At 61.9% G+C, this 112,512-nt stretch carries 111 protein-coding genes, 1 tRNA gene, 3 pseudogenes and 1 riboswitch (1 of these 116 only partly in view); of the genes and pseudogenes, 90 read left to right on the top strand and 25 right to left on the bottom strand.

The window, feature by feature from the left end:
• The 5 genes from HWX44_RS07560 to rplA form a co-directional block, all read left to right on the top strand.
• A tRNA-Trp gene (locus HWX44_RS07560) sits at window positions 1-56 on the top strand; it begins 20 nt to the left of the window's first position.
• Window positions 57-81: 25 nt separating this feature from the next.
• Entirely contained in the window at window positions 82-408 is a 327-nt protein-coding gene (gene secE / locus HWX44_RS07555) for a preprotein translocase subunit SecE (RefSeq protein ID WP_046647902.1), read from the top strand.
• A 138-nt stretch (window positions 409-546) separates the two neighbouring features.
• Window positions 547-1,461: a transcription termination/antitermination protein NusG gene (nusG, locus tag HWX44_RS07550; protein WP_175974015.1), complete on the top strand. Its 915-nt coding sequence runs from the start codon at window positions 547-549 to the stop codon at window positions 1,459-1,461.
• Between the two features lie 165 nt (window positions 1,462-1,626).
• Window positions 1,627-2,070, top strand: coding sequence for a 50S ribosomal protein L11 (gene rplK, locus HWX44_RS07545; RefSeq protein ID WP_175974013.1), 444 nt, complete (start codon window positions 1,627-1,629; stop codon window positions 2,068-2,070).
• A 97-nt stretch (window positions 2,071-2,167) separates the two neighbouring features.
• A complete protein-coding gene (rplA, locus tag HWX44_RS07540; protein WP_175974012.1) occupies window positions 2,168-2,872 on the top strand; it encodes a 50S ribosomal protein L1 in 705 nt (234 codons plus the stop codon).
• 582 nt (window positions 2,873-3,454) lie between these two features.
• Here rplA and HWX44_RS07535 read toward each other — a convergent pair.
• Window positions 3,455-4,249 (bottom strand): siderophore-interacting protein, encoded by a 795-nt coding sequence (locus HWX44_RS07535; protein WP_046647766.1) that lies wholly within the window; start codon window positions 4,247-4,249, stop codon window positions 3,455-3,457.
• A 124-nt stretch (window positions 4,250-4,373) separates the two neighbouring features.
• Between HWX44_RS07535 and HWX44_RS07530 the strand changes: the two genes are divergently transcribed.
• The 6 genes from HWX44_RS07530 (at window position 4,374) to rplL (ending at window position 9,570) form a co-directional block, all read left to right on the top strand.
• A complete protein-coding gene (locus HWX44_RS07530; RefSeq protein WP_070673466.1) occupies window positions 4,374-5,318 on the top strand; it encodes an ABC transporter substrate-binding protein in 945 nt (314 codons plus the stop codon).
• Window positions 5,319-6,386 (top strand): FecCD family ABC transporter permease, encoded by a 1,068-nt coding sequence (locus HWX44_RS07525; RefSeq protein WP_080975070.1) that lies wholly within the window; start codon window positions 5,319-5,321, stop codon window positions 6,384-6,386.
• The gene (locus tag HWX44_RS07520) at window positions 6,383-7,435 is read left to right on the top strand and encodes a FecCD family ABC transporter permease (protein ID WP_175974010.1); all 1,053 of its coding nucleotides are present in this window, start codon (window positions 6,383-6,385) and stop codon (window positions 7,433-7,435) included. Before HWX44_RS07525 ends, HWX44_RS07520 begins: the two co-directional genes overlap by 4 nt.
• A gap of 7 nt (window positions 7,436-7,442) precedes the next feature.
• On the top strand, window positions 7,443-8,237 hold the full coding sequence (locus HWX44_RS07515; protein ID WP_175974008.1) for an ABC transporter ATP-binding protein: 795 nt from the start codon (window positions 7,443-7,445) through the stop codon (window positions 8,235-8,237).
• Between the two features lie 338 nt (window positions 8,238-8,575).
• Complete coding sequence (rplJ, locus tag HWX44_RS07510; RefSeq protein WP_010189711.1) at window positions 8,576-9,097, top strand: 50S ribosomal protein L10; 522 nt, start codon at window positions 8,576-8,578, stop codon at window positions 9,095-9,097.
• 86 nt (window positions 9,098-9,183) lie between these two features.
• Entirely contained in the window at window positions 9,184-9,570 is a 387-nt protein-coding gene (rplL, locus tag HWX44_RS07505) for a 50S ribosomal protein L7/L12 (RefSeq protein ID WP_010189710.1), read from the top strand.
• A gap of 137 nt (window positions 9,571-9,707) precedes the next feature.
• On the opposite strand, the gene HWX44_RS07500 is transcribed toward rplL, so the two are convergent.
• Window positions 9,708-10,952: an MFS transporter gene (locus HWX44_RS07500; RefSeq protein ID WP_175974006.1), complete on the bottom strand. Its 1,245-nt coding sequence runs from the start codon at window positions 10,950-10,952 to the stop codon at window positions 9,708-9,710.
• Between the two features lie 160 nt (window positions 10,953-11,112).
• On the opposite strand from HWX44_RS07500, the gene HWX44_RS07495 reads away from it, so the two are divergent.
• From HWX44_RS07495 to HWX44_RS07475, 5 genes are all read left to right on the top strand, one after another.
• The gene (locus HWX44_RS07495; protein WP_175974004.1) at window positions 11,113-12,069 is read left to right on the top strand and encodes a DUF3068 domain-containing protein; all 957 of its coding nucleotides are present in this window, start codon (window positions 11,113-11,115) and stop codon (window positions 12,067-12,069) included.
• Between the two features lie 294 nt (window positions 12,070-12,363).
• Entirely contained in the window at window positions 12,364-15,843 is a 3,480-nt protein-coding gene (rpoB, locus tag HWX44_RS07490; protein WP_046647757.1) for a DNA-directed RNA polymerase subunit beta, read from the top strand.
• A 102-nt stretch (window positions 15,844-15,945) separates the two neighbouring features.
• Complete coding sequence (locus HWX44_RS07485) at window positions 15,946-19,941, top strand: DNA-directed RNA polymerase subunit beta' (protein ID WP_175974002.1); 3,996 nt, start codon at window positions 15,946-15,948, stop codon at window positions 19,939-19,941.
• Between the two features lie 237 nt (window positions 19,942-20,178).
• Window positions 20,179-20,826, top strand: coding sequence for an ECF transporter S component (locus HWX44_RS07480; RefSeq protein ID WP_070516453.1), 648 nt, complete (start codon window positions 20,179-20,181; stop codon window positions 20,824-20,826).
• Between the two features lie 327 nt (window positions 20,827-21,153).
• Window positions 21,154-26,109: a Rib/alpha-like domain-containing protein gene (locus tag HWX44_RS07475; protein WP_175974000.1), complete on the top strand. Its 4,956-nt coding sequence runs from the start codon at window positions 21,154-21,156 to the stop codon at window positions 26,107-26,109.
• Window positions 26,110-26,529: 420 nt separating this feature from the next.
• On the opposite strand, the gene HWX44_RS07470 is transcribed toward HWX44_RS07475, so the two are convergent.
• Window positions 26,530-27,561 carry an acyl-CoA thioester hydrolase/BAAT C-terminal domain-containing protein gene (locus HWX44_RS07470; RefSeq protein ID WP_065422042.1) on the bottom strand — a complete coding sequence of 344 codons (1,032 nt, stop codon included), beginning with the start codon at window positions 27,559-27,561 and terminating at the stop codon, window positions 26,530-26,532.
• 264 nt (window positions 27,562-27,825) lie between these two features.
• Window positions 27,826-27,937: riboswitch (TPP riboswitch) on the top strand.
• Between HWX44_RS07470 and HWX44_RS07465 the strand changes: the two genes are divergently transcribed.
• The 9 genes and pseudogenes from HWX44_RS07465 (at window position 27,925) to HWX44_RS07425 (ending at window position 37,625) form a co-directional block, all read left to right on the top strand.
• On the top strand, window positions 27,925-28,569 hold the full coding sequence (locus HWX44_RS07465) for an ECF transporter S component (RefSeq protein WP_070511301.1): 645 nt from the start codon (window positions 27,925-27,927) through the stop codon (window positions 28,567-28,569). (Overlaps the previous riboswitch by 13 nt.)
• 114 nt (window positions 28,570-28,683) lie before the next feature.
• A pseudogene (locus HWX44_RS07460) lies at window positions 28,684-30,126 on the top strand (ABC transporter ATP-binding protein).
• Window positions 30,127-30,229: 103 nt separating this feature from the next.
• A complete protein-coding gene (locus HWX44_RS07455) occupies window positions 30,230-30,952 on the top strand; it encodes an energy-coupling factor transporter transmembrane component T family protein (protein WP_049157369.1) in 723 nt (240 codons plus the stop codon).
• A 54-nt stretch (window positions 30,953-31,006) separates the two neighbouring features.
• Window positions 31,007-31,609, top strand: a complete 603-nt coding sequence (locus tag HWX44_RS07450; protein WP_070821426.1) for a hypothetical protein — start codon at window positions 31,007-31,009, stop codon at window positions 31,607-31,609.
• A gap of 315 nt (window positions 31,610-31,924) precedes the next feature.
• Window positions 31,925-32,296 carry a 30S ribosomal protein S12 gene (gene rpsL, locus HWX44_RS07445; RefSeq protein ID WP_046648492.1) on the top strand — a complete coding sequence of 124 codons (372 nt, stop codon included), beginning with the start codon at window positions 31,925-31,927 and terminating at the stop codon, window positions 32,294-32,296.
• A 6-nt stretch (window positions 32,297-32,302) separates the two neighbouring features.
• On the top strand, window positions 32,303-32,770 hold the full coding sequence (rpsG, locus tag HWX44_RS07440; RefSeq protein ID WP_046648491.1) for a 30S ribosomal protein S7: 468 nt from the start codon (window positions 32,303-32,305) through the stop codon (window positions 32,768-32,770).
• A gap of 300 nt (window positions 32,771-33,070) precedes the next feature.
• Window positions 33,071-35,197 carry an elongation factor G gene (fusA, locus tag HWX44_RS07435; protein WP_070547327.1) on the top strand — a complete coding sequence of 709 codons (2,127 nt, stop codon included), beginning with the start codon at window positions 33,071-33,073 and terminating at the stop codon, window positions 35,195-35,197.
• Between the two features lie 363 nt (window positions 35,198-35,560).
• A complete protein-coding gene (gene tuf / locus HWX44_RS07430; protein ID WP_046648489.1) occupies window positions 35,561-36,751 on the top strand; it encodes an elongation factor Tu in 1,191 nt (396 codons plus the stop codon).
• Between the two features lie 109 nt (window positions 36,752-36,860).
• Complete coding sequence (locus HWX44_RS07425; protein WP_071410140.1) at window positions 36,861-37,625, top strand: hypothetical protein; 765 nt, start codon at window positions 36,861-36,863, stop codon at window positions 37,623-37,625.
• 368 nt (window positions 37,626-37,993) lie between these two features.
• Here HWX44_RS07425 and HWX44_RS07420 read toward each other — a convergent pair whose 3' ends face one another.
• The 7 genes from HWX44_RS07420 to HWX44_RS07390 all read right to left on the bottom strand — a co-directional run bounded on the left by HWX44_RS07420 (window position 37,994) and on the right by HWX44_RS07390 (window position 42,152).
• A complete protein-coding gene (locus HWX44_RS07420; RefSeq protein ID WP_175973998.1) occupies window positions 37,994-39,103 on the bottom strand; it encodes an HNH endonuclease signature motif containing protein in 1,110 nt (369 codons plus the stop codon).
• Window positions 39,104-39,195: 92 nt separating this feature from the next.
• Complete coding sequence (locus HWX44_RS07415) at window positions 39,196-39,762, bottom strand: alkaline shock response membrane anchor protein AmaP (protein WP_175973996.1); 567 nt, start codon at window positions 39,760-39,762, stop codon at window positions 39,196-39,198.
• Entirely contained in the window at window positions 39,755-40,333 is a 579-nt protein-coding gene (locus HWX44_RS07410; protein ID WP_175973994.1) for a DUF6286 domain-containing protein, read from the bottom strand. Before HWX44_RS07410 ends, HWX44_RS07415 begins: the two co-directional genes overlap by 8 nt.
• Window positions 40,330-41,214, bottom strand: coding sequence for an Asp23/Gls24 family envelope stress response protein (locus HWX44_RS07405; RefSeq protein WP_246819152.1), 885 nt, complete (start codon window positions 41,212-41,214; stop codon window positions 40,330-40,332). The genes HWX44_RS07410 and HWX44_RS07405 overlap by 4 nt, the downstream gene beginning before the upstream one ends.
• Window positions 41,214-41,408, bottom strand: a complete 195-nt coding sequence (locus HWX44_RS07400) for a hypothetical protein (protein ID WP_010189668.1) — start codon at window positions 41,406-41,408, stop codon at window positions 41,214-41,216. Before HWX44_RS07400 ends, HWX44_RS07405 begins: the two co-directional genes overlap by 1 nt.
• A 32-nt stretch (window positions 41,409-41,440) precedes the next feature.
• Window positions 41,441-41,746, bottom strand: a complete 306-nt coding sequence (locus HWX44_RS07395; protein WP_175973992.1) for a hypothetical protein — start codon at window positions 41,744-41,746, stop codon at window positions 41,441-41,443.
• A gap of 1 nt (window position 41,747) precedes the next feature.
• Entirely contained in the window at window positions 41,748-42,152 is a 405-nt protein-coding gene (locus HWX44_RS07390; RefSeq protein ID WP_175974083.1) for an Asp23/Gls24 family envelope stress response protein, read from the bottom strand.
• A gap of 729 nt (window positions 42,153-42,881) precedes the next feature.
• Here HWX44_RS07390 and rpsJ point away from each other — a divergent pair.
• From rpsJ to rpsQ, 11 genes are read left to right on the top strand one after another with little or no spacing between them, the layout of a single operon-like run.
• On the top strand, window positions 42,882-43,187 hold the full coding sequence (gene rpsJ / locus HWX44_RS07385; protein WP_003848085.1) for a 30S ribosomal protein S10: 306 nt from the start codon (window positions 42,882-42,884) through the stop codon (window positions 43,185-43,187).
• 35 nt (window positions 43,188-43,222) lie between these two features.
• Complete coding sequence (gene rplC / locus HWX44_RS07380; protein WP_046648479.1) at window positions 43,223-43,879, top strand: 50S ribosomal protein L3; 657 nt, start codon at window positions 43,223-43,225, stop codon at window positions 43,877-43,879.
• On the top strand, window positions 43,876-44,538 hold the full coding sequence (rplD, locus tag HWX44_RS07375; protein WP_010189650.1) for a 50S ribosomal protein L4: 663 nt from the start codon (window positions 43,876-43,878) through the stop codon (window positions 44,536-44,538). Before rplC ends, rplD begins: the two co-directional genes overlap by 4 nt.
• Window positions 44,538-44,840, top strand: coding sequence for a 50S ribosomal protein L23 (gene rplW / locus HWX44_RS07370; RefSeq protein WP_046648478.1), 303 nt, complete (start codon window positions 44,538-44,540; stop codon window positions 44,838-44,840). Before rplD ends, rplW begins: the two co-directional genes overlap by 1 nt.
• Before the next feature lie 35 nt (window positions 44,841-44,875).
• Window positions 44,876-45,712, top strand: a complete 837-nt coding sequence (gene rplB / locus HWX44_RS07365; protein WP_010189648.1) for a 50S ribosomal protein L2 — start codon at window positions 44,876-44,878, stop codon at window positions 45,710-45,712.
• Window positions 45,713-45,725: 13 nt separating this feature from the next.
• Complete coding sequence (rpsS, locus tag HWX44_RS07360) at window positions 45,726-46,004, top strand: 30S ribosomal protein S19 (protein ID WP_010189646.1); 279 nt, start codon at window positions 45,726-45,728, stop codon at window positions 46,002-46,004.
• Between the two features lie 3 nt (window positions 46,005-46,007).
• Complete coding sequence (rplV, locus tag HWX44_RS07355) at window positions 46,008-46,370, top strand: 50S ribosomal protein L22 (RefSeq protein WP_010189645.1); 363 nt, start codon at window positions 46,008-46,010, stop codon at window positions 46,368-46,370.
• The gene (gene rpsC / locus HWX44_RS07350) at window positions 46,370-47,116 is read left to right on the top strand and encodes a 30S ribosomal protein S3 (RefSeq protein ID WP_049157353.1); all 747 of its coding nucleotides are present in this window, start codon (window positions 46,370-46,372) and stop codon (window positions 47,114-47,116) included. Before rplV ends, rpsC begins: the two co-directional genes overlap by 1 nt.
• A 3-nt stretch (window positions 47,117-47,119) precedes the next feature.
• Entirely contained in the window at window positions 47,120-47,536 is a 417-nt protein-coding gene (gene rplP, locus HWX44_RS07345) for a 50S ribosomal protein L16 (RefSeq protein ID WP_010189643.1), read from the top strand.
• Window positions 47,536-47,766: a 50S ribosomal protein L29 gene (gene rpmC, locus HWX44_RS07340; RefSeq protein WP_046648476.1), complete on the top strand. Its 231-nt coding sequence runs from the start codon at window positions 47,536-47,538 to the stop codon at window positions 47,764-47,766. The genes rplP and rpmC overlap by 1 nt, the downstream gene beginning before the upstream one ends.
• Before the next feature lie 2 nt (window positions 47,767-47,768).
• Window positions 47,769-48,050: a 30S ribosomal protein S17 gene (rpsQ, locus tag HWX44_RS07335; protein WP_010189641.1), complete on the top strand. Its 282-nt coding sequence runs from the start codon at window positions 47,769-47,771 to the stop codon at window positions 48,048-48,050.
• Between the two features lie 389 nt (window positions 48,051-48,439).
• On the opposite strand, the gene HWX44_RS07330 is transcribed toward rpsQ, so the two are convergent.
• Entirely contained in the window at window positions 48,440-49,315 is an 876-nt protein-coding gene (locus tag HWX44_RS07330) for a carbohydrate kinase family protein (protein WP_175973990.1), read from the bottom strand.
• A gap of 21 nt (window positions 49,316-49,336) precedes the next feature.
• Here HWX44_RS07330 and HWX44_RS07325 point away from each other — a divergent pair, with 21 nt between their 5' ends.
• The 6 genes from HWX44_RS07325 (at window position 49,337) to HWX44_RS07300 (ending at window position 55,257) form a co-directional block, all read left to right on the top strand.
• Window positions 49,337-50,635, top strand: a complete 1,299-nt coding sequence (locus HWX44_RS07325; RefSeq protein WP_175973988.1) for a glycoside hydrolase family 32 protein — start codon at window positions 49,337-49,339, stop codon at window positions 50,633-50,635.
• Between the two features lie 112 nt (window positions 50,636-50,747).
• Window positions 50,748-52,751, top strand: a complete 2,004-nt coding sequence (locus HWX44_RS07320) for a sucrose-specific PTS transporter subunit IIBC (protein WP_175973986.1) — start codon at window positions 50,748-50,750, stop codon at window positions 52,749-52,751.
• Window positions 52,752-53,019: 268 nt separating this feature from the next.
• Complete coding sequence (gene rplN / locus HWX44_RS07315; protein WP_046648472.1) at window positions 53,020-53,388, top strand: 50S ribosomal protein L14; 369 nt, start codon at window positions 53,020-53,022, stop codon at window positions 53,386-53,388.
• Between the two features lie 4 nt (window positions 53,389-53,392).
• On the top strand, window positions 53,393-53,707 hold the full coding sequence (gene rplX, locus HWX44_RS07310) for a 50S ribosomal protein L24 (protein ID WP_005527724.1): 315 nt from the start codon (window positions 53,393-53,395) through the stop codon (window positions 53,705-53,707).
• A 1-nt stretch (window position 53,708) separates the two neighbouring features.
• Window positions 53,709-54,260, top strand: coding sequence for a 50S ribosomal protein L5 (gene rplE / locus HWX44_RS07305; RefSeq protein WP_046648471.1), 552 nt, complete (start codon window positions 53,709-53,711; stop codon window positions 54,258-54,260).
• A gap of 211 nt (window positions 54,261-54,471) precedes the next feature.
• Window positions 54,472-55,257, top strand: a complete 786-nt coding sequence (locus HWX44_RS07300; RefSeq protein WP_175974081.1) for a formate/nitrite transporter family protein — start codon at window positions 54,472-54,474, stop codon at window positions 55,255-55,257.
• On the opposite strand, the gene fdhD is transcribed toward HWX44_RS07300, so the two are convergent.
• Both fdhD and HWX44_RS07290 read right to left on the bottom strand, forming a co-directional pair.
• The gene (gene fdhD / locus HWX44_RS07295) at window positions 55,226-56,077 is read right to left on the bottom strand and encodes a formate dehydrogenase accessory sulfurtransferase FdhD (RefSeq protein WP_175973984.1); all 852 of its coding nucleotides are present in this window, start codon (window positions 56,075-56,077) and stop codon (window positions 55,226-55,228) included. The genes HWX44_RS07300 and fdhD overlap by 32 nt on opposite strands.
• On the bottom strand, window positions 56,074-56,322 hold the full coding sequence (locus HWX44_RS07290) for a DUF6457 domain-containing protein (protein ID WP_175973982.1): 249 nt from the start codon (window positions 56,320-56,322) through the stop codon (window positions 56,074-56,076). Before HWX44_RS07290 ends, fdhD begins: the two co-directional genes overlap by 4 nt.
• Window positions 56,323-56,633: 311 nt before the next feature.
• Between HWX44_RS07290 and rpsH the strand changes: the two genes are divergently transcribed.
• The 6 genes from rpsH to rplO are packed head-to-tail and all read left to right on the top strand — an operon-like array spanning window position 56,634 to window position 59,282.
• Window positions 56,634-57,017, top strand: a complete 384-nt coding sequence (gene rpsH / locus HWX44_RS07285) for a 30S ribosomal protein S8 (protein WP_049157329.1) — start codon at window positions 56,634-56,636, stop codon at window positions 57,015-57,017.
• A gap of 14 nt (window positions 57,018-57,031) precedes the next feature.
• Entirely contained in the window at window positions 57,032-57,568 is a 537-nt protein-coding gene (rplF, locus tag HWX44_RS07280; RefSeq protein ID WP_049157327.1) for a 50S ribosomal protein L6, read from the top strand.
• Between the two features lie 3 nt (window positions 57,569-57,571).
• The gene (rplR, locus tag HWX44_RS07275) at window positions 57,572-57,973 is read left to right on the top strand and encodes a 50S ribosomal protein L18 (RefSeq protein ID WP_046648465.1); all 402 of its coding nucleotides are present in this window, start codon (window positions 57,572-57,574) and stop codon (window positions 57,971-57,973) included.
• A gap of 40 nt (window positions 57,974-58,013) precedes the next feature.
• Window positions 58,014-58,640, top strand: a complete 627-nt coding sequence (gene rpsE, locus HWX44_RS07270; RefSeq protein ID WP_046648464.1) for a 30S ribosomal protein S5 — start codon at window positions 58,014-58,016, stop codon at window positions 58,638-58,640.
• Window positions 58,641-58,643: 3 nt separating this feature from the next.
• Window positions 58,644-58,829: a 50S ribosomal protein L30 gene (gene rpmD, locus HWX44_RS07265; protein ID WP_010189565.1), complete on the top strand. Its 186-nt coding sequence runs from the start codon at window positions 58,644-58,646 to the stop codon at window positions 58,827-58,829.
• A 3-nt stretch (window positions 58,830-58,832) separates the two neighbouring features.
• Window positions 58,833-59,282, top strand: coding sequence for a 50S ribosomal protein L15 (gene rplO, locus HWX44_RS07260; protein ID WP_070511323.1), 450 nt, complete (start codon window positions 58,833-58,835; stop codon window positions 59,280-59,282).
• A gap of 414 nt (window positions 59,283-59,696) precedes the next feature.
• On the opposite strand, the gene HWX44_RS07255 is transcribed toward rplO, so the two are convergent.
• Window positions 59,697-61,178 carry an FAD-binding oxidoreductase gene (locus HWX44_RS07255; protein ID WP_175973980.1) on the bottom strand — a complete coding sequence of 494 codons (1,482 nt, stop codon included), beginning with the start codon at window positions 61,176-61,178 and terminating at the stop codon, window positions 59,697-59,699.
• Window positions 61,179-61,194: 16 nt separating this feature from the next.
• Window positions 61,195-62,502, bottom strand: coding sequence for a class I SAM-dependent methyltransferase (locus HWX44_RS07250; protein WP_049156992.1), 1,308 nt, complete (start codon window positions 62,500-62,502; stop codon window positions 61,195-61,197).
• Window positions 62,503-62,883: 381 nt separating this feature from the next.
• On the opposite strand from HWX44_RS07250, the gene secY reads away from it, so the two are divergent.
• The 12 genes from secY (at window position 62,884) to eccB (ending at window position 72,500) form a co-directional block, all read left to right on the top strand.
• Window positions 62,884-64,209, top strand: a complete 1,326-nt coding sequence (gene secY, locus HWX44_RS07245) for a preprotein translocase subunit SecY (RefSeq protein WP_046648460.1) — start codon at window positions 62,884-62,886, stop codon at window positions 64,207-64,209.
• On the top strand, window positions 64,209-64,754 hold the full coding sequence (locus HWX44_RS07240; protein ID WP_046648459.1) for an adenylate kinase: 546 nt from the start codon (window positions 64,209-64,211) through the stop codon (window positions 64,752-64,754). The genes secY and HWX44_RS07240 overlap by 1 nt, the downstream gene beginning before the upstream one ends.
• 15 nt (window positions 64,755-64,769) lie before the next feature.
• Window positions 64,770-65,564, top strand: a complete 795-nt coding sequence (map, locus tag HWX44_RS07235) for a type I methionyl aminopeptidase (RefSeq protein WP_175973978.1) — start codon at window positions 64,770-64,772, stop codon at window positions 65,562-65,564.
• Window positions 65,565-65,615: 51 nt separating this feature from the next.
• Window positions 65,616-66,407 (top strand): L,D-transpeptidase, encoded by a 792-nt coding sequence (locus HWX44_RS07230; protein WP_175973976.1) that lies wholly within the window; start codon window positions 65,616-65,618, stop codon window positions 66,405-66,407.
• A 226-nt stretch (window positions 66,408-66,633) separates the two neighbouring features.
• Complete coding sequence (gene infA / locus HWX44_RS07225) at window positions 66,634-66,852, top strand: translation initiation factor IF-1 (RefSeq protein ID WP_003854422.1); 219 nt, start codon at window positions 66,634-66,636, stop codon at window positions 66,850-66,852.
• A gap of 188 nt (window positions 66,853-67,040) precedes the next feature.
• Window positions 67,041-67,409: a 30S ribosomal protein S13 gene (rpsM, locus tag HWX44_RS07220; protein WP_039673764.1), complete on the top strand. Its 369-nt coding sequence runs from the start codon at window positions 67,041-67,043 to the stop codon at window positions 67,407-67,409.
• Between the two features lie 3 nt (window positions 67,410-67,412).
• Window positions 67,413-67,817, top strand: a complete 405-nt coding sequence (rpsK, locus tag HWX44_RS07215; RefSeq protein WP_010189540.1) for a 30S ribosomal protein S11 — start codon at window positions 67,413-67,415, stop codon at window positions 67,815-67,817.
• A 21-nt stretch (window positions 67,818-67,838) separates the two neighbouring features.
• Window positions 67,839-68,444 (top strand): 30S ribosomal protein S4, encoded by a 606-nt coding sequence (rpsD, locus tag HWX44_RS07210; RefSeq protein WP_010189536.1) that lies wholly within the window; start codon window positions 67,839-67,841, stop codon window positions 68,442-68,444.
• 69 nt (window positions 68,445-68,513) lie between these two features.
• Window positions 68,514-69,524 (top strand): DNA-directed RNA polymerase subunit alpha, encoded by a 1,011-nt coding sequence (locus HWX44_RS07205; RefSeq protein WP_010189530.1) that lies wholly within the window; start codon window positions 68,514-68,516, stop codon window positions 69,522-69,524.
• 79 nt (window positions 69,525-69,603) lie between these two features.
• A complete protein-coding gene (gene rplQ / locus HWX44_RS07200; RefSeq protein ID WP_049157001.1) occupies window positions 69,604-70,104 on the top strand; it encodes a 50S ribosomal protein L17 in 501 nt (166 codons plus the stop codon).
• Window positions 70,105-70,326: 222 nt separating this feature from the next.
• On the top strand, window positions 70,327-71,187 hold the full coding sequence (gene truA, locus HWX44_RS07195) for a tRNA pseudouridine(38-40) synthase TruA (protein WP_175973974.1): 861 nt from the start codon (window positions 70,327-70,329) through the stop codon (window positions 71,185-71,187).
• A 53-nt stretch (window positions 71,188-71,240) separates the two neighbouring features.
• The gene (gene eccB / locus HWX44_RS07190; RefSeq protein WP_175973972.1) at window positions 71,241-72,500 is read left to right on the top strand and encodes a type VII secretion protein EccB; all 1,260 of its coding nucleotides are present in this window, start codon (window positions 71,241-71,243) and stop codon (window positions 72,498-72,500) included.
• 184 nt (window positions 72,501-72,684) lie between these two features.
• On the opposite strand, the pseudogene HWX44_RS07185 reads toward eccB, so the two are convergent.
• Together HWX44_RS07185 and eccD are read right to left on the bottom strand one after the other, a co-directional pair.
• Window positions 72,685-73,653: pseudogene (locus tag HWX44_RS07185) on the bottom strand (S8 family serine peptidase); the annotation flags it as partial.
• Window positions 73,650-74,981: a type VII secretion integral membrane protein EccD gene (gene eccD, locus HWX44_RS07180; RefSeq protein WP_175973971.1), complete on the bottom strand. Its 1,332-nt coding sequence runs from the start codon at window positions 74,979-74,981 to the stop codon at window positions 73,650-73,652. The gene eccD and the pseudogene HWX44_RS07185, both read right to left, overlap by 4 nt.
• Before the next feature lie 129 nt (window positions 74,982-75,110).
• Here eccD and eccCa point away from each other — a divergent pair, with 129 nt between their 5' ends.
• The 8 genes from eccCa to HWX44_RS07140 all read left to right on the top strand — a co-directional run bounded on the left by eccCa (window position 75,111) and on the right by HWX44_RS07140 (window position 84,418).
• Window positions 75,111-78,833: a type VII secretion protein EccCa gene (gene eccCa, locus HWX44_RS07175; RefSeq protein WP_254868138.1), complete on the top strand. Its 3,723-nt coding sequence runs from the start codon at window positions 75,111-75,113 to the stop codon at window positions 78,831-78,833.
• Complete coding sequence (locus HWX44_RS07170; protein ID WP_046648441.1) at window positions 78,830-79,942, top strand: type VII secretion-associated protein; 1,113 nt, start codon at window positions 78,830-78,832, stop codon at window positions 79,940-79,942. Before eccCa ends, HWX44_RS07170 begins: the two co-directional genes overlap by 4 nt.
• Window positions 79,943-80,119: 177 nt before the next feature.
• Window positions 80,120-80,437, top strand: coding sequence for a WXG100 family type VII secretion target (locus tag HWX44_RS07165; protein WP_046648440.1), 318 nt, complete (start codon window positions 80,120-80,122; stop codon window positions 80,435-80,437).
• Window positions 80,438-80,508: 71 nt separating this feature from the next.
• Window positions 80,509-80,796, top strand: coding sequence for a WXG100 family type VII secretion target (locus tag HWX44_RS07160; RefSeq protein WP_046648439.1), 288 nt, complete (start codon window positions 80,509-80,511; stop codon window positions 80,794-80,796).
• Between the two features lie 437 nt (window positions 80,797-81,233).
• Window positions 81,234-81,677 carry a 50S ribosomal protein L13 gene (rplM, locus tag HWX44_RS07155; protein WP_010189505.1) on the top strand — a complete coding sequence of 148 codons (444 nt, stop codon included), beginning with the start codon at window positions 81,234-81,236 and terminating at the stop codon, window positions 81,675-81,677.
• Window positions 81,677-82,213, top strand: coding sequence for a 30S ribosomal protein S9 (rpsI, locus tag HWX44_RS07150; protein ID WP_046648438.1), 537 nt, complete (start codon window positions 81,677-81,679; stop codon window positions 82,211-82,213). Before rplM ends, rpsI begins: the two co-directional genes overlap by 1 nt.
• A 108-nt stretch (window positions 82,214-82,321) precedes the next feature.
• A complete protein-coding gene (locus tag HWX44_RS07145) occupies window positions 82,322-83,740 on the top strand; it encodes a hypothetical protein (protein WP_070545921.1) in 1,419 nt (472 codons plus the stop codon).
• A 9-nt stretch (window positions 83,741-83,749) separates the two neighbouring features.
• A complete protein-coding gene (locus HWX44_RS07140) occupies window positions 83,750-84,418 on the top strand; it encodes a hypothetical protein (protein WP_141745913.1) in 669 nt (222 codons plus the stop codon).
• Here HWX44_RS07140 and HWX44_RS07135 read toward each other — a convergent pair.
• Genes HWX44_RS07135 through HWX44_RS07125 form a run of 3 tightly spaced genes read right to left on the bottom strand, consistent with a single transcriptional unit; the run spans window position 84,415 to window position 86,191 of the window.
• A complete protein-coding gene (locus HWX44_RS07135; RefSeq protein WP_046648435.1) occupies window positions 84,415-85,095 on the bottom strand; it encodes a hypothetical protein in 681 nt (226 codons plus the stop codon). The genes HWX44_RS07140 and HWX44_RS07135 overlap by 4 nt on opposite strands.
• A complete protein-coding gene (locus HWX44_RS07130) occupies window positions 85,092-85,646 on the bottom strand; it encodes a hypothetical protein (RefSeq protein WP_175973969.1) in 555 nt (184 codons plus the stop codon). The genes HWX44_RS07135 and HWX44_RS07130 overlap by 4 nt, the downstream gene beginning before the upstream one ends.
• Entirely contained in the window at window positions 85,643-86,191 is a 549-nt protein-coding gene (locus tag HWX44_RS07125; protein ID WP_152691554.1) for a hypothetical protein, read from the bottom strand. Before HWX44_RS07125 ends, HWX44_RS07130 begins: the two co-directional genes overlap by 4 nt.
• A gap of 154 nt (window positions 86,192-86,345) precedes the next feature.
• Between HWX44_RS07125 and glmM the strand changes: the two genes are divergently transcribed.
• The 5 genes from glmM to HWX44_RS07100 all read left to right on the top strand — a co-directional run bounded on the left by glmM (window position 86,346) and on the right by HWX44_RS07100 (window position 90,464).
• Entirely contained in the window at window positions 86,346-87,689 is a 1,344-nt protein-coding gene (gene glmM / locus HWX44_RS07120; RefSeq protein WP_175973967.1) for a phosphoglucosamine mutase, read from the top strand.
• Window positions 87,690-87,830: 141 nt separating this feature from the next.
• Window positions 87,831-88,142 (top strand): hypothetical protein, encoded by a 312-nt coding sequence (locus tag HWX44_RS07115; protein WP_052750549.1) that lies wholly within the window; start codon window positions 87,831-87,833, stop codon window positions 88,140-88,142.
• Window positions 88,142-89,869: a zinc metalloprotease gene (locus HWX44_RS07110; RefSeq protein ID WP_175973965.1), complete on the top strand. Its 1,728-nt coding sequence runs from the start codon at window positions 88,142-88,144 to the stop codon at window positions 89,867-89,869. Before HWX44_RS07115 ends, HWX44_RS07110 begins: the two co-directional genes overlap by 1 nt.
• On the top strand, window positions 89,869-90,141 hold the full coding sequence (locus tag HWX44_RS07105; RefSeq protein WP_049157021.1) for a hypothetical protein: 273 nt from the start codon (window positions 89,869-89,871) through the stop codon (window positions 90,139-90,141). The genes HWX44_RS07110 and HWX44_RS07105 overlap by 1 nt, the downstream gene beginning before the upstream one ends.
• A 98-nt stretch (window positions 90,142-90,239) precedes the next feature.
• Window positions 90,240-90,464, top strand: a complete 225-nt coding sequence (locus HWX44_RS07100) for a hypothetical protein (RefSeq protein WP_049157023.1) — start codon at window positions 90,240-90,242, stop codon at window positions 90,462-90,464.
• Window positions 90,465-90,519: 55 nt separating this feature from the next.
• On the opposite strand, the gene HWX44_RS07095 is transcribed toward HWX44_RS07100, so the two are convergent.
• The gene (locus HWX44_RS07095; protein WP_070545927.1) at window positions 90,520-91,353 is read right to left on the bottom strand and encodes a dienelactone hydrolase family protein; all 834 of its coding nucleotides are present in this window, start codon (window positions 91,351-91,353) and stop codon (window positions 90,520-90,522) included.
• A gap of 121 nt (window positions 91,354-91,474) precedes the next feature.
• Here HWX44_RS07095 and glmS point away from each other — a divergent pair, with 121 nt between their 5' ends.
• The 11 genes from glmS (at window position 91,475) to groL (ending at window position 102,190) form a co-directional block, all read left to right on the top strand.
• On the top strand, window positions 91,475-93,346 hold the full coding sequence (gene glmS, locus HWX44_RS07090) for a glutamine--fructose-6-phosphate transaminase (isomerizing) (protein ID WP_175973963.1): 1,872 nt from the start codon (window positions 91,475-91,477) through the stop codon (window positions 93,344-93,346).
• Between the two features lie 31 nt (window positions 93,347-93,377).
• On the top strand, window positions 93,378-94,478 hold the full coding sequence (gene alr, locus HWX44_RS07085) for an alanine racemase (RefSeq protein ID WP_175973961.1): 1,101 nt from the start codon (window positions 93,378-93,380) through the stop codon (window positions 94,476-94,478).
• Complete coding sequence (gene tsaE / locus HWX44_RS07080) at window positions 94,468-94,932, top strand: tRNA (adenosine(37)-N6)-threonylcarbamoyltransferase complex ATPase subunit type 1 TsaE (RefSeq protein ID WP_046648424.1); 465 nt, start codon at window positions 94,468-94,470, stop codon at window positions 94,930-94,932. The genes alr and tsaE overlap by 11 nt, the downstream gene beginning before the upstream one ends.
• 1 nt (window position 94,933) lies before the next feature.
• Window positions 94,934-96,526 (top strand): aspartate:alanine exchanger family transporter, encoded by a 1,593-nt coding sequence (locus HWX44_RS07075; protein WP_175973959.1) that lies wholly within the window; start codon window positions 94,934-94,936, stop codon window positions 96,524-96,526.
• Window positions 96,527-96,624: 98 nt separating this feature from the next.
• On the top strand, window positions 96,625-97,170 hold the full coding sequence (locus tag HWX44_RS07070) for a hypothetical protein (RefSeq protein ID WP_046648423.1): 546 nt from the start codon (window positions 96,625-96,627) through the stop codon (window positions 97,168-97,170).
• Entirely contained in the window at window positions 97,170-97,862 is a 693-nt protein-coding gene (tsaB, locus tag HWX44_RS07065) for a tRNA (adenosine(37)-N6)-threonylcarbamoyltransferase complex dimerization subunit type 1 TsaB (RefSeq protein WP_175973957.1), read from the top strand. Before HWX44_RS07070 ends, tsaB begins: the two co-directional genes overlap by 1 nt.
• Complete coding sequence (gene rimI / locus HWX44_RS07060) at window positions 97,859-98,353, top strand: ribosomal protein S18-alanine N-acetyltransferase (RefSeq protein ID WP_049157032.1); 495 nt, start codon at window positions 97,859-97,861, stop codon at window positions 98,351-98,353. The genes tsaB and rimI overlap by 4 nt, the downstream gene beginning before the upstream one ends.
• Entirely contained in the window at window positions 98,347-99,399 is a 1,053-nt protein-coding gene (gene tsaD / locus HWX44_RS07055) for a tRNA (adenosine(37)-N6)-threonylcarbamoyltransferase complex transferase subunit TsaD (RefSeq protein WP_175973955.1), read from the top strand. The genes rimI and tsaD overlap by 7 nt, the downstream gene beginning before the upstream one ends.
• Window positions 99,400-99,477: 78 nt before the next feature.
• Window positions 99,478-99,906, top strand: a complete 429-nt coding sequence (locus HWX44_RS07050; protein ID WP_049157036.1) for a hypothetical protein — start codon at window positions 99,478-99,480, stop codon at window positions 99,904-99,906.
• 355 nt (window positions 99,907-100,261) lie between these two features.
• Window positions 100,262-100,561 carry a co-chaperone GroES gene (gene groES, locus HWX44_RS07045; protein WP_167595557.1) on the top strand — a complete coding sequence of 100 codons (300 nt, stop codon included), beginning with the start codon at window positions 100,262-100,264 and terminating at the stop codon, window positions 100,559-100,561.
• A 12-nt stretch (window positions 100,562-100,573) separates the two neighbouring features.
• On the top strand, window positions 100,574-102,190 hold the full coding sequence (groL, locus tag HWX44_RS07040; protein ID WP_046648419.1) for a chaperonin GroEL: 1,617 nt from the start codon (window positions 100,574-100,576) through the stop codon (window positions 102,188-102,190).
• A gap of 289 nt (window positions 102,191-102,479) precedes the next feature.
• Here the strand turns inward: groL and HWX44_RS07035 are convergent, their stop codons facing one another.
• Window positions 102,480-102,779 carry a WhiB family transcriptional regulator gene (locus HWX44_RS07035; protein ID WP_175973953.1) on the bottom strand — a complete coding sequence of 100 codons (300 nt, stop codon included), beginning with the start codon at window positions 102,777-102,779 and terminating at the stop codon, window positions 102,480-102,482.
• Window positions 102,780-103,129: 350 nt separating this feature from the next.
• Between HWX44_RS07035 and HWX44_RS07030 the strand changes: the two genes are divergently transcribed.
• Entirely contained in the window at window positions 103,130-103,747 is a 618-nt protein-coding gene (locus HWX44_RS07030; protein WP_049157038.1) for a sigma-70 family RNA polymerase sigma factor, read from the top strand.
• A 92-nt stretch (window positions 103,748-103,839) separates the two neighbouring features.
• Window positions 103,840-104,682 carry a hypothetical protein gene (locus HWX44_RS07025; RefSeq protein ID WP_046648415.1) on the top strand — a complete coding sequence of 281 codons (843 nt, stop codon included), beginning with the start codon at window positions 103,840-103,842 and terminating at the stop codon, window positions 104,680-104,682.
• A 78-nt stretch (window positions 104,683-104,760) separates the two neighbouring features.
• Here HWX44_RS07025 and HWX44_RS07020 read toward each other — a convergent pair whose 3' ends face one another.
• Window positions 104,761-105,135, bottom strand: a complete 375-nt coding sequence (locus HWX44_RS07020) for a DUF5319 domain-containing protein (RefSeq protein ID WP_046648414.1) — start codon at window positions 105,133-105,135, stop codon at window positions 104,761-104,763.
• Between the two features lie 149 nt (window positions 105,136-105,284).
• Between HWX44_RS07020 and guaB the strand changes: the two genes are divergently transcribed.
• Together guaB and HWX44_RS07010 are read left to right on the top strand one after the other, a co-directional pair.
• Complete coding sequence (gene guaB / locus HWX44_RS07015; protein ID WP_046648413.1) at window positions 105,285-106,799, top strand: IMP dehydrogenase; 1,515 nt, start codon at window positions 105,285-105,287, stop codon at window positions 106,797-106,799.
• A 9-nt stretch (window positions 106,800-106,808) separates the two neighbouring features.
• Complete coding sequence (locus tag HWX44_RS07010) at window positions 106,809-108,005, top strand: GuaB3 family IMP dehydrogenase-related protein (protein ID WP_175973951.1); 1,197 nt, start codon at window positions 106,809-106,811, stop codon at window positions 108,003-108,005.
• Window positions 108,006-108,067: 62 nt separating this feature from the next.
• Here the strand turns inward: HWX44_RS07010 and HWX44_RS07005 are convergent, their stop codons facing one another.
• A complete protein-coding gene (locus HWX44_RS07005) occupies window positions 108,068-109,051 on the bottom strand; it encodes an EamA family transporter (RefSeq protein ID WP_175973949.1) in 984 nt (327 codons plus the stop codon).
• Window positions 109,052-109,125: 74 nt separating this feature from the next.
• On the opposite strand from HWX44_RS07005, the gene HWX44_RS07000 reads away from it, so the two are divergent.
• Window positions 109,126-110,052, top strand: coding sequence for a LysR family transcriptional regulator (locus HWX44_RS07000; protein WP_175973947.1), 927 nt, complete (start codon window positions 109,126-109,128; stop codon window positions 110,050-110,052).
• Between the two features lie 24 nt (window positions 110,053-110,076).
• The gene (gene guaA, locus HWX44_RS06995) at window positions 110,077-111,645 is read left to right on the top strand and encodes a glutamine-hydrolyzing GMP synthase (protein ID WP_175973945.1); all 1,569 of its coding nucleotides are present in this window, start codon (window positions 110,077-110,079) and stop codon (window positions 111,643-111,645) included.
• A 548-nt stretch (window positions 111,646-112,193) separates the two neighbouring features.
• Here guaA and HWX44_RS06990 read toward each other — a convergent pair.
• Window positions 112,194-112,512, bottom strand: a pseudogene (locus HWX44_RS06990) (HNH endonuclease signature motif containing protein); the annotation flags it as partial.

The raw sequence follows: 112,512 nt of genomic DNA, 5'->3' as shown, positions 1-112,512 counted from the left end.
AGCGCAACGGTCTCCAAAACCGTAGGTTGCAGGTTCGAGTCCTGTCGCCCCTGCCACATCACTTCCAAGGAGGGAATCGCCGTGAGCGATGAAAAGCAGCCGAGCACCGGGGCTCCGCGCCCAACCGGCAAGCGTCAGCTCTCTGGCGCAGCGACCACCTCTACCGGCTCCTACACTGACAAGCGTGTTGTGCGCGTCGAGGACAAGAAGGAAGATTCCTTCGGCGGATCCGTCGGCTCCTTCCCGGGTGAGGTTGCCTCCGAGCTCAAGAAGGTTGTCTGGCCGACCGGCAAGGAAATGGTTCAGTACGTTCTGGTGACCTTCGCCTTCCTTATCGTCCTCACCGCTCTGGTGTGGGGTGTGGACGCGCTGACCGGTCTCGGAGTTGAAGCAATCCTCGCGCCTTAGTAAACTAATTACATACTTTCATCCCGCCGCCTTCCCGCTAGCTCGACTAGGGGAAACGGCGGGATACTTTTTGCCCTAGTCCGGCCGAGTACCCTGGTGGGGACTAGAAGAATAAATACCAATTTGGAGTAGCAGACAATGAGCGAAGAAAACACTGGCACTTCCCTTGAGCAGGCCATGATCGATAACGTCCAGGAACAGGCCGCTGAAGCGGTCGAGGCTACCGAGGAGGTCCAGCAGCCGCAGGAGGAACTCTCCGCAGAGGAGAAGGAAGCCGCCGAGAAGGAAGCTGCCACCAAGGCCGCCGAAGCCGCTCTCGGTGGCGGCTCGGACGAGGCTGAGGCTGAAGGTGAGGGTGCAGGGGAGGCGTCGGCAAGCGCTGGCGCGGACGCTGCCGCAGCAGCCGACGCTGAGTACAAGTCCCGCCTGCGCGCCTTTACCCGCGAGCTGAAGAAGCAGCCTGGCCAGTGGTACATCATCCAGTGCTACTCCGGCTACGAGAACAAGGTAAAGACCAACCTCGATATGCGTGCTCAGACCCTTGAGGTGGAGGACTCCATCTTCGAGGTTGTCGTCCCGGTCGAACAGGCCATTGAAAAGAAGGACGGCAAGAAGAAGGTAGTTAAGCGCAAGCTGCTGCCGGGCTACGTGCTGGTGCGCATGGAGCTTAACGACGCTGCCTGGTCCGTCGTTCGCGATACCCCGGGCGTGACCTCCTTCGTGGGCAACGAAGGTAACGCCACCCCGGTCAAGATCCGCGACGTGGCTAAGTTCCTCATGCCGAACGATCCGACGGTCTCTCCAGAAGCTTCCGCAGCAGATTCCGAAGGCGAGCAGGTCGTGGCTATGCCGGAGAAGGAGGCCGCCAAGGCCTACGCGCACGACTTCGAGGTGGGCGAGGCCGTCACCATCCTGTCTGGTCCGCTGGCCTCCGTGTCTGCCACCATCTCCGAAATCGATCCGGAGACCGGCAAGATGCAGGGCCTGGTGTCCATCTTTGGCCGCGAGACCCCGGTGGAGCTGTCCCCGACGGAAATCGAGCGCATCTCCTAAAAAGCGATTTTGAGCTGGGCGCACGGTGTTCTAAACTTGAACGCCGTGCGCTTTTGCGCATCTTGAAACGTTCATCCTCCGGTGGCCCACAATGCGTGAGCATCCGGACGGGGCGCTGTTATTCATCGTGGCGGCATCCCGGTACCACAGGAAAGAGGTAATTCGATGGCTCCCAAGAAGAAGGTCACTGGCCTGATCAAGCTCCAGATCGAGGCAGGCGCTGCTAACCCGGCTCCGCCGGTCGGCCCGGCACTCGGTGCCCACGGCGTCAACATCATGGAGTTCTGCAAGGCCTACAACGCTGCGACCGAGTCCCAGCGCGGCAACGTCGTGCCGGTGGAAATCACCGTCTACGAGGACCGCTCCTTCGACTTCAAGCTGAAGACCCCGCCGGCAGCGAAGCTTCTGCTCAAGGCCGCTGGCATCAAGAAGGGCTCCGGCGTTCCGCACACCGACAAGGTTGGCTCCGTGACCTGGGATCAGTGCAAGGAGATTGCACAGACCAAGTTCGAGGACCTCAACGCTCGTGACATCGAGAACGGCGCCCGCATCATCGCTGGTACCGCTCGCTCCATGGGCATCACCGTTGACGGCGCCCCGGCTAAGTAAAAATTCGATTTAATGCGCGATACGTTCTGTGTCGCGCGTGGCAGGGCCAGCTTCGGCCCGCTATCACCACATCAATCCAAGAAAAGGAATTGCACTTATGAGCACCAAGTCCAAGGCATTCAAGGCTGCCGCTGAGCTGGTAGACCGCTCCCGCCAGTACCGTCCGATCGAGGCCGCCAAGCTGGCCAAGGAGACCTCCTCCAAGAACTTCGACGCTACCGTTGACGTTGTCTTCCGTCTGGGCGTTGACCCGCGTAAGGCTGACCAGCTGGTTCGCGGTACCGTTTCCCTGCCGCACGGCACCGGTAAGGACGTCCGCGTGGCCGTCTTCGCTGAGGGCGACAACGCTGAGGCTGCGAAGGCTGCTGGCGCCGACATCGTGGGCACCGAAGAGCTGATCGCTGCCATCAACGACGGCAACATCGACTTCGACGTTGCTATCGCTACCCCGGACCAGATGGCCAAGGTCGGCCGCGTTGCCCGCGTCCTGGGCCCGCGTGGTCTCATGCCGAACCCGAAGACCGGCACCGTGACCGCCGATGTGACCAAGGCTGTTGCTGACGTCAAGGGCGGCAAGATTTCCTTCCGCGTGGACAAGGCTTCCAACCTGCACGCCATCATCGGCAAGGCTTCCTTCGACGCTGAGAAGCTGGCTGAGAACTACGGCGCGCTGTACGACGAGATCATTCGCCTGAAGCCGTCCTCCGCTAAGGGCATCTATGCCAAGAAGATCACCATCTCCACTACCTCCGGCCCGGGCATCCCGGTCGATGCTTCCGTGGAGAAGAACTACACCGACTAGTGTTGTCTGTGTAAACGAATTTTAGGCCCCGGCTCTTGGATGAGCTGGGGCCTTTTTCGCGCTTTCTCTCTTTTGTTTATGCAGGTCACGGCCGGATATCTTTCTGACAGGTAATTGGCAGCTAAGTACGATGGCCTTTCAAGGAAAGTGCTGCATACTAATTCTTGTGCGTTTGAGAGAGGCGCATGAGAGATAGAGAGAACACCCTGAGTCTTGCAGGGCGGGCGGCGTGAGAAACCGCCTGATAAACAAGACCCCTTACAACGCGGGTTCCGGATTTCACCGGGGCCCGCGTTGTACTGTGTAACCCAAGTCAGGTACTCCACGCCGTGGACTTAAGCGGAGATGCATCAGGCCTAGGGCAAACGCGGACGCTGGATGTAGATGGTTCTAGTCAAAAGGTTTTCTTGGGGGCAAACAAACCATATGGAGGAGCGAAGAAGGTTCGTTTGGGGGCAGGTGAACCTTCTGACTGAAACCTCCTGACGGAAACCTTCTGATGGGAACCATGTGGCAGCGCACCGAGTTATTCACCGGCTATCCGCTGCCGGTTAAAAGGATTAGATGCGTGCGAAGTCCGCTTTAAGGCCGCGGCTTGCCCTTCATCCAGTACACGGACCAGATGACGTCTTCGCGCGGCACACCCCAGTCATGCACGGCTATCGAGCGCACTGCTTTGGCCAGGTCCCCTTCGCCGGATACCCACACCGAATCCGGCGCTGTATCCGCGGTGAAACGGGAGCCGAGAAGTTGTCTGGCGCGTGTGCAGTGTTCGTCATGTGGAGCCAGGACCATGGTGAGTGAGCGGACCTTGCCGCGCCACGTCTCCTCCAAGCCGTCTTCAACTTCAGCGTCGTCTGTGATCATGGCAACGACGTCGACTGCACCCAAGGTTTCCGGTGAGAAGGCTTCGTAGTGCTCGAGGATGTGCCACAGCGCCGGTAGAGCAGAGGCATCCGCGAGTAACAGTTGTGACTTCCTAGGGGCCTGCCACAGTGCTTGCCCGGTATATATTCCGGCGGTATCCCCGGGTTGGGCATTGAGGATCCAGCGTGAGCCCGGGCCATTATCGCCATGGGTCACCACGTCGACATCGATGGTGCACGCTTCTTGGTTGAGCTTGCGAATTGTGTACCAGCGCAATGCTGGGCGAATGTCGTCGGGCAATCGGGTGACGGCGGCACGAACATTGGTATCGTCGACCGGGAAGGGCGAAAAATCCTGCTCGTCTTGGGGCATGAGGAGCCCAAAATACTCGTCAGGCCCGGCTAAGGGGTAGTCACTAAAAGCCGGCGAGTGAAAAGTTAAACGGTGCAGCCGCGGCTTGAGGCGGGTGTTCCCGGTGAGGGTGACGGGCAATAAGCGGTGATGCGTCAAGGGAATTGATCCTAGGTAGAGGCCAAATTTGAAACCATCATAACGTACATGTTAGGCTAGCCTCAAATAATTTAGGGGTGCGAATGCTTGCCTGCTCGTTCCCGTTGAAGGAAAGGTTTATTCCATGGTTGCTATCCACCGGCGCGCGAAAACCGTGCTCGCTATTGTCTCAGCGGCAGCGATTGCTTTAGCGGGGTGCTCCCGCGGAAGTGGCGAGGACAGCGCGGGTGCGGACAGTGCTGAGGAGGTGCGCGTTGCCAGCCTGGGGCTCGGTGATGCCGATACCGTGCTGGCACTCGGAATCACTCCGGTTGCTGTGGCCCCCTGGGGTGCGAAAGGGGATGGTGATCCCTCCGGAGTTGGCCCATGGGCGAAGGAGCTTTTGGGAGATGCCCAGCCCGAGGTGATCTATAACACCGCCTCCGGTTTCACGGCCGAGGTTCTAGAGCAGGTCACTGCCTCGGACCCCACACAGATCATCGCCGTGAACCAGGCAGTGGATCAGGAGGCGAAGAAATCCCTCGAGGATATCGCCCCGCTGACCGTGAAGCCCGAAGGTTTCGAGGACTGGCAGATCCCCTGGGATGAGCAAGTCAAGACCATCGCCTCTGCCGTGGATAAGGAAGAGGAGGGGGAGAAGCTCATTGACCAAGCAGAGGGCGCCTTTGAGCAGTTCAAGGACTCCCACCCGGAGCTGCAGGGCAAGCGCGCAGCCATCCTCATGCCCTATGACGGGAAGCTGGGCCTCTACACGGCAGAAGACGGCCGTGGCCAGTTCATCGAAGACCTCGGCTTTGAGATCCCCAAGGAACTGCAGGGTGATGGTTCCAGCTTCTTCGTGGACTATGCCCCGGAAAACTACTCCCAGCTCAACAATGTGGACTATCTGTTCGTCTTGGATTACAACGGTGCGGTCGATGAGCTGAAGAAGGATTCCACATTCCAAGGCCTGGACGTGGTCAAGGATGGACGCGTCCGCTACCTCGACACGGACACCGGCAATGCGATGAGCGTGCCGAACCCGCTGACGATCCCGTGGGCCGTCAACAAGTTCGAAGAGCAGCTCTAAGTGCTCGCACTACCGAGGAAGGCTGACGCTATCCACGGCGTTGCGTACCCGCAACGCCGTGGCAAGGCAGACGCACTGGATTCGCGGGGGAGAAGCCGCGCACTGCTCACCACGGCCCTGGTTGTGTCGACCTTCCTCCTTTTGCTGTGCTCATTGGCGGTTGGCTCGAGGGCTATTCCGTTGCCGGATCTGGTGTCTGCCCTCCTCCGCGGAGGCGAAGCAGATATCGAGAACATCGTGTGGGATTTGCGTATCCCCCGCACGTTCGTGGCCTACTTCGCGGGAGCAGCAATCGCGGTATCGGGTGTAATCGCCCAGTCCTGGACTAGAAACCCCTTGGCGGATCCGGGCTTCATCGGTATCACCGCGGGAGCTTCGTTCCTGGTTGCCCTCGGGACGGCGCTAGGTGTCGCCACCTCAACCGGGATGCGGACAGCGCTCGCCCTCGTAGGCGCCGGCCTGGCCACAGCATTAGTGCTGGGTGTGTCCCGCAGGTTTCAGGATCCCCTGACGCTGGTCTTGGTCGGCGCAGGTGTTGCTGCTGCCTTGAGCTCTAGCGCCATGTTGATCGGCCTGTACTCCACGGATGTCCTCGACAGCATGCGCCGGTGGACCATTGGCTCCACGTTTGGGCGCGGCCCAGAAGACGTCGCCATCGGGGGTGCCGGATTGTTCATCGGGTTTATCATCGCCGCACGTGTCGCGCGCCCGCTCGATCTTCTGGCAATGGGGGAGGAATCCTCGGTTGCTCTAGGTGGTTCTCCCACGCTGGCGCGGCGCGGTGCTGCCTTGAGCATCGTTGTCCTAGCGGGATGCGCTACCGCGGCGACGGGGCCCATTGCCTTCGTCGGATTCGCTATCCCCCATCTGCTGCGTCGGTTCACGGGGCCAGAAGTTACCGCGATGATTGCTCCTGCCGCATTGCTCGGTGGTTGCTCCGTACTCGCTGCAGATATTCTGGGCCGCCTCATCGCGGGCCCCTCTGAGCTGGAGATGTCCATCGTCTTGGCCTTTGTTGGCGCACCATTTCTCATTTGGGCCGTACACCGTGGGGAGCACAAGCTATGAATGGGCGGGTGAAGGGGGACGTCGCCAAGCATCTGCGTTCCCAAGAGCGGCAGCGCCGGACATGGATATGGGCAGCGACCTGCTTCTTTGTTCTGGTCGCAGCAAGCTCCTATGTCCTCCTGCTGGGTCAAGGGCCCGTGGACTTGAGCCCGGGGCGGGTCCTGGAGATCCTCAACGGCGGCGGAAGCCGAAGCGAAATCCGTGTTGTCTGGGATCTGCGCATGCCGGTAGCGCTAGCGACCCTCATCGTGGGTGCCGCGCTCGGACTGGCGGGGTCGTGGACGCAATCCATGTCGCGCAATCCGCTGGCCTCGCCTGACATCCTTGGCGTGACTGGTGGCGCGTCCGTCATGGTGGTCCTCGGAACGGTATTCTCCCGGCCGTTGCTTGCCGACGGCCTCTCCATGTTCTGGTGGCGGGCCGGACTCGCGCTGTTGGGTGCGGTGCTAGCGGCCATCCTGCTGGTGGCGCTTGGGGGAATCGGCACGAGCAATCGCATCGTCATCGTCGGAATCGCGCTCTCCCTGCTGTTCCAAGCGCTGGTGGCGTATCTCTTACGCGCAGCCGAGCTCCTCCGCGCGGCGCAATCCCAGCTGTGGCTGGCGGGAACCACGGGTTTCGTGCGGATGGAGGTCATTCTTCCTCTGCTCGTGGGGCTGACTCCTTTCGTGGTTCTTGGCCTGTGGTGTGCTCGGGAGCTGCCGCTCCTTGCGCATGATGATCTCTCGGCCCTTTCCCTCGGGGTTAACATCACGCGAACACGCGCGTTGCTGCTGGTGGCAGCTACGGGTATCTGCGCGGTGACCGTATCCGTGGCCGGTCCCATTGGTTTCATTGCACTTCTGGCCCCGCATGTGGGGCGCATTGTTGCCCGGACGCCCACGCCTGTGCCGCTGGTTTCGTGCGCTGCTGGCGCCGCCTTGCTGAGTGCGTGCGCTGTCATTGCTGGAACGTTGCCGATGGACGCTCCCGTGGGCGCTGTCTCCTCCATCATCGGAGGTTGTGCCCTAGTCATCTTGGTGTGGAACGCCGCACGGCGGAGAGGATAAAAAGCTTGTGAAAGACAGAGAAATTACAGCTACCGGTATTCATGCCGGCTATAAGGACGGGAAAGACATCCTGTCCGGCGTTGACTTGGTGGCCCGCCCGGGTGAAATCACCACGCTTATTGGGCCTAATGGCTGCGGCAAGTCCACGCTGTTGAAGACCTTGTCTAAGATTCTTCGCCCACGGCAGGGGAACGTGCACATCGGCGAGCTAGACGTGCACGCTATGAGCCCGAAAGAAGCAGCTGCCCACGTGGCGCTTCTTCCGCAGCAGCCGATGGCACCGGACGGGCTGCGGGTGGGCGAGCTCGTCGCGCGCGGCCGCTACCCGCACCTGGGCCGCGGTCGGGGACTGTCCGCGAAGGACCGCGACATCATCGCACAGGCCTGCGTGGAGACTGGTATTACTGACTTCATCGACCGTGACATCGCGGCGCTCTCGGGCGGCCAGCGCCAGCGGGTCTGGCTAGCGCTGGCCTTGGCGCAGGACACGCCGGTGCTGCTACTCGACGAACCCACAACCTTCCTCGATCCAGCCCATGCCATCAGCGTTTTAGAGCTCGTGCGCAAACAGGCCGATGCCGGGAAAACGGTCGTCGTCGTGTTGCACGATCTCATGCTGGCCGGCCAGTACTCCGACACCATGGTGGTCATGAACAACGGCGAGGTCATCGCGCAGGGAACTCCTCAACAGGCGTTGAAGAAAGAAGTGCTGGCGGCTGCCTATGGCATCGACGTCGAGATCTGGGACGACCCGCGCAGCGACGCCCCCGTCATCGTTCCGCGCGGAGTGCTCAGCGACTGACAACGTTCATACAGGAACCCGCGTCGAAAGCTCTCAGCGGAGCGATTTGGAGTTATGGCAGGTCGGGTTGTAAAGTACCTAGCGAAGTTTGAACGGCCCGCTGAGGCCGAGTCAAAGTTCACCGAAGACCGTCGGTCATCCGGATATCCGGATCGAAGGTTCCTCATCCTAGAGGGCGGCCCACGCAGGAGACACTTTGCGAATAAGCGCGGAATTCCGCGCGCGCCCTGTGCTCTTGCACGGGGCTTTTGTTATTTCGGTTGTCCATCGGGCAAGCGGAGTGGGGAAGGCCCCGGCGGAAAACACAAGAGATGTTTCGAAAGGAGGCGAAGTAGAAAATGGCAAACCCGAAGAACACCGCAGACCTGGCGGCACTGAAGGAGAAGCTCGAGGGTGCAAACTCCATCGTGCTTACCGAGTACCGTGGCCTGACCGTGGGTCAGCTCCAGGAGCTGCGTAACAACCTCGGCTTTGACGTTGAGTACTCCGTCGCCAAGAACACCCTTTTCAAGATCGCTGCCAACGAAGCTGGCATCGAGGGTCTTGACGAGCACCTGACTGGCCCGACCGCTATTGCGTTCATCAAGGGCGAGGCAGTGGATGCTGCGAAGGTCATCACCAAGTTCGCTGATGACAACAAGGCACTCGTTATCAAGGGTGGCTACATGGACGGCAACGCTCTGTCTGCCGACCAGGTTGAGGCCATCGCCAAGCTGGACAACCGCGAGACCACCCTCGCAAAGCTGGCTGGCGCCATGAAGGGTTCTATGGCAAAGGCTGCCGCCGTATTCAACGCTCCTGCAACCAAGATGGTCCGCACCGCTGCGGCCCTGCAGGACAAGAAGGCTGCGGAAGCTTAAGACGCCACTTACAGGCGCACAACTTAAACACACACACTTATCTGGCTGCCTAGTGCGGCTAGGAACAATGAGAAAGGATGCCAATCATGGCTAAGCTCACCAAGGACGAGCTCATTGAAGCTTTCAAGGAAATGACCCTCATCGAGCTCTCCGAGTTCGTCAAGGAGTTCGAGGAGGTCTTCGACGTTGAGGCCGCTGCTCCGGTTGCTGCTGTTGCTGCTGGTGCCCCGGCTGCCGGCGGTGCCGCTGAGGAAGAGAAGACCGAGTTCGACGTCGTTCTGACCGACGCTGGCGCTAAGAAGATCGGCGTTATTAAGGCTGTCCGCGAGATCGTCTCCGGCCTGGGCCTGAAGGAAGCTAAGGAGCTCGTTGAGGGTGCTCCGAAGGCTATCCTCGAGGGTGCTTCCAAGGACGACGCTGAGGCTGCTAAGGCTAAGCTCGAAGAGGCTGGCGCTTCCGTCGAGCTCAAGTAATTCACCTGAATTACTCAGCTTTCCCGCGCAGCACACTCGCTGCGCACCAACAACCCCGTTCCGCTTGTACGCGGTGCGGGGTTGTTCCCGTTTTGATGGGTCCGCGACTCTCGTTCATAGAAACAGTTGACTTGCGCTCATGAGTGGCTAGGGGAGTTCTCTTTTTCCTTCGCGTCTGCTTGCGCAAGGGCGCGATCGGCTCTGCGCACAAAGATGAGGGCGGGCCCGATTGCGAGGAGCCCGGCGAGCGCATTTGCCCACAAACCAGTGGTCAAGGTCCAGCGATGAGATATTGCGGCCAGAGGGGTCGACCACACACTAGAGAGTGAAACGACGGTGCTCATTTGGATATTGGTGACTCGGCCAAATGTTTCTTCGGCCATAAGCCTGTGGAGTGCGGCATAGGTTACCGCGCCGGCGGCTGGGGCTGTAAGAACGGACAGTCCTAGCGGGATGATCATCAACAGGCTGGGGCTGAGCAGGGCACCACATGCGATTGATGCAGCAACCCAGGCACATGTGCCTACCTGAAGGGCTGCGAAGGAAAACTTCTTTTGCATCCAACCCGTCGACAAAGCACCCACAATCCCGATGAGGCCGATGGACGTGCGGGCTAGTCCCGTTACCCATCCAGGGTTGTTCCCCTCCTCCAGTATGAGGACAGCCATGAACAGTGAGCCGTTAATTGCACAGTTCGACAGTGTTTGCATGGCAATGAGCCCGCGAAGTAGGGGCGAGCGAGCCACGATGGCTAAGCCTTCCTTGGTTGTGCGTAGGAGCTTGTTCTCTGCCTTCTTTGCGGGGTCTAGGTTAGCCCTGATGAAGAGGAAGAAGACGATGGTGAGGAAATTTGCCAGACCGACAAAAACGAAGGGCAGTGCCACATTGACTTCTAGAAGTGCGCCGCCCACAGTGGGGCCGATGAGTCCCGCAAATTGCAGACGCGCTTGGATGAGCCCTTGTTTGGCGGCGAGTTGTTCTTCCTCAACGAGCTGGGGCAGGCAAGGGTCGGAGCAAGCTTGGCCTATTCGGTAAAAGAGCATCATGCTCCCGAGTAGCGCACCGAAGACGATGGGGGAGAAGCTTCCGGAGAGGATGAGACCCGCTAACGCGAGGTTGAGCACCCCAGCCAGCGCGTTGGTCACAATGATGAGTGGCTTGCGGCGCCACATATCCGCAAGAGAGCCTCCGATGATGCCGCCTGCCAGTGCAGCTATTCCGGTGATGGTTCCATACAGACCGGCAAGGGTAAGGCTATCGCTCAAGCGTAGAGTGACCACCGGAATAGCAAGCCCGGCTCCTACCCCGGCTATCTGAGCCACGAGGTCTGACCATAGGTAGAGGCGGAAGTCTCTGTTCTTGCGTTGGGGGTCATTCTTCATTGATTACTGCCAATCCCATGATGCGATCTTGAATGTGAGCTGGAGCACTTAGTTTAGGTTATTTAACACTCCTCTAGCCCCCCGTCAATGCCGCGTAAATGTGAAACGCACCCTCCGGGGAAATGTGTTTTGAGCAAACGAATCGGTAGGATAAGCCACCATGCTGCCCAAGTCCCGCATCTTCTCCGTCCTCCTGCTCGGCCTCGGCGTTGCGCTGATCGCGGCCGGCCTGACGGCGTCGAGCTTCTTGAGCTTTAGTCCGCGCCTGCCGTTGGATATCGAGGACACGACGTGGACTTTGCAGGATGACAACGCTACCGCGCAGGAGCTATCCGCGGAGGGCGTTACGCAGTATGAGGGGCCGATGACTTATCAGCTCAACCTGGACATCCAGGACCCAGCAGACAAGGAGACAGCGACTCTGCGGGTGGGGGAGTCCGCCATCCGCGGCGGCACGGGCAATGTGGAGGACTTGAGCTTTGCCCGCGTGTGGAACTATCCCGTTGACCGCCTCAGCGGTGAGGCCACGGGCCTGGCGGCGCTCTCCCACACCATGGGCTCGCCCACGGCGGAGGTGCCCGTCGAGGGCTACTGGCTGAAGCTGCCCGCCGATGCCGAGCAGACTACCTACCCGGTCTTTGACCCGGTGCTGCGCAAGGCGGCCGACGCCGTCTTCGAAGAATCCCTCGACATCGACGGCCGCACGGTCTACCGCTACCGCCAGGAGATTGAGCCCACCAACGTGGCTACCCTCTATGCTGGCAGCACGACGACCACGCTGAGCAACGAGGATGGCTCCACCGAGCAGGGCTACCTCTTCCACGCCGCAACCCGGGACCTCTACGTGGATCAAGCCACCGGACTCGTCGTGGGCATGGACGTCGATATCAAGGACTACTGGGCCGACCGCGAGGGTAACGAGCGTGAGGTGCAGTTCGCCTTCAATGGTGCGACTTCTGAGGAATCCCGCGCGGAGCTGCTCCAGCAGGCCGAGCGCTTCCCGCGGAGCGCTGTGGGGCAGTGGGTGCGCTGGGGCGGCGTCGGAATCGGCGCGCTTCTGGTGCTGCTCGGGGCGCTGGGCGCTTTCCGACGTCCCACTAGCCGCCACTCCCGCTAGCCGCGCGTGCTAGAGGCCCGCGCGTGCGGATCTCCGAAGCGACACGCCGGCGGCGCGTTTCGCCTTTACAAGGCCGCCATTATGCTATAGGCTATTTCGTTGCGCTGGAATCTGGATCTTTAGTGCACATTTAGCCTTTCGAGCGGTGATGGTAAAACCGACTTGACAAGGTGATTTTGTGCATTCTAAACCCAGTCATTCCACAGCAGACCGAATGCTAAATCTACCAGCGGTTTTGCACCTCACCGGCCAGGGTGGGGAGGCAATCCGCCAGAGGTACTGGAAGGACCCATCTTGGCAGTCTCCCGCCAGACCAAGTCAGTGGCCAACATCCCTGGAGCCCCGAAGCGATACTCCTTCGCTAAAATCAGCGAGCCTATCGCCGTCCCGGGCCTCCTCGATCTACAACTCGATTCTTACGCGTGGCTCATCGGCACCCCCGAGTGGCGCGAGCGCGAGCAGGCAGAGCGCGGCGAAGACGCACGCGTGACGAGCGGCCTTGAGGATATCCTCGAGGAGCTTTCTCCGATCCAGGATTACTCGGGCAACATGTCCCTGTCCCTGTCGGAGCCTCGCTTCGAGCCGGTGAAGAACACCGTGGACGAGTGCAAAGAGAAGGACATCAACTACTCGGCGCCACTGTACGTCACCGCAGAATTTATCAACAACGACACCCAGGAGATTAAGTCCCAGACCGTCTTCATCGGTGATTTCCCGATGATGACCGAGAAGGGCACCTTCATCGTCAACGGCACCGAGCGCGTTATCGTCTCGCAGCTCGTGCGTTCCCCGGGTGTGTACTTCGACCAGACCATCGACAAGTCCACCGAGCGCCCGCTGCACTCCGTGAAGGTCATTCCTTCCCGCGGTGCGTGGCTCGAGTTTGACGTCGACAAGCGCGACACCGTCGGCGTGCGCATCGACCGTAAGCGCCGCCAGCCGGTCACCGTGCTTCTTAAGGCCCTGGGTTGGACCGAGGAGCAGATCAAGGAGCGCTTCGGTTTCTCTGAGCTCATGATGTCCACCCTCGAGTCCGATGGCGTGGCCAACACCGATGAGGCTCTGCTGGAGATCTACCGCAAGCAGCGCCCGGGCGAGCAGCCCACGCGTGACCTCGCGCAGGCACTGCTGGATAACTCCTTCTTCCGCGCGAAGCGCTACGACCTGGCCAAGGTGGGCCGCTACAAGGTCAACCGCAAGCTCGGCCTGGGTGGAGACCACGACGGTCTGATGACCCTGACCGAGGAAGACATTGCCGTCACCCTCGAGTACCTCGTGCGCCTGCACGCCGGTGAGCGTGAGATGAAGGCCCCGAACGGTGAGATGATCTCCATCCACACCGACGACATCGACCACTTTGGTAACCGTCGTCTGCGCACCGTCGGCGAGCTCATCCAGAACCAGGTCCGCGTGGGCCTGTCCCGCATGGAGCGCGTCGTCCGCGAGCGCATGACCACCCAGGACGCAGAGTCGATTACCCCGACCTCTCTGATCAACGTTCGCCCGGTTTCTGCTGCCATCCGCGAGTTCTTCGGTACCTCCCAGCTCTCGCAGTTCATGGATCAGAACAACTCCCTGTCCGGCCTGACCCACAAGCGCCGTCTGTCCGCGCTGGGCCCGGGCGGTCTGTCCCGTGAGCGCGCCGGCATCGAGGTGCGAGACGTTCACGCCTCGCACTACGGCCGCATGTGCCCGATTGAGACTCCGGAAGGCCCGAACATTGGCCTGATCGGTTCGCTGGCTTCCTACGCCCGCGTCAACGCTTTCGGCTTCATCGAGACCCCGTACCGCAAGGTTGTGGACGGCAAGGTCACCGACCAGGTGGAGTACCTCACCGCCGATGAAGAGGATCGCTTCGCTATCGCGCAGGCAGAGGTTGAGAAGGATGCCGACGGCACCCTGACCGGCGACCGCATCGAAGTCCGCCTCAAGGACGGCGATATCGGCGTGACCGACGCCGCCGGCGTTGACTACGTCGACGTTTCCCCGCGCCAGATGGTTTCCGTGGCTACCGCCATGATTCCGTTCCTCGAGCACGACGATGCTAACCGTGCGCTCATGGGCGCGAACATGCAGCGCCAGGCCGTGCCGCTGGTTCGCTCCGAGGCCCCGTACGTGGGCACCGGTATGGAGCAGCGCGCAGCTTATGACGCCGGTGACCTCATCATCACCCCGAAGGCGGGCGTGGTGGAGAACGTCACCGCGGACCTCATCACCATCATGGATGACGAAGGCCAGCGCGATACCTACATGCTGCGCAAGTTCGAGCGCACCAACCAGAACACCAACTACAACCAGACCCCGCTGGTGTCCCTGGGTGAGCGCGTGGAGGCAGGCCAGGTGCTTGCCGACGGCCCCGGTACCCACAACGGTGAGATGTCCCTCGGCCGCAACCTGCTGGTTGCCTTCATGCCGTGGGAAGGCCACAACTACGAGGACGCCATCATCCTCAACCAGCGCATCGTGGAGGAGGACATCCTCACCTCGATCCACATCGAGGAGCACGAGATTGATGCTCGCGATACCAAGCTGGGCCCGGAGGAGATCACCCGCGAGATCCCGAACGTCTCCGATGACGTTCTGCGTGACCTCGACGAGCGCGGCATCGTCCGCATCGGTGCTGACGTCCGCGCGGGCGACATCCTGGTCGGTAAGGTCACCCCGAAGGGTGAGACCGAGCTGACCCCGGAGGAGCGCCTGCTGCGCGCTATCTTCGGTGAGAAGGCCCGCGAGGTGCGCGATACCTCCATGAAGGTGCCGCACGGTGAGACCGGTAAGGTCATCGGCGTTTCCCGCTTCTCCCGCGAGGATGACGACGATCTGGCCCCGGGCGTCAACGAAATGATCCGCGTCTACGTGGCTCAGAAGCGCAAGATCCAGGACGGCGATAAGCTCGCTGGCCGCCACGGCAACAAGGGCGTTGTGGGCAAGATTCTCCCGCCGGAGGATATGCCGTTCATGGAGGATGGCACCCCGGTGGACATCATCCTCAACACCCACGGTGTGCCGCGTCGTATGAACATCGGCCAGGTTCTCGAGGTTCACCTCGGCTGGCTGGCACACGCTGGTTGGAAGATCGATACCGAGGACCCGGCCAACGCCGAGCTGCTCAAGACCCTGCCGGAAGAGCTGTACGACGTCCCGCCGGAGTCGCTCACCGCAACCCCGGTCTTCGACGGTGCCACCAACGAGGAGATCTCTCGCCTGCTGGCTTCCTCCAAGCCGAACCGCGATGGTGACGTCATGGTGGACGAGCACGGCAAGGCCCGCCTCTTCGACGGTCGCTCCGGCGAGCCCTACCTGTACCCGGTTTCCGTCGGCTACATGTACATGCTCAAGCTGCACCACCTCGTCGACGAGAAGATTCACGCCCGCTCCACCGGCCCGTACTCCATGATTACCCAGCAGCCGCTGGGTGGTAAGGCACAGTTCGGTGGCCAGCGCTTCGGTGAGATGGAGGTGTGGGCAATGCAGGCATACGGCGCTGCCTACACCCTGCAGGAGCTTCTGACCATCAAGTCCGATGACGTGGTCGGCCGCGTCAAGGTCTACGAGGCCATTGTCAAGGGTGACAACATCCCGGATCCGGGTATCCCGGAGTCCTTCAAGGTCCTCCTCAAGGAGCTGCAGTCCCTCTGCCTCAACGTGGAAGTTCTCTCCACCGACGGCACGCCGATGGAACTGTCTGGCTCCGACGAAGACGACATGGACGGCGCTCCGTCCCTGGGCATTAACCTGTCCCGCGACGAGCGCTCCGACGCAGACATCGCCTAGCTTTTGGTCCGCCGCTCATCTACGGCGGCGGGCATAACGAAACACCACCTACATACAAAGCCATCAACTTCCCCCTGACGGGGGATGAAAGGGAGACATTACGTGTTTGACGTAAATCTCTTCGACGAGCTCCGCATCGGGCTGGCCACCGCAGAGGACATCCGTCGCTGGTCCAAGGGCGAGGTCAAGAAACCCGAAACCATTAACTACCGCACCCTCAAGCCGGAGAAGGACGGCCTCTTCTGTGAGCGCATCTTCGGCCCGACCCGTGACTGGGAGTGCTCCTGCGGTAAGTACAAGCGCGTGCGCTATAAGGGCATCATCTGTGAGCGCTGTGGCGTCGAGGTGACCAAGTCCAAGGTTCGCCGTGAGCGCATGGGCCACATCGAGCTGGCCGCTCCGGTGACCCACATTTGGTACTTCAAGGGCGTTCCTTCCCGCCTGGGCTACCTTCTGGACCTGGCTCCGAAGGACCTTGAGCGCATCATTTACTTCGCCGCCAACATCATCACCTCCGTGGATGAGGAAGCTCGCCACAATGACCAGTCCACTCTGGAAGCAGAAATGCTGCTGGAGAAGAAGGACGTCGAGGATGACGTCGAGGCAGAGATCGCCGAGCGCGCTGCCAAGCTCGAGCAGGATCTGGCCGAGCTGGAGGCCGCCGGTGCAAAGGCCGCCGCCCGCCGTAAGGTCCAGAACGCTGCCGATAAGGAAATGCAGCACATCCGCGAGCGCGGTGAGCGCGAGGTCGCTCGCCTCGACGAAATCTGGAACACCTTCATCAAGCTGGCTCCGAAGCAGATGATCATCGATGAGACCATCTACGAAGAGCTGGTTGACCGCTACGAGGATTACTTCACCGGCGGCATGGGTGCTGAGGCTATCCAGACCCTCATCCGTAACTTCGACCTCGAGGCTGAGGCCGAGGAGCTCAAGGAGATCATCAACAACGGCAAGGGCCAGAAGAAGATGCGTGCCCTCAAGCGCCTGAAGGTTGTTGCAGCCTTCCTGCGCTCGGGCAACGACCCGGCCGGCATGGTGCTCGACGCTATCCCGGTGATCCCACCGGAGCTGCGCCCGATGGTGCAGCTGGACGGTGGCCGCTTCGCCACCTCCGACCTCAACGACCTCTACCGTCGCGTGATCAACCGCAACAACCGCCTCAAGCGCATGATCGACCTCGGCGCTCCCGAGATCATCGTGAACAACGAGAAGCGCATGCTGCAGGAGTCCGTTGACGCGCTCTTCGACAACGGCCGCCGCGGCCGTCCGGTCACTGGCCCGGGTAACCGCCCGCTGAAGTCCCTGTCTGACTTGCTCAAGGGTAAGCAGGGTCGCTTCCGCCAGAACCTGCTGGGTAAGCGCGTGGATTACTCCGGCCGTTCCGTGATTATCGTTGGTCCGCAGCTCAAGCTGCACGAGTGTGGCCTGCCGAAGCTCATGGCTCTGGAGCTGTTCAAGCCTTTCGTCATGAAGCGCCTGGTGGAAAACGACTACGCGCAGAACATCAAGTCCGCTAAGCGCATGGTGGAGCGCCAGCGCCCTGAGGTGTGGGACGTCCTCGAAGAGGCCATTTCCGAGCACCCGGTGATGCTGAACCGTGCACCGACCCTGCACCGCCTGGGTATCCAGGCCTTCGAGCCGAAGCTCGTCGAAGGTAAGGCCATTCAGCTGCACCCGCTGGCTTGTGAGGCCTTCAACGCTGACTTCGACGGCGACCAGATGGCAGTCCACCTGCCGCTGTCCGCCGAGGCGCAGGCTGAGGCACGCGTGCTGATGCTGGCCTCTAACAACATTCTGTCCCCGGCTTCCGGTAAGCCGCTGGCTATGCCGCGTCTGGATATGGTTACCGGCCTGTACTACCTCACCATGGACAAGGGCGAGGACGAGATCGGTGGCGCGGGAGCTTACGCTCCCGCAGACGAAAACGGACCGGCCCAGGGCGTGTACTCCTCCTACGCGGAGGCCATCATGGCTCGTGACCGCGGCGTTCTGGGCCTGCAGGCCCCGATCAAGGTGCGCATCTCCCACCTACGTCCGCCGTCAGACATTGAGGCTGAGCAGTTCCCGGATGGTTGGCAGAAGGGCCAGGCTTGGCTCGCTGAGACCACCCTCGGCCGCATCATGTTCAATGACCTGCTGCCGTGGAACTACCCGTACCTCGAGGGCGTCATGGTTCGTAAGGGCGGCGCCGGCAACAAGATGCTGCTGGGTGACGTCATTAATGACCTCGCTGCGAAGTACCCGATGATCACCGTTGCCCAGGTTCTGGACAAGATGAAGGACGCGGGCTTCTACTGGGCCACCCGTTCCGGCGTGACCATCACCATGCACGACGTTCTGGTTCTTCCGAACAAGACCGAGGTCCTCGAGTCTTATGAGAAGGAAGCAGAGCGTATCGAGCGCAAGTACTGGGAGCAGGGTGCCCTGACTGAGCGCGAGCGCTACGACCGCCTGGTTGAGCTGTGGAAGGACGCCACGGACACCGTGGGTAACGCCGTCGAGGAGCTGTACCCCGACGACAACCCGATTCCGATGATCGTGAAGTCCGGTGCTGCCGGTAACATGCGTCAGATCTGGACCCTGGCCGGTATGAAGGGCATGGTTGTGAACTCCAAGGGTGACTACATCACCCGTCCGATTAAGACCTCCTTCCGTGAAGGCCTGTCGGTTCTGGAGTACTTCAACAACTCGCACGGTTCCCGTAAGGGCCTGGCGGATACCGCTCTGCGTACCGCTGACTCCGGTTACCTCACCCGTCGTCTGGTGGACGTGGCGCAGGACGTCATTGTCCGCGAAGAGGACTGTGGCACCCGTCAGGGCGTGCGCGTCCCGCTCGGCGTCGAGGTTGCCCCCGGCTCCTACGACCTCCACGAGCTGTGGGAGACCTCCGCATCCGGCCGCGTCGTGGCTAACGACGTCAAGGATGAAAACGGTGAGGTTATCGCTGAGGCAGGCACCGACCTGACCGAGGAGCTCAGCCGCAAGATCGTCAACGCTGGCGTTCTGGAGATCAAGGTCCGCTCCGTGCTGACCTGCCAGACCCCGGCTGGTGTCTGCGCGAAGTGCTACGGCAAGTCCATGGCTTCCGGCAAGCTGGTCGATATCGGCGAGGCAGTCGGCATCGTGGCCGCACAGTCCATTGGTGAGCCGGGTACCCAGCTGACCATGCGTACCTTCCACCAGGGTGGTGTCGGTGGCGATATTACCGGTGGTCTGCCGCGTGTTCAGGAGCTCTTTGAGGCCCGTAACCCGAAGAACCGTGCGCCGATCGCTTCTGTCGACGGCACCGTGTCCCTGTCCGATGAGGGCAACTTCTGGACCCTGACCATCACCCCGGATGACGGCTCTGACAACGTCGTCTACGAGAAGCTGTCGAAGCGTCAGGGTCTGGCGCAGGTTCGCCGCCCGATGGAGTCCAACCCGGACGCCATGATCGAGCGCTCCCTGCGCGACGGTGACCACGTCAGCACCGGTGACCGCCTCATGCGTGGTGCGGCTGACCCGCACGACGTCCTGGAGGTTCTCGGCCGCCGTGGCGTGGAGAAGCACCTCATCGACGAGGTTCAGGCCGTCTACCGTGCACAGGGTGTGGCCATCCACGACAAGCACATCGAGATCATCATCCGCCAGATGCTGCGTCGCGGTACGGTCATTGAGGCCGGTTCCACCGAGTTCCTGCCGGGTACCCTGGTTGACCTTTCTGAGGCTAAGCAGGTCAACGCCGCTCAGGTTGCTGAGGGTGGCCAGCCGGCTCAGCTGCGCAGTGAGATCATGGGTATTACCAAGGCCTCGCTGGCTACGGAGTCCTGGCTGTCTGCCGCGTCCTTCCAGGAGACCACGCGTGTGCTTACCGACGCCGCCATCAACAAGCGCTCGGATCAGCTCATTGGTCTGAAGGAGAACGTCATCATCGGTAAGCTGATTCCGGCTGGTACGGGTATTTCCCGCTACCGCAACATCAGCGTGAAGCCGACTGAGGCTGCACGCAATGCTGCGTACTCCATTCCGACCTACGGTGATTCCATCTACGGCGACGATGGCTTCGGTGAGTTCACCGGCGCTTCCGTCCCGCTGGAGGAGGACTACACCTTCTAGGACCTGGTCCTTCAACGAGCTAGTCCTTAGCCCTTCAACGCCGAGGGAAACCAACGACCCGCACTTCACCCCGCCAGACACTGGTGGGGACGAGGTGCGGGTCTTTTTCTATCGGTAGCACCGAACCGGGACGTCCCGCTCGGAGCCCCGCCCTGCGAGAAAATTTGGGTTCTCTTACAATAGCGTCAACAAAGCCACAAGAACCCCAGTGCTCATGCCCAGGAAAGGTACCGACCGATGACATTTCCAACCACAGGATTCGAAAAGCCTGCCCCGAAACCACGCGCGTGGACGGGCGTTGATGCTCTTGTTGTTGCCGGCTTTGTCATTGCTGGCGCGCTCCTATTGTGGGGAAGGGGAGCGTTTATTAATCGCTTGGTCATGGGGGAAGATGAGCCACTCCCAACGCATGTGTTGCTACCGCTGCTTTCCGGGACGGCGGCGCTCTTCCCCTTGGCCGGGCTATGTGCGGCCTTAACTGTCCAGAAACCGCTGGCCGCATTTGTGGGTTATGTCATGTCGGTCATGCTGGGTTATGCATTCAGTGGCGTCGTAGGCCCCAGAGCCGTAGTGGAGGTAGTAATCATTGGCGCGGTCATAGAAGCCGTTTTCTTCGGCTGCAAATACGCCCGCTTTGATTTTCTTAGCGGGAGCCTCGCCGGTTTTGCTGCGGTAGTGGTAAGCGGACTCGTGGGCATTATCGCCGGTGGTTTTGATGTGGAGCATCTTGCAACCCAGTTCGGCTGGATGCTTATTAGGCTCCTGGTCACCTTGGTCGTTGTGGTGCCGCTGGCCTATGTCATCGCAAAGGCGGTGCGGGCGGTGCTTCGACGCCATGTCCACGGGTGGGAGAGTGATACACCTCCGAAAATCAAGTCTGTGTAAGACACGCCGTGAATGGGCGATAGTTTTAGCTTCTCGTTACCCCCGTGAACACCCCATGGATAGGGGTGTAGCGGGGGTAATTTGCATGAGGCTTAAATTACGAAACTAATTCAACCTGTGAACGGTATAAACATTGGAGCTACCCGTGGCCAGCAGTTTTAGACATTTATGTTGATCAAACAGGCTATGACGTAAATACAGGTTAACCGCTTCGAGTTTGCTCGGAAAGTGGCGGAGGTAGTCTCGCGTCCAGTCGGAAGAACGCCTAGACTCAATCAACCGAGGGGCTGCTGACCGGTTTTAATTGTTCTCATGAAAGGAGTCTTCATGAATGTGAAGAAATTCAACGGTTCTGCCCGTCGTCGCGGTACGACGATTGCAGCTGTCGCGCTCTCTGTGGCAATGGTTGCGCCCTTCGTTCACCCAGTCGTAAGCCCGAATGCTGCGCCGGCTGCTATTGCTCAGGACTCCACGCCTGACCAGAAGCCTAGTGTGGATACCCGAGGCACTTCGGAAGCCACCGCTATCCGAGCGGACGGTACCTGGGGTCAGAAGCAGGGCTACCAAGGTACGGTCTATTTGGATCGTGACTCCGGCCCGGAGGCCCAGAATGAAGCTGACGAAGCTATGCCTGGTGTCAAGGTCTTCTTGCAGTATGTCAATGGCAAGGGTCAAGTTTCGCCGATCTACTACACCACCTCGGACTCTGAGGGCAAGTTTGTATTTGACCTGTCCAAGGCACCGAAGGACGGCCTGGGTAACCCAATCGAGTTCAAACTGGCTGGTGATGACAAGTTCCAGGTTCGAACCTGGGCTGAGAACCCGGATTCGGCAAAGTACACGCTAGCAGGCGGTGGCGACATGTACAGCGGTCGCTTCCACAACCGCCTGACCCGTAAGTGGGAAAGCTGGGACTTCACTGCTGGCATTAACCGCATCGTAGGCGCCAAGGTAGTATTCCAGGAGCGTCCGAACGTGGATGGTTGGCTCGCCAAGCCTGAAGCTGAGTGGACCGAAGCACCCACTGCCGATAAGAAGTGGCCTGAGGGCGGTCTTTATGGCACCGCGCGAGGTAGTGTTTGGTGGGAAAACAATGAGGTCATGGGTTCACTTCCCAATCAGTACTTCAAGGGATCTACAGACCGTGCTGCTACTAATATTAAGGTCGTAGGCTCGTATGTTAACGACGAAGTGGCCCGTCAGTTTGACGCTTGGAAGGACGCCAACGAAAACCATACCCGTGAGCAGTTCCGCGTTGCGCAAAAGGAAATCGTCGACGCATACCAGGCTGAGCACGGCGAAGGTTCCCACATTGCGGAGTCCCGCGTTGCCTATGTAAAGGACGATGGTTCCTTCTATCTGCCGTTTGCTGGCTTGTATGGCGTCAGCCACACTAAAAAGGGAAACAAGACCACTGATGAGGAGTGGGGCAAGCTCGTCTCTGCTGCGGAAGAAGAGCATGGCAACCTGATGCAGTGGAACGGCACACTTGGCCAGCGTCACCGCCACATCAACACGGACTATATGTACCTGTATCCGGTAGTTGGTGAGAATCGTGACCTGTGGATGGGTAACTACCAGGACAACATGTTCCAGCCCCCCCATGGCGGAAATCTCGGTATTGAAAACGCGTCTGCGAATATTTCTGTCCAGCACTTCGCTCTGCTGACTCCCCGCCCGATTCACGACGTCATCAACTACGATACCGCCTCTGCTATTGCTGCCCCTGGAGATACCGCCAAGTCGAAGACCACGGGCTTGGTTCCCAACCAGCAGTACGCTATTGAGTGGTTTGCAGACGGTGAATCCACCGGTGAGATCTGCACCGTCACGGCTAACGAGCTTGGTGAGCTGGAGTCCTGCGACTTCACCGTTCCGAACGATCTCTCCAAGCCAACTGTGTACTCTTCTCAGGTATTCGCTGCCGATGCTTCGGGTCAGCCAACGGGTACGCTCCTTTTGGCCGACTCCTTCTTGGCAGATCCGACCGTCGTTAAGTATGACGAGACCAAGGGCACTGCCAAGGAAAAGGATCTTGAAGCAAAGCCTTCTTTCGACAACCCGAATACTGATGCCGTTGAGGAGATGCCGGAAGGTGCAACCTTCGAGTTCGCAGACCCTGCCGCCGCCGAAAAACTGGGCCTGACAATCGACGCTAAGACCGGTGTGATCACCTGGCCTGCAGATAAGCAGGTTGAAGGCCAAAACGAGGCCCTGGTAAAGGTTACTTGGACCCCGGCTGAGGGGGCTGACCCGGTATCTCGCGAGGTTCCTGCGAAGTTTGACCTGAAGGCACCTGCTGCAAAGGACAATGAGACTTATGATCCGAAGGGTCAGGATCAGGAGGTTCCGGTAGGCGGTACTCCGGATCCGAAGAAGAACATCGAGAATGCTGGTGATCTTCCGGAGGATACGAAGTACGAGTACAAGGAGACCCCTGACACCAAGACTCCGGGTGAGAAGAACGTTACTGTTGTGGTGACGTACCCGGATGGTACGACTGATGAGGTCGAGACGACTGTCACGGTTACCGATACTCCGAAGTCTGATGCTGAGACTTATGATCCGAAGGGTCAGGATCAGGAGGTTCCGGTAGGCGGTACTCCGGATCCGAAGAAGAACATCGAGAATGCTGGTGATCTTCCGGAGGATACGAAGTACGAGTACAAGGAGACCCCTGACACCAAGACTCCGGGTGAGAAGAACGTTACTGTTGTGGTGACGTACCCGGATGGTACGACTGATGAGGTCGAGACGACTGTCACGGTTACCGATACTCCGAAGTCTGATGCTGAGACTTATGATCCGAAGGGTCAGGATCAGGAGGTTCCGGTAGGCGGTACTCCGGATCCGAAGAAGAACATCGAGAATGCTGGTGATCTTCCGGAGGATACGAAGTACGAGTACAAGGAGACCCCTGACACCAAGACTCCGGGTGAGAAGAACGTTACTGTTGTGGTGACGTACCCGGATGGTACGACTGATGAGGTCGAGACGACTGTCACGGTTACCGATACTCCGAAGTCTGATGCTGAGACTTATGATCCGAAGGGCCAGGATCAGACTGTAAAGGTTGGTGAGACTCCGAAGGCTGAGGATTCGATTAAGAATCCTGGTGAGTTGCCGGAGAACACCAAGTTTGAGTTCAAGGATCCGGTTGATACTAAGACTGAGGGTGAGAAGGATGCCATTGTTGTGGTGACTTACCCGGATGGTTCGACTGATGAGGTTCCGGTGAAGATCACCGTCAAGGACGATTCCACTGTTGTTCCTCCAGAGGACGATGACCAGAAGGATACTGATGGTGATGGTCTGACCGACAAGGAAGAAGAGGAGCTCGGCACCGATCCGAATAAGGCTGATACCGATGGTGACGGTATCAATGACGGTGACGAGGTCACCGGCGACGGTAACAAGTTCGACGGTAAGCCAACCGATCCGAAGAACCCCGATACCGATGGTGACGGCGTCAACGATGGTGATGAAGTCAACCGGACTGACGAGGATGGCAACCCGGCTCCGACGGACCCGAATAACCCTGACACCGAGGGTGATGGCATTAACGATGGGGACGAGAAGAAGGACGGTACGGATCCGACTTCCAAGGATTCCGATGGCGATGGCCTGACGGATGATAAGGAGAAGGAGCTTGGCACCGACCCGAATAACCCTGATACCGATGATGACGGTATCAACGACGGTGACGAGGTCACCGGCGACGGTAACAAGTTCGACGGTAAGCCAACCGATCCGAAGAACCCCGACACTGATGGTGATGGAGTCAACGATGGTTCCGAGGTGAATAACAAGGACAAGGATGGCGAGCCTGCGCCGACTGATCCGAATGACCCGAACTCCAAGCCGGGTGACAATGACCAGAAGGATACTGATGGTGATGGTCTGACTGACGAGCAGGAGAAGGAGCTTGGCACCGATCCGAACAAGGCTGACACTGATGGTGACGGTATCAACGACGGTGATGAGGTAGACGGCTCCAAGAACCCGTTCGATAAGGATGGCAACAAGGTTAAGCCGGGTGAAAAGGGCGCTCCTACTGACCCGACTAACCCTGATACCGATGGTGATGGCGTCAACGATGGTGATGAAGTCAACCGGACAGACAAGGATGGCAACCCGGCTCCGACGGACCCGAATAACCCTGACACCGATGGTGATGGCATCAACGATGGGGACGAGAAGAAGGACGGTACGGATCCGACTTCCAAGGATTCCGATGGCGATGGCCTGACGGATGATAAGGAGAAGGAGCTTGGCACCGACCCGAATAAGGCTGACACTGATGGTGACGGTATCAACGACGGTGATGAGGTAGACGGCTCCAAGAACCCGTTCGATAAGGATGGCAACAAGGTTAAGCCGGGTGAGAAGGGTGCTCCGACTGACCCGACCAAGCCGGATACCGATGGTGACGGCACCAATGATGGTGATGAGGTCACTGGCTCCAAGAACAACGGTAAGCCGACCGATCCGAATGACCCGAACTCCAAGCCAAACAAGCCGTCTAAGCCGATCGTTCCTGGTCCGTCCTGGCCGATTGATCCGAACAAGCCGGGTGAGGATGGCAAGGGCAAGGACTCCGATAATGATGGTCTGACTGACGATCAGGAGAAGGAGCTTGGCACCGATCCGAACAATGCTGACACCGATGGTGATGGCATCAAGGATGGTGACGAGGTTACTGGTTCCAAGAACCCGTTCGATAAGGACGGCAACAAGGTTAAGCCGGGTGAGAAGGGTGCTCCGACGGATCCGACTAAGGCTGATACCGATGGTGACGGCACCAATGATGGTGATGAGGTCACTGGTTCCAAGAACGACGGTAAGCCGACCGATCCGAATGACCCGAACTCCAAGCCGGGCAAGGTGGATAAGCCAGGTACGCCGGATGGTTCCGCCGATTGGGCTGGTTCTTCCAACCTGTCTGAGCGTTGCATCAACACCGGCCTTGGTATCGGTATCCCGCTGCTGTTCCTGATTCCGGTTGGTCTGGCTTCCCAGATGAACATTCCGGGTCTGTCGGAGTTTGTGGCTCCGATTAACAAGCAGATTCAGGATCTGAATACCCGTCTGCAGCAGCAGGCTGGTCTGTTCAACGGCCCGTTGGCTGACCAGGTCAATGGCATCAATGCTCAGCTGAAGCGCTTCGGTGCTGATTACCAGCAGGCTGCTGGTGCTGTGGCTCTGATTGCTGCTGGTGCTTTGGCTATCGGCCTGTTGGCTGATGCTTGTGCACCGGGTGCTGGCGAGGGTTCCTCCAACTAAGAGAACCGTAGGATGTGTCTCCTTTAACAACACCGCTAAGGGAGGAGCGTTAACCTCCCACCCAACCTGAGAGTTGATGGAGTAGGGCATTGCTGCCGGGGCATAAGACTCCGGTAGCAACCCCTAGTTCTCAACTTGCTTGTATTTGTTTGATACTTTTGTTTATTTGATATTTCCGAAATACATTTAGTTATTTCATTAAGTCTTGGGTCTCCACCGAAGCTTTTCCTTTCCTTAAGCTGCGTGTGTGGAGGCTCATGGCCACTGGCATCTTTGCCGGTGTGCAAGTACCCCGTTGCGTAGGTCAGAGGACGCGGCGGGGTACATCTTTATGTTTTGACGTGACTCGGCGTCGTGTTCCGTTGAAGTCTCCTTAGTCTTCGTCTGTCTCGGCTGTCATTGTCCTGCTGGGTATGTGTTCTAATGCGCGTGCCACTGCTTGAGGCGTTCAAACAGGATACGGTCGGAATCCACCTTGGCCAAGCGGTTGGCTGTGATTGTGCCGCCCATCATTGTTTCCCAGGACGGGCCGATGAGTTCGTCGATGTTCTCGTGGAAAAGGTGGCCGGCGTCTTTGTAGATGTGGGGCTCAAGGTTCTGGTTTTGTGCGGCCAGAGCTTCCGCGGCTACGTCGCCTTGCCACATGGCGTCCTCGGTGCCGGCGAACAGAAGGCCGTTGCCTTGGAAGTTGCTCAGGTCGATGACGGACTCGGGGCTAGCTGCAGCAGCGTCGGCCTCATAGCCGGCGCGGTAGGACACGGGCAGACCAAGCGCGAAGCGGAGCATAACCTTGCCCATTTCTGTTCCTTGTAATTTCGCAAAAGGAACGGGCTCACCGTGCCAGGAGAAACTACTCGTGGAGCCGCTGCCGCGCTGGTAAGTGAGGCTGCCGTAAGTGTGGTGCGCAGGCGTGTAGAGAACGATGTTGTCGATCTGCGGGTAGCGGGCGGCGAGATTGGCAGTAAGCTCCGCGCCTTTGGACGTACCGATAACAGTCAGCGGTGCGCTGCCGTTGCCGTACTCCTCAGCGTAGGCGAGGACCTCGTCAAAGAACTCGAGTGGGACCCCGTCGATGAATTCCTTTTGCCCGGGCTTGCCAAAGAAGTACAAGGCGAGCACATCGTACCCGGCGTCACGTAGCATTCGTGCCTGTTCCACGTTGGCACCGCCGTCCGAGCCGCCGAATACGATGACGGTGCCTGGATGTGTCTGTATGGATTGTTGTTCCTGTCCGGTGGCTAGCGGCGTGAGGTGGAAGCCCTTCATGTAGCGGCCGTCAATTCTTGAAACGCCCTCTTCTTTGAGGATGCGATCATCGCCACCTGCTGGTGGTTTGGGGGCAGCAAAACGCTTGGAATTGATAGAGCGGATTGCCCAGACACCGGCGGCGGGGGCAGCGATGCACACAAGAGGTATGCCGATTGCTTTGGAGATGACTTTGATTGCGGGCATAGAGGGGCGAGCTCCTTTGTGATTGGCTGTCACTCCAGTTTACTGATGCTTTTGGCTGGTGAAGTGTTGCGAGATGGCTTGATGGAGTGCTGGTGGCATGGGGGAGTAGTGAGGCTGCAGTGTGCTCTTAATGGTCCGGCTTGCTAAGCTGTCAGTGCTTTTGAGCGTGCTGAGCCGGTTCTTATTAGTGCTGGCGGCTGTACATAAAACAACAAATTAAACATCGTCACGGGTGCTTCCTCGTTCACACTGTGTTCTGCCTTTGAGGCTGCGTATGGGTGTCTCCGGAGGAGGCTGAGATGCCGCAGCGCAGCGGCGAACCGTCGAACCTGATCCGGATAATGCCGGCGAAAGGGAGGAATCATGAACTCTGTATCTCATGGTGGATCTGTTAATGGCGCAACTGCGAATGGCGCTGCTGCGCCGCGCAGTTTGAATTGGCGCGTCGTCGACATCGTGGTGGCCTCCGTGCTGGGTGTGGCGTGTGGAATCGTGTTCCTAGCGTGGAACACGGTGGGCTATGCCTGGTTCCAGGCCATGGATGCGCTCACGCCAGGCCTGGGTGGCATTGCCACCGGCATTTGGCTTCTTGGTGGTGTCGTTGGCGGTTTGATTATCCGTAAGCCGGGTGCCGCACTCTACGTGGAGCTGCTGGCGGCCATCGTGTCGGCGGTGCTGGGCTCCCAGTGGGGTATTAGTACGTTGTACTCCGGCATCGCGCAGGGCATTGGTGTGGAGATTGTGCTGGCCATCTTCCTCTACCGTCGCTTTAGCCTGGGCATTGCGATGCTCGGCGGCATGGCAGCTGGCTGGGGCGCGTTTGTGCTGGAGCTGTTTACCTCCGGAAACCTGGGCAAGACCCTGCAGTTCAACATCATCTACCTCGTCACGCTGAGCATCTCCGGCGCCATTCTGGCAGGAGCCGTGGGCTACATCGTGGTCAATGCGCTGGCGAAGACCGGTGCGCTGGACCGTTTTGCGGTCGGCCGCGAACAGCACAGTGCTTAAGCAAACGTTGCTTGTTGTGCGTTGCTTGCTGTGGATGCTTGTTGATTGTTGATGCTGAGCATTGACTGGTAGCTGAAGTAATGGCTGTTGCAAGGTGGCTGGTGGCTGATTCTGATGGCTGATGTGGGTTCGGTAGAAGATATGTCCGCGGGCGCGACGAAGCTTGTCGCACGCGGCTATGGCTGGACGCATGCGGGGAGGCGTGCGCCGGCGCTGGCGGATATTGACTTGGTTATATCACCGGGGGAGAAGGTCCTGCTGTGCGGAGATTCCGGGTCCGGGAAGTCCACGCTGCTGGCGGCCATTGCGGGCGTGTTGGGCGGCGATGACGAGGGCACCCGGGTGGGGGAAATCCTGCTGGAGGATGCCTCTGGTCACATCGAGCCGCCCGGCCGGACGATTCCGGTGGGCTTGGTGCTGCAGGACCCAGACTCCCAGGTGATTGCCGCGCGCGTGGGCGATGACGTTGCCTTGGTTGTGAGAATTTGGCGTATCCGCGCTCTGAGATTTGGCAGCGGGTGTCGGCGGCGCTATCGATGGTGGGGCCCGCGATGGACCTGTCTTTTCCCACGGAGCGTCTGTCCGGCGGGCAGAAGCAACGCTTGGCTTGGGCGGGTGTGATTGGCGGGCATGGTGTTGCTCGATGAGCCGACGGCGAACCTCGACCCGGAGGGCGCGCGCGAGGTTATTGAGGCCGTGTCCACCATGGTGGAGCGCACCGGGGCCACCCTTATCGTGGTGGAACACCAGCACGCGGCGTGGAGGGGTGTGCTTGACCGTGCGATTGAGCTGAAGGATGGGCGCATCGTCGCCGACGGTCCCGTGGAGGCTGTTGTTGCTTCGCGCTCTATCAGCGGTTTGCCGCGGGCGCGGGATGCTGGCGGGACGTCGCCAAGCAGCACTGGAAGAGCACCCGAATCGGCGGCGCTGTGGAGCACGGACCTGGTCACCCGTTTCGGGCCGCCGCGCAGCTACGCGCTGCCCCGGGGGATGTCCACGGTGATTACCGGGCCGAATGGTGCGGGCAAGACCACGTGGCTGATGACGGTGGCGGGGTTGCTTCCAGCAGTGGCCGGGGAGATTGGTGTGGCAGAGTACGTGCGGCGGGGGCTGAAAGGCTCGCCGTTGACGTGGAAGTCCCGGGAATTGGCGGACCGCATTGGCTTCGTCTTCCAGAACCCCGAGCACCAATTCGTCGCCCGCACGGTGGCAGAGGAGCTGCGCGTGGCACCCCGTGTCATGCACCGCGAGGTGCCAGAGGGGCGCATCGCGGAACTCGTGGAGGCACTACGCCTGGGGCATGTGCTCAACGCCAATCCGTTTACGCTCTCCGGTGGGGAGAAGCGCCGGTTGTCGGTGGCCACTGCGTTGGTCACGGCGCCGGAGGTGCTGCTTCTCGACGAACCCACCTTCGGCCAAGACCCCCACACCTTCACCGAGTTGGTGTGGTTGCTGCGGCGCATGGCGGATGAGGGGACGACGATTGCGTCGGTGACCCACGATCCGTTGTTCATCTCCGCATTGGGTAACCACCGAGTGGAGGTGAGCCGTGGCTGAGACAACTACGTCGTCGGCGAACGCAGACGGCGCTGGTCGCGCCGATCGTGCTGGCCGTGCAGGTTTACTGCACGGCGTGAACCCGCTGACCCGAATTTTCCTCATGTTCGTGTGGGTGAGCCCGCTGTTGCTCTCCGTGGATTGGGTCTCTGCGGCAGTGTCCTTGGCCATGACTTTAGTTTTTGCGCCCCTGTGCGGGGTGTCGTGGCCGCGCCTGTTTAAAGCTGGCTGGTTCCTTTTTCTTATCGCTCCGTTGTCCGGCATTTCGATGCTGCTTTACGGCGCACCGGGCGGGCGGGAGTACTTCAGCTGGTGGCTGATCACGGTTACGGACAACTCGATGGAGCTGGCCATCGCCATTACGATGCGCGTGCTGGCGGTGGCGCTGCCCATGGTGGTGCTGGCGCGGGATATTGACCCGACGGAGTTGGGCGACGCCCTCTCGCAGATCCTCAAGCTACCTTCCCGCTTCGTCATCGGTGCGGTGGCCGGGGTGCGCATGATGACGTTGTTCAAATCCGATTGGCAGTACCTGGCCATGGCGCGGCGCGCGCGTGGGCTGACCGACGAGGGCCGCATCAAGCACCTCATCACCATGTCCTTCGGGCTCTTGGTGCTAGCCCTGCGGCGCGGGGGCAAGCTGGCCACGGCGATGGAGGCGCGCGGTTTCGGGCGAACCCCACCGGGCGGTGGGCAACGCACATGGGCGCGGCCGTCCCGCCTTGCCAGCAGAGACTGGCTGGTGATGGTGGTGGGAACGGGCCTTGCGGCGCTTCCGGTGGTAGTTTCGGTTCTCAGTGGGTCCTGGAGATTCTTCGGACTCTAGGACGACTCTCTCAAAGCTGCACGCTAGACGTACCCAGAAGTGGTGAAGAAATACATGCAGGACGCGGACCGCACGGCCGACCAGGACAGCGGTAAGGACACTGCCCAGACGCACGCCGCCGAGATGGATCGGCTCTTGGCCGATGTGGTGGCGCTCGCCGCGTCGCGCAAGCGCCCGATGCGCCCAGTCACCGTGCTTATCGACGGCCCCTCGGGCGCCGGCAAGACCTGGGCTTCTGCAGCGCTGGCTGAGCGTACCGGGTGGCGGGTAGTCCACCTTGACGAGTTCTACCCCGGCTGGCATGGGCTGCAAGAGGGTTCAGAGATGGTTTCAGAGCAAGTGCTGCGGGAGAATAACCCGGGCTATTGGCGCTGGGACTGGGATGCCAACGCGCCGAAGGACTGGGCGAGCCTGGATGAGCGCGATGATCTGATCGTCGAAGGAGTTGGTTCTGTCACCGAGGCCACCGTGGCCGCCGCCAAAGAGCGCGGCTCCGTGGTGACGGTGCGTATCGACGGGCCACGCGAGAAGCGCCGCGAGCGCGCCCTGGAGCGCGACCCTGGCTATGAAGAGTGGTTTGAAACCTGGGAGCGGCAGGAAAAAGAGCACTTCGCCGAGCGCGCGGTGGAGGCGGACCTGACGTGGGAGTGGAGCTAACTCTCTAGTGGGTCCTTGTGGGCAGCATTGCGTGGCGCCACTGGCGTGGCCAGCCGGGCCGTGCTGTGTACGCCGGTCACTAACCATTGGGAAGTACGGGCACGTGAGATTTGGGCAGATCAGTGGGGTGGTGGTAGTCTGTCCAAGGTTTCATCTTTATAGGAGATGAAAAGTCTGATCGGTATCTCAACCATCCGCTGGGAGAGATTCGTTCTGGACATGCGGAAGGGCCCCGGAGAAGAGCCCCTATTTTTGCATGTTTGGACGTGTGAAAGCGGTCAGTTCAAGCCGAAGTCATAGAGAAAGACTAGATTTATGCCAACTATTCAGCAGCTGGTCCGCAAGGGCCGCCACGACAAGAAGGCCAAGGTTGCTACGGCCGCCCTGAAGGGCTCCCCGCAGCGCCGTGGCGTGTGCACCCGCGTGTACACCACCACCCCGAAGAAGCCGAACTCGGCTCTGCGTAAGGTTGCCCGTGTGCGCCTGACCTCCGGTATCGAGGTTTCCGCCTACATTCCGGGCGAGGGCCACAACCTGCAGGAGCACTCCATGGTGCTCGTCCGCGGTGGTCGTGTGAGGGACCTCCCGGGTGTTCGCTACAAGATTATCCGCGGCGCACTGGATACCCAGGGCGTGAAGGACCGTAAGCAGGCTCGTTCCCGCTACGGCGCAAAGAAGGGACAGTAATCAACAATGCGTAAGAATGCTGCACCGAAGCGTCCTGTAGTTAAGGACCCGGTTTACAACTCCGAGCAGGTCACCATGCTCGTGAACAAGATCCTGCGTGACGGCAAGAAGTCCACCGCTGAGCGCATTGTGTACGGCGCTCTCGAGGTCTGCCGTGAGAAGACCGGTACCGACCCGGTCGGCACCCTGGAGAAGGCCCTGGGCAACATTCGCCCGGACCTCGAGGTTCGCTCCCGTCGTGTGGGCGGCGCTACCTACCAGGTTCCGGTTGAGGTTAAGCCGGCACGTGCCAACACCCTGGCTCTGCGTTGGCTGGTTACCTTTACCCGTCAGCGTCGTGAGAACTCCATGATCGAGCGTCTCGCAAACGAGATCCTCGATGCATCCAACGGCCTGGGTGCTTCCGTGAAGCGCCGTGAGGATACTCACAAGATGGCTGAGGCTAACCGCGCCTTCGCTCACTACCGCTGGTAATCCCTCCGGTATAACCCGCCACATGGCATCATGGCTCGAACAGCGATATTATCGTTTACCTGCGCTGACACTGCGTGTTCTCGCTCCCCTTGGCGGAGCGCTCCACGCTAAACAGTGCGGAACCTAAACTTGAATAGCGTTGTTCGGGCCATTTTTATGGCGTGGGCTCCACGTCTCACGCTGACGTAGAAGCCCAGACGTGGCAAAATAGACCAAGACCTATCCATGAAGACGTCACCTATGTTTCGTCAGTGCATAACTGGCGTCGGCGTCGACGACAATTAAGTTGGGGTATTAACTGTGGCACAAGAAGTGCTTAAGGATCTGAACAAGGTCCGCAACATCGGCATCATGGCGCACATCGATGCGGGTAAGACCACTACCACCGAGCGCATCCTCTTCTACACCGGTATTAACCGCAAGGTCGGTGAGACCCACGATGGTGGCGCCACCACTGACTGGATGGAGCAGGAGAAGGAGCGCGGCATCACCATTACGTCCGCTGCTGTGACCTGTTTCTGGAACAACAACCAGATCAACATCATTGACACCCCGGGCCACGTGGACTTCACCGTTGAGGTTGAGCGCTCCCTGCGTGTTCTCGACGGCGCTGTTGCTGTCTTCGACGGCAAGGAAGGTGTGGAGCCGCAGTCCGAGCAGGTGTGGCGCCAGGCTGCTAAGTACGACGTCCCTCGTATCTGCTTCGTCAACAAGATGGACAAGATGGGCGCGGACTTCTACTTCACCGTCCAGACCATCATTGATCGCCTCGGCGCTAAGCCGTTGGTCATGCAGCTGCCGATCGGTGCTGAAGATGACTTCGATGGCGTCGTCGACCTGATCAACATGAAGGCGCTGACCTGGCGCGGCAAGGTAGAAACCGGAACCGAAGCCACTATCGAGGAGATCCCTGCCGAGTTGCAGGAGAAGGCTGAAGAATACCGCGAGAAGCTCCTCGAGACCGTCGCTGAGTCCGACGAAGAGCTCATGGAGAAGTACTTCGGCGGCGAAGAGCTGACCATTGAGGAAATCAAGGGCGCTATCCGCAAGCTGACCGTGAACTCCGAGATCTACCCGGTCCTCTGCGGTACCGCTTACCGCAACAAGGGTGTCCAGCCGCTGCTCGACGCCATTGTTGACTACCTCCCGAACCCGCTGGACATCGGCGAGGTCAACGGCACCTCCCTCGACGGTGAGGAGACCCTGACCCGTAAGCCTTCCGTCCAGGAGCCGTTCTCCGCACTGGCTTTCAAGATTGCCGTGCACCCCTTCTTCGGCAAGCTCACCTACGTGCGTGTCTACTCCGGCCAGGCTATCCCGGGCGAGCAGATGCTCAACTCCACCAAGAACAAGAAGGAGCGCGTGGGCAAGCTCTTCCAGATGCACGCGAACAAGGAGAACCCGGTCGAGCACGCCGACGCCGGTAACATCTACGCGTTCATCGGCCTGAAGGAAACCACCACCGGTGACACCCTGTGTAACCCGGACAACCCGATCATCCTTGAGTCCATGGACTTCCCGGACCCGGTTATCCAGGTTGCTATTGAGCCGAAGACCAAGGCTGACCAGGAGAAGCTGGGTACCGCTATCCAGAAGCTCGCCGAAGAGGACCCGACCTTCACCGTTCACCTCGACGAGGAGTCCGGCCAGACCGTTATCGGCGGTATGGGCGAGCTGCACCTCGACGTTCTGGTTGACCGCATGAAGCGCGAGTTCAAGGTTGAGGCCAACATCGGTAACCCGCAGGTTGCTTACCGCGAGACCATCCGCAAGAAGGTCGAGTCCCTGGAATACACCCACAAGAAGCAGACCGGTGGTTCTGGCCAGTTCGCAAAGGTCATCGTCACCATCGAGCCGTACAACCCGGAGCCGGAAGAGCTGGAAGAGGGCGAGTCCGCAACCTACAAGTTCGAGAACTCCGTCACCGGTGGCCGCGTTCCGAAGGAGTACATCCCGTCCGTCGACGCTGGTATCCAGGACGCTATGCAGTACGGCTTTGTCGCTGGCTTCCCGCTGGTGAACATCAAGGCCACCCTCGAGGATGGCGCTTACCACGACGTTGACTCCTCTGAGATGGCCTTCAAGCTCGCCGGCTCTCAGGTCCTCAAGGAGGCCGTCGCTAAGGCTAAGCCGGTTCTGCTGGAGCCGATCATGGCCGTTGAGGTTGTGACCCCGGAGGAGTACATGGGTACCGTCAACGGTGACATCTCCTCCCGTCGTGGCCAGGTCTTCGCTATGGAAGACCGCTCCGGCGCCAAGGTCGTCAAGGCCAAGGTTCCGCTGTCTGAGATGTTCGGCTACATCGGTGACCTGCGTTCTTCCACCGCTGGCCGTGCAAACTTCACCATGGTCTTCGACTCCTACGCTGAGGTTCCGTCCTCCGTGGCACAGGAGATCATCGAGGAGCGCACCGGCGCCAAGGCCTAACTTTTAGGCCCCTGCCGCAGAGGCGTACATGCGGGGCTGGTAGTCTTCGCCAGTGGAAGACCAGTTCCGCGCCTTGGGGTAGCGGTCGGCTGAGCGCACACGCTTGATGTGGGTTGAGCCGGCCGTTACCCTCCCAGGATCCGTTAATTTGATTCTTGTCGAGGGTCAACGTCCGCACGTGTTGGGCGGGGTTACCTCCTATTTAGGCAGTTTGAAAAAACTGCGGCATAAATCTAGGATCGTGTAACTGGCACGTAAGAAAGCGTCATTAGCGCTTATGAGCTTCGGCTCGAAGTGCCAATGGCAATACAAACCACGTGGCTGCGAAATACGTAGCCGCCATAGAGTCCAGGAGGACAAACAGTGGCAAAGGAGAAGTTCGAGCGTACGAAGCCGCATGTGAACATCGGCACCATCGGACACGTCGACCACGGCAAGACCACCACCACCGCAGCGATCACCAAGGTTCTGGCTGACGCTTACCCGGAGGAGAACACCGCTTTCGCCTTCGACATGATCGATAAGGCTCCTGAGGAGAAGGAGCGCGGTATTACCATCAACATCTCCCACGTTGAGTACTCCACCCCGAAGCGCCACTACGCACACGTGGACGCCCCGGGCCACGCCGACTACATCAAGAACATGATTACCGGTGCTGCTCAGATGGACGGCGCTATCCTGGTTGTTGCTGCAACCGATGGCCCGATGCCGCAGACCCGCGAGCACGTTCTGCTGGCTCGCCAGGTTGGCGTTCCGTACATCCTCGTTGCACTGAACAAGTGTGACATGGTTGACGATGAGGAAATCATCGAGCTCGTCGAGATGGAGATCCGTGAGCTGCTCGCTGAGCAGGACTACGATGAGGAAGCTCCGATCGTTCACATTTCCGCTCTGAAGGCTCTTGAGGGCGACGAGAAGTGGGTACAGTCTGTTATCGACCTGATGCAGGCTTGCGATGACTCCATCCCGGATCCGGTCCGCGAGCTGGACAAGCCGTTCCTGATGCCGATCGAGGACATCTTCACCATTACCGGCCGCGGTACCGTTGTTACCGGCCGTGTTGAGCGTGGCTCCCTGAACGTCAACGAGGACATCGAGATCATCGGCATCAAGGAGAAGTCGATGTCCACCACCGTTACCGGTATCGAGATGTTCCGCAAGATGATGGACTACACCGAGGCTGGCGACAACTGTGGTCTGCTTCTGCGTGGTACCAAGCGTGAAGAGGTTGAGCGTGGCCAGGTTTGCATCAAGCCGGGCGCTTACACCCCGCACACCAAGTTCGAGGGTTCCGTCTACGTCCTGAAGAAGGAAGAGGGCGGCCGCCACACCCCGTTCATGGACAACTACCGTCCGCAGTTCTACTTCCGCACCACCGACGTTACCGGCGTCGTCAAGCTGCCTGAGGGCACCGAGATGGTTATGCCGGGCGACAACGTTGAGATGTCCGTAGAGCTCATCCAGCCGGTCGCTATGGACGAGGGCCTGCGCTTCGCTATCCGCGAGGGCTCCCGTACCGTCGGCGCTGGCCGCGTTACCAAGATCCTGGGCTAATTCTTGCTAGGGCCTAAGGCCCTTCCTGATTTAGCAGGTCTGTGAGCCGCTCAATCCCTGATGGGGTTGGGCGGCTTTGGTGATCGTGGGCCTACTAGGCTTGAGAGTTATGTTCGACCCAACCCGCATTGACCGCACCCTCGCCGCACTGCGCGCCGCGTGGGAAGGCCAACCGGACCTTCCCCTGGGAACCCTGTTTGGCATGTTGGCGGCGGAGGGCTACGGCTGGGGCGTGCCTGACGACGAACTCAGCGCGCGGCTGGAGGCGATGGCGGCTGTGCATCCCCCGCTTGTGCCTCTCGACGCCAATCTCGTCACCGAGGGCCTCTGGCTCGTCGTTACGCCCACACACCGCGTGACACTAGCCCCTACGACTGCGGCCCCTCGCAATGTGGAGCAGAGCCGACAGGCGGAGTCTGTGGCGGTGGTGAGACCGATATCCAAGGACGGGCAGCGTGGCCAGCCGGTGGCGTGGACGGTGTCAGCCCTCCGGCCCGTTGGACCAGGACGACCGCTCGTGATTGCCGATGCCGAAGGCTTCGAGCATCGGTTTGGTGTCGTTGAGTCCGTCACGCGCTTGCGGGAGGACCATCGCAACCTGACGGGTCTTAAGCGGCGCAGCGTGGGGGACCGAGTGTGGTTCATCCGTACCGATTCCGAAACCATCATCCTTGACCATGGCCTCCACATCGTGGAGCGCAAGAACCGGGAGCTTGTCCGTACCGACTTCTCGTGGCACACCATCGAGGCCGGGGAAATCGGGGAACCGTTTCGCGTCCACCTTTCCCGGGGCACGCTGCACACCTTTGGGCGTATCCAGGAGGTCATTCTCGCTGAATCCGCGCCTTGGAACGAGTCCGCCTCGCCTTACTAGCGTGGCCCTGTTCAGCGCGCCGAAATCCTCGCGACGCTCGTAACCCGCTAGGTCTTCTGCACTTCTCGAGCAGATAGCCGCTAGCACGCTGTTCCGCGTTTTAGATCGCCGATGTGCCCGCTGAACTGTGAGGTTAACGCCTGAATCGTTGCGTGGGTTCGCCAAGTTCCCTGTCACCCTGGCTGTGGTTGCTGGGTCTCGTTCTTTAAGGGCTTAAGGATCCTGCCGTGGCTGCCCCTGTTGTATCCGGCGTCGAGTGAAGCGCAACCTGGGATCACCGATATCCCCGTCAGCATGGCTTTGTCTGACGGGTTCTTTCATTGGGAGCACCTTTGTCGCAGGTTACCGGCGCTTTTTGTGTTTGGGTGTTAGCTGCTGTCGGGTGGTGGGTCCGGTGGCTGTGCTGGCGCTGTGGCTGCTTTTTCGGTGGTGAGTCTGGCGACTGCTTCCTGGTATTCCGGCATCGCGGTGATTGGTGTACCCCAGGGTGGGATGAAGCTGACCCCGGTATTCAGCCGGTACATGTAGCCTCGCCCGGTGGGTTTTAAAGGGTCATCGTCGTTAATGCCGTTGTGGTAGGCGCACAAAAACGTCAGGTTCTTGATGTTGGTGTAGCCACCAGCCTGCCAGGGCACCAAATGATGGATTTGGCAGTAATCAGCTGGCTTATTACACCCAGGCCTAGAACAGGTGTGGAATTCAGCGTGCAGGGTAAGGCGTTGGTTGAAGTTTGCTCCGCGCTCGAGCCGCCAGGTGTTGATGGGCCCTTCAATGGGGTGCACGATGGTGGCGTAGCCTATTTCGGCAAACTTGTGGGTGAGGAATTCTGCCCCGGTCATGCGCGCACCGTTGGTGAGGTTGAGTTCGATCTCGTCGCCGTCACCGTTGATGATTTGGTCCAACTCATTCAGGGTGACGATGACTTGGGTGCGCACGGAAGGCTTAGTGCCGGTGGCTTGGTTGAAGAAGACGTCGTTGGCGGCTTTGAGTAGGTCGGTGTTGTTGGTGGATTCTAGGACTGCGCGCATGTTGGCAATCGTGGTGGCATCGTCAGTTATCGAGAGGGTGTTGGGCCCTTCGGATCTGTAGGTGATGCGCACACCGGGTTTGGCGGTTCTTTTACGTTTGAGTTCTTTAAGCCGTGCGGTGGCCACGGTGGGGATGCGGTGTGCGGGGGTGGCGGCGAGTTTGGCTCGGAGGTTCCACGCATCCAAGGTCTTCTTGACCTTCGACACGTAGGTTTCAATCAGTGTGAGGGTGCTCAGGCTGTGGCGTTGTTGAAGGGCTGCAGCACGGGCTTTGCGTTGTTTACCGGTGAAGCGGGTGGGGCCGAAGTACACCTGGTGCAGACCGGCAAGTTCGGTGGCATCGGAGGCATCCGCGCCGAGCGCGCGGAGCTCATCGGGTGTGCCAGGTATATGCTCCACCAGCGCAATCCCCGAGTTGCGAAGGCGGATGTAGGTGTCGATATCCCCCATGGGCACGAAGATTAAACCAGCACCCGCAACCCCGCAACCGGAAGAAGAAAAACCCTGCTCACGAGTAGTTTTGTGAGCAGGGTAGGTGGTATCTAGAGGACCGCGTTGCGCACCTTCGTGAAGTGGACCTTGTATCGCGTATCCACATCCACGTCAGGGAACGCGGCACGGAAGTCCCGGTCGTTGACCTCGATGGCGTCCTTAATTCGCAGGATCGGGGTATCGGGATCTGCCAGGACCTCGTACTGCAGAGTCGGCCGCGAGCGGTCGTAGGCGACGAGCCGCGAGACCTTCTCCACGCCCTCAACCTCAGCGAGGGTATCCGCCACCGCGCCTGCAATAGCGGACATCTCAGTTTTAATCGCGCCCTCCTCATTCGATTGTTCCGAAGAGACCGAGCTAAACCGATGGTGCCGCAGGTTGCTGATCACAAGCCACAGACCGGCTAGGGCGCAGACAATCGTCGCCAAGCCCAGCGCATAGGGCCGCCAGCCCTGCTCCGGTAAGCCCGCCCATGTGTCGTGGTCAACCCACGTTGCCAGGTAGGTGGCAAAGGACACGTCGAAGTGAATGAGAATCGGCCACGCGCCCAGAGCAATGAGAAGGGCTCCCACAATGGCAAGGATCGTACGGTCCACGCCGGCAAGCGCCTTAGACATTAGCGATCTCCTCCTGTTCGTCCTCAATCACCACGGTGATGTCCGGAGCCGGGGTAATAGCCGCGAGTGCTGCGGTTACCGCCTCAGTCACGCGCTCTTTAAGCTGCGCGTCGTCGGCATCGCCCGTCGCAGTCACCGTTATGCGCGCTTGGTCCTTAGAGATCCGCGCCCTACTACGCGCCGCCGTGGTTCCTGGCACCCGACGCGCCGTTGCCGACGCCACCCGCGCAATGTCCACCGCGCGCAACCACATCGACGCATCCTCGGAGTCAATCCGCACGTGCGTCGTCTTCCGCGGTGCACACGCCGCCCACAACAAAATCAGTCCGATGAGGATGGCCGCACCGCCGGCCACCAGCATCCACCCGTGGATCTCCGGGGAGGACATCACATCGATGAACGGCTGCAACCACGACGCAGCGCCCTCATCGGCACCCACGACCCAGGCCTCACGCCCCACGACCACGGCGGCGACGAGCAGGACGACGCCCAGGATGATGGTCCAGCCGCGCGCCGGCGGGGAGGCCTTCGGGCGTTGACCAAAGCCAACGGGCAGGGAGCTCTCACTCATAATGGCCTCCTATCGTTGATCGTGATGGCGCGCAGCGGCGCCGGGCGCGGGACGTCTACCCGGCGTGTGAACTGGGCCGAGGGCCGAATCTCAATCGGGCGCAGCTGGAGCGGCTCGGCGTGCGGGGAGCGCAGCGCTGGTGCCTGTGGAACGTCCACGTGCCGCGGCTGGACCGGGCGGGGAGTAGTGATGCGGCGCAACGCGAATTCCTGGGGCGACGCCACCGAACGAACGTTGACGGGCGCGGGGTCAGCAATAACGCGCAGCGGCCGCGGCGCTGCCGTAACGATTGGCCGCAGCTCGTCGTAGCGCTGCTCTGAAGGGCCGAAACCTTCCGTGCGAACCGCAACCTCGGATGGCGTGGCAACACCCCGCACCCGCGGTCCCTCCGGTGCCGCCACGGCACGTACCGGAGCCTCGCGTGGGGCCGCGATGTGGCGCACGGGCGCGCCGTGCGCGGTGGTGATGGGCTTGAGGACACGCTCCGGAACAATCGCCGGGATCTGCGCCGGCAGCGGCGCCCGTGTCTCGACCGCCAAGGCAGTCGTGCGTTCGCCTGCCACGGCGCCACCCACGGTGACGTTGACGCGGGTGGTCCGGAAACCGGTGAAATCACGCACGGCCTCTCGTATCGCCGTGCGAACGGCCGCTGCAACGTCGGTGACGGGGGAGGGCCAGTAGACGGCGATATCGACGTCGACAGCGACCATCTGCGTATCCGGATCCATCTGCGCCATCACGCGCGGAAAGGCGCGGCCGGCCAGGCCGGCAAGTTTGGCGTCGACAGCCGCGGTTCCCGGCACACTCGCGATGGCGGAGCTAATCACCTTCTCCATCGCGCGCAGAGAAAAGCGGGTGCGGCCGTGTTTGGCGGTGCTCACTAGCCTCGGCCTCTATCCTGGCCGACCACGCCCTTCCATACCGCAGTGAGGTCGATGCGGCCGTCGAAATGCGCGCCAATCACGCCACCGACTGCGGCGAGCAGCACCGCGAGCGCGACGTACCACACGCCGAGGTAGATGAAAAAGGCCAGAACCAAGCCGGCGATCACGCCGAGGGAGGTGTAGTTCTTCATGGTTTTCCTTTAGTTCTGTATGTCGGTTCCTTTTAGACCGCGTCGTCGAAGACAACGTCCACGCGGCGCACCGCGGGCCAGGTGGCGCGGACAGTGGTGCGGGTGGCGTCGCCAAGCTCGGCGAGGGGAACGCCAGCGCTGACATCAACGACGATGTGCAGCTCCAGGTGCGTGTCATCCTGCGGGCTGGGGCGGCGGATGCCGTGCACGCGCTCACCGGGGAAGAGCAGCGCGACCTCCCCGAACCGGCCGGGCGAAAGCTTGGCGACGCCCCTCAGATCCGTCACCGACTCCGCTATGGACGTGGCAATGGGGAGGGTAAGCTCGGCAGAGGTCACGTTATGCCTGGCCCTGGGTAACTGCCGGGGCCGTTTCGGCGGACTCGTCTTCTTCGCGCGGTAGCTTGACGTCGTGGACGACGACGTCGACGCGATCGACGGACAGGCCGGTCATGCGCTCGACCGCATTCATGATGTTGCGGCGAATAGCCTCGGCAAGCTCGTGGATGGCCACGCCGTACTCGGCGATGATAGCGATATCAATGGAGGCGGTGCCGTTGTTCACCTCGACGGAAACACCCTGGCGTACGTCCTCGGAAGCACCGAAGGATTCACGGATGGAGCCCATCATGCGGGCGCCACCGCCGCCGAGCGCGGCGACGCCGGAAACCTCGCGGGCAGCGATGCCGGCGATCTTGGACACAACGACATCATCGATGCGGGTGGTGCCAAAATCGGTCTCCAGGTTCTGTTCGCTCCGGGGGGGCCGGGTGGCGTCGTTAGCCGGGGCGGTCTGCTGGCGACGTCCTTGGGGTGGTTTTCAGCCATGATGGATCCCTCTCACTGTGTAGTTGATTTAGGTCTGTATCTACGCCACGAGCTTAACCGCGAACGCGGAACACGGGGCGGCGGAGAGTCAATCCTTGGCCAAAACGTGATGTTACCCACTGTTTCCGCAGGAGTTTGGAAAACGCGAGGTTACGCTTAAATACAGGGGTTGCTTTAACACAGCGACGTAGCCGCAGGCTGATGCCTGTAGGGCGTTGTTGCTGGTAAGGCGAACATGACACCTTTGTTGTGGAGTTCTTCTGGAACAACACGCGAAGGTCATCCGATCGGGCTAGGTCCGCGCTTGAGCAGAGACAATCCCGAGAAGATGGACCGGAGAAGGGGCATGGCAAATAAACAGCGGCAGTATATGAATAAGGCTTTGGTTGCGGATCTTTAAGATCTAACGCCCCAGTCTTCTTCCTATTTACTTTGACTACGGGTCTTGTACCCCGTCACGAGCACTGCACTCTGGGCTTTTGCCTTAAGTCACTCTCGTGGTCGTCATGACAGTCAGACAACTGGCGTTGAGCCATGGCTTCCAGCCCGGACAACGTTATAGAGAAATCGAGAAGCAATTTCCCACCGCTTCACGCCCCGGATAGGCCGGGAATGTGAAAGTGGGGAAGCGAGGAAGAGGATAAGCGTGGCGGGACAAAAAATCCGCATTCGGCTGAAGGCCTACGACCACGAGGCCATCGACGCTTCTGCTAAGAAGATCGTCGAGACCGTTACCCGTACGGGTGCTCGTGTTGTCGGCCCGGTGCCGCTCCCAACCGAGAAGAACGTATACGCCGTTATTCGTTCTCCGCACAAGTACAAGGACTCTCGCGAGCACTTCGAGATGCGCACTCACAAGCGCCTCATCGACATTCTCGACCCGACCCCGAAGACCGTTGACGCCCTTATGCGCATCGACCTTCCGGCAAGCGTCGACGTGAATATCCAGTAAGCGATCGACACAACGTATTTGGTGGAGAACAAACAATGAGTGAAAACGAGATCAAGGGAATTCTGGGCACCAAGCTCGGCATGACCCAGGTCTTCGACGAGGAGAACCGCGTTGTGCCGGTGACCGTCGTCGAGGCTGGCCCGTGCGTGGTTACCCAGATCCGTACTGTAGAAACCGATGGCTACAACGCCATCCAGATTGCCTTCGGTGAGAAGGACCCGCGCAAGGTCAATAAGCCTGCAACCGGTCACTTCAAGAAGGCTGGCGTGACCCCGCGCCGTTACGTCGCTGAGATCCGCATGGACGATACCTCCGCATACGAGGTCGGCCAGGAGGTCAAGGTGGACATCTTCGAGGGCGTTACCTTCGTTGACGTCACCGGTACCACCAAGGGTCACGGCTACGCTGGCGCCATGAAGCGCCACGGCTTCGCAGGCCAGGGCGCTGCCCACGGTAACCAGGCTGCCCACCGCCGCGTTGGTGGCATTGGTGGCGCTTCGTTCCCGGGCCGCGTCTTCAAGGGTAAGCGCATGGCTGGCCGCATGGGCCAGGACCGCGTGACCACCCAGAACCTGAAGATTCAGAAGATTGATGCCGAGTCCAACCTGCTGCTCATCAAGGGTGCTATCCCGGGTGCGCGCGGTGGCCTCGTCACCGTTAAGACCGCAGTGAAGGGCGGTGCACACGCATGAGCAACCTCAAGCTAGACGTCCAGACCGCTGACGGTAAGACCAACGGCACCGTTGAGTTGCCGGCCGAGCTCTTTGACACCGAGGCATCCATTGCTCTGATGCACCAGGTTGTCAACGCACAGCTCGCTGCCGCTCGTCAGGGTACCCACAAGACCAAGACTCGCGGCGAGGTCCGCGGTGGTGGTCGCAAGCCGTTCCGCCAGAAGGGCACCGGCCGCGCCCGCCAGGGCTCCATCCGTGCGCCGCACTACACCGGCGGTGGCACCGTGCATGGCCCGGTTCCGCGCGACTACTCCCAGCGCACCCCGAAGCGCATGATCAAGGCTGCTCTCTACGGCGCACTGTCTGACCGTGCACGCAACGAGCGCATCCACGTCATCGAGGAGCTCGTCCCGGGCCAGACCCCGTCCACCAAGCAGGCCAAGGCTTTCATCGAGCGCCTCACCGACCGCAAGAATGTTCTTCTGGTCATCGGCCGCGAGGACATCAATGCTCGCCGCAGCGCCAACAACCTGCCGAACGTCCAGATCCTGGATGCCGGCCAGCTGAACACCTACGACGTCCTCTACTCGGACGACGTTGTGTTCTCCGTTGAGGCTCTGCACACCTTCGTCGAGCGCGCTACCGGCGCCGCCGAGGAAGCTAAGGAGGAGAAGTAATGGCTAAGCTCGCTAACCCGCGCGACGTCATCATCGCACCGGTTGTGTCCGAGAAGTCCTACGGCCTGATGGAGCAGAACGTCTACACGTTCTACGTCTCCACGGACTCCAACAAGACCCAGATTAAAGATGCCGTCGAGCAGATCTTCGGCGTGAAGGTTGCTTCCGTGAACACCGTGAACCGTGCAGGCAAGCGTAAGCGCACCCGCACCGGCTTCGGTCAGCGTAAGTCCACCAAGCGCGCCTACGTGACGCTCCGTGAAGGCAGCGACTCCATCGACGTCTTCGGCGCAGGCGCTTAAGCCCCACCGAAGAGCCGAAAGGAAAAGGAAGAATTATGGCTATTCGTAAGTACAAGCCGACAACTCCGGGTCGCCGCGCATCCTCCGTGTCTGAGTTCGAGGAAATCACTCGCTCGACCCCGGAGAAGTCCCTGCTGCGCCCGCTGAGCAAGACTGGTGGTCGTAACAACTACGGCCGCATCACCACCCGCCACATCGGCGGTGGCCACAAGCGCCGTTACCGTCTCATCGACTTCCGCCGTACCGACAAGGACGGCATCCCTGCAAAGGTCGCTCACATCGAGTACGACCCGAACCGTACCGCTAACATCGCCCTCCTGCACTACGCAGACGGCGAGAAGCGCTACATCATCGCCCCGAAGGGCCTGAAGCAGGGCACCATCGTTGAGGCTGGTCCGAACGCAGATATCAAGGTTGGCAACAACCTGCCGCTGCGCAACATCCCGACCGGTACCACCATCCACGCTGTGGAGCTCAAGCCGGGCGCTGGCGCTAAGCTGGCTCGCTCCGCTGGTGCCTCCATCCAGCTGCTGGGTAAGGAAGGCAAGTACGCCATCCTGCGTATGCCGTCCTCCGAGATTCGTCGCGTCGACATCCGTTGCCGCGCCACCGTCGGTGAGGTTGGCAACGCTGACCAGATGAACATCCGTTGGGGCAAGGCCGGCCGTATGCGTTGGAAGGGCGTCCGCCCGACCGTCCGCGGTGTCGTTATGAACCCGGTCGACCACCCGCACGGTGGTGGTGAGGGTAAGACCTCGGGTGGTCGCCACCCGGTGTCGCCGTGGGGCCACAAGGAGGGCCGCACCCGCAACCCGAACCGTTACTCGAACAACATGATCGTGCGCCGTCGTCGCCCGAACAAGAAGCGCTAAGAGGAGGTAAACAATGCCACGCAGCCTTAAGAAGGGCCCGTTCGTCGATGAGCACCTCCTCAACAAGGTTGATGCTCAGAACGAGGCCGGCACCAAGCAGGTCATCAAGACCTGGTCTCGCCGCTCCACCATCCTGCCCGACTTCATCGGTCACACCTTCGCCGTCCACGACGGTCGTAAGCATGTCCCGGTGTTCGTCGAGGACTCCATGGTTGGTCACAAGCTCGGTGAGTTCGCACCCACCAAGACCTTTAAGGGTCACGTTAAGGACGACAAGAAGGGACGTCGATAAGCGATGAGTGACACCATCACCTCCGCATCCGCAACGGCTCGCTACGTCCGCGTTACCCCGATGAAGGCACGCCGCGTCATCGACCTGGTCCGCGGTAAGTCCGTAGCCGAGGCACTTGCAATCCTGAAGTACGCTCCGCAGGGCGCCGCTGAGCCGGTTGCCAAGGTTGTTGCATCCGCAGCTGCCAACGCTGAGAACAACTTCGGTCTGGATCCGCGCACCCTGGTCATCTCCGAGGCATACGCCAACGAGGGTCCGACCATGCGTCGTTTCCAGCCGCGCGCACAGGGCCGCGCATTCATGATTCGTAAGCGCACCAGCCACATCACCGTGGTTGTCGAGAGCCAGAAGGAAGGGGCCAAGTAATGGGCCAGAAGATCCATCCTCACGGCCTACGTTTGGGCATCACTTCCGACTGGAAGACCCACTGGTACGCCGATAAGGACTACGCAAATTACGTAGCCGAAGACATCAAGATCCGCGAGTACCTGGAGAAGGGCCTCGACCGCGCCGGCATCGCCGACGTCGTCATCGAGCGCACCCGCGACCGCGTCCGCGTGGACATTCACACCGCCCGCCCGGGCATCGTGATTGGCCGCCGCGGTGCTGAGGCTGACCGCATCCGCCGCGAGCTGGAGAAGCTCACCGGCAAGATGGTCGCCCTCAACATCCTCGAGGTCAAGCAGGTCGACGCCAACGCAAACCTGGTTGCACAGTCCATCGCTGAGCAGCTGGTTAACCGCGTGGCCTTCCGCCGCGCAATGCGCAAGGCCATCCAGTCCGCTATGCGCCAGCCGCAGGTTAAGGGTATTAAGATCCTCCTGGCTGGTCGTCTGGGCGGCGCTGAGATGTCCCGCACCGAGCGCTACCACGAGGGTCGCGTTCCGCTGCACACCCTTCGCGCCGAGATCGACTACGGCACCGCAGAGGCCCACACCACCTTCGGCCGCATTGGCATCAAGGTGTGGATCTACAAGGGTGACGTTGTCGGTGGCGTCCGCGAGTCCGAACTGAACGCTCCGGCGCAGGGCCGTGGCCGCGGTGACCGCAACGGTCGTCCGCGTCGTGGTGGCCAGCGTCGCCAGCGCGCACAGCAGAAGCAGGAGGGCTAATCCATGCTGATTCCTAAGCGCGTCAAGTACCGTCGTCAGCACCGCCCGACCCGCTCGGGTGTGTCCAAGGGCGGTAACCGCATCAACTTCGGTGACTACGCCATCCAGGCTCTCGAGCCGGCGTACATCACCAACCGCCAGATTGAGGCCGCACGTATTGCCATCAACCGCCACGTCAAGCGTGGTGGCAAGGTGTGGATCAACATCTTCCCGGACCGTCCGCTGACCCAGAAGCCGCTCGGCGTGCGTATGGGTTCCGGTAAGGGTCCCGTCGAGAAGTGGGTTGCCAACGTTAAGCCGGGCCGCATCCTCTTCGAGATGACCTACCCGAACGAGGCTACCGCCATCGAGGCCCTGCGCCGCGCTGGTCAGAAGCTTCCGTGCAAGGTCCGCATCATCAAGAAGGAGGACCAGTTCTAATGGCTAACGGTACCCCCGCCCACGAGTTCCGCGAGCTCGACAATGCTGAGCTGGAGAACCGCCTGAAGGACGCGAAGGAAGAGCTCTTCAACCTTCGTTTCCAGAAGGCCACCGGCCAGCTGACCAACAACCGCCGCATCGGCACGGTTAAGCGCGACATTGCCCGCATCTACACCGTTCTGCGCGAGCGCGAGCTGGGCCTGTCCGTTGCTCCGGGAGCTGAGGCTTAATCATGAGTGAGGCAAACGTGAACACTAAGAAGGAAAAGGGCGCTCGCAAGACCCGCACCGGCATCGTTGTCTCCGACAAGATGAATAAGACCATCGTTGTCGAGCTCGAGGACCGCAAGCAGCACGCCCTCTACGGCAAGATCATGCGCACTAACAAGAAGGTTAAGGCGCACGACGAGAACGAGACCGCCGGCATCGGCGACCGCGTTCTCATCGCCGAGACTCGCCCGCTGTCCAAGGACAAGCACTTCCGTCTCGTCGAGATCGTGGAGAAGGCTAAGTAATATCTAGCCCTCTTCTACGTGAATAGCCCCCACGATAACCGTGGGGGCTATTTTTGATCCTGCAAGGCGCTCTTCTACGAGACCAGCTCCTCTAGCGCGTGCCGCGGTATGTGAGCGCAATGGCAAGGCAAAACGCTGAGACGTCTGCGAGAGCGAACGCCAGTGGGGGGTCACGTCGATGAAGATCTAACCAGACTCAAGCCAGGCTGCGATGCGTGCGCCAGGCGGGCGGGAGCGTGGGCGTTGGGCGGGGGTGGTGAGGCGTCGATACGCGCTACGGCAAGGATGATCGATGTCAGGCGCGCGACGGGGCCGAGTCCGGCAGAGGAAACATATCGCGACGAGAACGAGGAGGACCGCGTTTAAGACGGCTGTGCGCAGGGGATAGTTCATAGCCGTGCCTCTACTTCGGTGCGTGTGGGCGGCTGGGCGCCGGTGCGCGAGACCGTGATCGCAGCGGCAGCCGCCGCAAACTGCAGGATCTCGCGCCAGTCTTCGGCGCTGAGCTCGGCTGCATTCCCCTCCCGTTCAGCCAGAAGCATCAGGAGTGCAGCCATCACCGTGTCGCCCGCGCCAATGGTGTCCGCCACCTCGACTTTCACCGGCGGGACCTCCAACGACACCGACGCCGTGCGTACGCTCAGCCCGTCCGCCCCGCGGGTGGTGACCACCACCGGTACCTGCTCCAGTGCCCCAGCCCCAAGGAAATCAACCTCTTCTTCACTGAGCTTCAGCAGCGTGACGTGGGGAAGCAGACTCAGCAGGAACTCGCGGTGCTCCGTAGTGGCGAAGAAGGGCCGGATATTCGGGTCCAGCGCCACCTTCGTGCCGCGCGCAGCTAAGTCCTGGAGAAGCGCGGCATAACGCGAGGCGCCCGGCTCCAGCGCTAGGGAGACGGTGCCGAAGCAGGCCCAGGGGACGTCGGCAAGCGCGGGCTCCACGAAGCGGTCGGCAGTACCCTCTGTGTAAAAGGAATAGGTTGCTGAGCCGTCGTCGGCGATGTTGCACACCGCCAGCGTGGTGGGTTCCTCGCCGCGCTGCACAAGGGAAGTGTCCACGCCCTCCTCGGTGAGACGCTCCACCAGCGCACAGCCGAATGCGTCCTTCGATAGACGGGACTGAAAGCCCACGTCAGCGCCCAATCGCCCGGCAGCCACCGCCACGTTGAAGGGGCCGCCACCCAGCGCCGGTTGGAGGTCAGCCAGCTGCCCGCGGCCACGCGGAACAAGATCAACGAGGCCTTCGCCACACACCATAATGTCCATAGAGCCCATACTATCGAGGGCATGAACTACCGTCCGCTTTTTCATCTCTCCCCGCCCTCCGGCCGCTTGAATGACCCGAACGGAATCTTTGTTGATGGCGATACTCTGCACGTCTACTACCAGCACGACCCGTGCTTCCCACACGCTAAGAAACAAACGGGGTGGGGGCACGCAGTAGCATCGCTGAGCGCCGCGCAACCGTGGCGACACTACCCGGACGCGCTGTTTCCCATCCGTGAGCATGACGCCCACGGCTGCTACTCGGGCGGCGCAGTGGTCGACGGCGAGGACGTCTGGCTGTTCTATACCGGCAACCTCAAGCGCGATGGCGTACGGATTCCCTCGCAGAACCGCGTGCGCGTGGTGGACCCCTCCGGCCCGGCAGGTGGTTTCTACGAACATGACCCGGCGAACCCGCTCATCAATGGGGCCGCGGAGGGGTTCACGGGGCACTACCGGGATCCCCAGATCACCCGTGATGATGCGGGCTGGCGCATGGTGCTCGGCGCGCAAGCGGAGGATGAAACGGGGCACGTGGTGCTCTACCGCTCCACGGACTTGGCGCACTGGTCCTTTGAAGGCGCGCTCACGTTCGATACCAGCCAGGCCGAGCCGGGCCTGAGCCCTGACCTCGTGCCGGGCGGCTACATGTGGGAATGCCCCAACCTTGTGACGCTGCGTGACCGCGCTACGGGCGAGGACAAGGACGTCCTGGTCATCTGCCCGCAAGGTCTTGAGCCGGTGCTTGCCGACGGCTCCACGCACTACGCCTCCTCCGACCAGTGCGGCTACCTCGTGGGCCGGCTCGATGGCACGGTCTTTCACGTGGAGCGTGGTTTTAGTGAGCTGGACTTTGGCCACCAGTTCTATGCACCACAGCTGGTGGAGAAGGACGGCGAAGCCATCATGCTCGGGTGGATGGGCCTGCCGGCGCAGGATGACACCCCGACTGTGAAAGAAGGGTGGGTCCACACGCTCACTCTGCCGCGGCGCGTGTGGTTGGAGGATGGCTGGCTGCGCCAGGCTCCGGTCTGGGAGCTGCCGGAAAGCGACTCGGTTGCAACGCTTCAGGCAGGCGAGGGCACGTACGCGCTTGTCGACGACTCCGGGGCCGAAGCCTTCCGCGTCACCTACGGCGGGGGAGAACTCCGCTTGGCTTGCGGCGGTGATGAGCGCGTCGTGCCGTGTCCGGCTGGTTCCCTGGAACTCATCGCGGATGGCTGCGCGGTGGAGGTCTTTGCGGGCGATGGGCGGATTGCGGGGGCGTCGACTGTTCTTGGCGCCAGCGGCGCTCGCTGGCTCGGCTGGGAAGCCCGATAGGGTGTGAATCTTCCTATATTTGTGCCCGAATGCTTGGCATTATGTTGAGTAACGTGTCTAATAAGAGGTGACGCTATTTAACTCATCTCACTCTTCTAGGAGGCACGGCGGCATGGAACACTCACAAGTCGCGGAGCGAATCCTGAAAGCCATCGGCGGCGAAGACAACATCGTGGCGCTCGCGCACTGCGCCACCCGCCTGCGCATGGTACTCAAAGACAGCAAGAAGGTCGACAAGGCTGCGCTGGAAAACGATCCGGACCTCAAGGGCATCTTTGAGGCCGGCGGCATGTTCCAGGTCATCGTTGGCCCGGGCGATGTCAACATCGTCTTCGACCAGCTCAACAAGATAACCACCCAGGACATCGCGGTCTCCACGGACAAGCTCAAGGACATTGCCGCCGATTCCGGCAACTGGTTCTCCCGCGCGGTGAAGGTCCTCGCGGATATCTTCGTGCCGCTCATCCCGATTCTGGTCGGTGGCGGTCTGCTCATGGCGCTCAATAACGTGCTCACCGTCAACGGCCTTTTTGGCGAGCAGTCAGTCATTGAGATGTTCCCGGCTATGGCCGATGTCGCCGGGCTTATCAACCTCCTGGCTTCCGCGCCGTTTGCGTTCTTGCCTATTTTGGTGGGCTTTACCGCCACCAAGCGCTTCGGCGGCAACGAGTTCCTCGGCGCCGGCATGGCTATGGCGATGGTGATGCCGGACCTGGTCAACGGTTACCAGGTAGCCGCGACCATCGAAGCGGGGGAGATGACCTACTGGAACATCTTCGGCCTCGACGTGGCCCAAGCCGGCTACCAAGGCTCCATCCTGCCCATCCTCGTCATCGCCTGGATTCTTGCCACGATTGAAAAATTCCTGCACAAGCACCTCAAGGGCACGGTGGACTTCCTGCTTACCCCGCTGCTGACGTTGCTGGTGACGGGCTTTATCACCTTCATTGCGGTGGGTCCGGTGCTGCGCACCGCTGGCGACATGCTCGGTGCTGGTCTGAATGACCTCTACACGTTCGCCGGCCCGGTGGGCGGCTTCATCTTTGGTCTCTTCTACTCGCCGATCGTCATCACGGGCTTGCACCAGTCCTTCCCGCCGATTGAGACGATGCTGTGGAACGAGGGCGGTTCCTTCATCTTCGCGGTGGCTTCCGTGGCCAACATTGCCCAGGGTGGCGTGGCCCTGGCGGTCTACTTCTTGGCCCGCTCTGAGAAGCTCAAGGGCTTGTCCGGTGCCTCGGGTGTGTCCGCGCTCTTCGGCATTACCGAGCCCGCCATCTTCGGTGTGAATCTGCGACTGCGCTGGCCGTTCTACATCGGCATGGGCGCCTCCGCGATTGCTGCGACGCTCATTGCGCTTTTCGACGTCAAAGCCACCGCCCTCGGCGCCGCCGGCTTCATCGGCTTCGTGTCCATGCGCCCCGAGGACTACACGCAGTTCTTCATCTGCGCCTTTACCTCTTTGATCCTGTCCTTCGGTGTGGCCTTTGCCTATGGCCGCTACCTGATTGCCAAGAACGGTTCCATCGATCCTGATGAGACCGGTGCTGCTACCGGTGCCGGCGGCGCGGTACCTGCTGCCACCGCTGACCCGAACGCCTATCGCGTGGCCTCCCCGCTGGCTGGTACTGCTATCGCTTTGGAGTCGGTCTCGGATCCGATGTTCGCGGCGGGCAAGCTAGGCGCGGGTGCGGCCGTCGAGCCCTCCGAGGGGCGCCTTGTCTCCCCGATCGACGGTAAGGTCACCGTCACCTTCCCCTCCAAGCACGCGTATGCCGTGCGCGGCAAGGATGCCGACGGCAACAACGTGGACATTCTCATGCACATCGGCTTCGATACCGTGAACCTGAAGGGCGAACACTTCACCTCGCACGTCTCCAAGGGCGATGAGGTGAAGGCTGGTGACCTGCTGTGCGAGTTCGACATTGATGCGATCAAGGCAGCCGATTACCCGGTGACCACGCCGGTCGTCGTCTCCAACTCGAAGAAGACGGGTCCGGTCCTCCCGGCCTACCACCCCGGAGAGGGCATCTCCGTCGGCGATGCGCTTTTGACGGTGGACCCGAAGCCGGAACCGGCTGATGCTGCAACTGCTGCATCAACCTCGAAGGCCTAGGAGTGCGTGAACCTGCACTGTGGGGTGAGAACAGGTGGGGAAGTGGTGCAGCGCGCGATTTGGGGAAACAGCGGCGAGCATGCTTGAATGTATGGGTTGCATATGGCCGGTCGGTGCAGCGCGATGCGTTTCCGAATCGCCGCACCGAGACCCTTCGACCGCTGTGAACAGCGAGTTCGTCGCACAGCCTGTGCCACGTGAGCAAGTAGACCAGGTGTGTCAAGGACGGAAATCTTGACGCACGTTAATCCAGGTCAGGAGACCCATAGTGATTCAGCAAGAATCGCGTCTGCGCGTCGCCGACAACTCCGGTGCACGAGAGATCCTCGTCATCCGCGTTCTCGGCGGCTCCGTTCGACGTTTCGCTGGCATTGGTGACATCGTCGTCGCCACTGTCAAGGAAGCCATCCCAGGTGGCAACGTAAAGGAAGGCGATGTCGTCAAGGCCGTCATCGTCCGTGCCAAGAAGGAGACCCGTCGTCCGGACGGCTCCTACATCGCATTCGATGAAAACGCCGCAGTTATTCTCAAGGGTGACAACGAGCCGCGCGGTACCCGCATCTTCGGCCCGGTTGCTCGCGAACTTCGTGACAAGCGCTTCATGAAGATCGTTTCTCTCGCACCGGAGGTGATCTAGTCTTATGAAGATTCATAAGGGCGATATGGTGATTGTTATTTCGGGCCCGGACAAGGGCGCGAAGGGCAAGGTCATCGAGGCATACCCGAAGCGCGACAAGGTCCTCGTTGAGGGCGTCAACCGCGTTAAGAAGCACGTTGCTAACTCCGCTACCGAGCGTGGCGCCGAGTCCGGCGGAATCGTTACCCAGGAAGCTCCGATCCACGTGTCCAACGTTGCGATCGTTGACTCCGAGGGCAACCCGACCCGCGTGGGCTACCGTTTCGACGAAAACGGCAAGAAGGTCCGCATCGCACGTAGCAACGGGAAGGACATCTAACATGAGCGAGAACTACACTCCGCGTCTGAAGACCCGCTACCGCGAGGAAATCAAGAAGGCTCTGAACGAAGAGTTCAAGTACGACAATGTGATGCAGATTCCGGGCGTCACCAAGGTCGTTGTCAACATGGGTGTGGGCGACGCTGCCCGCGACTCCAAGATGATCAACGGTGCTCTCGAGGACCTTACCGCTATCACCGGCCAGAAGCCGCAGGTGCGCCGCGCTAAGAAGTCCATCGCTAACTTCAAGCTCCGTGAGGGCATGCCCATCGGTGCACGCGTTACCCTGCGCGGCGACCGTATGTGGGAGTTCCTGGACCGCCTGCTGACCATCGCGCTGCCGCGTATTCGCGACTTCCGCGGTCTCTCCGACCAGCAGTTCGACGGCCACGGCAACTACACCTTCGGCCTCACCGAGCAGACCATGTTCTACGAGATCGACATCGACAAGGTGGACCGCCCGCGTGGTATGGACATCACCGTCGTGACCTCCGCTACCAACGACGAGGAGGGCCGCAAGCTCCTGCGCGAGCTCGGCTTCCCGTTCAAGTAACGTAGCGAATTCTTCCGCCTAATACATAGGTGAAGAGCATCCCCGGTACTCCGTAAGGAGGCCGGGGATTTTTGCGCTTGCATGCCTTTTGGGTCAGGACGGAGATATTGCGTTCTAGGGGCAAGGCAGAGTCATCGCTTCCTATGAGGTTCGAACAAGCGGGGAGTAAACTACTGGCGTCTGCGAACTAACGATTCCCCTGAGGTGAATGATGTCCCTGAATGATGCTTCGGCAGCCGCGGTAAAGAAAAAGGTTGCGTTGCTCGACGAGTCCTTTGGCCGGTTCGCTGTGCGCTCCACCCTGGCGGGTGTGTACCTCGCCATCGGTACGGCGTTTGCTGCGGTGATGGGGATGGGCGTCGAGAAGCATGTGGAAGGCCTGGGCTCGCTGGTCTTTGCCTGCCTGTTCGGCTTGGGCCTTTTTGCCATCGTCCTTCTTGGCGCGGAGCTGGCTACCGGCAACATGATGTACATGGTCTATGGTGCCGTGACTAAGCAGGTGGGTTGGGGCAAGGGCCTGTGGCTGCTCGTGGTGACGACGCTGTTCAACCTGGTTGGTGCCGCCTTGTTCGCTGCGGCCATGGGAATGTCCGCCAAGCTGGGCGGAATCGATCCGAACCATCTCATTGCCAACCTCGCGATGGGCAAGCTCATCAAGGGCCCCGGCGGACTGCTGGTGGAGGCCATGCTGGCCAACTTCGTGGTCAACATGGCTATCGTCGGCGCGGTCTTTGCCAAGGATGTGGTGTCCAAGTTCTTCGTCATCGTGCCGATCATCGCCTGCTTTGTGGGCCTGGGCCTGGAGCACGTTATCGCCAACTTCTGCCTGATGACCTTGACCTTCTTCTGCGCTAGCCCGCTGCCTGAGGGGTTTACTCTCGGTGCGGTCCTGGCCAATTGGTCCATCGTGTGGGTGGGAAATCTCATCGGCGGCGGCTTCCTTATTGGCGGCGTGTACGCCTGGCTTAACTCTGGCCCGGAAGTGTACCGCGATTAAGTTCGCCCGAGTAGAGGTTGAAGCGGTCGCCGCGCGCGAAGCCAACCAGCGCCATGCCGGTCTCCCGGGCGGTTTCCACGGCTAGGGAGGAAGCGGCGGAGACCGCAACGAGCATGCCGAAGCCGGCCATGGCAGCTTTGTTGACCAGCTCGAAGCTCGCCCGCGAGCTCATTACCAGGATGAGGTCGGAGGCGGGGAGCATGCCTTCCATGAGCAGGTGGCCAATGACCTTGTCGGCGGCGTTGTGCCTGCCGACGTCCTCGCGCACTACGATGGGCTCGCCGTCGAGAGTAAAGGCCCCAGCGGCGTGAATGCCGCCGGTCTTGCGGAACTGCTTCTGCTCCCGCTTGAGGGCCTCGGGCAGCTTGGCGACGACCCCCGGATCCACCGGCACCCGCGGAATCTCGTAGCGGCTCTGCATCATCAGCGCCTCGATGGAGGAGGTGCCGCACACTCCGCAGGCGGATGTGGTGGTGGTCAGGCGCAGATCGGCAAGCGTGAGGGCGTGCGGGGTAGCCAGCTCCACATCGAGCAGATTATAGGGGTTGCGCCCATCGACTGAGGCGCCAGCGCAGTAGCGGGCCTCCCGGACATCACTGACCTTCTCGATGTGTCCTTCGGAATGAAGAAAACCGTGGGCCAGCTCGACGTCGTGTCCCGGCGTGCGCATCGTTGTCGTCAGCGTCTGCCCGCCCACGCGGATTTCCAGTGGCTCCTCGCCGGCGACAGTATCGCCGCGGGTATCTACCTGGGTGACCTGCCCGTTCCCATCGAGGCGCACCTTGGTTACGGCAAAGGTGGCGTTGATGCGCCCGCTCATCGGTTAAGGGCCTCCTTCAACGTGGCGATGTGGGCGCGGGCCTCAGCGGTGTCCTTGGACGCGAGCCCCACCAGGTACGCCGTTAGGGGAGCGGCCGGCCGGGACTGGGTGTGGGCAACATCCTTGGTCAGATCCAGCAACTCCGTGACGAGGGCGGTGGCGTCGGCCGGAGAGACGTCGAGAAGCTCGGCGGCCTCCTGGAGCCACTGGTGGGCGGTGCGGATGGGGTCTGGTGTTTCACTCATGACTTCTCATGCTAACGCGTTTTGGAAAACAGCATGTCAGCGGGTAGAGTAAGCCGACGGACTTGCATTTTCCCACTCCTGCGCCGCGAAAACAGCGCAGGAGGTGCGGAAACGTGCCAAGCCGGAAGAATTGAACATATCTACTTTGTTGTAGGCCCCTCGCCGTAGATAGCGGACCGTTGTCTGTATCAAAGGGTGGCGAGCGCCTCGCGGTATTGACCGCGGGGAGCGTGAGTAGCCCGAAATCACACGGAAAACGCTTTGGTGAGCTTTTACGGGAACCGCAACGAGAAAGGTTACAGGTCACTCATATGACTATGACTGATCCTATTGCCGACATGCTGTCGCGCGTGCGCAATGCATCTAATGCGCACCACGACGTCGTGTCGATGCCGACCTCCAAGATCAAGGCCAACATCGCTGAGATCTTGAAGCAGGAAGGCTACATCGCTGACTACTCCGTCGAGGGCCACGAGCTGACCCTCGAGCTTAAGTACAACAACCGTGAGCGTTCCCTCTCGGGTCTGCGTCGCGTGTCTAAGCCGGGTCTGCGTGTGTACGCAAAGTCCACCGAACTGCCGCAGGTTCTGGGCGGCCTGGGCGTGGCCATCATTTCCACGTCTCAGGGTCTGCTTACCGACCGTCAGGCTCAGGAGAAGGGTGTAGGCGGAGAAGTTCTCGCCTACGTCTGGTAAGGGAGGATTGACACATGTCTCGTATCGGTCTAGCACCTATCGCCGTCCCGAAGGGCGTCGAGATCACCATCAACGGCCAGGTTGTCAACGTTAAGGGTTCCAAGGGCACCCTCGAGGTTGAGCTGCCGGAGCCGATCACCGCAGCCGTCGAGGACGATGAGATCAAGGTCTCCCGTCCGGATGACGACCGCAAGAACCGCGCCCTGCACGGTCTATCCCGCTCCCTGGTCAACAACGCCGTTGTTGGCGTGACCGAGGGCTACACCAAGAAGATGGAAATCTTCGGTGTCGGTTACCGTGTCCAGCAGAAGGGCAAGGACCTGGAGTTTTCTCTGGGCTACTCCCACCCGATCCTCATCGAGGCTCCGGAGGGCATCACCTTCGCTGTGGATGGCGCAACCAAGCTCTCCGTATCTGGTATTGACAAGCAACTGGTTGGACAGGTCGCCGCGTACATCCGCCGCCTGCGTAAGGACGATCCTTACAAGGGCAAGGGTATTCGCTACGACGGCGAGCAGGTCCGCCGCAAGGTCGGAAAGACGGGTAAGTAAGCAATGGCTAACACTGAAAACGCAAAGCGCACCCCGGTTGGCAAGGACATTTCCTCGCGTCGTCGTGAAGCACGCGCGCGCCGCCACTTCCGCATCCGTAAGACCCTCCGCGGCACCCCTGAGGCACCGCGTCTGGTCGTTCACCGCTCCTCCCGCCACATGCACGTCCAGGTCATCGACGACCTGGCCGGCCACACCCTGGCTGCAGCTTCCTCCATGGAAGCCGACGTGCGTGCACTCGAGGGCGATAAGAAGGCCAAGGCTGCCAAGGTAGGCCAGCTCATCGCTGAGCGCGCCAAGGCTGCTGGCATCGAGCAGGTCGTCTTCGACCGTGCAGGCTACAAGTACCACGGCCGCGTTGCTGCGCTGGCCGACGCCGCTCGCGAAGGTGGTCTGCAGTTCTAATGATTAAGGCATACGGAAACATCAACGGAAGGAACGCCTAATGTCGGACCGTGAACAGCGTGACGGCGGACGCTCCGCCGAGAACAACAACGACCGCAAGGGTCGCAACAACGGCCGTCGTAACGACCGCCGCAACCAGCAGGACAACGAGCGCGATAAGTACATCGAGCGCGTTGTGACCATCAACCGCGTCGCTAAGACCGTTAAGGGTGGCCGCAACATGTCCTTCACCGCTCTCGTCGTCGTTGGCGACGGCCAGGGCATGGTGGGCGTCGGCTACGGCAAGGCCAAGGAAGTCCCGGCCGCAATCCAGAAGGGTGCAGAAGAGGCTCGCAAGAACTTCTTCCGCGTCCCGATGATTGCTGGCACCATTACCCACCCGGTTGAGGGTCGCGACGCAGCTGGCATCGTCATGATGAAGCCGGCCGCTCCGGGTACCGGTGTCATCGCCGGCGGTGCTGCTCGTCCGGTGCTTGAGTGCGCTGGCGTGCAGGACATTCTGTCGAAGTCCCTGGGCTCCGACAACGCTCTCAACGTCGTCCGCGCTACCGTGGACGGCCTCAAGCAGCTGGTTCGTCCGGAGGAAGTTGCCGCACGTCGTGGCAAGTCCCTCGAGGACGTCGCACCGGCCCAGATGCTGCGCAAGCGCGCAGGTCAGGAGGCATAAGCAATGGCTCTGAAGATTACTCAGGTAAAGGGCCTTGTGGGCACCAAGCCGAACCACCGCGCAAACATGGAGTCGCTTGGTCTCAAGCGCATCGGTCACTCTGTAGTTAAGCAGGACACCCCGATCATCCGCGGTATGGTTCACAAGGTGCGTCACCTGGTCACCGTCGAAGAAGTGGCAGGGGAGTAAACTATGGCTGATATCATCAAGCTCCACGACCTGCGCCCGGCCGCAGGCTCCAATAAGCCCAAGACCCGCGTCGGCCGCGGTGAGGCATCCAAGGGTAAGACCGCTGGTCGCGGTACCAAGGGCACCGGTGCTCGTAAGCAGGTTTCCGCTGCTTTCGAGGGTGGCCAGATGCCGATCCATATGCGTCTGCCGAAGCTCAAGGGCTTCAAGAACCCGAACCACGTTGAGTACCAGGTAGTCAACGTTGCTGACCTCGCAGAGGCTTTCGCTAACGGTGGCGACGTCACCGTTGCGGACATCGTCGCTGCTGGCCTGGTTCGCAAGAACCAGCCGGTCAAGGTTCTGGGCAACGGCGACATCAACGTTAAGTTGAACGTCACCGCTGACAAGTTCTCCAAGTCTGCTGTCGAGAAGATCGAGGCTGCTGGCGGCACCGCCACCGCAACCAAGTAATTCTCTTACAGGCTCTGTGAGAGCCACTGCCCTCCCGGGCGCCACCTTTCGGTGGCCTTCGGGAGGGCTTCTGGCGTTTTTGGTCCTGGCCTAGGACACAAAGGGTATTAGTACCATTTGAAAGGCACCTTATGGCTTCAGTGTTATGCGATGACCTGGGGATTTACCCAGCGAGCCCCGCAAAAGGCATTAGTACCTTTTGAGGGGAACCTTATGGTCCAGATGTTATGCGATGACCAGGGCTTTGGCTGCGGGAGGCCCGCAAAAGGCATCTCTCAAAAGGTATTAATGCCTTTTGAGAGGAACCTTATGGTGAGAAATTTATGCGGGCCTAGTTGGTTGCATAAGGCGCGGCGGTGATGCTGAGGCACAGTATGCCGTGGTGATGCTGAGGCACAGCGTGCGGTGGGGCCGTTAGGCGTCGTTGACCGTCTTCTCGTAGAGGCCCGGGAAGCGATCATCAGGGTCGGTCACGGCCTTGATGCGCTCTGGCAGGTCGCCGCCATAGAGCTCCGCGAACTGCTCAGGGGAGTAGAAGGCCTCTGAGTACAGGGATTTATGTCCGCCGAGTTCGCTGACCTTGGCCTCGATGACGCGGTTGAAGGCGCCATTGCCAGGGGCCGAGGGATCGACGTGATTGCCCTCCACGCCGGACCAAAAACCGACGTTGATCCAGGTCTGTCCTGGGCGCAGGGGGTAGAGCGGCCACGGGGCCGGGGAATCAGCGGCAAGCGAGCCGGTGCCGATGAGGTCCTCGACGCCCTCGCGCAGCCGAATCGGACAGAGCCACACCGGTTGGATGTCGGAGGCTTGGAAGAACCAATCCAAGAATTTCGGCAGATTGTCCGGTGTGACTTCGATGTCCTGGACCACGCGCTCGCCGCGGGGCAGACCCTTCGGCTTCTTGATGAAGTTGTACTCCAGCTCGTACTTGCGGTCTAGGCGCACCAGCTTCCAGTAGAACGAGCTGCGGCGCAGCTGTCGCGGCCACACCTTGCGCACGCGCGGATTCTGCGCGCCGAACGCGCGGGAGCACCAGAACCAGTCCGTATCCCAGCGCCAGATATAGCCGCGCACCGTGAGTCGGTCGCGCCGGATCCCGCGCGTGTGCTGGAGGCTGCGATAAAAGATTTTCTCCCGCGTGTAATCCGAGGTTGGCCCTTCCTCATCCGTGAAACGGGCCATGACGAGGTATGACTCCTCCGGTGAGAAGACCACGCCATCGAGGCCGTGGACCTCGACGTCGTCGTAGGTGCGGGTGCGGGAGACGTCGTCAAGCGCGTGCGTGAGTGAGTTGAAGTCGTGGAAGCGCACCTGACGCAGCTCCACGTAAGGCTTGACCGCGCGCAGCTCAATCTTGAGGCGCACCGCATAGCCCAGCGAACCGTAGGAGTTGGGGAAGAGGCGGAAGAGATCGACGTTCTCCTCGCGCGAGCACGTGATAATCTCGCCCGTGCCGGTCAGGATGTCCATCTCCAGCACGGATTCATGCGGGAGTCCATCGCGAAAGCTCGTGGACTCCACTCCCATGCCCGTCACGGCGCCGCCCAGCGTAATGGTCTTGAGCTGTGGCACAACAAAGGGCATGAGGCCGTGCGGCAGGGTGGCGTCGACGAGGTCCTCGTAGGTGCACATGCCCTGGACCTCGGCGGTCTGTGCGATGGGATCGACCTCAATCACACCACCCAGACCGGAGACGTCCAGCCCCGCTTGCTCACCGCTGCGCCCGCGGAAGAGGTTCGAGGTCTTCTTCGCCAAACGTACGCGCTTATCCTTCGGCACCGCGTGGAAGCTGCGCAACAGCTTCTCGACGCCCTCCTCGTGCGCCTTCCAGCCCACCGGCGGGACTTCGATTGCGTCGACGCTGCGATGATTGCGGATGAGATCGATCAACATAGAACTCCTTCAAGATTTAGAAGCGCGAATCTTCCCACCAGCGGCGCTCGGGCACGCCGGCGCGGGAGCCAGCATCGCCCAGTTTGACGCCCAAGAAGTGGTACAGGTTGATGATGTTGTGCTCGAAGCCCCACTCGGAGCCGGCCATGTAGATGGCCCACAGGCGGGCAGTGGGAAGGCCCACTAGCGAGCAGGCCTCCTCCCAGTTCTCCTTGAGGTTTTCGCACCAATCATGCAGCGTGCGCATGTAGTCGAAGCGGAGGGATTCCGTGTGGACGACTTCGAAACCGGCATCCTGCATGCACTTGGTAATGGTGCCGGAGCCGGAGAGCTCGCCATCGGGGAAGATGTAGCGGTCGATGAACCCGCCCTTCGGCGTCTTGTGGTTATCCGGGTAGGTGATGCAGTGGTTGAGCATGAGACCGCCCGGCTTGAGCTTGCCGTGGAGGAAGCTGAAGAAGTCCGGGTAGTTCTTGACTCCGATGTGCTCGAGCAACCCGATGGCGGAGATGGCGTCGAAGCCTTCCTCGGTGACGTCGCGGTAATCCAGGAAGCGGATCTCCGCGAGATCTTCTAGGCCCTCCTCCTTGATCTTGGCCTGGCCCCACTCTGCCTGTTCCTTGGAGAGGGTGACTCCCAAGGACTTCACGCCGCGCTTGGCCGCGTAGCGCACCATGCCGCCCCAGCCGCAGCCGACGTCCAAGTGGCGGTCGCCTTCCTTGAGCCGCAGCTTGTCGAAGATGAGGCGGTACTTGTTTTCCTGGGCCTCGTCGAGCGTGGCGTCAGGGGAGGGGTAGTAGGCGCAGGTGTACGTCATCGAGTCGCCGAGGAAGAGCTCGTAGAAGTCGTTGCCCACGTCATAGTGATCGGAGATGACTTCTGCGTCGCGCTCCTTGGAGTGTTTGGACAGCCCCTCATGGAGCTTGCGGCGCAGCCACGAGGCACGCTCGACATCCGGGACCGGCTGGATTTGAAAAGCGCCCATCGAAGCCAAGGAACGCGCGACGCGGGCAAGGGTTTTCGCGTCCGGGCGGGAGAACTTGTCATACATTGCGTGCAAGGCGTCGAAGATGCCGTAGGGGTGTGCCGGGTGTTCCCCCTCGACGGTGATTCCGTCGGTGACGTAGGCGCGGGCGAAGCCTACATCGCCCGGGTGTGTGGCGATGTAGGCCAGACCCTGCAGGTTATTAATTTTGACGGTGAACTGCGCGTCGGCTGGGCCGGTTGCGGAACCGTCGAAAGCTTCCCAGCGGAAGGGGTTGGGGCTGGGAACGAAGGTATCGATGATCTCAGCCACGGTCATTGGGGAGAATCGCTTACTCATAAAACTACATACTACTTTCGGATTAAGGTTAGGCAGATAGAAGACGGCCATACTCTGTGGCGCCCCGGGGCGCCGCTTGAGAGGTCGAAAAGACGTAGAAATGTTGTAAGGACATTGCCTTAGGGCAACGCGGTCCATGGTAGGCCTCATGCGTCGATGGCGCTAAGGGGGAAACTAATCCGAGAAGGATAAGCCTGGTTTTCGCGGGGCCAATGTGGCGAAAGGGGGCGGGGCTGGTAGGGTAATGGGGTCAAAACTGTCCAAGCGTTCCTATGAAGGACCTTAAGAAGGTTCTTAACTTTTGGGAACAGATGAGATCCACCCCCGTGCGCGGCGAATTCGAACCGCACAGCAAGCGCGGTAGGCCAGGAGGATTGAGTAGTGTCCGCCATTTTGCAGGCTTTCAAAGATGCCGACCTGCGGAAGAAAATCATCTTCACGCTCGTGATGATTATTCTCTACCGCGTTGGCGCGCAGATCCCGTCGCCGGGCGTTGATTACGCCACCATCGCCGGTCGCCTTCGTGACCTTACGGAGGAGTCCGGAAACCTGTACTCGGTGATCAACCTGTTCTCCGGTGGTGCGCTGCTGCAGCTGTCGATCTTCGCCATCGGCATCATGCCGTACATTACGGCGTCCATTATCGTGCAGCTGCTCACCGTGGTTATTCCGCACTTCGAGCAGTTGAAGAAGGAGGGCCAGTCCGGTCAGGCGAAGATGACGCAGTACACGCGTTACCTCACCCTCGCGCTGGCCCTGCTGCAGTCCGCGGGCATCGTGGCCTTGGCGGACCGCGAGCAGCTCCTGGGCCAGGGCGTGCGCGTCTTGGCGGAGGACCGCAACTTCTTCACCCTCGTCGTGCTCGTTATCACCATGACTTCTGGTGCAATCCTGGTGATGTGGATGGGTGAGCTGATTACGGAGAAGGGAATCGGCAACGGCATGTCGCTGCTGATTTTCGCCGGTATTGCTACCCGCCTTCCTACCGACGGCGTCAACATCTTCCAGAACAATGGTGGTCTGGTCTTCGCCATGGTTCTCACGGGCCTCATCGTTCTCGTCGCGGGCATTACCTTCATCGAGCAGGGTCAGCGCCGTATCCCGGTGCAGTACGCAAAGCGCATGGTGGGCCGCCGCCAGTACGGTGGCTCTTCCACCTACCTGCCGCTCAAGGTCAACCAGGCCGGCGTTATCCCGGTCATCTTCGCCTCCTCGCTGATCTACATGCCGGTGCTCATCACCCAGATCGTCAACTCCGGCTCCCCGGGTGTCTCCGATAACTGGTGGCAGCGCAACGTCATTGCTCACCTGCAAGCACCGAGCTCCTGGCAGTACATCGTCCTCTACTTTGTGCTCACCATCTTCTTCTCCTACTTCTACGTATCGGTTCAGTACGACCCTGCGGAACAAGCCGACAACATGAAGAAGTATGGTGGATTCATCCCGGGTATCCGCCCGGGCCGACCGACCGCCGAGTACCTAGGCTTCGTGATGAACCGCCTGCTGTTCGTCGGTTCGATCTACCTGGCGCTCATCGCTGTTCTGCCGAATATCCTCTTGGACCTCGGCGTGGGCACTGCAGGTGCCAGCGGCACCTCCGCCTTCGGTGGTACCGCCATCCTCATTATGGTCTCGGTTGCCTTGACTACGGTCAAGCAAATCGAGTCCCAGCTTCTACAATCCAACTACGAAGGACTGCTTAAGTAATGCGTTACGTACTCCTTGGCCCTCCCGGTGCCGGCAAGGGCACCCAAGCCGCCCTCCTCAGCGAGAAGCTCGGCGTTCCGCACATCTCCACCGGTGACCTCTTCCGCGCCAACATTGGTGAGGGCACCCCGCTTGGTGTAGAAGCCAAGTCCTACATCGATGCCGGCAAGCTGGTGCCGACTGACGTCACCGCCCGCATGGTAGAGGACCGCCTTAACCAGGATGACGCCAAGGAAGGTTTCCTCCTTGACGGCTTCCCGCGCACCGTGGAGCAGGCCGACATCCTGGCGAAGCTCCTTGACGACAAGGGCCTCAAGCTGGATGGCGTGTTGAACTTTGAGGTGTCCGAGGACGTCGTCGTCGAGCGCATGCTCGCCCGCGGTCGTGCAGACGACACCGAGGAGACCATCCGCACCCGCCTGGGCGTGTACCGCGAGGAGACCTTCCCGCTTATTGAGCACTACGGCGATGCCATCATCTCCGTGAAGGCTGAGGGTTCCGTTGAGGAGATCAACGAGCGCACCCTGAAGGCCATGGGCAAGTAATCTGCCTTTTAAGCCATGGCTTTTCGACGACGCACTAAAACCATCCCCGCCCGCACCCCAGGCGAGCTCGATGCCATGCAGGCGGCCGGCGAGATCGTCGGCCGCGCCCTGCAGGCGGTACGCGCTGCCGCAGCGGTGGGCGTGAGCACTCTGGAACTCGATGAGGTGGCCGAGCAGACCATCCGCGATGCCGGTGCCGTGCCCACCTTCAAAGGTTACGGCGGGTTCCCGGGTTCCATCTGCGCTTCCGTCAACGACGTCATCGTCCACGGCATCCCCAGCAAGGAAATGCTGCTGGCTGAGGGGGACCTGGTTTCCATTGACTGCGGTGCCACTCTCGACGGCTGGGTGGGGGATAGTGCGTGGACGTTTGGCGTCGGCGAGCTCAGCCCTGAGGCGCAGGCGCTGAGCGACGCCACCGAATGGGTCCTCCACGAGGGCCTCAAGGCGATGGTTCCGGGCAACCGGCTGACCGACGTCTCCGCTGCCCTCGAGCAGGCGACTTACCGCGCCGAGGATAAGTTCGGCGTCGATCTCTTTATCGTCGATGGCTACGGCGGTCACGGCATCGGCCGGGAGATGCACGAGGAGCCCTACCTGGCCAACGAAGGCAAGGCAGGGCGCGGTCCCCTCATCCAGGAAAGTTCCGTGTTGGCCATCGAGCCGATGCTGACCCTGGGTACTGAGGACAGCGAGGTCTTAGAGGATGACTGGACCGTGGTAACCCTCGATGGATCGTGGTCGGCGCACTGGGAGCACACCGTCGCGGCGACGGAGAATGGTCCCCGAATCCTGACCCCGCGCTACTAAAACACGTCTTTCGGGTAGGAAATCATGGTCGGAAGGTTTATACTTCTTGCCATGTCTAAAATTCGCTCCCGCGCTGGTGCTCGCTCCCTACGCCGAGCCACCGCAATTGGCCTTCTGACCGCCACTCTCTCGGTCGCCCCGGCCGCACATGCACAGACGGTCCCCTCTATTGATTCCCTGTCCTCCAACGTCCAATCCCAGCTTGATGAGTTCGCTGGCCAGACCCGTGAGAACGCCTGGACTAGCCGCAACCAAATGCTGGAAGCGCTGCAGAATGTTAACCCGCAGGCAGCCGATGCTCTTCGCCCAGTAATCGATGGCGCTATTGAGCTCGTCTTCCCGGGCCTCATCGAGCAGAAGAACGCCGAGATTCGCGCTGCTCGTGAAGCTGAGGAGCGCGCCCACGCTGAGCAGATTGCTCGCGAGAAGGCCGCTGCTGAGGAAGCCGCGCGCAAGGCTGAGGCTGAGCGTCAGGCGCAGCGCTTCGATGTTGGCCCGTGCCCGGCAGATGCGCGTATCTGCGTGGACCGCGATGGCCGCCGTACCTGGCTGCAGGACGGCAACGGCAACGTCACCTACGTTGCGCAGGGCATGTCCACCGGTAAGCCGGGTGAGGAGACCCCGGCCGGTACCTTCTACATCAACCGCAAGATCAAGGATGAGATCTCCTGGGAGTTCGGCAACGCGCCGATGCCCTACGCCATGTACTTCACCAACAATGGCCACGCTTTCCACGAGGGTTCCCCGGCATACCAGTCCAACGGTTGCGTACGCCTGACCCACCAGGATGCAGTGCGCTACTGGAATGATGTGCCGATGGGCTCCAAGGTCTTCATCTACTAGAACGTGGCGGTGGCCAAGCCACCGATACAGGGCTTCTGCCTCCCGCGCTTGACGGCGACGGGAGGTTTCTGTATTTGGAAAACGGGTCTTTGCAGCGTATGCTTTAGTGCTGGTGTCTGTACGCAGCCGGATTGGCTGCTGAGGACACTAGGCAGTAGACACCAAACATGCAGGTGGAGGCGTCGCCAAGCGCGGCGTAAAGAACTCCATCAGAAAAGTAGAGGTTATGGCTAAGGAAGGCGCAATCGAGGTTGAGGGTCGCATTGTCGAACCCCTGCCCAACGCAATGTTCCGCGTCGAGCTCGACAACGGGCACAAGGTTCTTGCCCACATCTCGGGCAAGATGCGTCAGCACTACATCCGCATCCTCCCAGAGGATCGCGTTGTTGTGGAGCTGTCTCCTTATGACCTGACCCGCGGACGCATCGTCTACCGCTACAAGTAAAGACTGTAAGCCTCCTCACCCACGGGACGCGCCCTTGGTGCGTCCTTTTTTACCTCAGGCTGCGATGGCCTGAGCCCACGCTGCTAAGCATGCCCACAGTTTCCCCGGCACGGCCCGGGGCGAAGCGTATGCGTGGCGGGGGACGGATGAGGAGAAAACCATCGTAACAACCCGAAAGGACTAGCCATATGGCACGTCTAGCTGGTGTTGACCTCCCGCGCAACAAGCGCATGGAGGTTGCTCTCACCTACATCTATGGCATCGGGCCGTCCCGTGCCAAGGAACTGCTGGAAAAGACCGGCATTTCTCCCGACCTGCGCACCGACAACCTCGACGACGATCAGCTGTCGGCGCTGCGTGACGTCATTGAAGCTACCTGGAAGGTAGAGGGTGACCTCCGCCGCCAGGTTCAGGCTGACATCCGTCGCAAGATTGAAATCGGTTGCTACCAGGGCATCCGCCACCGTCGCGGCCTGCCCGTTCGTGGTCAGCGCACCAAGACCAACGCTCGTACGCGCAAGGGTCCGAAGAAGACGATCGCAGGAAAGAAGAAGTAAAACATGCCACCCAAGACTCGTTCCGGCGCGCGCCGTGGTGGTCGTCGCGTCGTAAAGAAGAACGTGGCCGCTGGCCACGCATACATCAAGTCCACCTTCAACAACACCATCGTGTCCATCACGGACCCGCACGGTGCTGTCATCTCTTGGGCATCCTCCGGCCACGTCGGCTTCAAGGGTTCCCGTAAGTCCACCCCGTTCGCAGCGCAGATGGCTGCTGAGAACGCGGCCCGCAAGGCCATGGACCACGGTATGAAGAAGGTTGACGTTTTCGTCAAGGGGCCGGGCTCCGGCCGCGAGACCGCCATCCGTTCCCTGCAGGCTGCAGGCCTCGAGGTTTCCTCGATCACGGATGCCACCCCACAGCCGCACAACGGCTGCCGTCCGACCAAGCGTCGCAAGGTTTAAGGGAAAGGAAGAGGTAAGAAAATGGCTCGTTATACTGGCCCCGCTACCCGCGTATCCCGCCGTCTGCGCGTCGACCTGGTCGGCGGCGACATGGCATTTGAGCGTCGCCCGTACCCTCCGGGACAGGCTGGCCGCAACCGCATCAAGGAATCTGAGTACCTGCTGCAGCTCCAGGAGAAGCAGAAGGCCAAGTACACCTACGGTGTGCTGGAGCGTCAGTTCCGCCGCTACTACGCCGAGGCTAACCGTCTCCCGGGCAAGACCGGTGACAACCTCGTCGTTCTGCTCGAGTCCCGTCTCGACAACGTGATCTACCGCGCAGGTCTGGCCAACACCCGCCGCCAGGCTCGCCAGCTTGTCTCCCACGGTCACTTCACCGTGAACGGCAAGAAGATCAACGTTCCGTCCTTCCGCGTTACGCAGTATGACATCATCGATGTTCGTGAGCGTTCCCAGAAGATGGAATGGTTCGAAGAGGCTCAGGACCGCCTGGTTGACGCCAACGTTCCGGCATGGCTGCAGGTCGTTCCGGACACCCTGCGCATCCTCGTGCACCAGCTGCCCGAGCGCGCTCAGATCGACGTTCCGCTGCAGGAGCAGCTCATCGTCGAGCTTTACTCGAAGTAATCCTTCGACACTTTCATCTTTACCCCTTCTACCGGCGTCAAATAGCGGGCGCCGACAAGGAGAAACTCCATGCTTATTTCCCAGCGTCCTCAGCTCACCGAGGAATTCATCGACTCGTCTCGCTCTAAGTTCGTCATCGAGCCGCTCGAGCCGGGCTTCGGTTACACCCTCGGTAACTCGCTTCGTCGCACGCTGCTTTCGTCCATCCCGGGCGCGGCAGTAACCTCCATCAAGATTGACGGTGTGCTCCACGAGTTCACCACCATTAATGGTGTGAAGGAAGACGTTTCCGAAATCATCCTTAACGTCAAGGGTCTGGTTCTGTCTTCCGACTCCGACGAGCCGGTGGTCATGTACCTGAGCAAGGAAGGCCCGGGTGAGGTCACTGCAGGCGATATCCAGCCGCCGGCTGGCGTGGAGATCCACAACTCGGATCTGCACATCGCATCGCTGAATGAGTCCGCCAAGCTGGAGATGGAACTCGTCGTCGAGCGCGGCCGTGGCTACGTCCCGGCTGCCGCCACCTCGGGAGAAATCGGCCGCATTCCGGTCGACCAGATTTACTCCCCGGTGCTGAAGGTCTCTTACAAGGTCGAAGCTACTCGTGTTGAGCAGCGCACAGACTTTGACAAGCTGATCATCGACGTCGAGACTAAGAACTCGATTTCCGCACGCGACGCCCTGGCTTCCGCCGGCGGCACCCTGGTCGAGCTCTTCGGCCTGGCTCGCGAGCTGAACACCGCTGCTGAGGGCATCGAGATTGGCCCGTCCCCGCAGGAGACGGAGTACATCGCCGCCTACAGCATGCCGATCGAGGATCTGAACTTCTCCGTCCGCTCCTACAACTGCCTGAAGCGCCAGGAGATCCACACCGTCGGTGAGCTCGCTGAGTGCACCGAGTCGGACCTGCTGGATATCCGCAACTTCGGTCAGAAGTCGATCAACGAGGTAAAGATCAAGCTGGCTAACTTGGGCTTGGCCCTCAAGGACACCCCTGAGGACTTCGACCCGACCCAGCTCGAAGGCTACGACGCAGAGACCGGCGACTTCAAGGACCCGGCTTCCGACGATTCCGAGTAAAGAATTCCACTGAATCGTGACGGCGCGGCTTTTTGCGCCCCGTCGCGCGCTCAATTAATCCGCACACGAGGAGTACATAATGCCTACCCCCAAGAAGGGTCCGCGTCTCGGCGGCTCCGCCAGCCAGCAGAAGCACCTGCTGAGCAACATGGCAGCGAGCCTGTTCGAGCACGGCGCAATCAAGACCACCGACGCTAAGGCGAAGCTGCTTCGTCCTTACGCCGAGAAGATCATCACCAAGGCGAAGGCCGGCACCGTTGCTGACCGTCGCGCAGTTCTCAAGCTCATCCCGCACAAGGATGTTGTTGCCTACCTCTTCGACGAGCTGGCACCGAAGTTTGAGAACCGTGAGGGTGGCTACACCCGCATCATCAAGCTGGACAACCGCTCCGGCGACAACGCCCCGATGTCCCAGATCTCCCTCGTTCTCGAGGAGACCGTGACCTCCGAGGCAAACCGCGCTACTCGCGCTGCTGCTTCCAAGCAGGCTGAGGAAGCTAAGGCTGAAGAGGCTGAGGCTGAGGCTGAGTCCGCTGAGGCTACCGAGGCTGAGGCTGAGGAGACCACCGAGGAGAAGTAGTTCTTCTTAGGTCTTAAAGGGCCCGCGTTCACCACTGTAGTGGGGCGCGGGCCTTTGTCGTTTTCTACGGGCCACGGCGCAGAGCGGGGAGCCGTGCCCTGGATGAAGTACCGTTTTAACAAATAGTGGCCTGAAAACTGCGATTTTTGGACCCCTATTTGTTAAAACCGACCACGGACGCAGTCCCCACAGCACATCGAGCGCACGGTATCATCAACCCCCATGAGTGAAAGCGTTCGCCTGCGACTGGACTTGGCCTATGACGGCACCGACTTCCACGGGTGGGCCCGTCAAAAGGACGACCTTCGCACGGTGCAGCAGAGCATCGAGGAGAAGCTGGCCATGGTCTTGCGCCACCCGGTGGAGCTCACGGTGGCTGGGCGCACCGACGCGGGCGTGCATGCCAGCGGCCAGGTCGCGCACTTCGACACCACCCGCGCCGCACTAAGCCAGCGCAGCATCGATGGCGATCCCGCCAAACTGGTCCGGCGCTTGGCCAAGCTGCTGCCCGTTGACGTCCGCGTGCATGCCTGCACAGAAGTGTCGCATGATTTCGATGCGCGTTTTCCCGCCCTGCGCCGCCATTACGTCTACCGCATCACCACCCACCCGCGCGGAGCGCTGCCGACCCGAGCTCGGGACACTGCCACGTGGCTCAAGCCGGTGGACCTGGATCTGATGCAGGCCGCCGCCGATCAGCTGGTGGGTCTCAACGATTTCGTGGCCTTCTGCAAGGCCAAGCCGCACGCCACGACCATCCGCGAGTTGCTCGCCTTCGAGTGGAAGGACGTCTCAACGCCCGCACAACCGCAGCTTTATGAGGCACACGTTAGCGCCGATGCCTTCTGTTGGTCCATGGTGCGCTGCCTCGTGGGATGCTGTCTGCGGGTAGGCGAAGGTTCCCGCGACGTGGAGTTCGCGGCCCAGATGCTTCAGGAAACCAGCAGATCCTCCCAGATTCCCCTCGCCCCGGCCGCGGGGCTGAGCCTGGTTGGCGTGGACTATCCCGACGCAGACCAATTGGCTGCGCGCGCGAAGATGACCCGCAGCCGTCGCGCTGCGGAAAACACGGAGTTGGGTTAATCTAGACCCCACTGCACCAGGGAGGGTGGTGCACTGATTCGGGGAGGACTCTCATGGCACGCGCGTTGCCTACTACCAAGGCCCAGGTATCGGGCCACAAGTTCTTGTTGCGCCGGCTCGAGCATGGCCTCGTTTTCGGCGATATCAGGATGATCCATGATCCGCTGAAACGGCGCCGGCGCGCTCTGCTCGGTGGAGTAGCCGCAGTCGCATTCCTTAGCCTCGGTTCGGGGCTCATTGCGTGGATGCAACCGGATCCGCAACCCGGGGATGCGCCCGTGGTCCGCTCTGCGGAGGGACAGCTTTTAGCTCTGGTCAATGGCACCTACCACCCGGTGGCTAACCTGGCGTCGGCCCGGCTCATTGCCAACGAAGCGGTGGAGCCACATGCGGCCGGGGATAGCTTTCTAGACCAGATAAGCTTAGGCACCCCGCTGGGGATTGCGGATGCCCCGAACCTCCTTGCCGCTGCGACAGGGGAGGAGCCAAGCTGGTCAGCCTGCTTGGAGGAATCCACCGAAGGGGAGAACTGGCAGTCCAGCAGTCGCGTCGGCACCGTGACCGTGGTGGCGCACCATGCCGTTCCAGGATTCGACGAAGAGCACGCCGCCGTGGCGGAATCCGAGGGCACGCAGTGGTTGCTCACAGGCCAGGGGCGCGTCGTGTTGCCTGAGGCCACGAGCACGCAAGGCAGGGTGCTGCGCCGCGCGTTGGGGATGACCGCGGAGACGGCGGTGTGGAGCATGCCCACAGAATTGCTCAACGCCTTTGCCGAGCTAGAACCGCTGAGTTTCCCGGCCGCCCCACCGGAGATTCTGGATACCGGCGAGCAGCTCTGGGCGCGGACGGAGCAGGGCGTTTTCGCCATCACTCCCACCCAAGCGGAGATGCTCGTCGGTGTGGGCGTACAACGCCTGCCAGCCCAGGCGCAGGAGGTAGCCGCGCTGGGCGACGTCCCACCGACCTTCAACCTCCCGACTAACCGCGTGGATTTCCTGTCCCCTGAGCAGGGCTGGTTGTGCGCGACGGACCGGCATGGCGCCGGCACGACGCGCCCGGTATCGGCCACCGTAGACCTACCGGGTGATTCGGCCGCGCAGCGCTTCGCCGGTCTGCAGGCGGGCGTGGGCGTAGACAGCGGGCATGGTTATCACGTGGTCTCTGCCACCGGCAGGCGCCACGAGCTGGCTAGCGCCGGGGAGCTAAACGCGCTGGGCCTGGGGGAACCGGAGCGGGTGCCGTGGGAGATTCTGCGTCTGCTGCCGGAAGGTTCTGCCTTGAGCCGCGCGGAGGCCTTAAAGAATGAGCACTGATAACAGCCACGAGGACGAGGAACCCCAGGGCCCCGAGGAGTAGGCGCACCATAGGCCAGCCTTGGGCGGCCGGTGCTGTCAGCGGTGTCACCGCAAAGGAACGCTCCTCGCGGGTTTCGGCCGCAGGACGAAAGGTCACCGCGGTGAGGGGATCAACCACCCCGTGGCCGGGCTCGGCGGAATCGATGACGCGTTGGCGCAGCTGCGCCGGGGACTCGTCGGGGTAGCGCTGCACCAACAGAGCGAGCGTTCCGCTGACCAGCGGCGCGGCGAAAGACGTGCCTTGAAAGAGGGTATCCCCCTTGGCACTGGCCCAGCCGCCGCCGGGTTCCAAGGCGAGTGGTACGTTGCCCTCTGCGCTGAGAGGTGCAGCGATGGAGTAATCCGCAAGGTCGTACGGGGTGGCTAGGGCGCCAACCGCGAGGACAGTATCCGCCACGGCGGGGAAGACCACATCACCTTGTTCACAGCCACCGGATGTCGCGTTTCCCGACGCCGCCACCACCACGGCCCCAGCGTCCTCCGCGCGCTGCAGCGCTGCGTCCAAGCCCGATCGATCCACCCGTGAGGCGGCATCCGGCGGGACGCAGGACACGACGGAGACGTTGATGACCTGGGCTCCCGCGTTCACGGCATCCTCGATGGCGGCAGCTAGGCTGGCCAGCGTTCCGGAACCGTGGTCTGCCTCCGCTGAACCATCGGGCCCTGCCGAGTTATCCGGCGCCGGTTGCCTGAAATGCGAACTGGTTTGCCGGATGGCGTAGATTTCCGCATCCGGGGCCACGCCGAGCTCTCTTCCTGCGATGACCCCGGCCACCACCGTGCCGTGCAGGTCACAGTCCCGTAGCGGGTCGGGCTCGTCTGGGGTTACGAAGTCCGCTCCCGGTGTCACGCGCAGCTGGGGGTGCGCGGCCACTCCGGTGTCGATGACCGCGACCTTCACTCCGGCACCCGTGGCAAAAGAGTGCAGCCGCGCGCGATAGTCCGAGTATTGCGCGGAAGGCTGTGGCCCTGCCGCGGCGAGGGTAGCCTCCGCGCACGCGGTGTCTGGCTCGCGGGCAGCAGCTACCGGCCCGGACAACACGCAGGACCCCCACGCCAGACCAGCGCCAAGAGCAGCGCTGGCAGCACCAATTCGGATCCCCAAGTTCATGAGCCCAGCCCCCTAATGAACTCGAAAAGCCCAGCCAGGTGTGCGGCGAGCGGCAAACACGCAGCCAGTGCGAGGGCTTCGGCGCGCTCGAACCACACGATGGTGGTCGGCTCAATCTGCCGTAGTTTGCCTGCCCACACCGGTACTGACAGCATGGCCGCAACGATGAGCCCCGCGACGACGCTGAGCACCCATGTTTCCGTGGTTGGCGCAGTAAGCAGCTGCCACTCGCGCAGTGGCACAGCCACCGAGGCACTAGCCGCGGCGAGGCCATAGATACCCAGTGCCCACGCAGCAATGGGCCGGGCATGGCGTGCTGCATGCACGATGACCCCGCCAGCGATACTTACACACAGCGCTTGGGAGGCCCCCTGGGTTGCCGCCGCGTTGGCGTTTAATGCGATGAGGAGCAGGGCAGGGATGCCCGCCACCGCGCAGCCCACCGCGATGCCCTCGTAGGCCTGCCCGGCGCGCCGGGCAGCGAGCGCGTTATCGGTGGGTACCTCGTCCGAGATGCTTAAGTCTTGCCCGGCGGTGGGAAGCTGCGGCACGCGCAGACCCGCCAGCCGCGTGGTCAGCAGGGGAGCGCCCGCCAACAGGCCCACGGTGGCTGCGAGGAGCGGAGCGGGGCCGAGGAGACCGACGAGCACGAGCAGGCACCACGTCGCGGCAGTAGCCCGGTCCCGCAGCCCGCCGATGCGTACCAGGTGGGAGAGCACCGCTGTCGCACCGACGGCGGTCGCGGCCCCCACGACGGGTGCCGCCGACACCGCGGTACCTGTAGGTCCAGCGACAAATGCTGCGCCAGCGGCTAACCCGCCCGCCAGCCCTGCGGCGACGTGCGCGGTGGCGAGCAGAGATCCTCGCCGCGTCCATACCGCAAGAACGAGGGCGAGGAGTGCAGTGGCGGCGCAGCCGACCGTGGGGGACAGTGTTGCGGCAAGGAGCCCACCGCCGGCGATAAGGCCCGCCACACCCCACAGCCCAGCCAGGCCAGAAAGCTGCGTGGCGGAGACATCGGCGGCTAATGCTTCCGCGGCGTCGCGCACGATGGGTGCCGGCGCCGGTGCATCAGGGCTGAGCACCAGCACGGAGCCTTCTTCCACGCTGGTGCGATCCAGCGGCGTGGTCATCGATATGGTCTTGCCCGCCGCGGTAGTGGCGCGCCACAGGATGGGGGCCGGGGGAACGTCGACAAGCACGAGCAGCTCCCCCAGCACCTCCCCGAGACTGGAAGAAAGCGGCAGTGAGATATCCGCTTCTTTGCGGGTCTGGCCTGCGTGGATACGGACGGTGACGCGGACAGAATGCGCGAGTGCGCGAGTCATGGAAAATACCTCCCCCGAGAAAAATTTCTGGGCAACCCCTTGCCCATTGCCTCACATTGTGGCTTACTGGTGGCACGCTGTCCACCGCTTAAGGAGGCGGTGGAGTACTTCGGGGGGAAGGACTTTGACATGCGCGTACCTACACGCGTCGTAGACACCGGGCTGTCGTCATATCGGGAACCAGCGCCACCACTGCCGCAAGGCAGCATTGATGCCGAGGCCGTGCCGGAGGCGGCCCGTGCCCAGCCCGTTCCGTTGGTTCGCCTGCTTATGCCGCTGGTCATGATCGCGGCCATGGTGGGCATGGTGGCGCTCATGGTTCTCGGCGCGGGTGATGCGCGCCGGATGAGCCCCATGAGCCTCATGTTCCCGCTCATGATGCTGGCCAGCATGGCGATGATGTTCAACCCGCAGGGAGGCGGGCAGGATCCGGACGAAACTCGCCGGACGTACCTGCGTCACCTCAAGGCGCTGCGCGAGGAGGCGCTGGAGCGCGGGGCGGCGCAACGCGCGCATGAGGAACACCGCAATCCGGCGCCTGGGCAGCTCGGCGCGTTGATTCCGACGTCGCGCCTCTGGGAGCGGGATGCGGATGCCCCGGATGCGCTGGAGGTGCGGGTGGGCACCGGGCCGATGGCACTGTGCACGCCGATCAATGTTCCAGATTCGGGTGCCGCGGAAGACCTCGACCCAGTGTGTGCGGTGAGCCTGCGCCAGACCGTGCGCGCGGTGGGAACGCTGGCGGATATGCCGGTGGTCATCCAGCTCCAAGCCTTCCCTATCGTGGGGCTGGCCGGTGCGGATGCGCACGGTATGGCCCGCGCGCTGCTGTTGCACCTGGCGGTACTGCATGGCCCGGAAACCGTGGGCATTGAGTACCACGGGGAGAGCTGGGAGTGGCTGAAGTGGCTGCCGCACTCGAGGGATCCGGAGAGCGCTCAGTTTCGTATCCGCGTCGTGGAGGAGGATCACCGGCATCGCGGTGTACTGGACAAAGAGGGAGCGCCGGGGGACGCCCCGACGACCATCATCGCCGTGGGGGTCACACCTCATTCGCCGCTGGGCCGCCGTGCGGAGGACGAAGGTATTTACCTGCGGGCGGAAGGCGCGCTGTCCGTGGTTACCGCCGCGGGGGAGGAGGAGCTGGGCAGCTGCGCGCTTGTCGACGTTCCCGCGGCCCTCCTCCACGCCCGCACGCTTGCGCCCTATCATCGCCCCTTCGGCGGCGATGCTCCGGCAACGCCACGGCACGGTCGCGATGCAGACCTCCCTGTGCTGCTGGGCTACCGGGACGTGGATGCGCTGCAGGCCTCCGGCATGTGGCATGGCCGCAGCCCGGCCGAACGCCTGCGCGTGCCTATCGGTGTGGACGAGTCCGGGCAAGCGGTGGTGCTCGACCTGAAGGAGTCGGCGCAGGGCGGCATGGGCCCGCATGGGCTGTGCATCGGTGCCACGGGCAGCGGAAAATCGGAGCTGCTCAGGACGCTCGTCGTGGCCCTAGCCGCCACGCATAGCCCGGAGGAGCTCAACCTCGTGCTTGTGGACTTCAAAGGTGGCGCGACCTTTCTCGGCTGCGAGGAGCTGCCGCACACCTCCGCCGTGATTACCAACCTGGAGGAGGAATCTACCCTGGTGGAGCGCATGTACGATGCCATCTCCGGGGAGATGAACCGCCGCCAGGAGCTGCTGCGCAAGGCCGGCAACTTTGCCAATGTGGGCGAGTTCAATGCTTCCGCTGCCGCGGTGGCGGAGCACGGGCCGCTGCCGGCGCTGGTCATCGTGGTGGACGAGTTCTCGGAACTGTTGGGCCAGCACCCGGACTTCGCGGAGCTCTTCGTCGCAGTAGGAAGGCTCGGCCGCTCACTGCACGTGCACCTGCTGCTGGCATCCCAGCGCCTGGAAGAAGGGCGCCTACGGGGATTGGATTCGCACCTGTCCTACCGCATTGGCCTGAAGACATTCTCCGCCGGGGAGTCCCGCCAGGTCCTCGGTGTGCCCGACGCCTACCACCTCCCCGCCCAGCCGGGATCCGGCTACCTCAAGACGGATGCCGATGCCCCCACACGTTTCCAGGCCTCCTATGTGTCCGGCCCGGTGACGCGCCGGGTAGCGCTAGAAGATGATGCTTCCGCACAGCACACGGCGCGCCTAGAGCTTTTCACCGGGCACCGCGTGGTGGAGGAGGACCTAGACTTCGCAGTACTCGTGGACTCCTCGAGCACCCTCCTTGACACCGTGGTGGGGGCTGCCCGGGACGAAGCCGCCGGGCGCGGTCAATCAGCGCGGCGAATCTGGCTGCCGCCCTTGCCCGCCGTGGTGGAGCTGTCCAGTGTCGCCGCTGCGCAGGTAGAATCGCCCGGCGCGGGCGGCGGGCTGTGCGCCGAGGTGGGGCTTATCGACCGCCCCTACCACCAGCGCCAAGACCTACTCACCGTGGACTTCACGACGGGTGGCGGGCACCTGGCCCTGTGCGGTGGGCCGCAGTCGGGCAAGTCAATGGCGCTGCGCAGTATCGCCTCCGGAATGGCACTGCGGCACTCGCCGGACCAGGTGCGCTTTTATGTCATCGACTTGGGTGGCGGACAACTGCAGGTTCTGGAGCGGCTGCCCCACGTGGCCGGGGTGGCCGGCCGCGAGGAACCGGAGAAGGTACGGCGCATCGTCGACGAAGTCGCTGGCCTCGTGCGTCGCCCGGAATCCCGCCACACCTTCCTGATTGTGGATGGCTGGCACCACATTGGCACCTCTGGGGCGGATTTTGAAGATCTCGCCGAGCCGATTACCCAGCTGGTCGCAGATGGTGCGTCTTCCCACGTTCACGTCCTGATCGCGGCGGCGCGGTGGACCAGCCTGCGGCCGTCAATCCGGGACCTTATCGCGGCGCGCCTCGAGCTGCGTCTGGGTGAAGCCATGGATTCCCTCATTGACCGCAAAGCACAACAAAAACTCCCGGCAGCGCCCGGTCGGGGCATCACGCTGGCGGGGGAGAACCTGCTCTTCGCTGCGACGTCCCCGCAGGATATCGCTCATATCTGCGGAGTGCATGCGGCCGCCCAGCCGGTCCCGCCGTTGAAGATGCTGCCCGCCCTGCTCACCGAGCTTCCACAACCGGCCGGCAGCCCACCGGCCGGGGTGGCTTGGGGAATTGGCGGGCCGGACCTGGACCTTCTGACGTGGGATCCGACCACGCAGCCCCACCTCGTGTGCATTGGTTCTCAAGGTTCCGGTAAGTCGCAGTTCCTCAGCGTGATTCTCGCCGGTATCAGCCAACTGAACCGGGAGGAAGCCCGCCTCGTGGTTATCGATGAGCGCCGGGCACATTTGGGGACGCTGGATGAGGAGATGGTGGCGGTCTACGGGGCGTCGGCAAGCGCAGCCACCCAGGCCATCCTCGATACCGTCCGCACCTTAGAGCAGCGCCTCCCCGGCCCCGAGGTCACTCCCGCGCAGTTGGCCGCGCGGAGCTGGTGGGAGGGGCCGGATATTTACCTTGTCATCGATGATCTCGACTTGGTCAGTGACATTGCCCTGGCACCACTTGTGGAGATTCTCCCGCACGCCCGCGATGTGGGCCTGCACCTAGTGCTCGCGCGCAAATCAGGAGGAATCGGGCGCGCGCTGTTTGGGCAGTTCCTCTCGGCAGTGCGCGACCTGCAGCCAGCACTGCTGCTTCTCGACGCCGACCGCGACGAAGGCGCCATCTTCGGCATCAAACCAGTAGCGCTGCCGCCCGGCCGCGGCCAATGGGTCGTGCGTGGGGCACCCCAAGGCCTGGCACAGGTGTATGTGCCGGACACCGACACACCAGAAGAACCACCACACACCACATCCAGCAAGGGAGATAACCAATGACCGCGACTCATGCACTGCGCACACCGTCGACTACGCCAGAGACCACACTCGTTATCACGGTGCTCGACGCCGCCACGATCTATGAGGGGCCGGAGACGATCTACCGCTACGACTTACCCGGCACTGGTATCGCCGAAGGCTGGGCGCTCGACGCCGTTCTTGACCAGGCAGAAAAGGTCTGTGGGGCGGAGTGGCCGGAGGTAAGCGCCGAGGTGGTAGCGGATCCATCCGGTACGGACATCACTGACGAGGCAGTGAGCATCCTGCGCCGCCAACTGACCGGCGCGGGCGCGACGGTAGTGGAAACAGAACCATCGCCGCCCGTGGTGGAACAAACACCGACTCTTACAAGGGCGGTTGTGGACGGGCACGACGAGGGCCATGCAGATACCGTGACAGCTGAGCGGCCGCGAGCCACGCGCGCGCGACGCTCCCATCGCGCGACACCACACCGCCTTTCTGCGCTCGTGGGAGGCATCGACCCCTTCTATATCGCCATTGCGGTCATGGTGCTCGTCGTGGCCGGGGTGTCCTGGTGGGCCGTGGGACGCAAAGACGCAGCCTTAGCAGCCGCGACACCACACCAGACGGCGGTAAGTACTTCCAGTGCTGCCCATTCGCCGGGTACGGCCCCGACCCAGAGCTCGGACGCGCCGACTGAGGAGGGCGGGACGCAAGGCTCGCCCGGGGATACCGGCAGTGCGCAGCTGCGTCCGGGCCAACAAGCCATCGACGTGGAAGGGATGTCCTTGGTCTTGCCACAGGGTTTTCGTACCAGCGTGGAAGATGGGCTCGTTACCGCGGCCGGTGAGGATCCCAACCTGCGGATCCTTGTCGCTGCAGATCCGCTTTTCAACGTGCCCGTTGACGTCCTTTTTGCGGAGATCAAGGAGCAGATCGAATCCGATCCCGCCCTCCGTGATCCGGTAGAGGAGTCCGGGCGGCTGACCTATACCGAGGACCCCGGCGATGGCTCGCGGGTGACCTGGATGATGTGGGAGGACAAAGGCCACCAGATGTCCGTGGGCTGCCACACCAAGTTCGAGCCCAACGTGGTGCAGAAGGCAGCGTGCCGAATGGCGGCGGAATCGCTGGTTAAGAAGGACTAAGCAGCGGCAAGCCAGAAAAATTAAAAACTTTGAAACCGGTGGGAACCGATGCGCCACTAACTCAGTCCAATAAGGGTGAGAAGGACACAGGGTGCTTCTCGGGGGGAAAGAAACACACATCAGGCCCCGTAGTAAAAGGGCATGCCCCAGGTAGGGAACAAAGAAAGGGAGAGAACAATGACTCAAACGTTCCGCACAGAAGCCGACGTAATGGTGGCCACCGCCGGCCGCGTCGACTCCACCAATGACGAGGTACAGGGTGAGCTCACCCGTCTGCAGGGAGTTGTGGACTCCGTCCGCGCCAGCTGGGCAGGCCGCGCGCAGGTTTCCTTTGACAACCTGATGCAGCGCTACAACTCCTCCGCACAGCAGCTGCGTGAGGCACTGACCGCCATCAGCGACAACATCAGGGACAATGCCCGAAACTTTGATTCGGTTGAGGCAGATAACGCCCAGTCCTTCGACAACGTCGGCGGCGCGGGCCTGGCCCTTTAAACAGAGCCGCAGCCTCCTATAGCCGTACGCACTGAACCACACACGAGCACACAGAAGATAAGGAACACGCAATGTCTGGAATTAAGTATCAGTTTGGCGCCATCGCTGGTGCCGCCGCCGACATCAACTCCACCTCCGGCCGCATCAACGGGCTCCTCGGTGACCTTAAGGCCACCCTGCAGCCGATGGTATCGACATGGGAGGGAGAAAGCGCCGCCGCATATAACGCGGCGCAGGCCAAGTGGGATAAAGCTGCCGCCGAGCTCAACACGGTGCTAGCGACCATCTCCACCACGGTGTCCCAGGGCAATGACAATATGAGTGACGTCAACCGCCGCGCCGCCGCTAGCTGGGGCTAAACCGTCTCGACTGCGGGTCTTTCGCTAGGAGTATGGGCGCAGTCTTCCATCACCATTCACAACCATGAGCGGTGGGTGGCGTGGAGGAAGGCGTGAAGGGCGAGGAGAGGGGGTGCAGTCAATGGAAGGGCTGGACGCACCACCTCACAGTCAGCACTTTCTGCCCACCTAGTGAAAGGCGCCGGTATCGCTTCTCATCAACGTTTCTGTCTCTACCCCCACCCCGAAGTATCTGGGGATGGAGGCGTTGGTGAGGGGCGATATCGGCGTTTTGGGTTTTCAAACAGCCTCATACTAAAGTGAAACACCTATGTGTCCGCACCCGCGTCTACGTGGGTGCGCGCGTGCTGCAGGTCTCCACCGGCCGCTGTATGTACCGCGTAGGGGCTTACATAGCGTTGGCCGGCAGTTCCGAGACAGACTTTCAAGGAGTCATTTTGTCTACTTTCCACCCGAAGAGCGGTGACATCACCCGCAAGTGGTACGTCATCGACGCTACCGACGTGGTTCTGGGCAAGCTTGCTTCCACCGTGGCTGACATGCTGCGCGGTAAGCACAAGCCCCAGTACGCACCGAACGTTGATTGCGGCGACCACATCATCATCCTGAATGCGGACAAGATCCACATTTCTTCCAACAAGCGCGAGCGCGAGATGCGCTACCGCCACTCCGGCTACCCGGGCGGCCTGAAGTCCATGACCCTTGGTCAGTCCCTGGACGCCAACCCGGTTCGCGTTATCGAGGAAGCTGTGAAGGGCATGATGCCGCACAACAAGCTTTCCAACGCCTCCATCAAGAAGCTGCACGTTTTCGTGGGCGAGGAGCACCCGTACGCCGGCCAGAAGCCGGAAACCTTTGAGTTTAAGCAGGTGGCACAGTAATGACCGAGCAGAACATCGACAACAATGTAGCCGACGCTGCCGACATCGCTGCAGCAACCGCCGCTACCGAGGAGTTCACCAACACCATCGGTGATTCCCTGGCAACCGACACCGAGGCTGAGGTTGAGACCGCTGCCCCGGCTATCCACGAGGGCCCGATTCAGACCGTTGGCCGCCGTAAGCGCGCCATCGCTCGTGTCCGCCTCGTCGCTGGTTCCGGCAACATCTCTGTCAACGGCCGTGCCTTTGACGAGTACTTCCCGAACAAGCTGCACCAGCAGGACATCCTGCAGCCGCTGACCATCCTCGAGCGCGAGGGCCAGTTTGACCTCAAGGTCACCGTCACCGGTGGTGGCCCGACCGGCCAGGCCGGCGCCCTGCGTCTGGCTATCGCCCGCGCACTGAACATCTACAACCCGGCTGACCGCCAGGCCCTGAAGAAGGCTGGCCTGCTCACCCGTGATGCTCGTGCCGTGGAGCGCAAGAAGGCTGGTCTGCACAAGGCACGTCGTGCCCCGCAGTACTCCAAGCGTTAATCTTCGCGCATACTGCATTTTCGAAAGCCGCTGCTTCCCTTTCGGGGGAGGTGGCGGCTTTCCCCGTTCGGGCAGCGCACTGGTGTGATTCTCCTTATACTAAGCGGCGTGAAAGTCATTCTTGAGAGCGCGCGGGACGCACTATCAGTCCCCTTGGACGCAGCAAAGCTGCTGTGGCGGTACCTGCCGCAGCTGATCACGGTGATTTGCCTGTCGCTGGCAGTGCGCGCGGCGGTGCTGTGGTTGGCGGTGGTCATTTCTGAGTATTCGCCGTTGGCCGCCACGCTCATCTTCCCCTTTGCGCCGCTTTCTGTGATGACCGGCGTCATCGTGTGCTTTTGGATCATGCAGCCGTCCATGGAGTTCTTTGGCGGCGAGACCCGCTTTAGCAAACTGGATAAGACCACGCTGCTGACCGTCGGTGGCCTCCTCATCCCGTTCCTTACCGTGTATTCCTCCCACGGCCTGTTGCGGGATGACGCGCGGACCTTTGTCTACGACTCCGTGACCATCGAGGTGGCCACCAGCTTTCTCGATTATGATTTCGGGCGCTCGTTCATAAACTCCGGATGGCTGTTTGCCGGGTTCCTCATCTCTATCGTGGTGCTGCGCAAACTCATTGGTGCGCTGCAGTTGGGGGAGCGCGCCTTTGGCGTGGCCACTGCGGCCGCGTACCTGGAGGTGCTGTGGATGGCCACGGCGTCGCTAAGCATCACCAGCAATTTTGAGAAGGTCCGTGTGTGGATTCTTAGCCGGCAAGGCATTGGCCCCGTATGGGACTCTATTGTCACGGCGAAGGATTGGATTGTCGCCCACACCTGGGTCATTGGTGCGGTGATTGGGTGGCTGTGGAATAACGCGGCGCAAATCGGCAACTTTATCGTCGTGCCCTTCGCATGGCTGACCCTCGGCGCGGTGGTCTACAACACGAGCCTGACCAGAGAGAAGGACAGTTCTGAGCCGGACACGTCAGGCGAGGAGGACGCGGTACCGCCCCTGCAGACGGTAGCCGATGCCCCCATCGAAGGTCCCGCCGAACGAGGAAAGCTCTCCCCGCATGCCGAGCAGAAGATGTGGGCCGATTATGGGCGTCGCTATTCGGAAGCAGCCTTCCGAACGACGCGAGACATGCTGGACAACGCCGCGCAGCCACTCGTCGGCCCCTTCCGTAATGCGTGGCGCAATTTCAAGACGCTGGCAGTCGCCGGTGCGGTCCCCATGCTGACCTTCTGCCTCGTCTTCGTCTTGGCTTCGGGCGCTGAGCTGGGCGTAATCTATGCCCTGCGTGCCATCATCAAACCGCTGGCGCTGGGGACCATCACCATTGGGCTTGAGCCTTATGTGCTGGTCCTTGCCCGAGCCGTGTACTTCCTCGTTGCGCTCCCGCTGGTGGTAGCCGCGCTGGACCGCTTCCTCAACGCTGAGTACGCCGAGGCGGAGGACGCAGATGAGAGCACCGACGAAAACCAAGGCGAAGAGCCGGACGCTGAATCTGCCGTCCCAGCGAGCCAGGCGGGAGAGAAGTAGGTGGAATCGGTGACACAGACTACTGAGCACACTCAAGCCGGTGACGTGGATCGCGCAGAAGCCACGACCGATCCTGATACCCACATCAGCGCGCGCAAGCTCAACATTCTCACCCTGGTTGTCGCGGTGGTGTTGATTGCTGGCGGGATTACGGTTGAGCAGATCAACAGGCGCGGGTCCAGCGAGGAGCTGGCGCGTCCGGACCTGCGGGAGGACCACATCGTGAACCTGCGCCCTGAGACCGCGGACGTCTTGCCGGAGGCCTTCATTGAGAAGATCGCCCTGTGTACCGAAGCACCGCTGCAATCCGAGAATGCTCTGCTAGAAGGAGCCCACGGCTATTCCTGCAAGCCGTGGCTTACCAAGGAGCAGGACGCTGAGGGGCTCATGACATTCCATAGTCCGCGGGACATTGTCATTGGGGAGGAGGCCGAAGAGATGTACAGAGCCTTGCCCGATTATCACGATGATGCCTTCCAGACGTCGACCCGTACTGTTCGCGAGGCGAATGGTTCCGCCCCGGAAGTCCTCGTCAACGAATGGGGCAAGGATGGATTCGGCGGTGGCGACATTTTCGTCTACTACCCAGAAGAGAAGGTAATGGTGTCGTGGCCGTGGAACAAGACCGATCCGGGCGCGGAGGACGTTGAGGCGGTTGTCCGCGCAGAAGGCTTCTAAGCGCCTGTGCGCAGGCGCACCTCATAAGGGGCGCCCCAGGTGACGAATAATTCGGAAGGCTCGAAATCGGCGTTGGTGACGAAGTAGTACGTCATCTCCCATTCAGCCGGCCGCGCGCTGGGCTCGGGGAGGATATTGGCATCTAGTTCGAAAGGATTGATGGCCATCGGCCCCGCAGCCCCTTCGGGTTCACAGAGGTTGGGGAAGGCGGCGGGCATATCGGTCGGCACGTCCTGCGGGGACAACACGAGGCGGACAGGTTGCTCGATCCCTTGGCCGTCACGGAGCCCGACCTCGCATCCTTCAAGTGGGCTTTCCGGATCCGCATGCCAGTCCACGGTGGCCTTGTAGAGTGCGGTGTCCCCGGGGAGCGCAGGGGGATCCATGAGGTTCTTGTCGGCATAAAGGGAGCCGAATTCGGAGGGGTCTGCCTTGTCGATGGCGGCCAGGGTGACCGTCGCCGAGCGCTGGGCGGTGTCCTGGTCTAGCTGATAATCAAAGCTGAACTCGGCGGGCTCTTGCTTGGTGGCCTCGACGGTCGAATGGACCGACAGCGGTCGGTATCCGTGCACCATGACGGAGGAGGAGGCCGCCACCATGATCGCGAGCGCCGGAAGAGTTGCTGCCCACCACCACGCCTTCGAGGCCTTCTTCGATGCTGTGTCTTGGGACGTCATGCTTTAACCTCCACGGCTGTGTGAATTTCCTTGCCCATGGGGACCGGTTGTTGGTGGAAGTCGCCGAGGAGATTCTCCACCTCTAGCGCCAGCGTGGCGGGGCCCAGCGAATGCTCTGGGAGTACAAAGAGACTGGTACAGGTCATGGGGAGGGAGACGACCTCGGCGTCGCATTGCGGTGTGGTCGTTCGGAAAACACGGCCCTCGGAGTCTTCCAGTTTCAGGCTCAGGGGGTAGGAGTGAGTGCGCTCCAGCGTGAAATCGACGGCTACTTCATACAGCTCACTGAGCTCCTCGCCCTCGGGCAGAGTACCGGTGAATTCCGCGTAGTCGCCGGACGCCAGTGGGCGAGTGTGGATGTCTACCTGGCTAATGCGGGTGTGCCCGGGTATTTCGTCGGTGTACTCAAAGTGGGAGAATTCCACCTCGCGCGGATCGGGCATCTGGTCACTAATGAAGATGCCCAGGGAGGTGATCGCTGCGGCCACGGCGATCATGGGGACCTTCTTGCGGTTGAGCAGGGGCAGGGAGGAAGATTTGCGGTGGGTCATGCCAACTCCATCTCTGCTACGGGGGTGGGGTCAAACCAGCGGTAGGACATGTCCAGGCTGGATTTGCGCACCGTCAGATCGTTGAGAACAAGCGCTGTTCCGGGGGCATCGTCGACGGTGATGTCGACGGCGAAGGGAACCCCGGGGTTGGGCCTGGTCACCGCCCCGTTCTCCAGTGAAGGCGCGATGGAGAACTGCTCAAAGGGGATAGGCTCACCATTGCGGGTAAGGCTAAACATCTGTTGGTAGTCCGTGAAGGCGATGTCTTGGGTGTTGAGGAACGTGGCGGTGACGTGGACTTGGCCGGCCTCGACGCGGGGCTTATCGACGACCACCTGGGCCTGCTGCAACTCCACCGTTTCGCCCGGAGCGATGACTGCAGGTTCTTCCGTTTCCGCGGGCTCGGTATTTCCGAGCACCAGAAATAGCGCTGCGACAACGAGTACCGCCATGTTGAACTTGGTGAGCACACCATCGGTGAGGGCTTTGAAGAGTTTCACTCCCTTCGACTCCCTCACGCGCGTCAAGCCTTTCGCATAGGACATGGTGATTATTCAAGCAGAGGACGGCCCAGCGCGCGCGTTAACTGGGGAAACTCCCCACCGGCCCTGCTCACAGGGCAGAAGGTGGGAAGAAGTCTACACAACAAGAACGAGCCGACCTGCGCCAGGCAAGGGGGAGCGGGCATAATGAACAACTATGACTCGACTTTTTGGAACCGATGGAGTTCGCGGCCTCGCGAACAAGAAGCTCACTCCCATTCTGGCTTTGCGCCTAGGGCAGGCAGCGGCGGAGGTGCTGACCTCGGACCGGGAGTCCTACGAGCGCCGACCGCTGGCGATTATTGGGCGCGACCCGCGTGTGTCGGGTGAGATGTTGGATGCGGCGATTGCCTCGGGCTTGGCCTCGCGCGGCGTCGACGTCGTGCGCGTCGGCGTGCTGCCGACCCCGGCCATCGCATTCCTCACCGATGATTTTGGAGCGGATCTCGGCGTGATGATTTCCGCCTCCCACAACCCGATGCCGGACAATGGCATCAAGTTCTTCTCCGCGGGCGGCAAGAAGCTGCCAGATGAGGTGGAAGACCGCATCCAGGCTGCCATGGACAACCTCACCGACAATGGGCCCACGGGAACCAAGATTGGCCGCATTATTTCGGAGGCCCCCGACGGCCGGGAGCGCTACCTCAAGCACCTAGCAGAGGTCGTCACCACGGATCTGAGCGGTATCAAGGTTGTCGTCGACACCGCAAACGGCGCTGCCTCCAAGGTTGCCCCGCAGGCCTATGAGGCAGCGGGCGCCGAGGTCATCGCTATTCACAACAAGCCCAATGCCTTCAACATCAACGAGGACTGCGGTTCGACCCACATTGAGAAGACTCAGGAGGCCGTCGTCGAGCACGGCGCCGATCTGGGCCTGGCCCACGACGGTGACGCTGACCGTTGCCTAGCCGTCGATGCTGAGGGCAACGTCGTTGACGGTGACCAGATCATGGCGATCCTCGCGGTGGGCATGAAGGAAGAAAACGACCTCCGCTTCAACACCCTGGTGGCCACCGTGATGTCGAACCTGGGCCTGAAACTGGCGATGCAGGAGCAGGGCATTGAGGTCAAGGAAACCGCCGTGGGCGACCGCTATGTGCTGGAGGAGCTCAACCGCGGTGACTTCTCCCTGGGCGGTGAGCAGTCCGGTCACGTGGTGCTGCCGGATGATTGCACTACTGGCGATGGCACGCTGACAGGGCTGTCCATCATGGCGCGCATGGCTAAGTCCGGCAAGACTCTCAAGGAGCTGGCCTCCGTGATGACGGTATTGCCGCAGGTGCTCATCAACGTGCCGGTGTCTGATAAGGCGGTCATCCTCAACGCACCCGAAGTCAAGGAAGCTATTGCCGCCGCCGAGGCAGAGCTTGGTGATACGGGCCGCGTCTTGCTGCGCCCCTCCGGCACAGAGGAGCTCTTCCGCGTCATGGTGGAAGCAGCTGAAAAGGAGCAGGCACGCAAGGTAGCGGGCAAGCTCGCTGCCGTCGTTGCCGCTGTCTAGTTCCACCCACATGACCGCAACCCTGGGCCATTTGGCCTGGGGTTTCTTCTTTTTCTGTGCGGTGGGGGAACCGGCGGGTGGCTTTCTCAGTCCAATAAGAGCAGGAATCACTGTTAGTTGTGGACGAGAAGGAGGGCGCACATGCCCGACGTATTTTTTGATGAGGAGGAAGCCACGCGGCTTCTCGACGACGTCATGGACCAAGCCCGCGCCCAAAGTGACGCGCACCGCGGGGACAGACCGAGCTTTGCCCCGTCTTCTGCGGGGCGGGATTTTAGCGGGCATGGGGCGCAGATTCAGGCGTTGCTGAGTCGGCTACACGAGCGCGGGGCGTGGCGCTTGGAGAACATATCGGCCACCGCGGGCGCCGCGCGTGAGCAGGTGCGGGCTTTTGGCGACGTCGACCGTGGCCTCGCTGGCCAATTCGGAAGCCAGGAAACAGGGGTGAACTGATGTCCACGATGATCAAGTCACTGCTGGGCGATTATTCACAGGTAGTCTCCCAGTTTCAGGCTGCGAGTCTTGGCGGCTACTCCGGTCCCAGCACACCGATTGATTTGTTGGGGGACATGGTAGGTTCCGTCGACGGGATCAACCCAGGAGAGCTCGTGACGCATACCGCGTCGGCGATGGGCGCGCGACGTCCACTGCGCGGCGGCAATGGTCTGCGGGATTTCCTCCTTGGCACGGTGCTGTCGCTGGCTGGGGGAGCGATCATGGATCACCTGCGCGGCGTGCAGGATGACTTTGAGAAGGAAAGGGACGAAGCCGATGATCTGGTGGAGTCCGCGCAGCAGTGCTCCGAGGCCATCGAAGACGTGGTCAGTGTTTCCGAATCTGCCGTAGCGGAGTTGATTTCTGCAGTAATTCCGCTGCTGAATATCTTGACCATGTTGCTGCAGCGGCACCCGTTGGGCAAGGCCATCGTCCCGGTTATTTCGCGCATTGGCGGTGACCTGATTGACCAGACGAATGACACCATTTCGCAAACCTGCCGGGACCGCGACACCGCCATTGAGAATTGCTACGGCGAGTTTGAAAAGCGCTGCACCGAGGTATGCGAGCGGGAGCTGCCGGAAACCCCGCCTGAGCCTGAATGCGGTGGCGAGGAGAAGCCGAAGGAGTGCCCACAACCGGATCCTGATCCCTGTGCACCGACGAAACCTGTGAGCCCCGCAGAACCAACGGCACCTGCGCAAGCCCAGCCAACGCCACCGGCGTCGGCAGAGCAGCCCCCTGCACCGCAGCAACCAGTCGAGCCGGAACCAGACAAACCGGTGGCACCGCCAGAAAAACCTGCGCCAACCCAGCCCGCAGGGGTTTCGGAAGAAGAATGCCCGCCGGCTGAAGACAAGCCTCAGCCGGCGAAACCGAACACGCCGCATACCGTGCCGACTGAGCCCGCAGCGCAAGCGCAGCCCACACCCGATTCCACCGCAACAGAAGAAGAGCACAAGCCGTGCGGGTGCCACGCGGAGAAGGAGTCGCAGCAGTCTTGTACCTGCACTGAGCAGCCGCGCGACGTGGGAACCACCACGCCGGCCGACGCCGGGATAGAGGCACCCAGCGAGGTTGACGTGCCCACCGCACCCGTGCAAGCGGAGGTGACTGACTGCCCAGAGGAGGCGGTGCAGGAAGTCGAAGAGGTCGAGGAGCCTGACGAGCCTGTAGTAGCTGAAGACTGTGAGGAAGAAAGCGGCGAGAGTCCTAACGCGGAATCCTGTGAGTGTAAGCCGGAGGAATCCTGCTGCGGAAGTCTGGGCATCCTAGGCGTAGGAGTTGCCATTCTGGGGCTTGGGCTGCTGGCTGAAGCCGCCGTGGATTTCATTGAGAATCTGCCGGAGCCTGAGCTGGAACCTGCGCCTGAGCCAGAACCAGAGCCGAAGCCGGAACCAGAGCCGGGACCACCACCGGCGCCAGAACCAGCCCCGGACAACGGAGTCACGCCACCACCGCCAGAGCTCACTAACGTTCCGGAGCCAGAAGCTCCACCGGAGAAGCTGGCGCACATGCAGGCAGCGGAAGCGCCGGCACCGGTGCCAGCCCCTGAACCGCCCCCTGAGCCAGCTCCTGGGCCGGCTCCCGGCGCGGGAGCCGCACCAGAAATGAAGCCGGAAACGGCACCGGAAGAAAGCTCAGATTCCCCATCCGTACAGGCGCGAAAGGCAGGGCAGTGGTAATGCCGCACAATGATTTCGATGAGTTCGCACGCGGATTCCGCGAGCGCACAGCCGCACGGCTGCTGGAGTTTGAGAAAGCGATGGCCAAGGCACAGGACGAGCTTGAGAAGTCCGCTCAGCGCGCGGCCCAAGCCCAAGCGCACACAAATGCGCCGCACACACATACGCCGGGGCGAAACCCAGAGTCCAGGGGCGTGCCGCATAGTCAAGCGCAGGGGCAGGGCCGGGGCCGTCCGCGCGGTCAGGTGCAGTCGGTGCTCAGGCGCAGCTGAAGCAGCAGCGAGAAACAAGTCTGGTTCCTCGCAGCCACAGGTGATACCGTGAGGTGACTGCCTACTGCACGTATCAACCAGGGTGAGGAGAATGCCGCATGACAACAGTGCCTTGGCTTCATGACGTCCTGTGGGGCGTTCTTCCCATGCTGTACCTCTTGGTGGCTTTTGTTGTGCTTGGCATTGAGATTAAATTCGACAGAGAAATGTCCCACATAAAGCTGTGGACGGCCGCTCAGTTGCTTCTGCCGGGCATTGCACTTATTGCCTGGTATTTTCTTGAAGTCCCTAAGCTAAAACAACTAAAGCAGGACGACAACTGATCGTCCGGCTGTAGTTAGGAAAAGCCGCGCTGTGAAGCGCTCTTTCGTTGGAGCTTTATTTGCTGTGCTCAAAGCCGGCGCGTTGAGCCAGGTCCTCGCCGGTGAAGCTCTCAACGCCCTTCGCGGAGGCATCGGCATCCGCAAAGCCGTCATACTTGGATTCGCCAGCCAGGGTGGAAAGGAAGAAGCCGGTCACAAGGCCGCGGGCGGTCTCGACTGCGGAGCCCTGGAAGAAGCCGGAACCGAGCGCCAACTTGAAGAACTTATCCTCGCTGAAACCGGACTGCGTGCCCTTGGCAATCTCCCGGTAGGCCACCGGTCCGCCCCACGCGTTGGCCAGCTTTGCGGGGTTGCCGGCGCGGAAGATGTCATCCTGGCCCGCGCCGATAACGAGGCCGCGTGCCTTGACGGAGCGGGCAGCTTGAACGGCGGATGGTGAGGTATCAGCAGGGTAGAGGGCTGCGACGGCGCGGACCTTCGGGTTATCCACGGCAGCCAAGGTGGCTACGCCGCCTCCCATGCCGTGGCCGAAAACGCCCAGCTTGGAAGCGGACACCGAAATCTTGCCAGCGCCCAGCCTAACGCCAGCGGCAATCTGCAGGGCCGATTCGAGGTCAGCAGCCAAGTTGCGGTGCTTGGCAAAGACACCAGTCTCCGTATCGGGAGCAACCACCACGATGCCCCAGCTGGCCAGGTGGCGGAGGGTGGCGTGGTAGTCCTTGATGCTCTTCGTCCAGTCGTGAGCAAACGCCACGGCGGGCAGGCCCTTGCCTTCAGCAGGGGTGTAGACCTTGCCTTCTAGCCCTGCATAAGACAGGTCCCCAACGAGGACGCGGTGCGGGCCGCGCTTGGACAACGTACCGAGATGCTTCTTCAAATTCGCAGACACGCTTTACAGAATAGAGGAAAGCGTAGACAAAGAGGTGGACATGTACCAGATAGGTGGGGGAAGGTTTTAAGCACGATCCTTGCGATTCGGCACGTTAAATCATGCTGTAAAATTCCGTTCCATGTGTGGAATCGTTGGATACATTGGCCATAACACCGATGGTCGTGAGTACTTTGCCCTCGACGTTGTGCTGGAGGGCCTGCGCCGATTGGAGTATCGCGGCTATGACTCAGCAGGCGTCGCAATGTACGCCGATGGGGAGATCTCCTGGCGCAAAAAGGCTGGAAAGGTCGCTGCGCTGGAAGCCGAAATCGCTGCGCGCCCACTCAAGGATTCCGTCCTGGGCATCGGGCACACCCGCTGGGCTACTCACGGTGGTCCAACCGATCTGAACGCCCACCCGCACGTCGTGGACGGCGGCAAGCTCGCCGTCGTACACAACGGCATCATCGAGAACTTCGCCGAGCTTAAGAGCGAGCTGGAGGCCAAGGGCCACAACTTTGTGTCCGAGACCGATACTGAGGTTGCCGCCACCCTTCTAGCAGATGTTTTCCACAACGAGGCCCACGGCGACCTCACCAAGGCCATGCAGTTGACCGGCAAGCGCCTGGAAGGTGCGTTCACCCTCTTGGCTATTCATGCCGAGCAGGCAGACCGCATCGTGGCTGCGCGCCGCGATTCGCCGCTGGTCATCGGCTTGGGTGAGGGGGAGAACTTCCTCGGCTCGGATGTTTCCGGCTTCATCGACTACACCAAGTCCGCCGTGGAGATGGACAACGACCAGGTCGTGACCATCACCGCGGATGACATCGAGATCACCGACTACGACGGCAACCCCGCCCAGGGCAAGCCCTTCGAGATCAAATGGGACGCCGCTGCTGCCGAAAAGGGCGGCTTCAACTCCTTCATGGAGAAGGAAATCCACGACCAGCCAGCAGCCGTGCGCGATACGCTGCTCGGCCGCCTCGATGAGACCGGCAACCTGGTCCTCGATGAGATCCGCATCGAGGAGTCGGTGCTCAAGTCTATCGACAAGATCATCGTCATCGCCTGCGGCACCGCCGCTTATGCCGGCCACGTCGCGCGCTACGCCATCGAGCACTGGTGCCGCATCCCGTGTGAGGTGGAGCTGGCCCACGAGTTCCGCTACCGCGATCCCATCGTCAACGAGAAGACCCTGGTCGTGGCCCTCTCCCAATCGGGCGAGACCATGGATACCCTCATGGCAGTGCGCCACGCCCGCCAGCAGGGCGCCAAGGTGATTGCTATTTGCAACACCCAGGGTTCCTCCATTCCGCGCGAGTCCGACGCCGCCCTCTACACCCACGCCGGCCCGGAGATCGCCGTGGCCTCCACCAAGGCCTTCCTGGCGCAGATCACCGCGACCTATCTACTGGGCCTATACCTAGCACGCCTGCGCGGCAACATGTTCTCCGATGAGGTCAATTCCGTCCTGGATGACCTGCGTGCGATGCCGGATAAGGTCCAGGCAGTCATCGACAACGAAAAGCAGGTCTACGATCTGGCCACTGCCATGGAGAACGCTAAGTCGGTGCTCTTCTTGGGCCGCCACGTCGGTTTCCCGGTCGCACTGGAGGGCGCGCTCAAGCTCAAGGAGATTGCCTACCTGCACGCGGAGGGCTTCGCCGCCGGCGAGCTCAAGCACGGCCCGATCGCGCTCATCGAGGAGGGCCAGCCGGTCTTCGTCATCGTGCCTTCCCCGCGCGGCCGCGATTCCCTGCACGCCAAGGTTGTCTCCAACATCCAGGAGATCCGCGCCCGCGGCGCTATCACCATCGTCATCGCGGAAGAGGGCGACGAGGCGGTCGAGGCCTACGCCAACCACATCATCCGCATCCCGCAGGCGCCGACGCTGATGCAGCCGCTGCTGGCTACCGTTCCGCTGCAGATTTTCGCCTGCGGTGTGGCCACCGCCAAGGGCTATGACGTGGACCAGCCGCGTAACCTTGCGAAGTCGGTGACCGTCGAATAGCGCTGAGCCCTCAAGTGGCACAATGGTGGGTATGTTAAAAACCACCGTTGACCTCAACGCTATTGCCCACAATGTTGCTCGCGTGAAGGAGGCGGTGGCCCCGGCCCGCCTCATGTGCGTGGTCAAGGCGGACGCGTACGGGCACGGTGCGCAGCGCTGCGCACCGGTCATGGCGAAGGCGGGGGCAGACGCCTTCGGGGTGGCCACGCTCGTCGAGGCCGTGGAGTTGCGAGGCGTCATCGAGGACCTTCCCATCGCCGCGTGGCTGTGGGAGCCAACGGAGGACCTCGCCCCAGCCCTTGCCGCTGGTATTCAGATCGGCATCCCATCTTTGATGCACGCACGAGCCCTCATCGAGGCTGCCGAAGCGCCCACCGAAGCCTTCGTGATGGTGGAAACGGGGATGCACCGGTCGGGCGTCGACAAGCATGCGTGGCAGGAGACCTTCCGCCTGCTTGCCGACGCCCCCCACATCACCGTCCTAGGCCTCATGTCCCACTTTGCCTGTGCGGACGAGCCGGAGCACCCGCACAATGATCATCAGGAGGCGGAATTCCGCCAGGCCCTAGCGCTTGCACGCGAGGTGGGGCTGGAGTGCCCGCTGAACCACCTGGCCAATTCGCCGGCGGCATTGACTCGCCCCTCAGCACGTTTTGAACAAGTGCGCGCCGGTGTGGCCCTGTACGGGCTTGAACCGGTGGCCGGGCTCGACCATGGGCTGGAACCAGCCATGACGTGGGAGGCTTCCGTTGTTGCTGTGAAGCCGATTTCGGCGGGGGAGTCCACATGCTATGGCCTGACCTGGACCGCGGATAGTGACCGCGAGCTCGCCACCGTCAGCGTGGGTTATGCCGACGGGCTGCCGCGCGCCTTTCAGGGGGCGCTGCAGGTAGGCATTGGTGGCGAGTTGTACCAGCAGGTGGGGCGGGTCTGCATGGACCAGATCGTCGTCGACCTCGGCGCGAACCCTCATGGCGTGCGCGCCGGGGACACTGCCGTTATCTTTGGGCGCGGCGGTATGAGCGCTACAGAATTGGCCGCGGCCGCTGGCACCATCAACTATGAAGTGGTGTGCCGCCCCACCGGGCGCACCACGCGCACCTATTGTGAAGGAGCTAACGATGCGCAGTGATTTTCCGCACGAAGGGCGCCGTGTGGCTGCCACCCCGGAGGATGCCCAGGCCTTCGGCGAAGAGCTGGGCGCGACGCTGGAAGCAGGGGACTTGGTGATCCTCGACGGCCCCTTAGGTGCCGGGAAAACCACCTTTACGCAGGGCATTGCCCGCGGGATGCAGGTGAAGGGGCGGGTGACGTCGCCGACCTTCGTCATCGCGCGCGAGCACCCTTCCCGCGTGGGCGGGCCGACGTTGGTGCACGTGGATGCCTACCGCTTGCTCGATCATTCGGATGATCCGTTGGGGGAGCTGGACAGTCTAGACTTGGACACCGAAATCGAGGACGCCGTGGTCGTTGCCGAGTGGGGTGGGGGCTTCATGGAGCGCCTGTCCGATGCGTACCTCGCCATCACAATCAACCGCGACTCGGACGATGACGTCCGCGTCTTTACATGGAAATGGGTGAACTAACGTGCTGGCTTTTCTTGCCGAACAGCCCCTGCTAACGCTCTTTCTGATCATGGCGGTGGGACTGGCCGTGGGCAAGATCAATGTCTTCGGCATTTCGCTCGGCGCCGCCGCGGCGATGTTCGTGGCCTTGGGCTTGTCCGCGGCGAACCCGGACATCGTGGTCCCCGCCTTTATTTATCAGTTTGGCCTGGCCATCTTCGTCTACGTTATCGGCCTGAATTTTGGCCGCAGCTTCTTCGAAGATTTCCGCCGGCGCGGTTGGAAGATGTCCATGGTGGTCATCGTCTTCTTCTTCCTGCTCGCGGGGCTGGCAACCCTAGCGATGCGCCTCTTTGATCTGGACCCCGCGATCAGCGTGGGCACGCTGGCAGGTTCGCTGAGCTCGACGCCCGGTATGGCCGCGGTCGTCGAGGCCCTGGGCGGCGATAGCACCCCGGTGGTGGGCTATTCCTTGGCCTACCCTGGCTGCATTATCGGAACCATTTTGGTGGCCGCCATCGGCGCGAAGGCGCTGCGCGTGAATCACGTTGAGGACGCCCGCGCCGAGGGCATGATTGCGGAGCCGCTGGAGTGGCGGGCGGTGCGCCTGACCCGCGACTTTGACGCAACGGTAGGGGAGCTGCAGGAGGTGACTGGCGAGCGCGTCATCGCTACCCGCCACGTCAACAATCCCCACAACCACAACCTGGCCTACCCGGAGCTGCCGCTGCGCGCCGGCATGGAGCTCTTGCTCAACGGCACGGCACCAGCGCTCGATAGTGCGATTTCCCAGCTGGGTGAGGAGATCCACCTCAACCTCCACGAGGAAGATGGCCTGGTCTACCGCCGCCTGACCGTGTCCAGCCCACGTGTTGCGGGCTATCAGCTCAAGGACTTGGACACTGTCAAGGAAGGCTTCCTCATCGCGCGCGTGCGCCGCGGTGACTCCGACGTCGTGCCGAACGAGGAAACCGTCCTGCACTACTCGGACCGTGTGCGCGTCATCACCGCGCCGGGCAGGCTTGACGACGTCCGCCGTTTCCTCGGCGACTCCGAAGCCAAACTCGGCAACGTCGATCTCTTCCCCTTTGCCCTCGGCCTCTTCATTGGTCTGCTCTTCGGTGCTATCCCGATTCCGCTGCCAGGCGGCACGACGCTGTCCTTCGGCTTCGGTGGCGGCCCCATCGTCGTCGGCCTCATCCTGGGCGCGCTGGGGCGCTCGGGCCCGATTAACTGGCAGCTTCCTTTCCACGCCAAGCAGACTATCTCCACGCTGGGCTTGACCTTGTTCCTGGCGGGCGTGGGAACGTCGGCTGGCGGCCAGTTCCGCGACGCCTTGTCGGATCCGACCTCCCTGAAGTATATGGGCGTGGGTATTGTGCTGTCGCTGGTCTCCGCCATCGGCATCGTCGCGGTATCCATGCTGGTGCTGCGCCTGAAGTTTGATGAGTCGATGGGCATCGCCGCAGGCATGACCACGAACCCGGCGATCATGGCCTACCTCAACCCCCAGACCGGCACCCAGCTGGCAGAGCGCGGCTATGCCACCGTGTACCCCACGGCGATGATCGGCAAGATCCTCATGTGTCAGGTCCTTGCCCTGTTGATCGTCTGATCCTTTTCTCGGCACCGGAAGGGCCGGTCAGGGTCGCTGCAGGGCGGTCACGTAGGATATCCCCGTACTGAACTCCCTAATATTAGGAGCACATCCCCATGAATAAAATCGGCCAATTCATCACGACCGTCGTCATCGGCGGCTTTGCCATCGTCCTTGGCTTGCTCATCGCGCTGTCCATGACCCGTTCGCCGGAGGAGCCTTCCTCGACGTTGGGTGAAACCTTGGACACGTACCCGAAGAACCTGAGCTTCTCCGCGCTCTTGGTCCCCGACGTCTACGGCCAGGATTGGATTGCCGGTCTCGTCGTCTGCCCGGGTGCTACGGAGCAGCAGCTTGGGGAAGGCGGCGTGGATGTCGCCGGTATCGACTTCGTCGACGGCAAGGTGGCGGAGGATGAGAACTACTTTGTCACCGTCAGCGTCAATCAGGAGTACCAGGTCGAGAAGCTGAACCGCTCCCAGGTGGACCTCTGCTCCGGCGTCCTCGAGCAGGTGGAGATGGCCAAGGCCCAGGGCCAGGACGCTCCGCCGCTGCGCGGCATCCAGCCGGGCGAGCCGCTGCAGTTCCTGCGCGGTGATGACCAGATGTTGCAGCAGGGTGCTGACAATGAGGACGCTCCTGCCTGGCAGTTCGTGGGCTAATGAAGGTCCTCGCACTCGATACCGCCACCACGGATCTGGTCACGGGCATCGTTGACACCGACACCGGGGAGAGCATCGACCGCGTCATCAGCGGTACACGCGCCCACAACGAGCAGCTCATCCCTACCATCGAGGAGCTGCTTGCCGACGCCTCCCTGACCTACCCAGATCTCTCCGCCATCGTCGTGGGCACGGGGCCCGGACCGTTTACCGGCCTGCGCGTGGGCATGGCCACCGCCTCCGCGTTGGGCGTGGCCCTCCACGTGCCGGTACACGGCGTGTGCACCTTGGATGCCATCGCGCATGGGCGCGCGGGGGAGTGGCTGGTGGCCATCGACGCCCGCCGCAAAGAGGTCTACTGGGCCACCTATGACGAAGGGGAGCGCCGTAGCGGCCCGAACGTATCGAAGCCGGAAACCCTCGATCTGAGCGCCGCCGGACTTTCGAGTCCGGAGACCGCGCGCCTAGTGTTCCCAGAGTCCATCGCCCCGCGTTTGCCGGAAGGTATCGCTGACCTTCCCCGCGAGTGGGCCACACCGCGCGCCGCGGGTTTGGTGGCCTGCGCTGATCTGTCCGCTGAACCCGCGCCACTCGTCCCGCTCTACCTGCGCCGTCCCGATGCCGTGGAGCCACAGACCAAGCCGCGCTCGGCCGCGCTCGTCGGCGGCATCGAGGACACTCCCGAATCATGAGGCTGCGCCCACTGACCCCCGCGGACGCGCCGCGCTGTGCTGAGCTCGAGAAAGTCCTCTTCCCCGGCGAACACCCATGGCCGGCGCATGCCTTCGAGCAGGAAATCGCGGCGGGCCACACCACCTACTGGGCGGTTGACGCAAGCGTCAACCGCGAAGACCACAACGACAACCGCGCGGAAGTTCTCGGTTACGCCGGCGTGGGACGGATGGGGCCTGCCGCCTGGCCGGAGTACGAAATCCACACCATCGGCGTCGACCCCGCCGCCCAGCGGCGCGGCATCGCGCGGCTGATGATGGACGCCATCGTCGAGCTTGCAGATTCCCACGACGCGCCCATCTTCCTCGAAGTGCGCGTGGGCAACGATCCGGCCATCCGCCTCTACGAGGCCTATGATTTTGTCATCAACGGCCTGCGCCGCAACTACTATCAGCCCTCCGGCGCGGACGCCCACACCATGTACCGACCACGAAAGAGTGAGAGATGTTAATCCTCGGCATCGAGTCCTCCTGCGACGAAACCGGCGTGGGCATCATCGAGCTGTCTGAGAATGGACACATGGAGATCCGAGCCGACGTCGTCGCCTCCTCCATGGAGCAGCACGCCCGCTTCGGCGGTGTGGTTCCGGAGATCGCCTCCCGCGCCCACCTCGAAGCCATGCCGCAGGTGATGAAGGCGGCGTTGGAGGAGGCGGGCATCGAGAAGCCCGATGCGGTGGCCGCCACCGTGGGGCCCGGCCTCGCCGGTGCACTCCTCGTCGGGGCGTCGGCAGCCAAGGCCTTCGCCTCCGCGTGGGGCGTGCCTTTCTACGGCGTCAACCACCTCGGCGGGCACGTCGCGGGGGCCAACCTCGAGGGCGAGGAGCTGCCGCACTCGGTGGCGCTGCTCGTCTCTGGCGGTCACACGCAGCTGCTCGAGGTGGAGGCCGTGGGCAAACCCATGAAGGAGCTGGGAACCACGCTTGACGACGCAGCCGGCGAAGCCTACGACAAAGTTTCCCGCCTCCTGGGGTTGGGGTATCCGGGAGGGCCGGTCATCGATAAGCTGGCCGTCCAAGGAAAGCCCACCATCGACCTGCCGCGAGGTTTGTCCAAGGCCGAGGACCTGCGCGGGCCCAACCGCCACAATTTCTCCTTCTCGGGACTCAAGACGGCGGTGGCACGCCACGTGGAAAAGGCCGAGCGCGAGGGCACCACGGTCCAGGTTGAGGACCTGTGTGCTTCCTTCCAGGAGGCGGTGGCTGATGTGCTCACCGCCAAGGCCGTGCGCGCCTGTCAGGATACAGGCGCCAAGGTGCTGCTGCTCGGTGGCGGCGTGGCGGCGAACTCGCGCCTGCGGGCCTTGGCGGCGAAGCGCTGCGAATCTGCGGGCATCGAGCTGCGCGTGCCGCGTTTCAAGCTGTGCACCGACAATGGTGTGATGATCGCCGCGGTGGCTGCCCAGCTCATCCACGAAGGCGCTGAACCTTCCGGCCTGGCGTGTGGGACCGATACGCAGCTTGAGGTGGAGGTTCCGCTCGTGGCCGCTGCGCGCTAGCGGATGCGCAACCTCCAGGGTGCCGGTAGTGTGATGACCGATAATCGTCCGGCTCACACACAAGGAGCTCACACCGCTATGACCACTGGATTCCTCGTTAACCCTGACCTGTCCCGTCGCATCATCGAGTTTGAGCTCGAACAGGCAAATCAATTCCTCGGTGGTACCACCGAGGATCGCGTTTCCGTGGCCTTCCAGGATGATGGCCAGACCTACGCGGCGTTGTTCAACCCGAACGCGAAGGCTGACGACGCCGACCCGAACCCGGTGGCCTCCCTGGCCCGCAACGCCGCCGCTACCGGCAACTCCGCTTTCCTGCAGGACCCGATCCGCTCCATCTGCGGCCCAGTCATCTTCGTCACTGCCGACGGCGACGACAAGAACATCGACGAGGTCGTCGAGGCCGTTGAGCACGGTATCCGCGCGGTGAAGAACTACCGCGAGGATAACCCGGAGGAATACAACCTGTGGCGCGCGGCCGTCATCAACTCCGATAAGCAGGTTTAAATTCGTAAATCCCATAAGTAGGCCTAGGGTGCGTTAGCGCAGCCCTCAGGAACCCAAGGACGCGACGGCTCGTATCGAGTCCGAGCGTCTTTGGCCGTTTTCGAGACGCTCTCCGGTTCTATTGGCCGAGGTTGCGGCGGGAATCATGACAACTCTCGCGCGCGCGAGGGCGGCGTTCGCGGAGGGCGAACGGGTTGGCGGCCCGGGCTGTTGAGGGCTAGCAGTCGCGAGGGTAGAGTGCTAGGCAGGTTGTTTTGACCCACAGTTGTTCACCCGCGACGACGGCTGTGCTGGGCTACCCACAACCGGCACACGCGCGTCCACGTGGGCGCGCATTAAGAACACTTTGGAGGAAATCATCATGGCAAACATCAAGCCGCTGGAGGACAAGGTCCTCGTCCAGATCGTTGAAGCTGAGACCACCACTGCGTCCGGCCTGGTTATCCCGGACTCCGCCAAGGAGAAGCCGCAGGAGGCCACCGTCGTAGCCGTTGGCCCGGGCCGCACCAACGATAAGGGCGAGGTTGTCCCGGTTGGCGTTAACGAGGGTGACACCGTCATCTTCTCCAAGTACGGCGGCACCGAGCTGAAGTACGACGGCCAGGAGTACCTCCTGCTGTCCGCTCGTGATCTGCTCGCTGTCATCGAGAAGTAGGCGATTAACCCTATGCCAAAACTGATTGCATTTGACCAGGAGGCCCGCGAGGGCATCCAGCGCGGCGTTGACACGCTTGCCGACGCCGTCAAGGTCACCCTCGGCCCCCGCGGCCGCAACGTCGTGCTGTCTAAGGCTTTTGGTGGCCCGACCGTCACGAATGACGGCGTCACCATCGCCCGCGACATTGATCTCGACGATCCTTTTGAGAACCTCGGCGCCCAGCTGGTGAAGTCCGTGGCCGTCAAGACCAACGACATCGCCGGTGACGGCACCACCACCGCCACCTTGCTGGCCCAGGCACTCGTCTTCGAAGGCCTGCGCAACGTTGCTGCCGGCGCTAACCCGGTGGAGCTCAACAAGGGCATCGCCGCGGCGGCTGAGAAGGTCGTCGAGGAGCTCAAGAAGCGCGCCACCCCGGTGAACTCCTCCGCGGAGATCTCCCAGGTTGCCACCGTGTCCTCCCGCGATGCGGAGGTCGGCGAGATGGTTGCCGGCGCGATGGACAAGGTGGGCAAGGACGGCGTCGTGACCGTCGAGGAGTCCCAGACCATCGAGTCCACCGTGGACGTTACTGAGGGTATTTCCTTCGACAAGGGCTACCTCTCCCCGTACTTCGCAACGGAGGAGGAGACCTACAACGCCGTGCTTGACGACGCCGCAATTCTCCTCGTCCGCAACAAGATCTCCTCCCTGCCGGACTTCTTGCCGCTGCTGGAGAAGATCGCGGAGTCCTCGCGCCCGACGCTCATTATTGCAGAGGACATCGAGGGCGAGCCGCTGCAGGCGCTCGTCGTGAACTCCATCCGCAAGGTCCTCAAGGTCGCCGCCGTGAAGTCCCCGTACTTCGGTGAGCGTCGCAAGGGCTTCATGGATGACCTGGCTGTTGTCACCGGTGCTACGGTCGTCGACCCGGAGGTTGGCATCAACCTCAAGGAGGTCGGCCCGGAGGTTCTCGGTTCCGCACGTCGCGTCACCGTGTCCAAGGAGGACACCGTGATCGTGGATGGTGCAGGTACTGCCGAGGCCGTCGAGGAGCGCCGCGAGCAGCTGCGCCGCGAGATCGAGCGCACCGATTCCACCTGGGATAAGGAGAAGCTCGAGGAGCGTCTGGCCAAGCTGTCTGGCGGTGTTGCCGTCATCCGCGTTGGTGCCGCTACCGAGACCGAGGTCAACGAGCGCAAGCTGCGCGTCGAGGACGCCATCAACGCCGCCCGCGCGGCCGTTGAAGAGGGCGTTATCGCTGGCGGCGGCTCCGCGCTGGTCCAGATCTCCCAGGAGCTTGAGGCCTTCGCCGAGGGCTTCGAGGGCGAGGCCAAGATCGGTGTGCTGGCCGTGGCCCGCGCGCTGACCCGCCCGGCCTACTGGATCGCCGAGAACGCAGGCCTGGACGGATCCGTCGTGGTCGCCCACGTTGCCGAGAAGGCCAACGGCGAGGGCTTCAACGCCGCCACCCTGGAGTACGGCAACCTGCTCGAGCAGGGCATCATCGACCCGGTGAAGGTCACCCACTCCGCCGTGGTCAACGCCGCCTCCGTGGCCCGCATGGTGCTCACCACCGAGGCTTCCGTGGTGGAGAAGCCCGCCGAGGAGGAACCGGCACAGGCAGGCCACGCGCACGCCCACTAAAAGCGCGGGGAAACAACGTTTCTCCGGGAATAGCAAAGAGCTACAAGAAAAGGCCCGTCGCCCAAGCCCCGTACGTGGGGAAGGGGCTGCGGGCCTTTGTCCTGCATTCACCGGTGACTCACCGGTGAGCAACTGTTCTACGGAGCTAGCCGTGCTATCCCCTGGGATGTGGGCACGGAATCCGGGGGTTGCCTCGACGCGAAGACTGTCGGTACGAGCGGGAAATGATGCTACCTAAAGAAACCACGCGTCTGGCCCCGTTACGGCTACGAAGCGTGAAGCGAGGGGCTTAGGCGCTGACGGTGGTGTGAGCGTCGCGCGAGCGCAGAGCCACGACGCGCTCAGATTCACTCATGCCGCCCCACACGCCGTAGGGCTCGCCGGAGGCCAGGGCATGTTCGCGGCACATTTCGATGACTGGGCAGGTGTGGCAGATCGCCTTGGCGCGGCTTTCACGCTGAGCACGGGCGCGCCCGCGCTCGCCGTCCGGGTGGTAGAACACGTCAGAGTTTTCTCCACGGCATGCCCCGTGGAGCTGCCAATCCCAAAAGTCCGCATTCGGCCCGGGGAGCAGGAAGGACTGAGACACGTTCGATTCTCCTTAATCAAAGATAGAGTGCCCGGGTGCGCATCGTGCTGTGGGCAAGCCTTTGCACGGGGTGGCGCCCTGAGCACCGGGGCGAGGTGAGACGAGATAGAAGTGTGTCCCCCTTGGGTAAACGGCGCGTTACGCAATGCTGACATGTAGGTGTAGCAAGCCGAAAACTCTCACTTTTACCCTTGATGACCTGCACCTACATCTAAGATGAACGGTGTATGAACTTTTCTCATAGCTGCTGAAGGGCGGGGAATAGGCCCGTCGTTTCGGGTTTCAACCAAAGGTTGTGACATGATATTCGTGCAGAATATGAACTAATACACCAAGCAGAACAAGCAAGGATGGCAGTGGCTACTCAAGCTACAGACGCGAGCGGCTCCTCAGCGGCGTCGAAGCGCGACAGCGATAAGGAATTAGCGGACCTCGTTCCGCTCGCTGTCGACGGTAGCCGCCGCGCCCTACAGCGCATCATGCGCATTATTCACCCGCAGGTCCTGCGCTATTGCCGCGCCCGCATCGGCGGCCACCGTCAGCCCACGGCGGAGGATGTGGCGCAGGAAATCTGCTTGGCGGTAGCGACGTCGATTGGCACGTACAAGGACAAGGGCCGCCCGTTTATGGCCTACGTGTATGGCATCGCTGCCCACAAGGTGACCGACGCCCACCGCGCCCTCAGCCGCGATCAGACCCATCCCACGGACGACGTCCCGGAAGACGCCGCTGAGGACGCTACCCCCGAAGAATCCGCTCTGGTCATGGACGGTAGTAACAGAGTGCGGGCCATGCTCGATACGTTAAGTGACAAGGCCCGGGACATTATCATTTTGCGTGTGTTCGTGGGGCTGTCGGCAGAGGAGACCGCAGAAATTGTGGAGTCCACCCCTGGCGCAGTCCGCGTGGCACAGCATCGTGCACTGGCGCAATTGCGCAAATCCCTCGACTCGCACGAGACGCAATGAACCAGCAGTGGGGCTAGCACAAGCTAGCAGTGAGCCATCGGCACTTGGCACCGACAAGTTAAGAATTTCTCTATCAAGGAAGGGAGGACATCGTGGCAAAGAAGGACCAGCCTCAGCAGGGCGTCGCTGAGCAGCTGCAGCCTTTGGTTGATGATGATGCATTCCTCACCACTCTCTCCGAAGGAACGGATCCCTCTGATGGCGGTGATGAGCTGGCAGGGCTCCTGCTGGAGTTGCGCGGGGACGTCGAAAAGCAGATGCCCCCGGCCCCGCTCATCGAAGGCGCGGACGAAGAGCCGGAGGTTATTTCCCTGGATGCGGCACGTCGCCGTCGTCGGGGCAAGCCATTCATCCACGGCCTCATCGGCGCGGCCGCAGCTACGCTGCTGATCGCGGGTAGCGGAGCGGTGGTCGTCAACGCCGGCCCGGGATCGCCGCTTTATGGCGTGAATCAGTCGCTCTTCGGCACGAACAATGAGGATGTGTCCGTAGTGGAGCTCGCTGGAACGCTCGACGAAATGGAAAAGCGTTCCGCGCAGGGAGACATGGACGGCACCCGCCAGTTGCTCGAAGAAGCCCGGAAGATGGTGGACCAGGCCAAGCGGGAACGCGAGGCAGAAGCGCCGCGTACGACGAGGCAGCAGCCCCGCGCCACGGTGACGCAGACGCAGACCGTGGAAAAGCCCGTTCCGGTGGAAGAGGAGCAGCCGCCGCAGGAGCCGGCAACCGTCACGCAGACCCAGACTGCAGTGTCCACCGTTGTGGTCACCCAGACGGTGTCGGCCGGTAACCCGCTGAACCCTCCAGCGCCTACTTACCCGGAGCCGAGCCAGCCGGGTGGTGGCGAGCAGCCAACGCCTCCGCAGGGCGGTAACTCCGACGGGGATGGTACTGGGGATAACGGCCAACTCCCGCCGCCGCAGTTCCAGCAATAAAACGCACAGAACCTCTCCTTCCTATAGCAGGGAGGAGAGGTTCTTTCGTTGTGTAAGGCGCGATACTTAATCCGCGCGTTAGTAGCGCGAATCCATACCGTCAAGGTAGCCCACCGCATAATCCCACGGGACGTAGCGCATGGGGTCCGGCTCCGCGCCCGGCTCGTGGACAGGGGCGAGCTGGCCTGCCAGCGTGGCCTGCATGTTGGAGGCCATGATGTCCCACTCGTAGAAGTGGTTTTCCTCGCAGTCCTCGCAGAAAAAGAAAATGCCGTCGATGCCGCGCGGGCTGAGAACGCGCGCGAACTCTTGGACCATGGCCAGATCGTGGATGACGGCGAGACGGTCCTCCTCGGACAGCGGCTCGACGTGGTCCTCCTCCTCGAGGAAGGAAGCTGGGTCGTTGGGATCGTCCGCGAAAGGATCGCGGGGCATGTTGGCGAAAAAGTTCACGTCTGCGAGCCTATTAACTCCGTGCGCGCATAGCAATTCTCTCTCGACACCGATTCGTCCACCCACGGCTACCACTACGGGGCGTCCACGCACTACAGTGAGGGCTACCGCATAAAACTATCTGGTCAGTTTAGGAGAGCCCCACCCTCATGAGCCACGTCCACACCGGCGGAGACAACCCCGACAAGATTGCACTCTACGGCCTTACTTTTGATGATGTCCTGCTGTTGCCGGCAGAATCCAACGTCGTTCCCTCCGAGGTGGATACCTCGGCGCAGTTCACCCGCAACATTCGCCTCGGCGTGCCGCTGGCTTCCGCCGCGATGGACACCGTGACCGAGGCCCGCATGGCCATCGGCATGGCCCGTCAAGGTGGCATTGGCGTCCTGCACCGCAACCTCTCTGCTGAGGATCAGGCGCAGCAGGTGGAAATTGTGAAGCGCTCCGAGTCCGGCATGGTGACCGACCCGGTCACCGCCACCCCGGACATGACTATCGACGAGGTGGACACGCTGTGCGCGCGGTTCCGGATTTCGGGTCTGCCGGTCGTCGATAAGCAGGGCACCCTCGTGGGCATCTGCACCAACCGTGACATGCGCTTCGAGCCGGATTTCTCCCGCAAGGTCTCCGAGATTATGACCCCGATGCCGCTGGTTGTGGCCAAGGAAGGCGTCAGCAAGGAGGAGGCGCTGGCGCTGCTGTCCGCCAACAAGGTGGAGAAGCTGCCCATCGTCAACGATGAGAACAAGCTCGTTGGCCTCATCACCGTCAAGGACTTTGTCAAGACTGAACAGTTCCCCAACGCCTCCAAGGATGCTTCCGGGCGCCTGCTCGTGGCCGCCGGCATTGGCACCGGTGAGGAGTCCTACCAGCGCGCAGGCCAGCTTGTCGACGCCGGCGTAGACGTCCTCGTCGTCGACTCCGCCCACGCCCACAACAACCGCGTGCTGGAGATGGTCTCCCGCGTGCAGAAGGACTTCGGCGACCGCATTGACGTCATTGGCGGCAACCTGGCCACCCGTGAAGCAGCCCGCGACATGATTGAGGCCGGCGCCGACGCCATCAAGGTCGGCATCGGACCTGGATCCATTTGCACCACGCGCGTCGTGGCGGGCGTAGGTGCCCCGCAGATCACCGCCATCATGGAGGCCGCCGCCGTGGCAGGCCCGGCAGGTGTGCCGGTTATCGGCGATGGCGGTATGCAGTACTCCGGTGACGTCGCCAAGGCCTTGGCAGCCGGCGCCGATGCCGTCATGCTGGGCTCCATGCTGGCCGGCACCACGGAGGCGCCGGGTGACATCGTCGTGGTCCAGGGCAAGCAGTACAAGCGTTACCGTGGAATGGGCTCCATGGGGGCCATGCAGGGCCGCGGCCTGACGGGTGAGAAGCGCTCCTACTCCAAGGACCGTTACTTCCAGGCCGACGTCAAGAGCGAGGACAAGCTAGTGCCGGAGGGCGTCGAGGGACGCGTGCCATTCCGCGGTGATATCGATGCCATCGTCCACCAGATTGTGGGCGGCCTGCGCGCCTCGATGGGCTACACCGGCTCCGCCACCTTGGCTGAGCTCAAGACCAAGCAGTTTGTCCAGATCACCGCTGCGGGCCTCAAGGAGTCTCACCCGCACCACCTTCAGCAGATCGTCGAAGCTCCGAACTACCGCTAAGGACTAACAATGCGCGATTACGTAGAAATCGGCGTCGGCCGCGAGGCACGCCGCACCTATGACCTGAACCAGATCTCCCTGGTGCCGACTCGCCGCACCCGTTCCTCCAAGGATGTGGACACCTCGTGGCACATCGATGCCTACACTTTTGACGTGCCGTTCGTCTCGGCGTCGACCGATGCGCTGGCCACTCCCGAGTTCGTTATCGAGATGGGCAAGCAGGGCGGCCTCGGTGTTATCAACGCAGAGGGCTTGTGGGGCCGTCACGAGGATCTGGAGGGCGCGATTGCCCGCGTGACGGAGAACTTCGGCGACCTGTCCACGCTGCAGGAGCTGCACGCAGCACCCCTGAATGAGGAGTTGCTGGCAGAGCGCATCGCGCAGGTGCGCGATTCCGGCGTGACCGTGGCCGTGCGCGTCTCCCCGCAGCACGCCCGCGAGCTGGCGCCCGTGGTTATTAAGGCCGGCGCGGAGCTGCTGTTCATCCACGGCACTTTGATTTCCGCCGAGCACGTGCAGACTGGCGGCGAGCCGCTCAACTTGAAGGAGTTCATCGGCTCGCTGGATACCCCGGTGATTGCCGGTGGCGTGGCGGATTACACCACGGCGCTGCACCTGATGCGCGCGGGTGCTGCGGGCATCATCGTTGGCTCCGGTGTGAACACCAACCCGGAGACCGTGGGCATTGATATCCCCATGGCGACGACCATCGCGGATGTTGCGGCCGCACGCCGCGACTACTTGGATGAGACTGGGGGCCGCTACGTGCACGTGCTTGCCGACGGCGACATCTTCACCTCCGCAGACATCGCCAAGGCCATTGCCTGTGGCGCCGATGGTGTCGTTCTAGGGCCAGTGCTGGCCCGCGCGGCGGAGGCCGGCGGCAAGGGCTGGTACTGGCCGTCCACGGCCGGCCACCCGCGTTTCCCGCGCGGCCTCATCGAGCCGATTGGCGTGGCCGATGCCCTCCTGGGCACCGGCACTTCTGGCGCCGATGCTTTTGACGCCGCTGCTTCTGGCAACGCAGCTTCTGGCACCGCCGAGGATGCCTCAGCGGGTGCGCCTTCGTTGGAGGTCGTGCTCCATGGCCCGTCCAACGAACCGCTGGGTGAGCTCAACTTGGTTGGCGGGCTGAAGCGCGCCATGGCAAAGTGCGGCTACACGGATCTGAAGTCCTTCCAGAAGGTTGGTCTGGCCGTCCGCTAGCCCTGCAGGCGCAGCTTCCCCCGTTGGGGCGCTGCGCCGCTCAGCCTGCCTCGGGACGGAGTTTACTTCGCTGCCTCGGCGTCCTTTGTGCTGAGCACTGGACTCACTGCTGGATCAGAGCTGCGATTGCGTGGCTTGTGAAACCGCGGTAGCCGGGGCTTCTTCAGGCGGCGTGGGCGCAGTGCCACCTTGCGGAAAACCACGCGCCCGCGCGCCGGCGCCATGGTTTGCAGCACCGAGGCCACCACCACCAGCCCGATAGCTGCCAGCTTGAGCTGAGAAATATTCTGTGAAAGCAGAATCCAGCCAAAGAGCGCGGCGAAAACGGGCTCCAAAGCGATCAAGATGGAAAAGACGTTGGGGGCGAGCCTGCGCAGCGCAATGAATTCCAACGAATAGGGGATGAGCGAGGCCAGCACGCCCGTGCCCAGGGCAAACAGCAATAGGGTGGGGTCGCTGGCCAACGCCACCGCCCCGCGCCCACCCACTGGCAGGAGCACGAGGCCGCCGATGAGGAAAGCCATAGCCAAGCCGTCTGCACCGCTAAAGAGCGCCCCAGCCTTCTTGCTGGCCAAGATATAAGCAGCCCACATCGCGCCGGCGCACAGCAAGAAGAACACACCTCGCAGGTTGAGGGGAGCTCCGTTGAAGGAGTCCAGGCCCATCAGGCCCATGCCGAGAAGGGCGAGGGCGACGCAGGTGGCGTCGCGAAGCGAGCGCGAGAGGCACGCCGCCAGCAGTAGCGGGCCGAGGAACTCGATGGTGACCGCAGGACCCAGCGCAACGAGCTCGATGCCGGCGTAGAAGAAACCATTCATCAGGCCCAGCGTGAGGCCGAAAATGGTGGCGGAGATCCATTTCTCGCGGCTCCAAGCGCGCACGCGCGGTCGCGCAATGACGAGCAGAATCACGGCGGCGAAAAGCAGACGCAGCGAGGCGGTGCCCCACGGGCCCCCGATGGGGAAAAGCTGAATGGCGAGGCTCGCTCCGAGCTGGATTGAAATACACGAGCCGATGACGCACAGAACGGCAAGGGGATTGGTCATGCAGACCATTGTCGGGTGGGAAGAACTGTTAGTCTATCTACAGTTTTTAACACGTACCTGTTAGGGATTCTGTCATGTTGGATCTGCACCGTCTGCGCATTCTCTACGAGCTGCAACGCCTCGGCACCGTCACCGCTGTGGCGGAATCGCTGCGCTATACGCACTCGGCCATCTCGCAGCAGTTGGCGCAGTGTGAAAAAGACGTCGGCGTGGCGCTCTATGAGAAAGTCGGCCGGCGAGTGCGGTTGACGGAGCAGGGGGAAATCCTTGCCTCTTACGCGGAGCGGATGCTCGCCTTGGCGGATGAGGCCGAGTCACAGGTCATCGCATCAACCAACGCGGTGCGTGGCACGATCAAGGTCACGACGTTTCAAACGATCATGTCCTCGCTGGTCCCGCGGGCGCTGACGGAGCTAGCCAGGGAGTACCCGGACCTGCGCGTGCAGATCATCCAGCGCGAAGCCGATGGCGCGATGGAGCTGCTGGCGCGCCGGGAGGTGGACCTCATCCTGGGTGAAGAGTATGAGTCGGACATGCCCGCCACGGATGAGCACACCCACCGGGAGCTGCTTCTCGACGACCCCCTACGCCTCATCACCCCACTCACCGGCCCCTGGAACACACTGCGCTTAGAGGATTTTGCAGCGTTCGATGGCGAAATCCCTTTTGCCATGGACCCGGAGGAGTTTTTATTGGGGCGCTTCGTCCACCGTCTGTGCCGCCGGCATGGTTTTAGCCCCAGCGTGCTCTATGAAACCCCGGATCCCTTCCTGCACGCTCACCTCGTGCGCACGGGCCACGCGGTGGCGGTGATTTCGGATCTTTTCCTCGAGGAGATCGAAGGCGTACGTGTGGTTGCTTTGCCTGGTAATCCCACTCGCACGCTGTATACCGCGGTGCGCGCTGGGCGCGAGGGGCACCCCGCTCTGCGGGCGTTCCGGGCCGCGTTGGGCAAGGCGGCTGCCACCGCTAAAGATTTCGGTCCGCTCCCTGCGGTCTAGGGCGCAGGTTCTTGCGTTAAACTGATGACCGTGACTAACCCAAATACAACCCCGCGTCCTGTCCTCGTGGTGGACTTTGGCGCCCAGTACGCGCAGCTCATCGCCCGGCGCGTGCGTGAGGCCAACATCTACTCCGAGGTTGTCCCCAATTCCGCCTCCGTGGAGGACATCAAGGCCAAGAACCCGGCCGCGCTGATCCTCTCCGGTGGCCCGTCCTCCGTATACGCGGACGGCGCCCCTGCTCTGAAGCCGGAACTGCTCGAGCTCGGCATCCCGGTCTTTGGTATCTGCTACGGCTTCCAGTCCATGACCCAAGCCCTGGGCGGCACCGTGGCCTCCACTGGTGCCCGCGAGTACGGCCGCACGGACATGACCGTGTCCGGTGGCGTGCTGCACAAGGGCCTGGAGGAAACCCACAAGGTGTGGATGTCTCACGGCGATTCGGTCACTGAAGCCCCGGAGGGCTTTGAGGTGACCGCGTCGTCGGAAGGCGCTCCCGTGGCAGCCTTCGAGTGCCTGTCCAAGCAGATGGCCGGCGTGCAGTATCACCCGGAAGTTCTCCACTCGCCGCACGGCCAGGAGGTGCTTACGCGCTTCCTGACTGAGGTCGCAGGCCTGGAGCAGAACTGGACCGCAGAGAACATTGCGGAGCAGCTCATCAACGATGTGCGCGAGCAGATCGGCGAGGAAGGCCGCGCAATCTGCGCCCTGTCCGGCGGCGTGGATTCCGCCGTGGCCGCTGCCCTCGTGCAGCGCGCCATCGGTGACCGTTTGACCTGTGTCTTCGTCGACCACGGTCTGCTTCGCGCGGGTGAGCGTGAACAGGTGGAGAAGGACTTCGTGGCGTCGACTGGCGCCAAGCTCATCACCGCTGATGAGCGCGAGGCTTTCCTTTCCAAGCTGGCCGGTGTGACCGAGCCGGAGGCCAAGCGTAAGGCCATCGGTGCGGAGTTCATCCGCTCCTTCGAGCGCGCCGTCGACCAGGCCCTGGACGGCCAGGATGCCGCCTTCCTGGTGCAGGGCACGCTGTACCCGGACGTGGTGGAGTCCGGTGGCGGTGACGGTACCGCGAACATTAAGTCCCACCACAACGTGGGCGGCCTGCCTGACGACGTCGAATTCGAGCTCGTCGAGCCGCTCCGCCTGCTCTTCAAGGATGAGGTGCGCGCGGTTGGCCGTGAACTGGGCCTGCCGGAGGAGATCGTGGCGCGCCAGCCCTTCCCGGGCCCGGGCCTGGGTATCCGCATCATCGGCGAGGTCACCGAGGAGCGACTCGAGACGCTGCGCCAGGCGGACCTCATCGCGCGTACCGAGCTGACCAACGCTGGTCTGGACGGCGAGATTTGGCAGTGCCCGGTGGTGCTGCTTGCCGACGTCCGCTCCGTCGGCGTCCAAGGCGATGGCCGCACCTACGGCCACCCGATCGTCCTGCGCCCGGTGTCCTCCGAGGACGCCATGACCGCCGACTGGACGCGCCTGCCGTACGACGTGCTGGAGAAGATTTCCACCCGCATCACCAACGAGGTTAAGGAAGTCAACCGCGTGGTGCTCGACGTGACGTCGAAGCCGCCGGGAACCATCGAGTGGGAGTAAGCGCAGCCGAAAGGCACTGGGACACGCACTGTAGCAGTGCAGTGGAGTATCTCAGTGAGATAGCTCGGTGGTAGAAAGCGGGCAGCGAAGCAAACTCCCAGACGCTGTGTAGCGCGGCCGCGCCTTGAATTAACAGGGCGCGGCCGCGTTCCCCGTTTTCGATCCCCGGCACTCAGCTCCGCGGAATGGGGGCAGATGGCGCGGTGCCAGGCTCCTGCGTACCCTCCAGGGGGTGGTCGCGACAGGCGCCAGTCTGGATGGCGTTAGCGTGCCCGTTGCCAGTATCGACGGCGTTAGTACGCACGGCACAAGGACGCATACCTCTATATCGCGCGCGCGAGTAGCCGCACGCCGAGCAAATTTTCTCAGCGAGCGGCTGGTTAAAGCGGCTGTGTGCCGTAGGGTGTCTCCGGCTGGTGGGGCTGCGGAGCGGCAGCCTGCGACCGGTTGGTTCGGCGGAGCGGTGACCCGCGAGCCGCTGAACCATTGAGCCGGCGGGGTGGCGCTTCCACCGTGAGATCAGGGCGAAGTCTACGGACTAAAAGCACTCATGAACTCGGTGGCGGGTCCGGAGGTTCGCCGGAGTTATGCGGTGGCGCGCCGGAGACAGGGGCTGGTGTCCCACGCGGCGTGGTGCGTGGGTCGGGCGGGCCGGGTGCCGGCGGATCCGTGGATGCGCGAGCTGGCCCCGGAGCGGAGCGCGGCGGGTGGGCCGGGCTTTCAATGGGAATCGGCGGCCCCGCCCACGGCGGCAGGTAGTGCACGCGGCCATCGATGCGGTCGAGGCGCCCGCGGCCGGTGGGCTTTTCTGGATCATCGTCATTGACCGCATTGTGGTATGCACACAGCGGCACCAAGTTGGCCATG

This window comes from Corynebacterium sp. Marseille-Q2823 (assembly GCF_903645345.1).
Classification (GTDB): domain Bacteria; phylum Actinomycetota; class Actinomycetes; order Mycobacteriales; family Mycobacteriaceae; genus Corynebacterium; species Corynebacterium hiratae.
Note: the sequence above shows the minus strand (reverse complement) of the source record. Positions and strands in the feature narration are given on the sequence as shown.

Excerpts from the sequence above, each read along its gene's own strand:
- rpsK (WP_010189540.1), top strand. The coding sequence starts at position 67,413 with ATGCCACCCAAGACTCGTTCCGGCGCGCGCCGTGGTGGTCGTCGCGTC.
- rplQ (WP_049157001.1), top strand. The coding sequence starts at position 69,604 with ATGCCTACCCCCAAGAAGGGTCCGCGTCTCGGCGGCTCCGCCAGCCAG.
- HWX44_RS07330 (WP_175973990.1), bottom strand. The coding sequence starts at position 49,315 with ATGGACATTATGGTGTGTGGCGAAGGCCTCGTTGATCTTGTTCCGCGT.
- HWX44_RS07070 (WP_046648423.1), top strand. The coding sequence starts at position 96,625 with ATGAATAAAATCGGCCAATTCATCACGACCGTCGTCATCGGCGGCTTT.
- rplB (WP_010189648.1), top strand. The coding sequence starts at position 44,876 with ATGGCTATTCGTAAGTACAAGCCGACAACTCCGGGTCGCCGCGCATCC.
- HWX44_RS07030 (WP_049157038.1), top strand. The coding sequence starts at position 103,130 with ATGGCAGTGGCTACTCAAGCTACAGACGCGAGCGGCTCCTCAGCGGCG.
- HWX44_RS07425 (WP_071410140.1), top strand. The coding sequence starts at position 36,861 with ATGTTCGACCCAACCCGCATTGACCGCACCCTCGCCGCACTGCGCGCC.
- eccB (WP_175973972.1), top strand. The coding sequence starts at position 71,241 with ATGGCACGCGCGTTGCCTACTACCAAGGCCCAGGTATCGGGCCACAAG.
- eccD (WP_175973971.1), bottom strand. The coding sequence starts at position 74,981 with ATGACTCGCGCACTCGCGCATTCTGTCCGCGTCACCGTCCGTATCCAC.
- HWX44_RS07110 (WP_175973965.1), top strand. The coding sequence starts at position 88,142 with ATGTCCACGATGATCAAGTCACTGCTGGGCGATTATTCACAGGTAGTC.
- HWX44_RS07230 (WP_175973976.1), top strand. The coding sequence starts at position 65,616 with ATGTCTAAAATTCGCTCCCGCGCTGGTGCTCGCTCCCTACGCCGAGCC.
- fdhD (WP_175973984.1), bottom strand. The coding sequence starts at position 56,077 with ATGAGCGGGCGCATCAACGCCACCTTTGCCGTAACCAAGGTGCGCCTC.
- HWX44_RS07100 (WP_049157023.1), top strand. The coding sequence starts at position 90,240 with ATGACAACAGTGCCTTGGCTTCATGACGTCCTGTGGGGCGTTCTTCCC.
- HWX44_RS07530 (WP_070673466.1), top strand. The coding sequence starts at position 4,374 with ATGGTTGCTATCCACCGGCGCGCGAAAACCGTGCTCGCTATTGTCTCA.
- rpsM (WP_039673764.1), top strand. The coding sequence starts at position 67,041 with ATGGCACGTCTAGCTGGTGTTGACCTCCCGCGCAACAAGCGCATGGAG.
- HWX44_RS07205 (WP_010189530.1), top strand. The coding sequence starts at position 68,514 with ATGCTTATTTCCCAGCGTCCTCAGCTCACCGAGGAATTCATCGACTCG.
- eccCa (WP_254868138.1), top strand. The coding sequence starts at position 75,111 with ATGCGCGTACCTACACGCGTCGTAGACACCGGGCTGTCGTCATATCGG.
- HWX44_RS07115 (WP_052750549.1), top strand. The coding sequence starts at position 87,831 with ATGCCCGACGTATTTTTTGATGAGGAGGAAGCCACGCGGCTTCTCGAC.
- HWX44_RS07250 (WP_049156992.1), bottom strand. The coding sequence starts at position 62,502 with ATGAGTAAGCGATTCTCCCCAATGACCGTGGCTGAGATCATCGATACC.
- HWX44_RS07050 (WP_049157036.1), top strand. The coding sequence starts at position 99,478 with ATGACCACTGGATTCCTCGTTAACCCTGACCTGTCCCGTCGCATCATC.
- HWX44_RS07130 (WP_175973969.1), bottom strand. The coding sequence starts at position 85,646 with ATGACCCACCGCAAATCTTCCTCCCTGCCCCTGCTCAACCGCAAGAAG.
- HWX44_RS07105 (WP_049157021.1), top strand. The coding sequence starts at position 89,869 with ATGCCGCACAATGATTTCGATGAGTTCGCACGCGGATTCCGCGAGCGC.
- glmM (WP_175973967.1), top strand. The coding sequence starts at position 86,346 with ATGACTCGACTTTTTGGAACCGATGGAGTTCGCGGCCTCGCGAACAAG.
- HWX44_RS07450 (WP_070821426.1), top strand. The coding sequence starts at position 31,007 with ATGCAGGACGCGGACCGCACGGCCGACCAGGACAGCGGTAAGGACACT.
- rplE (WP_046648471.1), top strand. The coding sequence starts at position 53,709 with ATGAGCGAGAACTACACTCCGCGTCTGAAGACCCGCTACCGCGAGGAA.
- HWX44_RS07465 (WP_070511301.1), top strand. The coding sequence starts at position 27,925 with ATGAACTCTGTATCTCATGGTGGATCTGTTAATGGCGCAACTGCGAAT.
- HWX44_RS07325 (WP_175973988.1), top strand. The coding sequence starts at position 49,337 with ATGAACTACCGTCCGCTTTTTCATCTCTCCCCGCCCTCCGGCCGCTTG.
- HWX44_RS07500 (WP_175974006.1), bottom strand. The coding sequence starts at position 10,952 with ATGAAGAATGACCCCCAACGCAAGAACAGAGACTTCCGCCTCTACCTA.
- alr (WP_175973961.1), top strand. The coding sequence starts at position 93,378 with ATGTTAAAAACCACCGTTGACCTCAACGCTATTGCCCACAATGTTGCT.
- rplK (WP_175974013.1), top strand. The coding sequence starts at position 1,627 with ATGGCTCCCAAGAAGAAGGTCACTGGCCTGATCAAGCTCCAGATCGAG.
- HWX44_RS07400 (WP_010189668.1), bottom strand. The coding sequence starts at position 41,408 with ATGAAGAACTACACCTCCCTCGGCGTGATCGCCGGCTTGGTTCTGGCC.
- rplA (WP_175974012.1), top strand. The coding sequence starts at position 2,168 with ATGAGCACCAAGTCCAAGGCATTCAAGGCTGCCGCTGAGCTGGTAGAC.
- guaA (WP_175973945.1), top strand. The coding sequence starts at position 110,077 with ATGACCGTGACTAACCCAAATACAACCCCGCGTCCTGTCCTCGTGGTG.
- HWX44_RS07470 (WP_065422042.1), bottom strand. The coding sequence starts at position 27,561 with ATGCCCGCAATCAAAGTCATCTCCAAAGCAATCGGCATACCTCTTGTG.
- rpsD (WP_010189536.1), top strand. The coding sequence starts at position 67,839 with ATGGCTCGTTATACTGGCCCCGCTACCCGCGTATCCCGCCGTCTGCGC.
- HWX44_RS07125 (WP_152691554.1), bottom strand. The coding sequence starts at position 86,191 with ATGTCCTATGCGAAAGGCTTGACGCGCGTGAGGGAGTCGAAGGGAGTG.
- rpsG (WP_046648491.1), top strand. The coding sequence starts at position 32,303 with ATGCGTAAGAATGCTGCACCGAAGCGTCCTGTAGTTAAGGACCCGGTT.
- rpsQ (WP_010189641.1), top strand. The coding sequence starts at position 47,769 with ATGAGTGAGGCAAACGTGAACACTAAGAAGGAAAAGGGCGCTCGCAAG.
- HWX44_RS07010 (WP_175973951.1), top strand. The coding sequence starts at position 106,809 with ATGCGCGATTACGTAGAAATCGGCGTCGGCCGCGAGGCACGCCGCACC.
- truA (WP_175973974.1), top strand. The coding sequence starts at position 70,327 with ATGAGTGAAAGCGTTCGCCTGCGACTGGACTTGGCCTATGACGGCACC.
- rplO (WP_070511323.1), top strand. The coding sequence starts at position 58,833 with ATGGCTGATATCATCAAGCTCCACGACCTGCGCCCGGCCGCAGGCTCC.
- rpsS (WP_010189646.1), top strand. The coding sequence starts at position 45,726 with ATGCCACGCAGCCTTAAGAAGGGCCCGTTCGTCGATGAGCACCTCCTC.
- rplV (WP_010189645.1), top strand. The coding sequence starts at position 46,008 with ATGAGTGACACCATCACCTCCGCATCCGCAACGGCTCGCTACGTCCGC.
- rpsL (WP_046648492.1), top strand. The coding sequence starts at position 31,925 with ATGCCAACTATTCAGCAGCTGGTCCGCAAGGGCCGCCACGACAAGAAG.
- tsaD (WP_175973955.1), top strand. The coding sequence starts at position 98,347 with ATGTTAATCCTCGGCATCGAGTCCTCCTGCGACGAAACCGGCGTGGGC.
- rplC (WP_046648479.1), top strand. The coding sequence starts at position 43,223 with ATGAGTGAAAACGAGATCAAGGGAATTCTGGGCACCAAGCTCGGCATG.
- rplW (WP_046648478.1), top strand. The coding sequence starts at position 44,538 with ATGGCTAAGCTCGCTAACCCGCGCGACGTCATCATCGCACCGGTTGTG.
- rpsI (WP_046648438.1), top strand. The coding sequence starts at position 81,677 with ATGACCGAGCAGAACATCGACAACAATGTAGCCGACGCTGCCGACATC.
- HWX44_RS07240 (WP_046648459.1), top strand. The coding sequence starts at position 64,209 with ATGCGTTACGTACTCCTTGGCCCTCCCGGTGCCGGCAAGGGCACCCAA.
- HWX44_RS07415 (WP_175973996.1), bottom strand. The coding sequence starts at position 39,762 with ATGTCTAAGGCGCTTGCCGGCGTGGACCGTACGATCCTTGCCATTGTG.
- HWX44_RS07455 (WP_049157369.1), top strand. The coding sequence starts at position 30,230 with ATGTTCGTGTGGGTGAGCCCGCTGTTGCTCTCCGTGGATTGGGTCTCT.
- rplD (WP_010189650.1), top strand. The coding sequence starts at position 43,876 with ATGAGCAACCTCAAGCTAGACGTCCAGACCGCTGACGGTAAGACCAAC.
- rplR (WP_046648465.1), top strand. The coding sequence starts at position 57,572 with ATGGCTAACACTGAAAACGCAAAGCGCACCCCGGTTGGCAAGGACATT.
- HWX44_RS07135 (WP_046648435.1), bottom strand. The coding sequence starts at position 85,095 with ATGACGTCCCAAGACACAGCATCGAAGAAGGCCTCGAAGGCGTGGTGG.
- rpmD (WP_010189565.1), top strand. The coding sequence starts at position 58,644 with ATGGCTCTGAAGATTACTCAGGTAAAGGGCCTTGTGGGCACCAAGCCG.
- rpsE (WP_046648464.1), top strand. The coding sequence starts at position 58,014 with ATGTCGGACCGTGAACAGCGTGACGGCGGACGCTCCGCCGAGAACAAC.
- HWX44_RS07160 (WP_046648439.1), top strand. The coding sequence starts at position 80,509 with ATGTCTGGAATTAAGTATCAGTTTGGCGCCATCGCTGGTGCCGCCGCC.
- rplP (WP_010189643.1), top strand. The coding sequence starts at position 47,120 with ATGCTGATTCCTAAGCGCGTCAAGTACCGTCGTCAGCACCGCCCGACC.
- rpsH (WP_049157329.1), top strand. The coding sequence starts at position 56,634 with ATGACTATGACTGATCCTATTGCCGACATGCTGTCGCGCGTGCGCAAT.
- HWX44_RS07165 (WP_046648440.1), top strand. The coding sequence starts at position 80,120 with ATGACTCAAACGTTCCGCACAGAAGCCGACGTAATGGTGGCCACCGCC.
- HWX44_RS07410 (WP_175973994.1), bottom strand. The coding sequence starts at position 40,333 with ATGAGTGAGAGCTCCCTGCCCGTTGGCTTTGGTCAACGCCCGAAGGCC.
- rplL (WP_010189710.1), top strand. The coding sequence starts at position 9,184 with ATGGCTAAGCTCACCAAGGACGAGCTCATTGAAGCTTTCAAGGAAATG.
- guaB (WP_046648413.1), top strand. The coding sequence starts at position 105,285 with ATGAGCCACGTCCACACCGGCGGAGACAACCCCGACAAGATTGCACTC.
- map (WP_175973978.1), top strand. The coding sequence starts at position 64,770 with ATGGCTTTTCGACGACGCACTAAAACCATCCCCGCCCGCACCCCAGGC.
- HWX44_RS07520 (WP_175974010.1), top strand. The coding sequence starts at position 6,383 with ATGAATGGGCGGGTGAAGGGGGACGTCGCCAAGCATCTGCGTTCCCAA.
- HWX44_RS07005 (WP_175973949.1), bottom strand. The coding sequence starts at position 109,051 with ATGACCAATCCCCTTGCCGTTCTGTGCGTCATCGGCTCGTGTATTTCA.
- HWX44_RS07420 (WP_175973998.1), bottom strand. The coding sequence starts at position 39,103 with ATGGGGGATATCGACACCTACATCCGCCTTCGCAACTCGGGGATTGCG.
- infA (WP_003854422.1), top strand. The coding sequence starts at position 66,634 with ATGGCTAAGGAAGGCGCAATCGAGGTTGAGGGTCGCATTGTCGAACCC.
- rplF (WP_049157327.1), top strand. The coding sequence starts at position 57,032 with ATGTCTCGTATCGGTCTAGCACCTATCGCCGTCCCGAAGGGCGTCGAG.
- groL (WP_046648419.1), top strand. The coding sequence starts at position 100,574 with ATGCCAAAACTGATTGCATTTGACCAGGAGGCCCGCGAGGGCATCCAG.
- nusG (WP_175974015.1), top strand. The coding sequence starts at position 547 with ATGAGCGAAGAAAACACTGGCACTTCCCTTGAGCAGGCCATGATCGAT.
- HWX44_RS07495 (WP_175974004.1), top strand. The coding sequence starts at position 11,113 with ATGCTGCCCAAGTCCCGCATCTTCTCCGTCCTCCTGCTCGGCCTCGGC.
- rplJ (WP_010189711.1), top strand. The coding sequence starts at position 8,576 with ATGGCAAACCCGAAGAACACCGCAGACCTGGCGGCACTGAAGGAGAAG.
- HWX44_RS07290 (WP_175973982.1), bottom strand. The coding sequence starts at position 56,322 with ATGAGTGAAACACCAGACCCCATCCGCACCGCCCACCAGTGGCTCCAG.
- HWX44_RS07475 (WP_175974000.1), top strand. The coding sequence starts at position 21,154 with ATGAATGTGAAGAAATTCAACGGTTCTGCCCGTCGTCGCGGTACGACG.
- glmS (WP_175973963.1), top strand. The coding sequence starts at position 91,475 with ATGTGTGGAATCGTTGGATACATTGGCCATAACACCGATGGTCGTGAG.
- HWX44_RS07300 (WP_175974081.1), top strand. The coding sequence starts at position 54,472 with ATGTCCCTGAATGATGCTTCGGCAGCCGCGGTAAAGAAAAAGGTTGCG.
- HWX44_RS07480 (WP_070516453.1), top strand. The coding sequence starts at position 20,179 with ATGACATTTCCAACCACAGGATTCGAAAAGCCTGCCCCGAAACCACGC.
- rimI (WP_049157032.1), top strand. The coding sequence starts at position 97,859 with ATGAGGCTGCGCCCACTGACCCCCGCGGACGCGCCGCGCTGTGCTGAG.
- HWX44_RS07170 (WP_046648441.1), top strand. The coding sequence starts at position 78,830 with ATGACCGCGACTCATGCACTGCGCACACCGTCGACTACGCCAGAGACC.
- HWX44_RS07255 (WP_175973980.1), bottom strand. The coding sequence starts at position 61,178 with ATGTTGATCGATCTCATCCGCAATCATCGCAGCGTCGACGCAATCGAA.
- rpsC (WP_049157353.1), top strand. The coding sequence starts at position 46,370 with ATGGGCCAGAAGATCCATCCTCACGGCCTACGTTTGGGCATCACTTCC.
- rplX (WP_005527724.1), top strand. The coding sequence starts at position 53,393 with ATGAAGATTCATAAGGGCGATATGGTGATTGTTATTTCGGGCCCGGAC.
- HWX44_RS07320 (WP_175973986.1), top strand. The coding sequence starts at position 50,748 with ATGGAACACTCACAAGTCGCGGAGCGAATCCTGAAAGCCATCGGCGGC.
- tsaE (WP_046648424.1), top strand. The coding sequence starts at position 94,468 with ATGCGCAGTGATTTTCCGCACGAAGGGCGCCGTGTGGCTGCCACCCCG.
- HWX44_RS07000 (WP_175973947.1), top strand. The coding sequence starts at position 109,126 with ATGTTGGATCTGCACCGTCTGCGCATTCTCTACGAGCTGCAACGCCTC.
- rpmC (WP_046648476.1), top strand. The coding sequence starts at position 47,536 with ATGGCTAACGGTACCCCCGCCCACGAGTTCCGCGAGCTCGACAATGCT.
- tsaB (WP_175973957.1), top strand. The coding sequence starts at position 97,170 with ATGAAGGTCCTCGCACTCGATACCGCCACCACGGATCTGGTCACGGGC.